The 114,465-nt window shown below is 69.3% G+C and carries 97 protein-coding genes, 2 tRNA genes and 1 pseudogene (1 of these 100 only partly in view); 44 read left to right on the top strand and 56 right to left on the bottom strand.

What is annotated here, in order from left to right; translation table 11 throughout:
* Positions 1 to 21: 21 nt before the first annotated feature.
* Together ACN26Z_RS08190 and ACN26Z_RS08185 are read right to left on the bottom strand one after the other, a co-directional pair.
* On the bottom strand, positions 22 to 816 hold the full coding sequence (locus tag ACN26Z_RS08190) for a hypothetical protein (RefSeq protein WP_421460552.1): 795 nt from the start codon (positions 814 to 816) through the stop codon (positions 22 to 24).
* 85 nt (positions 817 to 901) lie between these two features.
* The gene (locus ACN26Z_RS08185; RefSeq protein WP_421460550.1) at positions 902 to 2,020 is read right to left on the bottom strand and encodes a helix-turn-helix domain-containing protein; all 1,119 of its coding nucleotides are present in this window, start codon (positions 2,018 to 2,020) and stop codon (positions 902 to 904) included.
* 140 nt (positions 2,021 to 2,160) lie between these two features.
* Here ACN26Z_RS08185 and ACN26Z_RS08180 point away from each other — a divergent pair, with 140 nt between their 5' ends.
* The gene (locus ACN26Z_RS08180; protein WP_269739462.1) at positions 2,161 to 2,619 is read left to right on the top strand and encodes a DUF2690 domain-containing protein; all 459 of its coding nucleotides are present in this window, start codon (positions 2,161 to 2,163) and stop codon (positions 2,617 to 2,619) included.
* 148 nt (positions 2,620 to 2,767) lie between these two features.
* On the opposite strand, the gene ACN26Z_RS08175 is transcribed toward ACN26Z_RS08180, so the two are convergent.
* The 4 genes from ACN26Z_RS08175 to ACN26Z_RS08160 all read right to left on the bottom strand — a co-directional run bounded on the left by ACN26Z_RS08175 (position 2,768) and on the right by ACN26Z_RS08160 (position 8,567).
* Positions 2,768 to 5,194, bottom strand: coding sequence for a glycoside hydrolase family 2 protein (locus ACN26Z_RS08175; RefSeq protein ID WP_421464571.1), 2,427 nt, complete (start codon positions 5,192 to 5,194; stop codon positions 2,768 to 2,770).
* A gap of 53 nt (positions 5,195 to 5,247) precedes the next feature.
* Entirely contained in the window at positions 5,248 to 6,093 is an 846-nt protein-coding gene (locus ACN26Z_RS08170; protein WP_232511055.1) for a carbohydrate ABC transporter permease, read from the bottom strand.
* Positions 6,094 to 6,211: 118 nt separating this feature from the next.
* Positions 6,212 to 7,204, bottom strand: coding sequence for a carbohydrate ABC transporter permease (locus ACN26Z_RS08165; protein WP_421460549.1), 993 nt, complete (start codon positions 7,202 to 7,204; stop codon positions 6,212 to 6,214).
* Positions 7,205 to 7,289: 85 nt separating this feature from the next.
* Positions 7,290 to 8,567 carry an ABC transporter substrate-binding protein gene (locus tag ACN26Z_RS08160; protein ID WP_421460548.1) on the bottom strand — a complete coding sequence of 426 codons (1,278 nt, stop codon included), beginning with the start codon at positions 8,565 to 8,567 and terminating at the stop codon, positions 7,290 to 7,292.
* A 384-nt stretch (positions 8,568 to 8,951) separates the two neighbouring features.
* Between ACN26Z_RS08160 and ACN26Z_RS08155 the strand changes: the two genes are divergently transcribed.
* Positions 8,952 to 9,974, top strand: a complete 1,023-nt coding sequence (locus ACN26Z_RS08155; protein ID WP_093401782.1) for a LacI family DNA-binding transcriptional regulator — start codon at positions 8,952 to 8,954, stop codon at positions 9,972 to 9,974.
* Between the two features lie 19 nt (positions 9,975 to 9,993).
* Here the strand turns inward: ACN26Z_RS08155 and ACN26Z_RS08150 are convergent, their stop codons facing one another.
* Positions 9,994 to 12,249: an EAL domain-containing protein gene (locus ACN26Z_RS08150; RefSeq protein WP_421460547.1), complete on the bottom strand. Its 2,256-nt coding sequence runs from the start codon at positions 12,247 to 12,249 to the stop codon at positions 9,994 to 9,996.
* 232 nt (positions 12,250 to 12,481) lie between these two features.
* On the opposite strand from ACN26Z_RS08150, the gene ACN26Z_RS08145 reads away from it, so the two are divergent.
* On the top strand, positions 12,482 to 12,859 hold the full coding sequence (locus ACN26Z_RS08145) for a PH domain-containing protein (protein WP_210938819.1): 378 nt from the start codon (positions 12,482 to 12,484) through the stop codon (positions 12,857 to 12,859).
* On the opposite strand, the gene ACN26Z_RS08140 is transcribed toward ACN26Z_RS08145, so the two are convergent.
* Positions 12,853 to 13,779 carry a 2-hydroxyacid dehydrogenase gene (locus ACN26Z_RS08140; protein ID WP_421460546.1) on the bottom strand — a complete coding sequence of 309 codons (927 nt, stop codon included), beginning with the start codon at positions 13,777 to 13,779 and terminating at the stop codon, positions 12,853 to 12,855. The genes ACN26Z_RS08145 and ACN26Z_RS08140 overlap by 7 nt on opposite strands.
* Before the next feature lie 99 nt (positions 13,780 to 13,878).
* Here ACN26Z_RS08140 and ACN26Z_RS08135 point away from each other — a divergent pair, with 99 nt between their 5' ends.
* Both ACN26Z_RS08135 and ACN26Z_RS08130 read left to right on the top strand, forming a co-directional pair.
* Positions 13,879 to 15,042: a PQQ-dependent sugar dehydrogenase gene (locus ACN26Z_RS08135; protein ID WP_421460545.1), complete on the top strand. Its 1,164-nt coding sequence runs from the start codon at positions 13,879 to 13,881 to the stop codon at positions 15,040 to 15,042.
* Positions 15,043 to 15,108: 66 nt separating this feature from the next.
* Positions 15,109 to 16,725 carry a metallophosphoesterase family protein gene (locus tag ACN26Z_RS08130; protein WP_421460544.1) on the top strand — a complete coding sequence of 539 codons (1,617 nt, stop codon included), beginning with the start codon at positions 15,109 to 15,111 and terminating at the stop codon, positions 16,723 to 16,725.
* A gap of 170 nt (positions 16,726 to 16,895) precedes the next feature.
* Here the strand turns inward: ACN26Z_RS08130 and ACN26Z_RS08125 are convergent, their stop codons facing one another.
* From ACN26Z_RS08125 to ACN26Z_RS08065, 13 genes are all read right to left on the bottom strand, one after another.
* A complete protein-coding gene (locus tag ACN26Z_RS08125) occupies positions 16,896 to 19,253 on the bottom strand; it encodes a transketolase-like TK C-terminal-containing protein (protein ID WP_421460543.1) in 2,358 nt (785 codons plus the stop codon).
* A 114-nt stretch (positions 19,254 to 19,367) separates the two neighbouring features.
* Positions 19,368 to 20,867, bottom strand: coding sequence for an Asp-tRNA(Asn)/Glu-tRNA(Gln) amidotransferase subunit GatB (gene gatB, locus ACN26Z_RS08120; RefSeq protein ID WP_282239747.1), 1,500 nt, complete (start codon positions 20,865 to 20,867; stop codon positions 19,368 to 19,370).
* Between the two features lie 13 nt (positions 20,868 to 20,880).
* Positions 20,881 to 22,356: an Asp-tRNA(Asn)/Glu-tRNA(Gln) amidotransferase subunit GatA gene (gatA, locus tag ACN26Z_RS08115; protein ID WP_421460541.1), complete on the bottom strand. Its 1,476-nt coding sequence runs from the start codon at positions 22,354 to 22,356 to the stop codon at positions 20,881 to 20,883.
* Positions 22,353 to 22,658, bottom strand: coding sequence for an Asp-tRNA(Asn)/Glu-tRNA(Gln) amidotransferase subunit GatC (gatC, locus tag ACN26Z_RS08110; protein WP_088995614.1), 306 nt, complete (start codon positions 22,656 to 22,658; stop codon positions 22,353 to 22,355). Before gatC ends, gatA begins: the two co-directional genes overlap by 4 nt.
* 170 nt (positions 22,659 to 22,828) lie before the next feature.
* Positions 22,829 to 25,318, bottom strand: a complete 2,490-nt coding sequence (locus ACN26Z_RS08105) for a putative bifunctional diguanylate cyclase/phosphodiesterase (RefSeq protein ID WP_421460539.1) — start codon at positions 25,316 to 25,318, stop codon at positions 22,829 to 22,831.
* Positions 25,319 to 25,463: 145 nt separating this feature from the next.
* Positions 25,464 to 27,596, bottom strand: a complete 2,133-nt coding sequence (ligA, locus tag ACN26Z_RS08100) for an NAD-dependent DNA ligase LigA (protein WP_093401790.1) — start codon at positions 27,594 to 27,596, stop codon at positions 25,464 to 25,466.
* 42 nt (positions 27,597 to 27,638) lie between these two features.
* Entirely contained in the window at positions 27,639 to 28,664 is a 1,026-nt protein-coding gene (locus tag ACN26Z_RS08095; protein ID WP_282239750.1) for an ADP-ribosylglycohydrolase family protein, read from the bottom strand.
* 103 nt (positions 28,665 to 28,767) lie between these two features.
* The gene (locus ACN26Z_RS08090) at positions 28,768 to 29,136 is read right to left on the bottom strand and encodes a VOC family protein (protein ID WP_421460538.1); all 369 of its coding nucleotides are present in this window, start codon (positions 29,134 to 29,136) and stop codon (positions 28,768 to 28,770) included.
* A gap of 36 nt (positions 29,137 to 29,172) precedes the next feature.
* Positions 29,173 to 30,171: a methionine synthase gene (locus ACN26Z_RS08085; RefSeq protein WP_282239752.1), complete on the bottom strand. Its 999-nt coding sequence runs from the start codon at positions 30,169 to 30,171 to the stop codon at positions 29,173 to 29,175.
* A 150-nt stretch (positions 30,172 to 30,321) separates the two neighbouring features.
* Positions 30,322 to 31,395 (bottom strand): tRNA 2-thiouridine(34) synthase MnmA, encoded by a 1,074-nt coding sequence (gene mnmA, locus ACN26Z_RS08080; protein ID WP_093402040.1) that lies wholly within the window; start codon positions 31,393 to 31,395, stop codon positions 30,322 to 30,324.
* A gap of 49 nt (positions 31,396 to 31,444) precedes the next feature.
* Positions 31,445 to 32,620: a cysteine desulfurase family protein gene (locus ACN26Z_RS08075; RefSeq protein WP_421460537.1), complete on the bottom strand. Its 1,176-nt coding sequence runs from the start codon at positions 32,618 to 32,620 to the stop codon at positions 31,445 to 31,447.
* A 60-nt stretch (positions 32,621 to 32,680) separates the two neighbouring features.
* Positions 32,681 to 33,331 (bottom strand): class F sortase, encoded by a 651-nt coding sequence (locus ACN26Z_RS08070; protein WP_093401794.1) that lies wholly within the window; start codon positions 33,329 to 33,331, stop codon positions 32,681 to 32,683.
* Positions 33,328 to 34,158, bottom strand: coding sequence for a DUF4397 domain-containing protein (locus ACN26Z_RS08065; protein ID WP_093401795.1), 831 nt, complete (start codon positions 34,156 to 34,158; stop codon positions 33,328 to 33,330). The genes ACN26Z_RS08070 and ACN26Z_RS08065 overlap by 4 nt, the downstream gene beginning before the upstream one ends.
* Positions 34,159 to 34,388: 230 nt before the next feature.
* On the opposite strand from ACN26Z_RS08065, the gene ACN26Z_RS08060 reads away from it, so the two are divergent.
* Both ACN26Z_RS08060 and ACN26Z_RS08055 read left to right on the top strand, forming a co-directional pair.
* A complete protein-coding gene (locus ACN26Z_RS08060) occupies positions 34,389 to 34,991 on the top strand; it encodes an RNA polymerase sigma factor (protein ID WP_093401796.1) in 603 nt (200 codons plus the stop codon).
* Positions 34,945 to 35,700 (top strand): anti-sigma factor, encoded by a 756-nt coding sequence (locus ACN26Z_RS08055; RefSeq protein ID WP_282239756.1) that lies wholly within the window; start codon positions 34,945 to 34,947, stop codon positions 35,698 to 35,700. Before ACN26Z_RS08060 ends, ACN26Z_RS08055 begins: the two co-directional genes overlap by 47 nt.
* A 105-nt stretch (positions 35,701 to 35,805) precedes the next feature.
* Here the strand turns inward: ACN26Z_RS08055 and ACN26Z_RS08050 are convergent, their stop codons facing one another.
* The 4 genes from ACN26Z_RS08050 to ACN26Z_RS08035 all read right to left on the bottom strand — a co-directional run bounded on the left by ACN26Z_RS08050 (position 35,806) and on the right by ACN26Z_RS08035 (position 38,898).
* A complete protein-coding gene (locus tag ACN26Z_RS08050) occupies positions 35,806 to 36,765 on the bottom strand; it encodes an electron transfer flavoprotein subunit alpha/FixB family protein (RefSeq protein ID WP_421460536.1) in 960 nt (319 codons plus the stop codon).
* 12 nt (positions 36,766 to 36,777) lie between these two features.
* Positions 36,778 to 37,557, bottom strand: coding sequence for an electron transfer flavoprotein subunit beta/FixA family protein (locus ACN26Z_RS08045; protein WP_421460535.1), 780 nt, complete (start codon positions 37,555 to 37,557; stop codon positions 36,778 to 36,780).
* Positions 37,558 to 37,681: 124 nt separating this feature from the next.
* A complete protein-coding gene (locus ACN26Z_RS08040; protein ID WP_373870731.1) occupies positions 37,682 to 38,104 on the bottom strand; it encodes a hypothetical protein in 423 nt (140 codons plus the stop codon).
* Positions 38,101 to 38,898, bottom strand: a complete 798-nt coding sequence (locus ACN26Z_RS08035; RefSeq protein ID WP_421460534.1) for a GNAT family N-acetyltransferase — start codon at positions 38,896 to 38,898, stop codon at positions 38,101 to 38,103. The genes ACN26Z_RS08040 and ACN26Z_RS08035 overlap by 4 nt, the downstream gene beginning before the upstream one ends.
* Before the next feature lie 50 nt (positions 38,899 to 38,948).
* On the opposite strand from ACN26Z_RS08035, the gene ACN26Z_RS08030 reads away from it, so the two are divergent.
* The 3 genes from ACN26Z_RS08030 to ACN26Z_RS08020 are packed head-to-tail and all read left to right on the top strand — an operon-like array spanning position 38,949 to position 40,072.
* On the top strand, positions 38,949 to 39,329 hold the full coding sequence (locus tag ACN26Z_RS08030) for a YidH family protein (protein WP_170863290.1): 381 nt from the start codon (positions 38,949 to 38,951) through the stop codon (positions 39,327 to 39,329).
* Positions 39,326 to 39,628 (top strand): DUF202 domain-containing protein, encoded by a 303-nt coding sequence (locus ACN26Z_RS08025; protein WP_093401803.1) that lies wholly within the window; start codon positions 39,326 to 39,328, stop codon positions 39,626 to 39,628. Before ACN26Z_RS08030 ends, ACN26Z_RS08025 begins: the two co-directional genes overlap by 4 nt.
* Before the next feature lie 30 nt (positions 39,629 to 39,658).
* Complete coding sequence (locus tag ACN26Z_RS08020) at positions 39,659 to 40,072, top strand: PLD nuclease N-terminal domain-containing protein (RefSeq protein ID WP_282239759.1); 414 nt, start codon at positions 39,659 to 39,661, stop codon at positions 40,070 to 40,072.
* 24 nt (positions 40,073 to 40,096) lie between these two features.
* Here the strand turns inward: ACN26Z_RS08020 and ACN26Z_RS08015 are convergent, their stop codons facing one another.
* Both ACN26Z_RS08015 and ACN26Z_RS08010 read right to left on the bottom strand, forming a co-directional pair.
* Positions 40,097 to 41,719, bottom strand: a complete 1,623-nt coding sequence (locus ACN26Z_RS08015; protein ID WP_282239760.1) for an acetolactate synthase — start codon at positions 41,717 to 41,719, stop codon at positions 40,097 to 40,099.
* 77 nt (positions 41,720 to 41,796) lie between these two features.
* Positions 41,797 to 42,570 carry an enoyl-CoA hydratase-related protein gene (locus ACN26Z_RS08010; RefSeq protein ID WP_421460532.1) on the bottom strand — a complete coding sequence of 258 codons (774 nt, stop codon included), beginning with the start codon at positions 42,568 to 42,570 and terminating at the stop codon, positions 41,797 to 41,799.
* A 100-nt stretch (positions 42,571 to 42,670) separates the two neighbouring features.
* Between ACN26Z_RS08010 and ACN26Z_RS08005 the strand changes: the two genes are divergently transcribed.
* From ACN26Z_RS08005 to ACN26Z_RS07995, 3 genes are read left to right on the top strand one after another with little or no spacing between them, the layout of a single operon-like run.
* Positions 42,671 to 43,240 carry a DUF6232 family protein gene (locus ACN26Z_RS08005; protein ID WP_282239762.1) on the top strand — a complete coding sequence of 190 codons (570 nt, stop codon included), beginning with the start codon at positions 42,671 to 42,673 and terminating at the stop codon, positions 43,238 to 43,240.
* A 48-nt stretch (positions 43,241 to 43,288) separates the two neighbouring features.
* Positions 43,289 to 43,768, top strand: coding sequence for a DUF6232 family protein (locus ACN26Z_RS08000; protein ID WP_282240594.1), 480 nt, complete (start codon positions 43,289 to 43,291; stop codon positions 43,766 to 43,768).
* 47 nt (positions 43,769 to 43,815) lie between these two features.
* A complete protein-coding gene (locus ACN26Z_RS07995) occupies positions 43,816 to 44,487 on the top strand; it encodes a hypothetical protein (protein ID WP_282239763.1) in 672 nt (223 codons plus the stop codon).
* Between the two features lie 23 nt (positions 44,488 to 44,510).
* On the opposite strand, the gene ACN26Z_RS07990 is transcribed toward ACN26Z_RS07995, so the two are convergent.
* Complete coding sequence (locus ACN26Z_RS07990) at positions 44,511 to 44,969, bottom strand: rhodanese-like domain-containing protein (RefSeq protein ID WP_421460531.1); 459 nt, start codon at positions 44,967 to 44,969, stop codon at positions 44,511 to 44,513.
* A gap of 72 nt (positions 44,970 to 45,041) precedes the next feature.
* Here ACN26Z_RS07990 and ACN26Z_RS07985 point away from each other — a divergent pair, with 72 nt between their 5' ends.
* Positions 45,042 to 46,052 carry a helix-turn-helix domain-containing protein gene (locus ACN26Z_RS07985; protein WP_282239765.1) on the top strand — a complete coding sequence of 337 codons (1,011 nt, stop codon included), beginning with the start codon at positions 45,042 to 45,044 and terminating at the stop codon, positions 46,050 to 46,052.
* A gap of 5 nt (positions 46,053 to 46,057) precedes the next feature.
* Here ACN26Z_RS07985 and ACN26Z_RS07980 read toward each other — a convergent pair whose 3' ends face one another.
* Together ACN26Z_RS07980 and ACN26Z_RS07975 are read right to left on the bottom strand one after the other, a co-directional pair.
* On the bottom strand, positions 46,058 to 46,957 hold the full coding sequence (locus tag ACN26Z_RS07980; protein ID WP_282239766.1) for a ribokinase: 900 nt from the start codon (positions 46,955 to 46,957) through the stop codon (positions 46,058 to 46,060).
* Positions 46,958 to 46,987: 30 nt separating this feature from the next.
* Positions 46,988 to 47,830: an ABC transporter ATP-binding protein gene (locus tag ACN26Z_RS07975; protein WP_421460530.1), complete on the bottom strand. Its 843-nt coding sequence runs from the start codon at positions 47,828 to 47,830 to the stop codon at positions 46,988 to 46,990.
* Positions 47,831 to 47,932: 102 nt separating this feature from the next.
* Here ACN26Z_RS07975 and ACN26Z_RS07970 point away from each other — a divergent pair, with 102 nt between their 5' ends.
* Positions 47,933 to 48,946 (top strand): ABC transporter ATP-binding protein, encoded by a 1,014-nt coding sequence (locus tag ACN26Z_RS07970; RefSeq protein WP_421460529.1) that lies wholly within the window; start codon positions 47,933 to 47,935, stop codon positions 48,944 to 48,946.
* A complete protein-coding gene (locus ACN26Z_RS07965; protein WP_421460528.1) occupies positions 48,943 to 49,959 on the top strand; it encodes an ABC transporter permease subunit in 1,017 nt (338 codons plus the stop codon). Before ACN26Z_RS07970 ends, ACN26Z_RS07965 begins: the two co-directional genes overlap by 4 nt.
* Before the next feature lie 12 nt (positions 49,960 to 49,971).
* Here ACN26Z_RS07965 and ACN26Z_RS07960 read toward each other — a convergent pair whose 3' ends face one another.
* Positions 49,972 to 51,144, bottom strand: a complete 1,173-nt coding sequence (locus ACN26Z_RS07960; protein ID WP_093401814.1) for an ROK family transcriptional regulator — start codon at positions 51,142 to 51,144, stop codon at positions 49,972 to 49,974.
* 163 nt (positions 51,145 to 51,307) lie between these two features.
* Between ACN26Z_RS07960 and ACN26Z_RS07955 the strand changes: the two genes are divergently transcribed.
* The 4 genes from ACN26Z_RS07955 to ACN26Z_RS07940 all read left to right on the top strand — a co-directional run bounded on the left by ACN26Z_RS07955 (position 51,308) and on the right by ACN26Z_RS07940 (position 54,499).
* Positions 51,308 to 52,759, top strand: a complete 1,452-nt coding sequence (locus ACN26Z_RS07955) for a glycoside hydrolase family 3 N-terminal domain-containing protein (protein WP_421460526.1) — start codon at positions 51,308 to 51,310, stop codon at positions 52,757 to 52,759.
* 84 nt (positions 52,760 to 52,843) lie between these two features.
* Positions 52,844 to 53,347: a hypothetical protein gene (locus ACN26Z_RS07950; protein ID WP_421460525.1), complete on the top strand. Its 504-nt coding sequence runs from the start codon at positions 52,844 to 52,846 to the stop codon at positions 53,345 to 53,347.
* Positions 53,344 to 53,838: a thiol-disulfide oxidoreductase DCC family protein gene (locus tag ACN26Z_RS07945; protein WP_093401817.1), complete on the top strand. Its 495-nt coding sequence runs from the start codon at positions 53,344 to 53,346 to the stop codon at positions 53,836 to 53,838. The genes ACN26Z_RS07950 and ACN26Z_RS07945 overlap by 4 nt, the downstream gene beginning before the upstream one ends.
* Positions 53,801 to 54,499 (top strand): TetR/AcrR family transcriptional regulator, encoded by a 699-nt coding sequence (locus tag ACN26Z_RS07940; RefSeq protein WP_282239772.1) that lies wholly within the window; start codon positions 53,801 to 53,803, stop codon positions 54,497 to 54,499. Before ACN26Z_RS07945 ends, ACN26Z_RS07940 begins: the two co-directional genes overlap by 38 nt.
* A gap of 195 nt (positions 54,500 to 54,694) precedes the next feature.
* Here the strand turns inward: ACN26Z_RS07940 and ACN26Z_RS07935 are convergent, their stop codons facing one another.
* Positions 54,695 to 55,354: a GNAT family N-acetyltransferase gene (locus ACN26Z_RS07935; protein ID WP_282240595.1), complete on the bottom strand. Its 660-nt coding sequence runs from the start codon at positions 55,352 to 55,354 to the stop codon at positions 54,695 to 54,697.
* Between the two features lie 155 nt (positions 55,355 to 55,509).
* Between ACN26Z_RS07935 and ACN26Z_RS07930 the strand changes: the two genes are divergently transcribed.
* Together ACN26Z_RS07930 and ACN26Z_RS07925 are read left to right on the top strand one after the other, a co-directional pair.
* Positions 55,510 to 55,698: a hypothetical protein gene (locus ACN26Z_RS07930; RefSeq protein ID WP_093401819.1), complete on the top strand. Its 189-nt coding sequence runs from the start codon at positions 55,510 to 55,512 to the stop codon at positions 55,696 to 55,698.
* Between the two features lie 100 nt (positions 55,699 to 55,798).
* On the top strand, positions 55,799 to 56,317 hold the full coding sequence (locus tag ACN26Z_RS07925; RefSeq protein ID WP_282239773.1) for a hypothetical protein: 519 nt from the start codon (positions 55,799 to 55,801) through the stop codon (positions 56,315 to 56,317).
* A 4-nt stretch (positions 56,318 to 56,321) separates the two neighbouring features.
* Here the strand turns inward: ACN26Z_RS07925 and ACN26Z_RS07920 are convergent, their stop codons facing one another.
* Positions 56,322 to 57,035 carry a Clp protease N-terminal domain-containing protein gene (locus ACN26Z_RS07920; protein ID WP_421460523.1) on the bottom strand — a complete coding sequence of 238 codons (714 nt, stop codon included), beginning with the start codon at positions 57,033 to 57,035 and terminating at the stop codon, positions 56,322 to 56,324.
* 190 nt (positions 57,036 to 57,225) lie between these two features.
* Between ACN26Z_RS07920 and ACN26Z_RS07915 the strand changes: the two genes are divergently transcribed.
* The 3 genes from ACN26Z_RS07915 to ACN26Z_RS07905 all read left to right on the top strand — a co-directional run bounded on the left by ACN26Z_RS07915 (position 57,226) and on the right by ACN26Z_RS07905 (position 60,208).
* A complete protein-coding gene (locus ACN26Z_RS07915) occupies positions 57,226 to 58,473 on the top strand; it encodes a ricin-type beta-trefoil lectin domain protein (protein WP_282239775.1) in 1,248 nt (415 codons plus the stop codon).
* A 129-nt stretch (positions 58,474 to 58,602) separates the two neighbouring features.
* Positions 58,603 to 59,346, top strand: a complete 744-nt coding sequence (locus ACN26Z_RS07910; RefSeq protein ID WP_421460521.1) for a hypothetical protein — start codon at positions 58,603 to 58,605, stop codon at positions 59,344 to 59,346.
* A 34-nt stretch (positions 59,347 to 59,380) separates the two neighbouring features.
* Positions 59,381 to 60,208, top strand: a complete 828-nt coding sequence (locus ACN26Z_RS07905; protein ID WP_421464568.1) for a DUF72 domain-containing protein — start codon at positions 59,381 to 59,383, stop codon at positions 60,206 to 60,208.
* A 33-nt stretch (positions 60,209 to 60,241) separates the two neighbouring features.
* On the opposite strand, the gene ACN26Z_RS07900 is transcribed toward ACN26Z_RS07905, so the two are convergent.
* The gene (locus ACN26Z_RS07900) at positions 60,242 to 61,252 is read right to left on the bottom strand and encodes an alpha/beta fold hydrolase (RefSeq protein ID WP_421460518.1); all 1,011 of its coding nucleotides are present in this window, start codon (positions 61,250 to 61,252) and stop codon (positions 60,242 to 60,244) included.
* A gap of 54 nt (positions 61,253 to 61,306) precedes the next feature.
* Here ACN26Z_RS07900 and ACN26Z_RS07895 point away from each other — a divergent pair, with 54 nt between their 5' ends.
* The gene (locus ACN26Z_RS07895) at positions 61,307 to 61,900 is read left to right on the top strand and encodes a TetR/AcrR family transcriptional regulator (RefSeq protein WP_282239779.1); all 594 of its coding nucleotides are present in this window, start codon (positions 61,307 to 61,309) and stop codon (positions 61,898 to 61,900) included.
* A 21-nt stretch (positions 61,901 to 61,921) separates the two neighbouring features.
* Here ACN26Z_RS07895 and ACN26Z_RS07890 read toward each other — a convergent pair whose 3' ends face one another.
* The 7 genes from ACN26Z_RS07890 to ACN26Z_RS07860 all read right to left on the bottom strand — a co-directional run bounded on the left by ACN26Z_RS07890 (position 61,922) and on the right by ACN26Z_RS07860 (position 71,572).
* Positions 61,922 to 62,896, bottom strand: a complete 975-nt coding sequence (locus ACN26Z_RS07890; RefSeq protein ID WP_421460515.1) for an NADPH:quinone reductase — start codon at positions 62,894 to 62,896, stop codon at positions 61,922 to 61,924.
* Between the two features lie 76 nt (positions 62,897 to 62,972).
* Positions 62,973 to 63,782 (bottom strand): metallophosphoesterase family protein, encoded by an 810-nt coding sequence (locus tag ACN26Z_RS07885; RefSeq protein ID WP_282239781.1) that lies wholly within the window; start codon positions 63,780 to 63,782, stop codon positions 62,973 to 62,975.
* Between the two features lie 41 nt (positions 63,783 to 63,823).
* The gene (locus ACN26Z_RS07880; protein WP_421460513.1) at positions 63,824 to 64,444 is read right to left on the bottom strand and encodes a hypothetical protein; all 621 of its coding nucleotides are present in this window, start codon (positions 64,442 to 64,444) and stop codon (positions 63,824 to 63,826) included.
* 374 nt (positions 64,445 to 64,818) lie between these two features.
* Positions 64,819 to 67,515, bottom strand: a complete 2,697-nt coding sequence (locus tag ACN26Z_RS07875; protein ID WP_421460511.1) for an RICIN domain-containing protein — start codon at positions 67,513 to 67,515, stop codon at positions 64,819 to 64,821.
* 105 nt (positions 67,516 to 67,620) lie between these two features.
* The gene (locus ACN26Z_RS07870; RefSeq protein ID WP_421460509.1) at positions 67,621 to 69,063 is read right to left on the bottom strand and encodes an RICIN domain-containing protein; all 1,443 of its coding nucleotides are present in this window, start codon (positions 69,061 to 69,063) and stop codon (positions 67,621 to 67,623) included.
* A gap of 43 nt (positions 69,064 to 69,106) precedes the next feature.
* Complete coding sequence (locus ACN26Z_RS07865) at positions 69,107 to 70,534, bottom strand: endo-1,4-beta-xylanase (protein WP_093401834.1); 1,428 nt, start codon at positions 70,532 to 70,534, stop codon at positions 69,107 to 69,109.
* Between the two features lie 417 nt (positions 70,535 to 70,951).
* Complete coding sequence (locus ACN26Z_RS07860) at positions 70,952 to 71,572, bottom strand: DUF4760 domain-containing protein (protein ID WP_282239785.1); 621 nt, start codon at positions 71,570 to 71,572, stop codon at positions 70,952 to 70,954.
* Positions 71,573 to 71,709: 137 nt separating this feature from the next.
* Between ACN26Z_RS07860 and ACN26Z_RS07855 the strand changes: the two genes are divergently transcribed.
* A complete protein-coding gene (locus ACN26Z_RS07855; RefSeq protein ID WP_421460507.1) occupies positions 71,710 to 72,936 on the top strand; it encodes a PQQ-dependent sugar dehydrogenase in 1,227 nt (408 codons plus the stop codon).
* An 81-nt stretch (positions 72,937 to 73,017) separates the two neighbouring features.
* Here ACN26Z_RS07855 and ACN26Z_RS07850 read toward each other — a convergent pair whose 3' ends face one another.
* From ACN26Z_RS07850 to ACN26Z_RS07825, 6 genes are all read right to left on the bottom strand, one after another.
* A complete protein-coding gene (locus tag ACN26Z_RS07850; protein WP_282239787.1) occupies positions 73,018 to 75,099 on the bottom strand; it encodes a glycogen debranching N-terminal domain-containing protein in 2,082 nt (693 codons plus the stop codon).
* The gene (locus ACN26Z_RS07845; protein WP_282239788.1) at positions 75,099 to 75,506 is read right to left on the bottom strand and encodes an SCP2 sterol-binding domain-containing protein; all 408 of its coding nucleotides are present in this window, start codon (positions 75,504 to 75,506) and stop codon (positions 75,099 to 75,101) included. Before ACN26Z_RS07845 ends, ACN26Z_RS07850 begins: the two co-directional genes overlap by 1 nt.
* Positions 75,507 to 75,597: 91 nt before the next feature.
* Complete coding sequence (locus ACN26Z_RS07840) at positions 75,598 to 77,091, bottom strand: aldehyde dehydrogenase (protein ID WP_421460504.1); 1,494 nt, start codon at positions 77,089 to 77,091, stop codon at positions 75,598 to 75,600.
* A gap of 360 nt (positions 77,092 to 77,451) precedes the next feature.
* Entirely contained in the window at positions 77,452 to 78,270 is an 819-nt protein-coding gene (locus ACN26Z_RS07835; protein ID WP_093401840.1) for a DUF5919 domain-containing protein, read from the bottom strand.
* A 124-nt stretch (positions 78,271 to 78,394) separates the two neighbouring features.
* A complete protein-coding gene (locus tag ACN26Z_RS07830) occupies positions 78,395 to 79,345 on the bottom strand; it encodes a hypothetical protein (RefSeq protein WP_093401841.1) in 951 nt (316 codons plus the stop codon).
* Between the two features lie 3 nt (positions 79,346 to 79,348).
* Positions 79,349 to 81,037: a hypothetical protein gene (locus ACN26Z_RS07825; RefSeq protein ID WP_421460501.1), complete on the bottom strand. Its 1,689-nt coding sequence runs from the start codon at positions 81,035 to 81,037 to the stop codon at positions 79,349 to 79,351.
* A gap of 171 nt (positions 81,038 to 81,208) precedes the next feature.
* Here ACN26Z_RS07825 and ACN26Z_RS07820 point away from each other — a divergent pair, with 171 nt between their 5' ends.
* Positions 81,209 to 81,934 (top strand): NUDIX hydrolase, encoded by a 726-nt coding sequence (locus ACN26Z_RS07820; RefSeq protein ID WP_396886096.1) that lies wholly within the window; start codon positions 81,209 to 81,211, stop codon positions 81,932 to 81,934.
* Positions 81,935 to 82,134: 200 nt separating this feature from the next.
* Here ACN26Z_RS07820 and ACN26Z_RS07815 read toward each other — a convergent pair whose 3' ends face one another.
* The 5 genes and pseudogenes from ACN26Z_RS07815 to ACN26Z_RS07795 form a co-directional block, all read right to left on the bottom strand.
* Positions 82,135 to 82,794 carry a hypothetical protein gene (locus ACN26Z_RS07815; RefSeq protein WP_421460498.1) on the bottom strand — a complete coding sequence of 220 codons (660 nt, stop codon included), beginning with the start codon at positions 82,792 to 82,794 and terminating at the stop codon, positions 82,135 to 82,137.
* Positions 82,795 to 82,999: 205 nt separating this feature from the next.
* A complete protein-coding gene (locus tag ACN26Z_RS07810) occupies positions 83,000 to 83,668 on the bottom strand; it encodes a pentapeptide repeat-containing protein (protein WP_421460496.1) in 669 nt (222 codons plus the stop codon).
* A gap of 70 nt (positions 83,669 to 83,738) precedes the next feature.
* Entirely contained in the window at positions 83,739 to 83,924 is a 186-nt protein-coding gene (amcA, locus tag ACN26Z_RS07805; protein ID WP_421460493.1) for a multiple cyclophane-containing RiPP AmcA, read from the bottom strand.
* Positions 83,921 to 85,058: pseudogene (amcB, locus tag ACN26Z_RS07800) on the bottom strand (cyclophane-forming radical SAM peptide maturase AmcB). The gene amcA and the pseudogene amcB overlap by 4 nt, the downstream one beginning before the upstream one ends.
* Entirely contained in the window at positions 85,055 to 85,330 is a 276-nt protein-coding gene (locus ACN26Z_RS07795; protein ID WP_282239798.1) for a hypothetical protein, read from the bottom strand. The pseudogene amcB and the gene ACN26Z_RS07795 overlap by 4 nt, the downstream one beginning before the upstream one ends.
* Positions 85,331 to 85,670: 340 nt before the next feature.
* Here ACN26Z_RS07795 and ACN26Z_RS07790 point away from each other — a divergent pair, with 340 nt between their 5' ends.
* Together ACN26Z_RS07790 and ACN26Z_RS07785 are read left to right on the top strand one after the other, a co-directional pair.
* Positions 85,671 to 87,008, top strand: coding sequence for a hypothetical protein (locus ACN26Z_RS07790; RefSeq protein ID WP_421460490.1), 1,338 nt, complete (start codon positions 85,671 to 85,673; stop codon positions 87,006 to 87,008).
* Positions 87,005 to 87,580, top strand: a complete 576-nt coding sequence (locus tag ACN26Z_RS07785) for a flavoprotein (RefSeq protein ID WP_282239801.1) — start codon at positions 87,005 to 87,007, stop codon at positions 87,578 to 87,580. Before ACN26Z_RS07790 ends, ACN26Z_RS07785 begins: the two co-directional genes overlap by 4 nt.
* A 177-nt stretch (positions 87,581 to 87,757) precedes the next feature.
* Here ACN26Z_RS07785 and ACN26Z_RS07780 read toward each other — a convergent pair.
* Positions 87,758 to 87,837, bottom strand: a tRNA-OTHER gene (locus ACN26Z_RS07780).
* A 370-nt stretch (positions 87,838 to 88,207) separates the two neighbouring features.
* On the opposite strand from ACN26Z_RS07780, the gene mads1 reads away from it, so the two are divergent.
* From mads1 to mads8, 6 genes are read left to right on the top strand one after another with little or no spacing between them, the layout of a single operon-like run.
* On the top strand, positions 88,208 to 88,423 hold the full coding sequence (mads1, locus tag ACN26Z_RS07775; protein ID WP_421460488.1) for a methylation-associated defense system helix-turn-helix domain-containing protein MAD1: 216 nt from the start codon (positions 88,208 to 88,210) through the stop codon (positions 88,421 to 88,423).
* Positions 88,416 to 90,488 (top strand): methylation-associated defense system DNA methyltransferase MAD2, encoded by a 2,073-nt coding sequence (mads2, locus tag ACN26Z_RS07770; protein ID WP_421460485.1) that lies wholly within the window; start codon positions 88,416 to 88,418, stop codon positions 90,486 to 90,488. The genes mads1 and mads2 overlap by 8 nt, the downstream gene beginning before the upstream one ends.
* Positions 90,485 to 91,900, top strand: coding sequence for a methylation-associated defense system restriction endonuclease subunit S MAD5 (gene mads5, locus ACN26Z_RS07765; protein WP_421460483.1), 1,416 nt, complete (start codon positions 90,485 to 90,487; stop codon positions 91,898 to 91,900). The genes mads2 and mads5 overlap by 4 nt, the downstream gene beginning before the upstream one ends.
* Positions 91,900 to 96,051: a methylation-associated defense system protein kinase MAD6 gene (mads6, locus tag ACN26Z_RS07760; RefSeq protein ID WP_421460480.1), complete on the top strand. Its 4,152-nt coding sequence runs from the start codon at positions 91,900 to 91,902 to the stop codon at positions 96,049 to 96,051. The genes mads5 and mads6 overlap by 1 nt, the downstream gene beginning before the upstream one ends.
* A 4-nt stretch (positions 96,052 to 96,055) precedes the next feature.
* On the top strand, positions 96,056 to 97,744 hold the full coding sequence (mads7, locus tag ACN26Z_RS07755) for a methylation-associated defense system protein MAD7 (protein WP_421460478.1): 1,689 nt from the start codon (positions 96,056 to 96,058) through the stop codon (positions 97,742 to 97,744).
* Positions 97,741 to 103,353, top strand: coding sequence for a methylation-associated defense system ATP-binding protein MAD8 (gene mads8, locus ACN26Z_RS07750; RefSeq protein WP_421460476.1), 5,613 nt, complete (start codon positions 97,741 to 97,743; stop codon positions 103,351 to 103,353). Before mads7 ends, mads8 begins: the two co-directional genes overlap by 4 nt.
* A gap of 293 nt (positions 103,354 to 103,646) precedes the next feature.
* Here mads8 and ACN26Z_RS07745 read toward each other — a convergent pair whose 3' ends face one another.
* A complete protein-coding gene (locus ACN26Z_RS07745; protein WP_421459809.1) occupies positions 103,647 to 104,909 on the bottom strand; it encodes an IS256 family transposase in 1,263 nt (420 codons plus the stop codon).
* A gap of 200 nt (positions 104,910 to 105,109) precedes the next feature.
* On the opposite strand from ACN26Z_RS07745, the gene ACN26Z_RS07740 reads away from it, so the two are divergent.
* The 6 genes from ACN26Z_RS07740 to ACN26Z_RS07715 all read left to right on the top strand — a co-directional run bounded on the left by ACN26Z_RS07740 (position 105,110) and on the right by ACN26Z_RS07715 (position 110,491).
* Positions 105,110 to 105,853: a phosphotransferase gene (locus ACN26Z_RS07740; RefSeq protein WP_421460473.1), complete on the top strand. Its 744-nt coding sequence runs from the start codon at positions 105,110 to 105,112 to the stop codon at positions 105,851 to 105,853.
* A 14-nt stretch (positions 105,854 to 105,867) separates the two neighbouring features.
* On the top strand, positions 105,868 to 106,521 hold the full coding sequence (locus ACN26Z_RS07735) for a histidine phosphatase family protein (RefSeq protein WP_421460470.1): 654 nt from the start codon (positions 105,868 to 105,870) through the stop codon (positions 106,519 to 106,521).
* Positions 106,514 to 107,347: a phosphotransferase enzyme family protein gene (locus ACN26Z_RS07730; protein WP_421460467.1), complete on the top strand. Its 834-nt coding sequence runs from the start codon at positions 106,514 to 106,516 to the stop codon at positions 107,345 to 107,347. Before ACN26Z_RS07735 ends, ACN26Z_RS07730 begins: the two co-directional genes overlap by 8 nt.
* Positions 107,348 to 107,472: 125 nt before the next feature.
* Positions 107,473 to 108,423 carry a DUF4238 domain-containing protein gene (locus tag ACN26Z_RS07725; protein ID WP_421464566.1) on the top strand — a complete coding sequence of 317 codons (951 nt, stop codon included), beginning with the start codon at positions 107,473 to 107,475 and terminating at the stop codon, positions 108,421 to 108,423.
* Positions 108,424 to 108,716: 293 nt separating this feature from the next.
* Positions 108,717 to 109,379 carry a DUF6308 family protein gene (locus ACN26Z_RS07720; protein WP_421460465.1) on the top strand — a complete coding sequence of 221 codons (663 nt, stop codon included), beginning with the start codon at positions 108,717 to 108,719 and terminating at the stop codon, positions 109,377 to 109,379.
* Positions 109,380 to 109,516: 137 nt separating this feature from the next.
* Positions 109,517 to 110,491 carry a DUF4238 domain-containing protein gene (locus ACN26Z_RS07715; RefSeq protein ID WP_421460463.1) on the top strand — a complete coding sequence of 325 codons (975 nt, stop codon included), beginning with the start codon at positions 109,517 to 109,519 and terminating at the stop codon, positions 110,489 to 110,491.
* Between the two features lie 275 nt (positions 110,492 to 110,766).
* Here ACN26Z_RS07715 and ACN26Z_RS07710 read toward each other — a convergent pair whose 3' ends face one another.
* On the bottom strand, positions 110,767 to 111,603 hold the full coding sequence (locus ACN26Z_RS07710) for a MarR family transcriptional regulator (protein WP_421460461.1): 837 nt from the start codon (positions 111,601 to 111,603) through the stop codon (positions 110,767 to 110,769).
* A gap of 425 nt (positions 111,604 to 112,028) precedes the next feature.
* Positions 112,029 to 112,104 (bottom strand) — tRNA-Lys (locus ACN26Z_RS07705).
* A gap of 187 nt (positions 112,105 to 112,291) precedes the next feature.
* Between ACN26Z_RS07705 and ACN26Z_RS07700 the strand changes: the two genes are divergently transcribed.
* Both ACN26Z_RS07700 and ACN26Z_RS07695 read left to right on the top strand, forming a co-directional pair.
* Complete coding sequence (locus tag ACN26Z_RS07700; protein WP_421460458.1) at positions 112,292 to 113,554, top strand: Ig-like domain-containing protein; 1,263 nt, start codon at positions 112,292 to 112,294, stop codon at positions 113,552 to 113,554.
* A gap of 126 nt (positions 113,555 to 113,680) precedes the next feature.
* Positions 113,681 to 114,465 carry the 5' portion of an Ig-like domain-containing protein gene (locus tag ACN26Z_RS07695; protein WP_421460456.1) on the top strand. The gene runs 484 nt beyond the window's last position, so 785 of the gene's 1,269 nt are visible here — the first part of the coding sequence; it begins with the start codon at positions 113,681 to 113,683; its stop codon lies beyond the right edge, outside the window.

The following is a 114,465-nucleotide window of genomic DNA, read 5'->3' as shown; positions in this document are numbered from 1 at the left end:
GGAGCCGCCGCGCCTCACTGCCTACTCCGGGTCGCCGGCCGGCTCCTGCGCCGGCCCCCGCCACGCAGACACCGTGACAGCCGAGAGCCACATTGCCAGAAATCCACCGAGGGCCAGCAGGACGAGGACGACCACCACCGCCCACATCCCGACCATGTCGTCAAGGAAATCGGGTCCCTCCGCCCGATCGGTGAAGAGCGTCGCGACCAGCACGAACAACCACGAGAGCAGATAGGCGACCGTCACGACCAGGGCGATCAGAGCGACGACCGCCCCCGTGGCGATCGGCAGCGCGGCCGGCGGGACGGCCAGCCAGGAGAGATGACGGTCCTGCCGGGCGACGGCCAACACGTAGGCGGCCACCAGCAAAAGAACGCAGGTCATCGTGTACGAGCCGGTGAAGCGGTCCCAACGTAGGGGGTCGGCCGGGTCGGCTGCGCCCACGGCCGCCGACACGGCACACACGAACGCGAAGGTGGCGAACACCCATACTGCCTGAACGGCCAGACCAAACAGGGTCGTCGCGAAGGCCGCCACGATCCGGTGCCGAGGGTGCCGGCTCAGGTGTTGGAGGCTGATCCGGACCGCGGCCCGGATCGTCTCGCCCGCCTGCCGGGCACCGCGGTAGATGTCAAGCCCGAATCTCAGCCAGAGCCCGACGAGAATCAACAGACCGACGAACCAGGCGACCACACTGCCGGGGCCGAAGACGGCGTCAACCACCGCTTGGAGCAGGTCCGACGGGGCCGGCGGCTCGGCCACGGCAAGCTCCGGAACGTCTGTCGGAGCCTTGGTCAACGCATCCGCCAGGGCCATGGCCGCTGCTCCTCTCGTTTTCGCCAAGGACGCCGGCCTGAGCGCCGCGACCAGGGTGAGAGCCGCCGTGAGCCGGGCGAGCGGTTCAGGGGATCGGTCTCACCTGGGTGGCGCCTCGCCAGCAGCCGGTGCGCGCCAGGGGCGAGGCCCAGCCCTGGCCGGAAAGCTGCACCTGGGCCCAGACACAGGTCCGTGTGCTGGTCAGCAGGTTGCCGAAGGTGGAAATGCCGGCGTAGTCCATCGCGAAGTCGGCCTGCCGGCCGGCATCGTCGCCATCGAACACGGTGAGCTGGATCCGGGCGGGCCGGGGCACCTCCACCACTGCCGGCACCGGCACGAATCGCGGCCAACTCGCCCCGCACGCGGGCGAGTAGCGCAACTCGACAGTGCCGATCACCCGTTCGTCGAGCAGCACGGCGGCGCTTTCGAGTGTGGTCACGTCGGCGTCTGCGGCGCAGCCGGCGTCCTTCGGGTCGGCACCGTCGCGGACGCCCACCGTCACGGTCGTCGGCTCGGCCGCAGGCGGCGTGTTGCTGCCCGCCTCCGGCTTGCCGAACCCTCCGGCGAGCCAGGGCACCGCGACGAGCCCGGCCAGCACCAGCGCCCCGGCGAGAACGGCCCGGGCGGTGCGCCCGACCGAGCGGGATGAAGCGGTGTCACCGGCCGGGGTGGGCGGGTCATGCGGTTTTTGGCCGTCCTCCCTCGATGCGGCGGGCGGCGCGGCGACCGGCGAGTTGGTGGTCGGCGGCACAGCGGCCGGACCCGCAGCCGCAGGCGGCGCAGCGCCGGAATCCACGGTCGCGGATGGCACGGCGACCGGCCCCCCAACCGCAGGTGGCGCGGTGGCGGAATCCCCGACCGCAGGTGGCGCGGTGGCAGGTCGCGTCTCGCTGCCACCGTCGTGGTCGCCGGTCGGGCCGGCGTGGCCCTGTGCTGCCGTCACGTGCCCGGCGACGACGCGCCACCGCTCGGTCCATTCCGCCTCGTCGCCGCCGAGCGCACGCACGTACGCCAGGGTCGTGTCCAGCGTCGGCAGCCGCCGGCCACCGGCCGCCTCGGACAGCGAGCTCGCGGACCGGTGGGCGCGCCGGGCGAGGGCCTGATAGGTGGGGCGGCCTGCCTTGTCACGCAAGGTCCTGAGGTCGGCGGCGAACGCCTGAAGCGGGTCGGCGGTGGGGTCCAGGGGGCGTTCCGCCCGGGCCATGGGCCGCTCCTCGAATTGATTGACCACAACCGGGATTCATTGTCCGACGCGACACAGCGTAGAGATCAGTGTCGACGGACGGTAGAGATGAGGAGCCGAATCCTAGGGCTGACACAGCCCATCAGAGGTCAGGAGAGACAATGATCCGGAACGCCCGCCGGTTGGCCGCCGCTGCCGCAGGCGCCCTCATCGCCGCCAGCCTCCTGGTCGCGACGCCCGCCAGCGCCGCCACCTGTAGCGGTCACGGCTGCGACGGCACCGACCCGATCGACACCGGCTGCTCCGCGAACGCCCGTAACGCCACGAACTACCCGGCGTACATCATGCAGGGTTCGACCACCCTCGCCGTCGTGGAGCTGCGCTGGAGTGAGACCTGCAAGACCAACTGGGGTCGGATCTCCAACCGGGTCAGCCCGCACAACACCGTCCGGGTCCGGGTGTACCGGTCCAACCCGCACGGCAACACCAGTTGGTACGGCGGTACGGGCACCCAGTACTACGGCGACCAGCTCTACGGCCACAACATGACCGTCTGCGCGGTCGGCGAGGTGACCACCTCCTCCGGCACGACTTACACCAGCAACGCGCTCTGCGCCTGACGATCTCCCCCGGGGCCGGTCCTGCGGTGCGAGCAGGACCGGCAGACAGGGCTACCGGGCCGGCGCGTCATGGGACCACGCGCCGGCCCGGTAACCACCCGCTACGGCGGCGGTGAGGTCGGGAAGCGGCCCTCCGCCACCCGAGGCGTCATGAGGGTGCCCGTACCGGCAGGTCGTTGACACAGCGCAGCACCGGGCGGGCGGTGAGGGCGGTGGGGTCGAGGGGTGTCGCCGACCGCACCGTGAAGGTCGCCGCCTCGCCGGGGAGCAGGGTGACGAGCGCCGTGTCGACCTCGGCGGACGGGTCGAGGCGATCCGGGAACAGGGTCACGTCGCGCAGGATGGTGCGGGCGGTGACGCGTACCTGCTGGCCGCCGTCGGTCGGCTGCACCGTCGCGTCGAAGACCGCCGCCGGCCACCGGATGTCGCGGTCCTCGGCAAAGAACCACCAGGCTCGCTCGGCCGGGTCGTCGGTGTCGGCGACCAGCAGTTCGTCCCGGGCGTCGTCGGGCCGGGCCAGCTCCGCCGCCAGTGCCAGGGTCACCGTCTCGTACGCAGGCACTTCCAGCTCCAGGGTGGACTTCGCTTTCGGTTCCCCGGCCAGGGTGCGCCGGGTGACCGTGATCGACGCCCGCCACGGCAGCCCGCCGTCGTTGACCGCGACCAGGGCCAGCCCACCGTCGCGGGGCTGCACGGTGAGCAGCCGATCGGCGTAGGAGCGGCGCAGCGCGTACCAGAGTGGTTTGCGGCGGCCGTCGCCGTCGATGGCGGCCCACGAGGTGACCGGCCAGCAGTCGTTGAGCTGCCAGACGATGGCGCCCATGCACCGGCCCCGGTGGGAGCGGAAGTGTTCCACCCCGAGGGCGATGGCCCGGGCCTGGTTGAGCTGGGTCAGCCAGTGCCAGTCGTCGAAGTCGCGCGGCTCGGGCAGGTGCGCGTCCAGCCCTCGGCGCAGCTTACGGTCCCCGTCGGCGGCCTTCTGGTGGTGCGCCATGCCGGGTGAGTCGTGGGCGAGGGGCTCGTCGGAGAGGGCCCGGCGCAGCGTCGCGTACGCGGGCGGCCCCTGGTAGCCGAACTCGGCCACGAACCGGGGCAGGTACTCGCGGTACTTGACGTAGTCGTCGGTGTTCCACACGTCCCAGATGTGCGTGGTGCCGTACGCCGGATCGTTGGGGTGGATCTCCTCGCTGCCCGACCAGGGGCTACCCGGCCAGTACGGGCGGGTCGGGTCCAGCGTGGCGACGATGCGCGGCAGCAGGTCGAGGTAGTAGCCCCGCCCCCAGCTGCGCCCGGCCAGCGGGGCCTGCCAGTCCCAGTCGTGCCAGCCCCAGATGTTCTCGTTGTTGCCGGTCCAGAGCACCAGCGAGGGGTGCGGCGCGAGACGGATCACCTGTTCGGTGGCCTCGGCGGCCACCTCGGTGGCGAACGGCTCCTCCTCCGGGTACGCCGCGCAGGCGAAGAGGAAGTCCTGCTGCACCAGCAGTCCGCGTTCGTCGGCCAGGTCGTAGAAATCCGCCGACTCGTACCGGCCGCCGCCCCAGACCCGCAGCAGGTTGATGTTCGCCGTCTCGGCCTGGTCGAAGCGGTGGGCCAGGCGCGCGCGGGTGATCCGGTTGGGGAAGACGTCGTCGGGGATCCAGTTGACGCCCCGGACGAAGATCGGCATCTCGTTGACGTACAGCGTGAACGGGGCACCGTGCTCGTCGGGGGTGGTGTCCAGGCGTACCGACCGGAAGCCGATCCGGCGGTGCCATTCGTCGAGCGGGCCGCCGTCGGCATCGTGCAGGGTGACCGTCAGTTCGTGGCGGTGCGGCACGCCGTAGCCCCGGGGCCACCAGAGTTCCGGCCGGTGCACGGTGAGGGCCAGCACTGCGGAACGTTGCCCCGCCGGGATGGTCACCTCGGCGCGCTGGCCCGCCACCTGCGCCCGGACGGTGAGCGGCCGGTCGGTGGCCCGTTCCACCTCGACGTGCACCGCCACCCGGCCGGTGTCGCCGTCGACCGTGACAAGTGGGCGTACCGTCGCCAGTCGGGCGACCGACCAGCCGTGCAGGGCGATCTCCTGCCAGATGCCGGCGGTGACAAGCGTCGGCCCCCAGTCCCAGCCGAAGTTGCAGGCCATCTTGCGGATGAACTGGAACGGCTCCGGGTACGCGTTGGGGCGATCGCCGAGCCGGTCGCGCTGCGCCTCCGCGTACCGGTAGGCGGAGTCGAAGCGTACGACCAGGTGGTTGCCCTCGGTGCGGAGCAGCGACTCGACGTCGAAGCGGTGGCCTCGGTGCATGTTCTCGGTGTGGCCGACCTCGACGCCGTTGAGCGTGATCGTGGCGACCGTGTCCAGGCCGGCGCAGACCAGGTCGAGGCGGGCGTGGTCGCCGGCTGGCCGGTCGAAGGTGGTCTCGTACGCCCAGTCGGTGCGGCCGATCCAGGCCAGCGCGGTCTCGTTGTCGTCGAGGTACGGATCGGGGATCAACCCGGCCGCCAGCAGATCGGTGTGCACACAACCCGGCAGGGTGGCCGGCACCGTCGCCCCGTCCACCTCGGGTGGCACCTGCTGGCCGGGTACCGCCCGCATGGTCCACCCGTCGTGCAGCGTCTGCCGGATCGGACCGGTCCCCCGCGCGTCGCTCAAGACTTCACCGCGCCTTCCATGATTCCCCGGACGATCTGCCGACCGCCGATGACGAGCATGATCAACAATGGGATGGTGGCCACGAACGCGCCGGCCAGCACCCGGCGGTAGATGACGTAGTTGCCGCTGGCCAGGTCGGAGATGGCCACCATCGAGGTGGGATAGTCGGTGCCGTTGAGGGTGATCAGTGGCCACTGGAAGTCGTTCCAGGTGGCCACGAAGGTGAGCAGGCCGAGCACCGCAAGCGCCGGCCGCACCGCCGGCAACACGATGTTCCAGTAGACCCGCATGGTGGTGGCGCCGTCCACCCGGGCCGACTCGACCAGTTCGTCCGGCACCGTGTTGACGATGAACTGTCGCATGTAGAACACCCCGAAGGCGGTGACCAGGCCGGGCACTATCACCGCCAGCAGGGTGCCGTTCCAGCCCAGCTTGCCCATCACGATGTAGAGCGCGACCACGCCGAGTTGGTTGGGCACGGTCAGGGTGAGGATCACGAACAGCATCAGCGGCCTGCTGCCCCGGAACCGCAGCTTGGCGAAGGCGAATCCGGCCAACGAGCAGAAAAACAGCACCGACGCGGTGACCACGGTCGAGACGATCACGCTGTTCACCAGGGAGGCGGCGAAGTAGACATCCTGGAGGGAGAAGACCTCGTCCAGGTTGACCAGGAACTGGTCGCCCGGGACCACCACCGGCGGCAGTTGGGAGGTCGCCTCGTCGGTGCTGGTGGAGATGACGAACATCCAGTACAGCGGGAACGCCGCGAACAGCGTGCTCAGGGCCAGGAGCAGGTAGGTCCAGAAGCCGGCCGGGGTGTCCTGCGGCGCCCGGCCCAGCAGCGCGGCCCGCTTTCGTCCGCCGCGCGTCGCCGACGGTGTCGGCCGGGGTCGCTCCAGAAGGCTCACCGCGCCACCTCGCTTCGCTCGCTCATCGCGCTGAGCCGATCGATTCGCTCGCTCATTTGCGTCCCCCCGAGATGCGGTTGGTCAGCAGGGTGTTCAGGGCCGCGACCACGAGGATGATCAAGAACAGTGCCCAGGACATCGCGGCGGCGTACCCGAGATTGAGGTCCTTCCAGCCGACCTTGTAGATCAGCTGCGCCACGGTCTGCCACTCGCCGCCGGCACCGCCGGTGGCGGCCTGCGCGTTGAGGTCGAACAGCATCGGCTCGGTGAACAGTTGCAGCCCGCCGATGGTGGACAGCACCACGGTGAAGATGACCACCGGCCGGATCATCGGCACGGTGATCCGCCAGAGCTGCCGCCACGGGCCGGCGCCGTCGAGCGCCGACGCCTCGTACACGTCGCGCGGGATGGACTGCATCGCCGCCAGGTAGAGCAGGGCGTTGTAGCCGATCCACTTCCAGTTGACCATCGTGGCGATGGCGATCCAGGAGTGGAGTTTGTCGGCCCGCCAGTCGATCGGGTTCTCGGTGCCGATCCCGATCAGGCCCAGTGCCCAGTTCGCCATGCCGAGGTCGCGGGAGAAGAAGACGTTGAAGACAAGCGTCGAGGCGGTGATCGGGGTGATGTAGGGCAGCAGCGCGCCGACCCGCCACCAGGTCTGGGCCCGGAGCCGGCGGTTGAGCAGCGACGCGATGCTCAGCGCGAGCAGCAACTGCGGCACTGTGGAGAGCAGAAAGATGCCGAAGGTGTTGTAGAGGGCGTTGCCGAAATCGCCGTCGGTGAAGAGCCGGCTGAAGTTCGCGAAGCCGGCCCAGCCGGTCAGCTCCGGGTCGTCCAGCCGCCAGTGGCGTAACGCCACCACACCGTTGAAGACCATCGGGAAGAGCCCGAAGACGAAGAAGAGCAGGAAGAACGGCGCGATCATCAGGTACGGCACGTACCGCATGTCGAAGCGGTGCAGCCGGTCACGCCAGGTCATCGACCGGCCGGGGGACGGCCGGGGGCGGCGGGTGGCCGGTTCGGGGGCGGCGCGCGTGGTGGGCATGGGCGCTCCAGGGGCGACGGGGGGACTTCAGACCGGAATCGAGGTGGGCGCGGGCGCCCACGCGCCCGCGCCAGTCTCGATGGCGTTACCTGCTGGCCTTCTCGGCTTCCTTGATCGCCTCGGCCCAGGCGGCGTCCGACGTGAGCGTGCCGTTCTGCACCCGGTTGATGACGTTCTCCACGGCGACCCGGGTGGGGCCGTTCTTCTTGCCCAGGTACTGCGGGGTCAGGCCCTCGGCCATCTTCGGGAAGATCTGGCCGACCGGCGCGGAGTTGAAGAACTCGTTCTTGAAGTCGGCGATCGCGGGGTCGGCGTAGAGCGCCGGCTGCGAGGGCAGGTTCCCGACCGTCTTGAAGACCTCGATCTGCTGCGCCGGCTGGATCAGCCACTCCAGGAACTTGTACGCCTCGTCGACGTTCCTGCCCTGCTTGGGAATGGTGAGGAAGGAACCGCCCCAGTTGCCGCCACCACCAGGCACAGCGGCGATGTCCCACTTGCCCTTGGTTCCGGGGGCGGTGTTCTGGATGTGCCCGAGCATCCACGCTGGGCAGGCCAGCACCGCGAACGACCCGCTGGTGAAGCCCTTGTCCCAGTCGGCCTGGAAGCTTGTGAGGTTGGCCGACAGGCCGGCGTCGGCGGCCCGGACCGCGTAGTCGAACGCGACCCTGGGACCGCCCTCCATCCGCAGTTGCTCGTTCTCGTCGTAGAAACCGACAGGCTGCTGACCGAGGATCGGGTTGAACAGGTTCGTCGCGTTGTCGACGAACTTTTTCTTGGTCTTGGCGGTGTACTGCTGGCCGATGGTGAGGAACGCGTCCCAGGTGGGCCAGAGCGCGGAGACCTGGTCCCGCTCGGTGGGCAGGCCGGCAGCCTCGAACAGGTCGGTGCGGTAGCACATGGCCAGGCCGCCGACGTCGGTGCCGAGGCCGATCTGGGTACGGCCGTCGGCCGACAGGGACTGCTTCCACTTCCACGGCAGGTAGCTGGTCTCGTACTTGCCGGCACCGGAGTCGAGCAGGTTGACGAACTTGTCGGCCTGGCTGCGGAACTGGACCATGAAGCCCTCGTCGATGGCCGCGATGTCGGGTGCGCCCGAGCCGGCGATCAACTTCTTCTGCAGGTCCTCGTGCTGGGCGTTGTACTCGCCGGAGTTGAGGGCGATCTTGACGTTCTGGTTCTCCGCCTCGTACTTCGCCTTCAGGTCCTGGAGCCCGAAGTCGCCCCAGAAATTGATCGTCAGCGTCACCGCGCCGCCGCTGTCGCCACCGCCCTGGGTGCTGCGTCCGCTGCACGCGACGACCAGGGAGCCGACCGTCAGACCTACGGCTGCGACCCGCAGCCACCGAGGCGTAGACCGTCTCATGACCCATCCTCCGAGACCATTTGACACGTTCCAGAGATCGAGGAACGTTGACTGAACCGGATAAGTGACGTCACCGTACGGGGGTGGTCTCGGCGTGTCAACGACGGGTTAACACCGAGCCCAATCCGAAACCTCGTGCCCGTTCGGTTGCGCAGGATCGCCTTCTGGCAGGCGGTTTCACGCATCCGGGCAACGGATTCCCGAACGCGACGAGGGGGAACCGGCCAGCCGATCCCGTAGACTGAACCGCACAAGTTCGCCTGCCTGCCGGTGTCGAGCCGCCCCGTACCGCCCCTAGAGGCAGGCAGCCGGGTAGCGTGTCCCACGCCGCCCGCGCCATCGACACGGCCGGCAGGACGAACTGGTTCAGGAGGACGTACGCCGGTGAAGCGGCCCACGATCGCGGACGTCGCCCGCCGGGCGGGAGTCTCCAAGGGCGCGGTCTCGTACGCGCTGAACGGCCAGCCGGGCGTCTCCGAGGCGACCCGGCAGCGCATTCTCGCCATCGCCGCCGAGATCGGGTTCAGCCCGAGCAGCGCCGCCCGCGCGCTGTCCGGCGCGACCGCCCGCGCCATCGGCCTGATCCTCGCCCGACCGGCCCGCACCCTCGGCATCGAGCCCTTCTTCATGGAGCTGATCAGCGGCGTCGAGGCGGAGCTGTCCGCCCGGTCGTACGCGCTGACGCTCCAGGTCGTGGCCGACCAGAGCGCCGAGATCGCGGTCTACCGGCGCTGGTGGGGTGAGCGACGGGTCGACGGCGTACTCGTCTGCGACCTGCGAACCGACGACGGCCGGGTGCCGGTGCTTGAGGAACTGGGCCTGCCGGCCGTGGTGATCGGCGGGCCAACGGGCACCGGCGGGCTCCCGAGTGTCTGGTCGAACGACGCGGCGGCGCTGGTGGAGACCGTGGAGTATCTCTACGCGCTCGGCCACCGGCGGATCGCCCGGGTCGGCGGCCTACCCGAGCTGCTGCACACCGCGATCCGCACCCAGGCGTTCACCGACGCGTGCCGGCGGCTCGGCCTGGCCGACGCGGTCACCGCCCCCTCCGACTACACCGGCGAGGAGGGCGCACGAGCCACCCGGCGGCTGCTCAGTTCCCGGGTCCGCCCGACCGCGGTGATCTACGACAACGATGTGATGGCGATCGCCGGGCTGTCGGTCGCCCAGGAGATGGGGCTCGCAGTCCCCGCCGACCTGTCCATCGTGGCCTGGGACGACTCCCCGCTGTGCCGGCTGGTGCATCCGCCGCTCACCGCGCTGGGCCGGGACATCCCGGCGTACGGGGCGCATGCCGCGCGCCAGCTGCTACAGCTGATCGAGGGCGCCCCGACGGTCGGGCTGGAGGACGAGGCCCCACACCTGACCCCACGCGGCAGCACCGGTCCCGCCCCCACCAGCAAGTGAAACGGTTAAGCAGCTGCTCTCAGCGCGACGTCGACGGAAACTCCTCGAAGTACGCCTCGACCCGCTCGGCGGTAGCCGGCCGGGCCAGCTCGAAGCCCTGGCCGTACCGGCATCCGGCCCGGTGCGCCCCCTCGACCTGGTGAGCCGATTCCAGCTCTTCGGCCACCACCTCAAGGCCCAACCGTTCGGCCACGGTGACCACCACGTCCAGCAGGGGGCGGTGCGGGTCGCCGCCCGCCGTGGCCACCTCCGGCCCGACCTTGAGCAGGTCGATCGGTAGTCGCCGGAGCTGAGCGAGGGAGGCGTGCTCGGCCCGGAAGTCGTCAAGCGCGGTGCGGATGCCCATCGAGCGCAGTCCGGCCAGCCGGGCGACCACAGTCGGCAGCTCGGCGGCGACCTTCGGCTCGGCGACCTCGATCACCAGCTGGTCCGGTCCCACCCCGTACGCCTCCAACACCGCTGCCGTCCGGGGCACGAAGTCCGGTGAGGTGAGCTCCCGGGTGGTCACGTTCACCGCCATCCACAGCCGTCGGCCACCCACCGTCCAGTCGGCCAGCTGTCGACAGGCCCGGTCCAGCACCCAGACCCCCAGCTCACCCATGATGTCGAGATCCTCGGCCACCGGAAGCAGCTCCGCCGGAAACACGGTGCCCAGCACCGGGTTGCGCCACCGCAGCAGCGCCTCCGTGCCGACCGGCGCCCGATCGGCCAGGCCGAGGACGGGCTGGTAGACCAGGTCCAACTCGCCCCGGGCCACCGCGCCGGGCAGTTCCCGCTCCAGGTCCAGCCGGCGGACCAGTTGCTCCTCCAGGTAGGCGTCGTACCACTCGACCCGGTCCCGGCCGAGCTGGGCCGCGCGTCGACGGGCCAGATCCGCCTGGCGGAACAGATCCTCCGGCCGACCCCGGCCCAGCTCGGCCAGTCCGACGCTGGGTCGCGACCGCAGCACCGCCCCGGAAACCTCGTAGGGTCGGCTCAGCGCGCTGAGCAGCCGGGTACCCAGCGCGTACGCCAGCACCGGACCGGACCCGCTGACCACCGCGAGTCCACTGCCGGCCAGGTCGAACACCTCGTCCTCGTCGGCCGCCACGGCTCGGGCCCGACGGACGGCCTCGGCCGCCACGTCGTCGCGCACCAGCCGGCCGGGCAGCTCGGTGAGGTGCAGATCGATCACGAGCAGAGCGCCGGAGACCGGCTCGGGACGGGCCGCCAGCGCCCCCAGCAGGGCGACGCGACCGGTCGAGCCGCTCGACTCGGCGGGGGCCGGTGTCGGGGCGGTGGCCGCCGGCGCCTCCGACCCGGTCAGGGTGGCGGCACCGAACAACTCACGCGCCACCAGCGGCGGGATCACGGCGAGCGCGAGCAGCACCGCCGTACGGTCGGGTAGCAGGCCGACCTGCAACTGGTGGACGACGGCGAGCACCACCGCGACCGGTGGCAGCACCGCCCGTGGCCAGACCAGCGCGGTCTGCCGGGTGGGCGCGGCCTGCGCCACCTGCCGAACCCCGGCGGCGACCAGCAGCACGCCGACCACCAGGGGCGGCACGGCCAGCAGCGCCGCGCGCCCGGCGGCGGGACCGGCCGGCAGCGCGGCCAGCAGCACCAGGGCGAGAAGGGTCAACCCGGCGCCTGCGCGGCAGCGGGCGGAGCCGCCGTCGCGACCGGGCCCGGTCAGCATGGCCAACGCGTCGACGGCGAGCAGTCCCAGGACCACCGCGACCGCCAGCCGCAGCGGGGCCGGCACACCGGCGTACGGCAGCAGCAGCCAGGCGGTGAGGATCAGGCAGACACCGGGCGCGGCCTGGTCGAGTAGGCGGTGCAGGCGTCCCCGGATCGACGGCCGCGACCGATACAGGCTGAACAGGCCGCCGCCGAGCAGCGCGGTGGTGCCGGCGAGCCCGGCCGCAGCGGCCGCCGAACGGTATCCGGCGGAGGCCAGCGGTAGCACCGCCGCGGTCAGGCCAGCGGTCACCACCGCGGCATGCAGCAGGGCGGCGGCCCGACGCGGACGCGCCGCCCGACGGCGGGCCACCCGTCCGGCAGGTGGGCTGCCGTCGGGCGAGTCGGGGCCGAGGGCCAGCCGGGACAGCCGCACCCCGGCCAGTGTGGACGCGGCCGCACCGGCGAGTGCCACCACGGCGAGGGCGGGAACCGGACCGGCGGTGCCGAGGGCGATCAGCACGGCGGCGACCGCGAGCACGCAGATCTCGGGCAGGAGCGGACGGTGTGCGCTGGCCCGCAACGGGGCGGCACGGAACACAGACGCGACGGGCACGACGGTCGCCTTCGTGAGGGGGCACGGGGGCGGTGCGCGGACGACAGACATGGTCCACCGCCCACCATCGATGAACGAGTCACTCGGCGGGAAGTGACGGCCAGTCGACAGTGAGTCAGGTCACGACAACCGAGTGTCAAGATGGGCCGTGCCCGGTTCCACCCGCCGCTCGATGCCGCGCGCGACCTCGGCCCACCGCCGGCCGTCCCGGCCCGGGTGGGATCATCTGGTCATGCCTCGCACCGACACCGCACGATTCCGGCACAACCAGGCCATCCTGGTCGGGGCGATCGTCGCCACCATCGGCGCCCTGCCGCTGGCCAGTTCCCGCCCCTATCTGCTGCCGGTGCTGCTGGTGCCGCTGGCGGTGGCCGTCTGGGCCTGGCGGGCCGGCACCGACGCCGACGCCCGTGGACTACGGGTACGGGCGCTCGCCGGAGAGCGCCGATTCTCCTGGGAGCAGGTGGTCGAGCTGGCGGCCGATCCGCGCGGGCGGGCGGTGGCCCAGCTCGACGACGGCCGATGGTTCGTGCTCCCGGCCGTGCGTGGGGCAGACCTGCCGAGGCTGGTGGCGGCGGCCGGACGCGACGTCACCGAAGCGGATCAGTAGCCGTCCACCACCACGTTGCGCGGCGGCTCACCGGCCACGAACCGTCGGATCTGCTGGCCCACCAGGCGGTACGCCCTGGGCAACAGCCCCCGCACCGACCCGGCCACGTGCGGAGTGATCAGCACGTTCGGCAGCTCCCAGAGCGGATGGTCGGCGGGCAGCGGCTCGGGATCGGTGACGTCCAGCGCGGCGGAGATCCGTCCGGTGGCCAGCTCGGCCACCAGGGCGTCGGTCCGGGCCACCGGGCCCCGGGCGGCGTTCACCAGCAGGGCACCGTCCCGCATCGCGGCGAGGAACGGCTCGTCGACCAGCCCCCGGGTCTGCTCGGTCAACGGCACCAGCAGCACCACGACGTCGGCCTGCGGCAGTAGTCGCGGCAGCTCGTCGACACCGTGCACCCCCTGCTCGGGCCGGGCGGTCCGGGCCACCATCACGAACTCCACCTCGAACGGCGTCAGCCGCTGCCGCAACGCGGTACCGATCGACCCCGCCCCGACGATCAACACCCGTTTGCCGGCCAGCTCGTCGGTCGGGGCCACCTCGTCGTACGCCCACCGTCGCCGGGCCTGCGACCGGGCCATCGTCGGGAAGGCACGCAACTGGGAGAGAATCGCGGCGACCACCCATTCGGCGGTGGACGGATCGTGCACCCCACGGGCGTCGCAGAGCGTGACGCCGGCCGGTATCCGACCCACCCAGGCGTCCGCCCCGGCCGAGAGCAGCTGCACCACCGCCAGGTCCGGCAGCTCGTGCAGCACGGCCACCGCGTCCTCGCCCGCCAGGAAGGGCGGTACCCAGAATCGGACGCCGGCCATCGGCGAGGGCAGCTTCGCCGGATCCGCCATCGTCTCGACGGTGACCTCCGGCGGCAACTCGCCGAGCAGGGCGTGGCCGGCCTCGTGCGGGATCCATACCTTCACCCGGCCGACGATAGGCGTCGGCGCAGCCCGACCAGCCGATGGGGGGCAGCACGGCGTCGCCTTCCACGGGCCCGGCCCCGGCGGGCTACTCTGGGGCGGGTGAGCGCTCCCCCGTACCTCCGCGCCCGTCAGATTCGTGCCGCCCTCGTGGTGTCCTGCGCGACGCTGCTGCTCGTTGCCAGCGGTTGCAGCCTCGGTGACCCGGAACCCGACCCGGCCGGCGCGCCACCGAACCTGCCCAGCCCGACGATCACCGCGGACAACGGCGACCAGGAGGTTGTCGCCACCGTGCTCGCCCAGGGGCTGCGGGTGCCGTGGGGGATCGCCTTCCTACCCGACGGCGGCGCCCTGGTCACCGAACGCGACAGTGGCCGCATCGTCCAGGTCGGCCCGGAGTCGACCGCGGACGGCCTGAAGATCACCGAGGTGCAGACCATCGACGACGTGGTCGCCTCGGGTGAAGGCGGCCTGCTGGGCATCGCGGTCTCCCCGGAGTTCGCCCAGGACCGCACGGTGTTCGTCTACTACACCGCCGAACGGGACAACCGCGTGGCCCGGCTGCGACTCGGTGAGGAGCCGAAGCCGATCCTCACCGGCATCCCCAAGGCGGGCATCCACAACGGGGGCGGCCTGGCGTTCGGTCCCGACGGGCAGCTCTACGCCAGCACCGGCGACGCGGGGGACACCGACCAGTCGCAGGACGTCAAGCAGCTCGGCGGCAAGATCCTGCGGATCACGCCGGATGGGAAGCCGGCTCCCGGAAATCCCTTCCCGGACTCCCCGGTCTGGTCCCTGGGTCACCGCAACGTGCAGGGCATCGCCTGGTCCGGCGACCGGATGTACGCCGTCGAGTTCGGCCAGAACACCTGGGACGAGATCAACCAGATCACCAAGGGCAAGAACTACGGCTGGCCCGAGGTCGAGGGACGCGGCGACGACGAGCGGTACGTCGACCCGATCGTGCAGTGGTCGACCGACGAGGCGTCCTGCTCCGGCCTGGCCGCGGTGGAACGGATGCTCGCCACCGCCTGCCTGCGCGGTCAGCGGCTCTGGCTGGTCGAGCTGACCGAGACCGGCACGGTCCTCGGCCAGCCGCAGGCACTGCTGACCGAGCGGTACGGTCGGCTGCGCGGGATCGCCGCCGCGCCAGACGGTTCGCTCTGGGTCGGCACCTCCAACCACGACGGGCGGGGCCGGCCGGCGCCCGAGGACGACCGGCTGCTGCGTCTGGTCTTCGCCGGTGGCGGTGCCGGGCGCAGCTGAGTCGGTCGCCCGACGCGACATTCCAGGTTTGCCAAGATCCTTCGGCGGGCAGGTCAGAATCTCAGCATGGACGGTCAGCAGAACGACGAGCCGCGCCGCGATCGGGACGGGAAGACGCCCCCTGGTCGGCCGCGCCGTTTCCCACTGACGCGACGCTCGGCATCGCATCCCGACGGCGGGTGGCGGCTGGGCCTGCGCCGCTTCGCCGTGGCCGTGGCCATCCTGGTCGTGACGCTTGTCGGTGTGCTCGCCGGCGTGGTGGCGGGCGGGAACGTGGGCACCGACATCGGGCCGTTCCACGCTCGGCTCTCCGTGTCGCCGACGACCGACGGCGGTACCACCGTCAACATCCCGCCGCTGGGCTCGCTGCTGCTGGACAGTCACGGCGGGCCGACCCAGCTGACCGTGGAGCTGGGCGCGTTGGAGCAGAGCCGGGTCGAGGCGCTGATCGACGATCCGGCGAGCCTCAATCGGGCCACCCAGTCGGCGGTCGACGAGGTCCGGGAGGGGGTGATGCGGCTCGGGCTGCGCACTGTCGGTTCCGCCGTACTGGCCACCCTGGTGCTGGCGCTGCTGGTGTTCCGGGACACCCGACGGGCGGCCTGGGCCGGCGGGCTGGCGCTGCTGATCACGGCCGGCAGCCTGGGCACCGCCGCGGCGACCATCCGGCCCCAGTCGATCGAGGAGCCCCGGTACGAGGGACTGCTGGTCAACGCCCCGGCGATCGTCGGCGACGTGCGTAAGATCGCCGACGACTACACCCGGTACGCCGAGCAGCTCCAGCGGCTCATCGGCAACGTCACCCAGCTGTACACGACGGTGTCGGCGCTGCCGGTGTACGAGCCGGACCCGGGCACCACCCGGGTGCTGCACATCTCCGACCTGCATCTGAACCCGAGCGCCTGGCAGATCATCCGGACCGTGACCGAGCAGTTCGGCATCGACGTGGTGATCGACACCGGCGACATCACCGACTGGGGCAGCGAGCCGGAGGCGTCGTACGTCGGCTCGATCAGCCTGCTGGAGAAGCCGTACGTCTACATCCGGGGCAACCACGACTCAGGGCGTACGGCGGCGGCGGTGGCCCGCCAACCCAACGCGGTCGTGCTGGACAACACCACGACCACCGTCGCCGGGCTGACCATCGCCGGCATCGGTGACCCCCGCTTCACCCCGGACAAGAGCACCTCGCCGGCCAGCGGTGGGCTGAGCCAACCCACCGCCGACGAGTTGATCACGACGGGCGAGAAGCTCGCCACCACGATTCGCAGCTCTCCCCGACCGGTCGACATCGCGCTGGTGCACGACCCGGCCGCCGCCGGCCCGCTCTCCGGCACCTGCCCGCTGGTGCTCGCCGGGCACACCCACGACCGGCAGATCAACACGCTGCCGGAGGTGCCCGGCCAGCAGCCCACCACGCTCATGGTGCAGGGTTCCACCGGCGGTGCCGGGTTGCGTGGGCTGGAAGGCGAGGAGCCGACCCCGCTGGCGATGACGGTGCTCTACTTCGATCAGGAGAAGCGACTCCAGGCGTACGACGACATCACCGTGGGCGGCACCGGCCAGGCCCAGGTCAACCTCGAACGCACCGTCATCGCCCCTCCCCCCACCACCCCCCTGGGCGCCACCCCAACCCCAACCCCAACCCCCACCATCTCCCCCACCCCCACCCCCACCCGCTAACCCCCACCCACCCCCCACCCAGCCCCCACCCCCCGCCCCACCCCCATTCACCCCGTTGATCAAGAAGTTTTCGCCAGGGAGAGCGCTCCACCGTGAACGAAAACTTCTTGATCAACGGAGCAGAGCGGGGTGGGGTGGGGTGGGGTGGGGTGGGGCAGGGGGGTGGGTGGTTAGCGGAGGGAGAGGGCGGCTAGGGCGGCGTTGACGATGCTGCCGGGGAGGAGGTCGTGCAGGTCGTAGAGGTCGTGGACGCTGCCGGACTGGCCGAACTCGTCGACACCGAGCGGCACCGCGGGGGCACCGACCGCCGAGCCGAGCCAGGCCATGGCGTGCGAGGCGGCGTCGTGCACGGTCACCACCGGCACCCGGTCGGCGAAGGCGGACCGCAGCGCGCCCGGCACGCTCGGCACGGTCGCCGTGCGTACGCCCTGACGCAGGGTGCGCTGCCACGCCCGGTAGAGGCGATCCAGGCTGGTCACGTCCACCACGTGGGCCGCGACCCCCTCGTCGGCCAGTTCCGCCGCCGCGGCCAGCACCTCGGGCAGCACCGCCCCGGAGGCGGCCAGTTGCACAGTCGGCGCGTCGGCCAGGTGCGGGTACGCCTGGTGAGCGTCGACCAACCGGTACGCCCCGGCGAGCACCTGCCGGCGGAGTACCGCGTCACCGAGCCGGGCCCGGGCCGCCTCGAACGGCGCCTGGTCCACCGGCCGGGTGCTGAGCCGGAAGTAGTACGCCCCGTCCTCGGCCGGCACCGCCGTCGGCGCAGCCCGGGTCGTACCGGCGATGTGCCCGAACGCGTCGCAGAGCAGCCAGTCGAGGCTTGCCGCGTACGCGGGCTCGACGAATGTCACCCCGGGCAGTTCCAGGCCCACGCTCGCGGTGATGGTCGACTGGTGGGCGCCGCCCTCCGGCGCGAGAGTGACCCCGGACGGGGTGCCCGCGACGACGAAGCGGGCACCCGAGTAGGTGCCGTAGAGGAACGCGTCCAGCCCGCGCAGCACGAACGGGTCGTAGACGGTGCCGACCGGCAGCAGCGGCTGCCCGGAGAGGTCCCACGCCAGGCCGAGCTGGCCGAGCAGCAGGAACAGGTTCATCTCGGAGATGCCCAGCTCGATGTGCTGCCCCTCGGGGCTCTCCGTCCAGCGCAGCATCCGGTCCTCCGACCAGGAACGCTGGGCGGTCGGGGCGAACACGCCGGTCTTGTTGATGAACCCGGCCAGGTTTGTGGAGGTGGCCACGTCCGGCGCGGTGGTGACGAGATACTTCCCCACCTGCGGATCACGGGCCAGGTCGACAAGCACCCGACCGAAGACCTCCTGGCTGGAGATCGGCTTGTTGGCGCGTACGTTCGTGGCTTGGGGCACGGTGACCCCGAGCGCACGCTCGCGGGGCGCGCGGGACAGTGCCTCCCGGCGCTGCCCGGCCCGGATCCCGGCCGGCGACGCCGGGTCGAGCCGGTCCCACTCGGTGTCCCGGGTCAACCCCTGCGCGGCGCGCAACGCGTCGACCTGTTCGCTGGTCAGCAGGGCGGAGTGGTTGCGCGGGTTGCCGGCGATCGGCAACCCCCAACCCTTGACGGTGTACGCGAACACCACGCTCGGGCGGTCGGTCACCGCGTCGCACTGGGCGTACGCGTCGAGCAACGCCGCCAGGTCGTGCCCGCCCAGATCGGTGACGAGCGGGCCGAGATCGGCGTCCGCGACGTCGGCGATCAACTCCGCGATGCCCTCGGGGGCACCGTCCAGGAACTGCTTGCGCAGCACCGGGCCGGCCAGCCCGAACAGCGACTGGTACTGCTCGTTCGGCATGGCGTCGATCCAGTCGCGCAGCGCCGCCCCGCCCGGTCGGTCGTACGCCTCGGCGAGCCGGCGGCCGTACTTCACCTCGACGACGTGCCAGCCGGCGGCCTCGAACTGGCCGCGCCACTGGTCGATCCGCACCCCGGGGACGACCCGGTCCAGCGACTGCCGGTTGAAGTCAACCACCCACATCACGTTGCCGAGCCCGGTGGTGGCCGGGTCGGCGACGGCCTCCCAGATGTTGCCCTCGTCCAGTTCGGCGTCACCGATCAGGGCGACGAACCGGGAGTGCGGCCGCGCCCCGAAGTGGGCGTCGACGTAGCGCCGGGTCACCGCCGCGAACAGCGGCGCGGCGGCGCCGAGCCCCACCGAGCCGGTGGAGAAGTCCACCTCGTCCGGGTCCTTCGTCCGCGACGGGTACGACTGGAGGCCGCCCCGTGCCCGCAGCCGGGGCAGGTACGACCGGTCCAGGTTGCCCAGCAGGTACTGGATGGCGTGGAAGACCGGGGAGGCGTGCGGCTTGACCGCGACCCGGTCCTCGGCGTCCAGATGGGCGAACCACAGCGCGGTCATCGCGGTGACAAGCGAGGCGCTGGACGCCTGGTGCCCACCGACCTTCACCCCGTCGCCGGTACCGCGATCATGGTTCGCCGCGTCCACGATCCGAGTGGCGAGCCACAACACCCGCCGCTGGATCTCGTCGAGAACATCGAGATCACGCTGGTCCACGCTGGAACTCCATCCGGGCATCCCCATTGACGCCCATCGAGGTGACGCTGGTTGATCATTGGTTGGCGGCAAATGTTGATCTTCAAGCCGCCGCCAACCTCATGATCAACGCGATCAGGCTGAGACGCCGAGGCGCTCCAGGATCAGGGTGCGGACGGTCTGGGCGTCGGCCTGGCCCCGGGTGGTCTTCATGACCGCGCCGACCAGGGCGCCGGCCGCGGCCACCTTGCCGCTGCGGACCTTGTCGGCGATGGCCGGGTTGGCGGCGATCGCCTCGTCCACCGCCGCGGTCAGCGCGCCCGTGTCGGAGACGACCTCCAGCCTGCGATTGGTCATGATCTCGGTCGGTGAACCCTCACCGGCGACCACGCCCTCCAGCACGGTACGGGCCAGCTTGTCGTTGAGCTTGCCGGCGTCCACCAGGCCCTGAAGCTCGGCGACCTGGGCCGGGGTGGCCCCGATGTCGGCCAGCTCCACGCCCGTCTCGTTGGCCCGCCGGGACAGCTCACCCAGCCACCACTTGCGGGCCGCGGCCGGTGTCGCACCAGCCGCCACGGTGGCCTCGATCAGCTCGACCGCGCCGGCGTTGAGCACCGACTGCATGTCGAGATCGGAGAGCCCCCACGCCTGCTGAAGCCGGCGACGGTGCAGCCGGGGCAGCTCCGGCAGGGCGGCCTTCAGCTCCGCCACCCAGGCCGGGTCCGGAGCGAGGGGCACCAGGTCCGGCTCCGGGAAGTACCGGTAGTCGGTGGCGGTCTCCTTGGACCGACCCGGGGTGGTGTCCCCGGTGTCCTCGTGGAAATGCCGGGTCTCCTGGGTGATCCGGCCACCGGCGTCGAGTACGGCGGCCTGGCGCAGCATCTCCGAGCGGACCGCCCGCTCGACCGACCGCAGCGAGTTGACGTTCTTGGTCTCGGTACGCGTGCCCCACTCCTGACCGGGCAGGTTGAGTGAGGTGTTCACGTCACACCGCAGCGAGCCTTCCTCCATGCGTACGTCGGAGACGCCCAGGCTGCGGATCACGTCCCGCAGTTCGGTGACGTACGCGCGGGCCACCTCGGGCGCCAGCGCAGCGGTGCCCGGGATCGGCTTGGTGACGATCTCCACGAGCGGAATGCCGGCCCGGTTGTAGTCGACGAGCGACTCGGTCGCGCCGTGGATCCGGCCGGTGGCACCGCCGACGTGCAGCGTCTTGCCGGTGTCCTCCTCCAGGTGCACCCGCTCGATGCCGATCCGCACCGTCTCGCCGTTGACCTCGACGTCCAGGTAACCGTCGACGCAGAGTGGCTCGTCGTACTGGCTGATCTGGAAGTTCTTCGGCATGTCCGGGTAGAAGTAGTTCTTCCGGGCGAACCGGCACCAGGTCGCGATGGAGCAGTTCAGCGCCAGGCCGATCCGGATGGTCGCCTCGATCGCCGCCTTGTTCGCCACCGGCAGCGAGCCGGGCAGCCCCAGGCAGACCGGGCAGACGCGGGTGTTCGGCTCGCCGCCGAAGTCGGTCGGGCAGCCACAGAACATCTTGGTGTTCGTGCCCAGCTCGACGTGGGTCTCCAGGCCGATCACCGGCTCGTAGCGCGCGACGACCTCGTCGTACGCGGGCAGTGTCGTGGTCATCTGTGCTCCTGCCTCACAGTGCCGGTGGGGTGAACGTGCCGACGGCGCTCTCCAACGCGGCGGCGACCCGGTACATCCGGTCGTCGGCAAGCGTCGGGGCCATCACCTGAAGTCCGACCGGCAGCCCGTCGGAGAGCCCGCACGGCACCGAGATGCCCGGCCCGCCGTACAGGTTGCTCGGAATGGTGAACAGGTCGGCCAGGTACATCTGGTACGGGTCGGAGGTGCGTGCGCCGAGCGGGAAGGCGACGAACGGGGTGGTCGGCGAGATCAGCGCGTCGACCCGCTCGAACGCCGCGGTGAAGTCGCGGGTGATCAGCGTACGCACCTTCTGCGCCTGCCCGTAGTAGGCGTCGTAGTAGCCCGAGGAGAGCGCGTACGTGCCGAGCATGATGCGCCGCTTGACCTCGGGGCCGAAGCCGGCCTCCCGGGTCAGCGACATGACCTCCTCCAGCGACCGGTTGCCGTCGTCGCCGGTCCGCAACCCGAACCGGACACCGTCGAAGCGGGCCAGGTTCGAGGAGCACTCGCTGGGCGCGATCAGGTAGTACGCCGGGAGCGCGTACCGGAAGTGCGGGCAGGAGATCTCGACGATCTCCGCGCCGAGTTTGGTAAGCGTGTCGACGGCCTCGTTGAAGGCGGCCGTCACGCCCGGCTCCGCGCCCTCGCCGCCGAACTCGGTGACGATGCCCAGCCGTACGCCGCTCAGGTCGCCGGTCGCGCCGAGCTTGGCCGCGGCCACCACGTCCGGCACCGGTGCCGGGATGGAGGTGGAGTCACGCGGGTCATGCCCGCCGATCGCCGCGTGCAGCAACGCCGCGTCGAGCACGGTACGGGCGCACGGGCCGGGAGTGTCCAGCGAGGAGGAGAAGGCCACCAGCCCGTACCGGGAGGTGCCGCCGTAGGTGGGTTTCGCGCCGACGGTGCCGGTCACCGCGCCGGGCTGACGGATCGAGCCACCGGTGTCCGAACCGATCGCCAGCGGCGCCTCGTACGCGGCGAGCGCCGCCGCGCTCCCCCCGCCGGATCCACCCGGAATGCGGTCGGTGTCCCACGGGTTGCGGCTCGGCCCGTACGCCGAGTATTCCGTCGAGGAGCCCATGGCGAACTCGTCCATGTTGGTCTTGCCGAGCATCACCGTGCCGGCGGCGCGCAGCCGTTCCACGATCGTCGAGTCGTACGGCGGACGCCAGCCCTCAAGGATCTTCGACCCGACGGTGGTCGGCACGCCCTTGGTGGTGAGGACGTCCTTGACCGCGACCGGCACACCGGCCAGCGGCCCCAGTTCCTCGCCGGCCGCCCGGCGGGCGTCGATGTCGCGGGCGGCGGCGAGCGCGCCCTCGGTGTCGACGTGCAGGAAGGCGTTGACCCGGCCGTCGACCGCGGCGATCCGGTCCAGGTGGGCCTGGGTGACCTCGACGGCGGAAGCCGCGCCGGTGGCGACGAGCCCCGCGATCTGCGTCGCGGTCATTGCGGTGACGTCGGTCATGAGGCCACATCCTCGTCCAGAATCCGCGGTACGCGGAACCGCTGCTCCTCCGCGTCGGGGGCACCCGACAACGCTTCCTCAGGAGTCAGGCACGGCGTCACGACGTCCTCGCGGAGCACGTTCGTCAGTGGCACCGAGTGGGAGGTCGGCGGGATGTCCGCGGCGGCGACCTCGCCCACCTGCGCGACCGCTTGGAGGATCACGTCGAGCTGACCGGCGAAGGTGTCCAACTCCTCCTCTGTCACGGCGAGCCGCGACAGTCGCGCCAGGTGCGCGACCTCCTCGCGGGAGATGGCGGCCATCGGTGCCCCCTTCGTGGCTGTGCTGCGTCTGCCTGACCTGCGCCCACCGCTGCCGGGTACGCGACGCGCGGTGACCGCAGCGAGTCTATTGTTTCCCGCTCGGCGGGCCGTTGCCGCCTCCCCGAGCGCCGGCCCGACCGGCTGGTCCCGGCCCGACCGGCGCCGTGGGATCAGCGGGCGTGCCGGCGGGGGATCTCCGCCTCGTCGTGGCCGCCGAGTGGCCGCAGCGGACGGTACCGGGCCAGCCAGGCGACCAGTTCCTCCGCCGGCATCGGCCGGGCGTAGAACCAGCCCTGGGCGGCGTCGCAGCCGGCCGAGTGCAGCATCCGCCAGGTCCGCTCGTCCTCCACGCCCTCGGCCACCACCCGCAGCCCCAACGCCTTGGCCAGCTCGATCGTGGAGCGGACGATCGCCGCGTCGTCGGTGTCCTCGGTCATGCCGAGGACGAACGAGCGGTCGACCTTCACCTCCGACAGCGGCAGCCGGCGCAGGTGCTGAAGGCTGGAGTAGCCGGTGCCGAAGTCGTCCAGCGCGATGCCCACCCCGATCCGGTGCAGCCGGGTGATGGTGGTCAACACCCGACGCGGGTCGGCCATCAGCGCGCCCTCGGTGATCTCCAGTTGCAGTCGATCCGGCGCCACGCCGTAGCGGGCGAGCCGGTCGGCGATCTGGTCGGCGATCTCGCCGGTGTGCAGGTCCCGCACGCTGACGTTCAACGCCGCCCGCAGCCCGAGGCCGGCCGCCGACCACTTGGCGAGCTGCTCCACCACGTCGTCGACGACCCGGCGGGTGAGCAGCCGCATCACCGCGCTCTGCTCGGCGACCCGGATCAGTTCCTCCGGGTCGACCATCCCCCGGCGTGGGTGCCGCCAGCGCAGCAGGGCCTCGACCCCGACCACCTCGCCGGTGGCGATGGCGACCTGCGGCTGGTAATACATCATGATCTCGCCCGCGTCCGTTGCCGGCTCGGCACCGGAGCGGTCGTCGGCGGTCGGGACTGCGGGATCCGCTCCGTCGCCGAGCTGCGGCTGGCCACCGTCATGCGCCGCGGGCCAACCCGTGCCGTCTGCCGTCACAGCATTCGATCCCACGTCGCGGGCCGCCCGGCGCAGGGTCGGGTCCGCGCCGGTGATGATCCGGGCGATCAGCTCGTCGTCGTGGTGCAGCACCCGGGGACGACGTCGCCGCCGGCTCCACCATCGGATGCCGACCGGCTCCTCCGACGGCCCGGAGGTGGGCAGCACCGCGCCGTCCCCGCCGCGGACGGTGGGTCGCGGGTTGCCGGTCGCCTGGTCGACGGGGCGGCCGGCGGTCGCCTCGGCCGGCGCGGACCCGTCGGCTCGACCCGAGGCACCGACCTCCAGCACCCGGCGCAGGTCGGCCAGGAGCGCCAACCGCTCGGCGGAGTTGTGGTCGGACTCGGCGGTGTAGACGGCGACGGTGTCGTTGCGGTGCTTCGCGTCGTACATGGCGACGTCCGCGTGCCGCATCAGGGTGGCGAAGTCCTCGCCGTGATCCGGAAACAGGGCGATGCCGATGGAGCCGCCGACATCCAGCGGCAGCCCGTCCAGCGGCACCGGCTCGGCGAGGGTCTGGACGACCTGGTCGGCCAGCGAACGGGCCTCACTGACATCGGTGAGCCCGGTCATCACGATCGCGAACTCGTCGCCGCCGAGCCGGGCAACCATCTGCGGCGGCGCGACCACGTCGGTCAACCGGGCGCTCACCTCCACCAGCAGCCGGTCGCCGACCGCGTGGCCGAGCGCGTCGTTGACGTTCTTGAACCGGTCCAGGTCGATCAGGAGGAGGGCGAGGCGTGTTTCGGGCTCTCCTCGGGCGGCCCGCTCGGCGTGCCGGTGCACCTGCTCGTTGACCTCAGCCAGCAACGCCTTGCGGTTGGGTAGCCCGGTGAGCGGGTCGAGCGCGGCCAACTGGTGCTGCTCCACGGTGAGCCGGGCCATCCGGTAGACCGCGAACAGCGGCACCAGCACCAGCGGCACCAGGGCGGCGCTTGCCCTGGCGGCGGTGACCAGCACCGGCGCGAGCAGCAGCAACGACCCGGTGGAGAGCAGTTCGAAGGGCAGGCCGTGCCAGGCGTTGGGCCACCACCGCTCACCGAAGCGCAGCCGCACCGCGGTGGTGACCAACCCGTAGTTGACCGCGAACCAGGCGACCCCGGCGCCGCCGATCGCGGCGATGTCGGTCCAGCCCAGCGCCGCACCGTCGTAGATCCCGCCGGGGCCGAGCCGGGTGATCGTGTACGCCGCTGCCAGCGAGCAGGCGTACTGCCCGGCGTTGAAGGCCGTCCGCCAGGGCGCGTGCCGCATCCGGACCCCGGACACCACGACGGCGACCGCCTGCACCGCGACCGCAGGGCCGAGTCCCCAACCGAGCAGGATCGCGAACGTGAAGCAGGTCGAGGGAAAGACGGCCGAGGAGGACTGCCCCCGGCCGGGCGGCAGGAAGGGCCGGGCGTCGCAGGCCACGGCGAGCACCGCCATCGTCCAGAACGCCGCCGGCAGGTCGGGCAGGGCCGAAGCGAACGACACCAGCCCGTTCGCCGAGACGAGCAGGGCCACCACGAGTACGGCCGCGACAAACGTCGAGAACTGCGCCGTCCGCCCGGGCGGGACGAGGTTGCGCGGATCGGGCGACTCCATCACACCTCCCGGCACGAGACCGGCCCGTGGTTCCACGCGCCGTGCCCCAATGAAACGCCCCCACCCCCCACTTTCCCGTCGCGACAGTCACGAATCGGTCGTAGTCGTAATTAAGTTGGTATCCGGCAGAGTGCCGTAAAGATCATCACTCCTCGACGCGGGCGACCTGCCGGGCCGCCTCGGGGCCGGCGTCAAGGAGCACCTGGAAACCCTCCTCATCGAGCACGGGCACCTTCAGACTGGCCGCCTTGTCCGCTTTGGAGCCGGGGTTGTCGCCCACCACGACGAAGCCCGTCTTCTTCGACACCGATCCGCTGACCTTGCCACCCCGGGACTGGATCGCCTCGGCCGCCTGGTCCCGGGAGAAACCGCCGAGCGTGCCGGTGACCACCACCGTCACCCCTTCCAGCGGGCGCGGCCCCTCCTGCACCGCCGCCTCCGCCATGCGGACGCCCGCCTCGGCCCATTTCCGAACCACCTCGCGGTGCCAGTCGACGGCGAACCACTCGCGGATGCTCGCGGCGATGGTCGGACCGACACCGTCGACTGAGGAGAGTTCCTCCTCGGTCGCCTGGTCGATCGCCTCGACCGAGCGGAAGTGTCGGGCCAGCGCCTGGGCGGCGGTCGGGCCGACGTGCCGGATGGAGAGGGCCACCAGCACCCGCCACAGGTCACGTTCCCGGGCGGTGGCGAGGTTGTCGAGCAGCTTGGCGGCGTTGCTGCCGAGGCTGCCGTCCTTGTTAACGAAGAACGGCGCGCGGGCCAGCTGCTCGGCGTCCAGCGAGAACAGGTCACCCTCGTCGGTGATGATCTGCGCATCGAGCAGCGCGGCGCCGCTCTTGTAGCCGAGCGCCTCGATGTCGAACGCGCCGCGCCCGGCCAGGTGGAACACCCGCTCCCGCAACTGTGCCGGACAGCTGCGCGAGTTGGGGCACCGGATGTCGACGTCGCCCTCTTTCGCGGGGGCGAGCGGGGTGCCGCAGGCCGGGCAGGTGGTCGGCATGACGAACGGCCGGGCGTCCGGCGGACGCAGGTCGACCACCGGGCCGAGCACCTCGGGGATCACGTCACCAGCCTTGCGGATCACCACCGTGTCGCCGATCAGCACCCCTTTGCGCTCGACCTCGCGGGCGTTGTGCAGGGTGGCGTACTCGACGGTGGAGCCGGCCACCCGGACCGGCTGGAGCACCGCCCGGGGCGTGACCCGACCGGTCCGCCCGACCTCGACCTCGATGTCGAGCAGGGTGGTGTTGACCTCCTCCGGCGGATACTTGAAGGCGATCGCCCAGCGTGGTGCCCGGCTGGTCGAACCCAGCCGCCCCTGGATGGGCACCGGGTCGACCTTCACCACCACGCCGTCGATCTCGTGCTCGACGTCGTGCCGGTGCGCCGCGTAGTGCGCGATGTAGTCCCGGACGCCGGCCAGGTCGGGCACCACCCGCCAGCGGTCGCTGGTGGGCAGCCCCCACGCCGTCAACGCCGCGTACGACTCGGACTGGGTGGCCGGCTGGAAACCGCGACGGGCGCCGATGCCGTGCACCACCAGGCGCAGCGGGCGGGAGGCGGTGATCCGTGGATCCTTCTGCCGCAGGCTGCCGGCCGCCGCGTTGCGGGGGTTGGCGAAGGGTGCCTTGCCCTGCTCGACCAGGCCGGCGTTGAGATCGGCGAAGGCGGCCACCGGGAAGTAGATCTCGCCCCGCACCTCGATGAAATCGGGGGCCGGGCCGAACTCCGCCGAGTCGGTCAGCCGACCGGGCACGTCCCGGATGCTGCGCACGTTGGCGGTGACGTCCTCGCCGGTGCGGCCGTCGCCGCGGGTGGCCGCCCGAACCAGCCGGCCGCCTTCGTAGGTGAGGTTGATCGCCAGCCCGTCGACCTTCAGCTCGCACAGGTAGGGCGCCGGACCACCCGCGTCCCGCTCGACCCTCTCCGCCCAGGCGGCCAACTCCTCGTCGGCGAAGGCATTGTCCAGCGACATCATCCGTTCGGCGTGGGCGACCGGAGTGAAGTCGGTGGAGAACGTGCCGCCGACCCGTTGGGTCGGTGAATCCGGGGTGCGCAACGCCGGGAACTCCGCCTCCAGCGCCTCCAGCTCGCGCAGTTGGCGGTCGAAGTCGGCGTCGGAGATCGTCGGCGCGTCGAGCACGTAGTAGCGGTACTGGTGCTCGGTCAGCTCCTGACTGAGCGTGGTGTGCCGCTCCCGCGCCTGCGGCGTCGGCTCGGGGCCGGCGGCCTCCTGCGCCGCATCAACCTGCTGGGGAACCGCTTCCTCCGACACCCTGCCGCCTCCGGACACCGCTGTCGACCTCCCGTGATCGTGCTACCCCCGCACGGTAGTCCCCGGGTGGGACAACCGTGCGGCCAGCGCGGCGAGTTGATCGGCGTACTCGATCCGGCCGGCCCAGTCCACCGGCCAGCCGGCCATCCCGTTGGCCGCGCCGACGAAGGCTCCGGCGAGGGCGGCGATCGAGTCGGAGTCACCAGCGCTCCGCGCACCTCGGGCCAGCGCGTCGACCGGGGCGTCCGGGTGCCGGAGTGCGCAGTACAGGGCCGCCGTGAGAGCCTCCTCCGCGATCCAGCCCGCGCCGGTGACGCGACACGGGTCGTCGCCGTCGTCCGGGGCGGCCAGGGCCACGTCGAGTCGGCCCAACGCCAGTAGGCACTCGTCCCAGCCACGGGCGATGAACTCCGCAGGCGTCCGCTCGCCCGGCCGTTGCCACAGGTCGCCCAGCCAGTCGGCCCGGTAGACCGTGCGCTGCTGCCGGGCCCGGGCGGAGAGCAGGCCGGGAAGGTCGGCCAGCGGAGCACCGTCGACCAGCAGCCGCACGGCGTACGCGGTCAGCTCGCTCGCCGCCAGTCCGGTGGGGTGTCCATGGGTCAGGCCCGCCTGGAGCTGGGCCAGCCCGGCGAGGGTGTCCAGGTCGACGTCGAGCAACCCGACCGGGGTGACCCGCATGTTCGCACCGCACCCCTTCGAGCCGGCCTCGGTCGCCTGCTGCCAGGGCAGGCCCCGGGACAGTTCGGCGCAGGCCCGCAGGCAGGTCATCCCCGGCGCGCGGTTGTTGTCCGGGCTGGCCGCCCAGTCCAGGAAGCGGCGGCGCAGCAGCGGCTCCACCGCCTCGGCGGTGTACGTCGGCGCGTCGTGCAGCGCCCAGCCCACCGCCAACGCCATCTGGGTGTCGTCGGTGACCAGCACCGGATCACCGATCAGCTCACGCGGGCCGGTCGGTCCGTACCGGCTGTCGATCTCGGCGACGGTGAGGAACTCGGTGGGTTTGCCGAGGGCGTCACCGAAGGCGAGCCCGAAGAGCGAGCCGGCGGCGCGCTGAGGCGCAGGGCTGATCATGACCGTGATGATGCCTGTCGGCCGCAAGTCCGTGGAGCGGCCGGTCGGACCACCACGGTCGGCCTGCCGGCCCGGCTGAGGTCGGCACCGGCAGGCCGGGCGGTCAGTCCCAGCAGAGGCAGAACGGGTGCCCAGCCGGGTCGGCGTAGACCCGGAAGCCCTCGCCCTCGCCGGGTAGCCGGCGGGCGCCCAGGGCCAGAGCCGCCTGCTCCGCCGCCTCGATGTCGTCCACCGTCACGTCGAGGTGGAACTGCTGGGGCCGTTCCGGGTCGGGCCAGGCCGGCGGGCGCAGCTCGGGGGCCCGTTGGAAGGCCAGCCGGGGCAGGTGGCCGGGCGGGCCGCCGAGCACCACCCATTCGTTGCCGTCGGAGTTGTCCTCGATCAGCGGCAGGCCGAGCAGCTCCGAGTAGAAGCCGGCCAGCGCATGCGGGTCGGGACAGTCGATCACCGTCGAACGCAGCTGTCCAATCATGGCGAGCATGGTGCCCGACGGGTACGACGAGAAACCTCACTCCTCGGACAGCCGACGCCCGGCGTCCCGGCAGGCCGCGAGCACCGCCCGGGCGTAGGCCGCGTCCGCCCCGGCCAGGCCGCAGGCGGGGGTCACCACCACCTGCTCGGCGAGCCGGCGGCGGGGAAACCCGAGGCGGTCCCAGAGGGTGCGTACCCGGTCGGCGAGGTCGGCGGAGGTCGGCGGGCGACCGGTCGGCGTCGTCGGCGCGGCACCGGCCAGCAGCCCGAACCCGGCGTCAAGCGCCTCGCCGAGCGGGTCGAGGTCGGTCAGCAGGCTCAGGTCGAGCGCGACACCGACCGCTCCGGTGGTGCGGAGCAGGTCCAGCGGCACGTGCGGGGCGCAACAGTGCACCACGGTCGGCACCCCGACCGCCTCGATCACCGTGCTCAGCAACGCACGGGCGTCGCCCGACTCCACCGCCCGGTAGGCACCGAGGCCGCTCTCGGTGGGGATCCGGCCGGCCAGCACCGCCGGCAGGGACGGTTCGTCCAGTTGGAGCAGCACCGAAGCGCGCGGCAGCCGGCGGGTGACCGCCTGCACGTGGCCGCGCAGCCCCTCGGCGAGCGAACCGGCGAGATCCCGCAGCGCGCCGGGGTCGCGCAGCATCCGACCGCCGATCGGCAGCTCGATCGAGGCGGCCAGGGTCAACGGGCCGGCAGCCTGGATCTTGAGTGGGCCGGCGTACTCCTCGGCCTGCTCGGCGAGCTGGTCCAGGTCGCGCTCCATCAGGTCGCGGGCCCGACGCAGGTCACGGCCGGGACGCGGGGCCACCCGCCACCGCGCCGCGTACAGCTCGATCGGCAACTCCACCAGCAGACCGCCGGTACGCCCGATCACGTCGGCGCCTGGCCCACGGGCCGGCAGCTCCGGCAGATGGGGCAGGTCGGGCAGCTCACCGAGAACGATCCGCTGGGCCTCGGCGATGTCGGCCCCCGGCAACGATCCCAGCCCCGTCGCCGCACCCGCTCCCCATGGCAGCCCCTGATCACTCACCGCCGCAGGGTACCTCCCGCGATCCTGGCCTCGCCGAGGTCACGGCTTGCGGTATGTCGGGCGATCACGGCGACGGGAAGGCCCGACATGCCGCAAGTCGTGACCGATCCTCCACCGACGGGGCGACGGGGCGAGGGGGCGTTGGCGCGGTCAGTCGGTGATGGTGGCGGAGCCGAGGACGATGTCACCGGCGGGGTCGGGGCGGTAGGCGACGATGGCCTGGCCGGCGGCGACGCCGCGCACCGGGTGGCGCAGGTCGGCGTGGAGGGTGTCGCCGGCCACCGTGACGGCGGCGGGCACCACCACGCCGTGGGCGCGTAGCTGGACCTCGCACTCGATCGGGCCGTCGGGTCGCGGCCCACCGGTCCAGACCGGGCGGGTGGCCCGGACCGTCGAGACCTCCAGCGCCTCGGCGGGGCCGACGGTGACGGTGTTCGTCTTGGGCGTGATGGAAAGCACGTAGCGGGGCCGGCCGTCCGGGGCCGGCCGGTCCAGGTGCAGACCGCGCCGCTGGCCGACGGTGTACGCGTACGCACCGGCGTGCTGCCCCACCACCGCACCGGTGGTCGCGTCGACCACGTCACCCGGCGTCTCGCCGAGGCGCCCGGCGAGGAAGCCGCGGGTGTCACCGTCGGCGATGAAGCAGATGTCGTGCGAGTCCGGCTTGTCGGCGACGGCGAGACCACGCTCGGCGGCCTCCTGCCGGACCTGCGCCTTGGTCGAGTCCCCCAGCGGGAAGATCGAGCGGTCCAGCTGCTCGCGGGTGAGCACCGCCAGCACGTACGACTGGTCCTTGGCCGCGTCGACGCTGCGGCGCAGCAGGCCGTCGGGGCCGAGCCGGGCGTGATGCCCGGTGACCACCGCGTCGAACCCCAGGGCCACCGCCCGGTCCAGCACCGCGGCGAACTTGATCTTCTCGTTGCAGCGCAGGCACGGGTTGGGGGTACGCCCCGCGGCGTACTCGGCGACGAAGTCGTCCACCACGTCGGCGTGGAAGCGGTCGGCCATGTCCCAGACGTAGAACGGGATGCCGAGCACGTCGGCGGCCCGCCGGGCGTCCCGCGAGTCTTCCAGGGTGCAGCAGCCCCGGGCACCGGTGCGGTAGGTCTGCGGGTTGCGGGCCAACGCCAGGTGCACGCCGGTCACGTCATGCCCGGCCTGCACCGCCCGCGCCGCCGCCACGGCGGAATCCACGCCGCCGGACATCGCCGCCAACACCCTCACCCGGACCACTCTCCCTTCCCACCGAGCCTATCTCCGCCCGCCACCGGGATCAGCGGGGCGTACGCGGGGCCGCCGCCCGCCGGGCCCGTTCCACGGCCCCCGGGAGAGCGGCGATGAGCGCGTCGATGTCCTCGGTCGTGCTGGTGTGGCCGAGGGAGAACCGCAGCGACGAGCGGGCCCGGTCGTCGTCCGCACCCATCGCCAGCAGCACGTGGGAGGGCTGTGCCACCCCGGCCGAGCAGGCCGAGCCGGTCGAGCAGGCGATGCCCTGGGCGTCCAGCAGGAGCAGCAGCGCGTCCCCCTCGCAACCGGGGAAGGAGAAGTGCGCGTTGCCGGGCAGCCGGTCGGTCGGGTCGCCGTTGAAGACCACCTCGGGGACCGCCTGGCGGACCCGCCCCACCAGGTCGTCGCGGAGCGCGGCCAGCCCGGCCGCGTACTCCTGCTGGCCCTTGACGGCCGCTTCGACGGCGACCGCGAAGGCGACGATGCCGGCCGCGTCGAGGGTGCCGGAACGCACGTCCCGCTCCTGCCCCCCGCCGTGCAGCAGGGGTACCGCCGGCACGTCCCGGCCCAGCAGCAACGCGCCGACCCCGACCGGGCCGCCGAGCTTGTGACCGGTCACGGTGAGCGCGGCGACGCCACTGGCGGCGAAGTCGACAGGCACCTGACCGACCGCCTGGATGGCGTCGGTGTGGAACGGCACGCCGTACTCGGCGGCCACGGCGGCCAACTCGCCGATCCGCTGGACGGTGCCGACCTCGTTGTTGGCCCACATGGCGGTGACCAGCGCCGCCCGGTCGCCGTGTTCGGCCAGCTCGGCGCGGAGCACGTCCGGGTGCAGCCGCCCGGCCCCGTCGACGGGCAGCCAGCCCACCTCGGCGTCCTCGTGCCGGTCCAGCCACTCCACCGCGTCGAGGACAGCGTGGTGTTCGACGGCGCTGGAGATCACCCGGCGCCGCCCGGCGTCGGCGGCCCGGCGCGCCCAGAAGATGCCCTTCACCGCGAGGTTGTCACTCTCGGTGCCCCCACCAGTGAAGATCACCTCGGACGGCCGGGCACCCAGCGCGGCGGCCACCCGCTCCCGCGACTCCTCCACCCGGCGACGGGCCCGCCGGCCGGACGCGTGCAGAGAAGACGCGTTGCCGACCTCGCGGGCGGTCGCGACGTACGCCTCCAATGCCTCGTCGAGCATCGGAGTGGTCGCGGCATGATCCAGGTAAGCCATCACAGTTCAGCCTAACGACCACTCCGATGCCGACCGCAGACCGGATTACCTGGCGGGACGTCAGACCGGTGCGGCGGTCACCACGATGTTGTCCCGGTAGCGGCGGGCGTCGGCGTCGAAGGGCCCGCCACAGGTGATCAGCGTCAGCCGGGGACGCCCGTCGCGGGCGAAGTACCGCTCCAGCGGAATCTTCGTCTTGTCGTACTCCTCCCGGGCCACCACCCGGTAGGTCCGCTCGGTCCCGTCTTCACCGGTGGCCGTCACGGTGTCGCCCGGTGCCAGTTCCCGTAGCCGGTAGAAGGCGCCCTTGCCCTGTTCGGCGCTGTCGACGTGTCCGGCGATCACCACCGAGCCGGACTCGGCCTCCAGTCCGGGGCCGTAGCGGTACCAGCCGATCTCATCGATGCTGGGCGGCACGTCGAACTCCCGGGTGCGCTCGTCGACCCCGACCGGGTCGACCCGCGCGGTGACCCCGATCGCGGGAATGCGCAGCCGGACCGGACGCACCGGTTCGGCGTCGTCGGGCAGCGCGCCCGGGACCACCGCCACGGCTGGTCCGGTGCTCGACGGCGTGGGGCTGGCCAGGGCGGCGGCCTGCTCGGCACCGACGTCCCCCGCCGGCCTGGAGACGACCGCCACCACCGCCGCCACGGCGAGCGCGGCGGCGCCGGCGGCAACCGCCGCCAGCGCCCCGCGGTTGACGACGGTCACCGGCGACCCGACCGGACGACAGCCGCCCGCGCCCCGCCCGCGACCAGCAGCAGGATCCCGGTGCCCGCCAGGGCGTACCACCAGGTGCCGAGGCCGGTGTCGGCCTGCCCGCCGGTGCCGCTCGGCACCCCGGACGGCGCCGAGTGCAGGCCGTCGATGGTCTGCGCCACGACGGAGAGGTTCTCCGCCTCGGCGGAACCGATGGCGTAGACGATCGTCGCCGTACCCTCCCGCAGGTTGAGGTCGGCCGGCCCGATCACCACCGTGTCGGTGCCGGCGAGCACCACGTCCGCCGAGACACTGCCGGCGTCCACGTCGCCCTTGGCCTCGTTCGGGTTGGTCAGGCCCTCGAAGACCGGGCTGCCGCCGGCCCGCACGTCCACGGCCGGCGCGGCGGCGGTGTGCCGGACGATCAGCCGGGCCTTGCCGGCGTCGACCTTCGCGGTGTCGTTGACGAACGGGGTGATCGTGGGCTCGCCGTCGGCGTTGAGGTGGGCGGCGATGCTGATGTTCGCCCCACCGGGCACCTCGGCGTCGTCGGCGGTGAGGATGGCCTGCTCGATCGGCTCGCCCGGCTTGGTCAGGGCGAGGTCGTACTGCCCCTCGGGCAGGTCCAGCGGCCCGGCCACGTCACCGGGCTCGAAGTTCTCCAGGGTCTTCTCACCGTTGACGTAGACGTCGACCGGGGTGTCCGGGATGCCGTGCACGACGGAGACCTTCGAGTCGGCGGCGTACGCCGGGGTCGCCGTCGCGATGCCGGCGCCGACGAAGGTCAGCGCGGCGACCGCGCCACCCGCGGCGGCGCGGCGAAGGTACGCGAACTGCATGTCTGCCTCCTGGTGTTTCGTGGCACTTCGTCATGCTTGCTGTGCACCCCGAGTTACGCCGGCTCCGCGCCGCCCGGATGCGGGCCGCGGCGACTTTCTTTTTCCGGCCGCCAGCGCATCCGTCAGGCACCGCCCGGACGAAGAGAGGCCGAGGAGACGCTGGGCTGACAGAGGGGACGGCACCGGTGCGAGCTACAGTCGGGCATGCCCCCAACCAGGCGAACCGTCCCGTGACCGGGATCCGGCAGCAGCCGGGCACACCCGAGGACGAGCTGGCCCGCCGCTTCCGGGCCGGCGACGAACTGGCGCTGCGTGAGGCGTACGACCGTTACGGCCGGGCGGTTCTCCACCTGGCCACCAGCACGCTTGTGAACCGCAGCGACGCGGAGGACGCGACGCAGGCCACGTTCGTCGCCGCCTGGCTCGGCCGGGAGACCTTCGATCCCGCGAAGGGCTCACTTGTCGGCTGGCTGCTGGGCATCGGCCGGCGCAAGGTGATCGACCGGCTCCGGTCCGCCGCCCGCGAGAACCGGGTGGTCGAGACCGTACGCCAACTGCCCGAGCCGGCACCCGCCGGCAGTGACCCGGACACCGTGGTCGACCGGCTGGTGGTGGCCGACGAACTGGCGCGGCTGCCGGACGAGCAGCGGCGCATGCTGGAATTGGCCTTCTTCGACGACCTGACCCACCAGCAGATCGCGACAGTGACCGGGGTGCCGCTCGGCACGGTCAAGAGTCACATCCGGCGGGGCATGGCGAGTCTGAAACGCAGATGGGAGGTGGACGGTGCAACACCTGGAGCACGACCGGCTGGTATTTCTGGCGCTCGGTGAAAGTGAGGTGGACACCTCCGACCGCACCCACCTCGACGCCTGCCCGCACTGCCAGGCGGAGTTGGAGAGCCTGCGCCATGTCGCCGGCCTCGGCGCCGCCAGTCAGGAGCTGCGCGAGCTGCCCGACCCGCCGGAACATGTCTGGCAGGGCATCATGGCCGAGATCACGGCGGCGAAGGAACTGCCCCGGCTCGCCGCCGACCGGCCACGGCCGGACCCGGCCGACCCGGTCACCACCGACACTCCGCCCGGCCCGCGCCGGTCGCGGCGCGGGCGCTGGTCACGGCTCGCCACCACAGCGATCACGGCGGTCGCCGCCGCCACCGTCGGTGTGGTCGGCACCGCCGCCCTGCTGCGTGACGGTACGCCCGCCGAGCCGACCGTGGTGGCCAGCGCTCCGCTGGCGGCGTACGGGTCGACTCCACCGGCGGCCCGGGGCGACGCCCGGGTGCTGGGCACCGGCGAGTTGCACCTGCACGTGGCGAATCTCCCGGCCGTACCGGGGTACTACGAGGTCTGGCTCATCAACCCGCAGAACATGGAGATGTTCTCGGTCGGTGTGCTCGGCGACGGCGCTGACGTGCTGCTGCCGCTGCCGCCGAACGTCGACCTGGGGCAGTACTCGGTCGTCGACGTCTCGGCCGAGCAGTTCGACAACAACACCGCCCACTCCGGCGACAGCCTGTTGCGGGGCTCCCTGACGGGCTGATCGGCGGGCCGGTTCAGCTCCCCGGCCCGCCGATCAGCTCCCTCGTACCACCGACGCGACACAGCCGCCGCCCGGGAATCCGGACGGCGGCTGCTCGCGTACGACTCACTTGCGCTTGCGGATCTCCTCGGCGGCCTGCGGGACGATCTTGAACAGGTCGCCGACCACGCCGAAGTCGGCCAGCTCGAAGATCGGCGCCTCGCCGTCCTTGTTGACCGCGACGATGGTCTTCGAGGTCTGCATACCGGCCCGGTGCTGGATCGCGCCGGAGATGCCAAGCGCGATGTAGAGCTGCGGGGAGACGGTCTTGCCGGTCTGACCCACCTGGAACTGGTGCGGGTAGAAGCCGGAGTCGACCGCGGCCCGGGAGGCGCCGACGGCGCCGCCGAGCAGGTCGGCCAGTTCCTCGACCAGCTTGAAGTTGTCCGCGTTACCGACACCGCGGCCGCCGGAGACGACCACGCCGGCCTCGGTCAGCTCGGGACGGGAACCCTTCTGCTCGGCCACCCGGTCGACGACCTTGGCCAGCTTGTCGCTGTCGGTGACGGCGACGGTGAGCTGCTCGACCGCGGCAGTGGCCGCGGCCGGCGTCGGGTTCACCGAGTTCGGCCGGACGGTGACCAGCGGCAGCCCCCGGGTGACCTTGGACTTCACGATCGTCGACCCGGCGAAGGCCACCTGGGTGGCGGTGCCATCGGCGGCCAGGCCCACCACGTCGGTCAGGATGCCGTTGTCCAGCTTGACCGCCAGCCGGGCGGCGATCTCCTTGCCTTCCTGCGACGAGGCGAGCAGCACGGCGGCCGGCTGCACCCGCTTGACCAGATCGGCGACCACTGTGGCCTTCGGCGCCACCAGGTAGCCGTCGATCTCGTCACCCTCGGCCGCGTAGATCTTCTCCGCGCCGTACTCGCCCAGCTTGCCGGAGAGCGCCTCGGCGGCACCGGCGCCACCGAGCACCACCGCCGACGGTGAGCCAAGCTCCCGGGCGAGGGTGAGCATCTCCAGGGTGACCTTCTTGACGCCGAACTCCGCGGTGGCTTCGACGACGACGAGAACCTCAGACATGTCCCACACCCCTCACACGAACTTCTCGGTGGCGAGGAACTCGACGAGCTGCGTGCCGCCGGAGCCCTCATCGGTGACCTTGACGCCACCCGAACGCGGCGGACGCTTGCTGTGCTCGACCACGGCGCTTGTCGCCCCGTCGAAGCCGACCTCGTTCGCGGCCACACCCAGGTCGCTCAGGGCGAGCGTCTGCACCGGCTTCTTCTTCGCGGCCATGATGCCCTTGAAGGAGGGGTACCGGGGCTCGTTGATCGTGTCCCACACGGAGACGATGGCCGGGGTCGAGGCGGTGACCACCTCGTAGCCCTCCTCCGTCTGCCGCTCCACGGTCAGCGTGGCCCCGTCGACCGTGAGCTTGCGGGCACCGGTCAGCGCCGCGATGCCCAGCCGCTCGGCGAGCATGTGCGGCATCACCTGCACCCGCCCGTCGGTCGACTCCGAGCCGCAGAGCACCAGGTCGGCGTTGAGCTGCCCCAGCGCGGCGGCCAGCACCTTCGAGGTGGCGACGGCGCAGGAGCCGTGCAGGGCGTCGTCCACCACGTGCACCGCCTTGTCCGGGCCCATCGAGAGCGCCTTGCGGATCGACTCGGTCGCCCGGTCCGGACCCATGGTCAGGATCGTCACCTCGCCGCCGTGCGCCTCCTTGATCTTCAACGCCTCCTCGATGGCGTACTCGTCCATCTCGTTGATGACGTTGTTCGCCGAACCGCGGTCGACAGTGTTGTCGTCAGTACGCAGGTTGCGGTCCGCGCCCGAATCAGGCACCTGCTTGACGAGTACGACGATGTTCATCGCGCTTCGACGACCCTCCTGCTGTGGTTATGTGATCTTTTCGCCCCAGATCTGGGCGCAGCCTCGCGCGTGCGGTGCCGTCCGGTCAACCATGGGCTGTTGTGCGGTTGCCCACGGCGTCATGTTACCTGTCAGTAGCATCTGCGCCCAGCACGCCCCTGATGCGTTCGATCACCTCGGCCTCGGCCGGACTCACGCCGTCGTGGGCGCGGGCCGTGCGATCGGCTGCGGCCAGCACCACCGCGCGGTAGACCGGGACGTCCTGCGGGACCTTCTCGGCCAGGATCTCGACGCCCCGGCGCAGCGCCGGCAGCACCACCGACTCCACCTCCAGCGCCGAATCGCGCGGCAGTTTCGGCAGCGGCCCGCTGGTCAACGCCTCCTTCACCACGCCACTGGCGTCGGCCATCGCCCCGGAGGCCGCGAAGCTCTCCCGGAACAGCGCGATCACTCCCGGGTCGGCGTTCGAGACCATGAGCACCGCACCGAAGGCACCCGTCTTCAGGGTCATCTTCTCGTCGTCCGTCAGCCGCTGGCTCATGATCACGGAGTGTAGACGTAGGGCGTGGTGGTGGTGACCGGGACAAGCCCGAGCCGCTCCAACACCGGGCGACTCTCGTCCGACGCGTCGACCTGCACCAACGTCCGGCCACGCGCCCCGGCCAGCCGCGCCCGGTAGGTGACCAACGCACGGTAGATGCCCTTGCGTCGCCACTGCGGCAGCGTCGAGCCGCCCCAGAGTGTGGCGAACGTGCTGTCGGCCGGGTACCGCACCCAACCGGCGCTGACCATCATCTCGCCCGCCTCGGCCACCACGACCGTGACCGCCTGCGGATCGGTGCCGATCTCCCGCGCCAGCGCGTCGGCCAGTCCGGACAGGTCACGCCCCCACACCTGCGACTTCAGCTCCGCGATCCGGTCCAGGTCCGCGCGCCCGGTCACCTCCCGCAGGCGTACGCCCTCGGGCGTCACCGGCAGCGCGGAGGCCAGCGGAGCGACCGGGCCGACCACCACGGTCTCCTGCTCCTCCGGCACAAAGCCGGCGGCGCGCAACCGCTGCGGCAGGTCGGCCGGCTCGTCATGACCGTGCAGCTTCCACTCGACCGGCTCACCCCGCTCGCGGAACACCACAACCTGCCGGGCGATCAGCTCGTCGAGCGCGACGCCGGCCAGCCCACCGAGGTCGCGGTAGGTCACCATGCCCCGCTGGTCCAGGCCCCGCACCCGGAACAACGGACCGTCGGTCTCCACCACGACGCCGTCGGGCACCGGGTCGGGTAGATCCGGCCGCAGCTGGGTGTCGTACGCCGCCCGCAGGGTGGTCGCGTCAAGATCCGTCATGCCCCCAACCTATTCCCGCAGGAAACCGGATAATCACCACCGTGTGGCAGATGATCAGGAACTGGTTCGATCCGCAGGAGATGCGGTCGGTGGGTAGCACCCCCGACTACCGCTTCTCCCTGGCCAACGAACGCACGTTCCTGGCCTGGCTACGTACCGGACTGGCGTTGATCGCCGGCGGACTCGCCGCCGCGCAGTTCCTGCCGACCCTGTCCCTGGTCCACCTGCGCGAGGCGATCGCCGTGGCGTTGCTGCTGCTCGGCGGCGTGGTCGCGATCCGGGCCGTCGACCACTGGGCCCGCACCGAACGGGCCATCCGGCTCGGCGAGGAGTTGCCCGCGTCCCGCTTCCCGGCCGTCCTCGCCCTGACCGTCGGCCTCGGCGCGCTGTCGCTGGTGGTGGCGGTGCTGGCCGGCGCGATCAGCGGATGAGCACGGTTCGCGACCCGGGGCTGCAACCCGAACGCACCCGGCTCGCCTGGCGGCGCACCCTGCTCACGCTGACCGTGGTGGCGCTGCTGACGGTCCGGCTCGCGCTCACCGGCGGCCCGGGCGGGGCCGGGGCGGCGGCGCTGACCATCGTCGGCTGGGGTGTGATCGTCACGCTCTGTTGGCGGCGGGCCACCGGCAGCGGCGTACCCCGTACCGACGGTCGACCACTCGCCCTGGTGGGGCTGGCCGCCGCCGGATTTGCGCTCCTCGGAGCGCTGCTGGTGCTGCGCGGGCTGTGACCGCTGCGCGCGGTAGGTAATGATGGTTACATGGCCCGGCTGTACATCCTCCTCTTCCTGGTGCAGGTCGTCCTCGCCGTCTGTGCCCTGATCAGCTGCCTCTCCGCCGAGGAGGACGGCATCCGCCACCTCCCGCGGATCGCCTGGCTGCTGATCATCCTCTTCTTTCCGCTGGTCGGCTCGATCGCCTGGTTCGTCGCCGGGCGGGAGCGCAAGGCCGTCGGCGGGTCGATGTCCTGGGCTCCGGGCGCGCGCCCGGCCGAGCGTCCCCGGCCGCTCGCCCCGGACGACGACCCGGAGTTCCTCCGCACCATCGAGGAGCGCTCGCGCCGGGAGGACCAGGAACTCTTCCGCCGTTGGGAGGAGGACCTCCGCAAACGCGAGGACGACCTGCGCAAACGCGAGGGCGAGCCACCGCGCGAGGAACCCCGCCCCGAGGTGTGACGGCCGGGGCGGGATCCTGCGGGTTCAGGCCAGGTTCGAGGAGCGGGGGTACGCGTCGGCCGGATCGGTGAGCACGTTGACCAGGTACGGCACCCCGGCGTCGAAGGCCCGCTGCAGGGCCGGCCCCAGCTCGGCGGCCTTGGCGACCGTCTCGCCCGCCCCGCCCAGCGCGCCGACCACCTGGTCGTAGCGCAGCTCCGGCTGGAGGTCGGCGGCCACGTCGTAGCCGTACATGGCCCGCATCGGGTGCTTCTCCAGGCCCCAGATGCCGTTGTTGCCGACCACGATGACCACCGGCAGTTTCTGCCGGGCCAGCGACTCCACGTCCATCAGCGAGAAGCCGGCCGCCCCGTCGCCCATCAGCACGCAGACCTGCCGGTCCGGGTGGGTGACCCGGGCGCCCATCGCGTAGCCCATGCCGGTGCCGAGGCAGCCGTACGGGCCGGGGTCGAGCCAGGTGCCGGGCTGGGCCGGCTCCAGGTACCGCCCCGCGTACGAGACGAAGTCGCCGCCGTCGCCGATGGTGACCGCGTCGCGGGCGAGCACCTTGCGCAGCTCGCCGTAGATCCGGGCCGGACGGATCGGGTCGGTCTCGGCCGCCATCTCCTCGGCGTCACGGGCCTTGGCGGCGTCTTCCGCCGTCCGCAACTGGGCGACCCAGTCGTCGTGATCGACGCGGTCGCCCGGGTGCTCGGCCAGGGCGGTGAGGATGCCGCGCAGGTCACCGGCGGGGGCGACGGCGGGCTGTACGTGACCGGCGCGCTGGCTGGGCGCGTCAACGATGTGCACCACCTGAGCCTCGCCGAAGTCGCCGAAGGAGAGCCGGAAGTCCAACGGGGTGCCGATCACCACGACCACGTCGGCGTTGGACAGGGCAACCCGACGGGCCTTGGCGAAGGCCAGCGGGTGCTCCGGCGGCAGGGCGCCCCGACCCATGCCGTTGGTGAAGACCGGCACGGTGAGCGCCTCGGCCGCGGCACGCAGCTCGTCGACGGCGTCACCGGTCCAGACGTCCGACCCGGCGATGATCACCGGACGGGCCGCGCCGGCGATCAGCGCGGCGGCGCGGGCCACCTCGTCGGGGTCGGCTTCGAGCGGGCTGAGCTGCGGCCCGGCCGGCAGCTCCGCGTCGCCGACCGAGAAGACCGCCTCCAGCGGGAAGTCGAGGAACACCGGCCCCCGGTGCGGGGTGAGGGCGGTGGTCAGCGCGGCGGCCACCGCCCGGGGGATGTCGTCCGCGCTGAACACCGTCTCCGCGTGCTTGGTGACCGGAGCGACCAGCGGAAGGTGGTCCATCTCCTGGAGGCTGCCCGAGCCCCAGCGGAACTGGGGTGCCCGGCCGCCCAGCACGAGCACCGGCGAGGCGTTGAAGAAAGCACTGGTCAGACCGGAGATGCCATTTGTCACACCGGGGCCGGCGGTGAGCACGGCCAGCCCGGGGCGGCGCTGGAGCTTCGCCACCGCCTCGGCGGCGAAGACGGCGGACTGCTCGTGCCGCACGTCGTAGATCGGGAAATCGGTCTTGTGCGCGGCATCGTAGAGCGGGAACACGTGCCCGCCGGAGAGGGTGAACATCTCCCGCACCCCGTACGCGCGCAGCGCCGCGAGGGCGAGTTCCCCGCCGTGGCCTTCGATCCGCTCCGTCATTCCCGCTCCTTCTCGTCGCCTGACCGGAGTCACACGCTACTGGCCGGTAGAAGGAATGTGAACCATTCTCGACGCGCTCAGCGTCCGGTGAAGTCCGGCTTCCGCTTCGCCACGAAGGCCGCCATCCCCTCGCGCCGGTCGTCGGTGGCGAACAGCGCCGCGAAGAGCTGGCTCTCCCAGGCCAGACCTGAGTTCAGATCCATGTCCAGGCCGCCGTCGACGGCAAGCTTCGCCGCCCGCAGCGCCTGCACCGGACCGGTGAGGTACGGCCGCACCATCGCCACTGCGGTGTCGTACACCTCGGCCGCCGGGGCGACCCGGTCGGCCAGGCCGATCCGCAGTGCCTCCTGCGCGTCCACCATCCGACCCGACATGATCAGATCCTTGGCGCGGGCCGGTCCGACCAGCCGGGCGAGCCGCTGGGTGCCCCCCGCGCCGGGGATGATGCCGAGCTTGATCTCGGGCTGCCCGAGCTTGGCGTCCTCGGCCACCACCCGCCAGTCACAGGCCAGCGCCAGTTCGCAGCCGCCGCCGAGGGCGTAGCCGGTGATCGCGGCGACGACGGGCTTGGGGATCCGGGCGATCGCGCCGAGCGCGCTCGACAGGTCGGCGGCCCGCGCGGCCATGTCCACGTAGGACATCTCCGCCATCTCCTTGATGTCCGCGCCGGCGGCGAAGACCTTCTCCCCGCCGTACACGATGACCGCTCGGACGTCGTGGTCGGCGGTCGCGGCGGTGGCGGCGGCGCGCAACTCCTCCTGCACCTGGGTGTTGAGGGCGTTCATTGGCGGCCGCTCCAGCCGGATGGTGCCGATGCCGTCCCGGGTCTCCAGCCGCACGAACTCGCCCACGCTGAGCCTCACTTCCTCGTCGAAGTCGCGTGCCAACCTTACGACCCGCCTCGTTGGGGTAAGTAGTCTGGTGCCAGCCCCGTCAGTCGGGAGTCGCACGATGAACCCTCGCCAACCCGAGCCGCGCGCTGGCCGTGCCGCGCCGCCGTCGCCGCACCCGGGCCGGACGCGCGGCCAGGACGCGAGGCGTCCCGCCGTCACCTACTACGACGATCGGTCGGTGCGGGTCACCTCCGCCGCCGTCACCGTCGAGGACCGGGTCTACCCACTGGCCGAGATCAGCGAGATCTGGCACCAGCACGGCACCCGCTCCTGGCGAGTGCTGGCCGGACGGGGTGCCATCGGTGCCGCCCTGGTCGCCCCACTGGTGGCCGCCGCCGCCGGAGTCGCGCTGGCCATCCGGCTGGACCGCTCGGCGACCGTCACGATCGCGATCGTCGGGGCCTCCGTGCTGGTCGGGCTGGCGGTCGGGCCGGTCGCCGACTTCCTCTTCGAGCACCTCGACCGTTCCTACGCCCGGGGCAGCCGGCAGCGGGAGGTCTGGATCCGCTGGCGGGGCCGCCCGGTGCAGTTGCTCCGCACCCCGGACGCGCTGCGCTTCGGGCAGATCTACCGCGCCGTGCAACGCGCCATGGAGGTCGGCCGACCGATACCACCCCGTCGACGCTGAGCGACCGCACGACAGCACCAGGTTGCCCAACGGTGCTTAAGCTTAATGATGGCGCTCTATTACCGGGACGACGCGGTGCAGGTGACCTCCGAGGCGATCCGGGCCGGTGGGCACGTCATACCGATCACCGAGGTCACCTACGTCTGGCACGCCAAGGGGCGCACCACCCTCGCCGTACGCGGGCGGGTCATCGGTAGGGGCGTCCTGGTCCTGCTGCTGTCGCTGCCTCCACTGGTGGGGCTGATCTGTGTGCTCTCGCTGGCCTGGTCCGCGCAGGACCGGGGCGAGTGGCTACCGGCGCTGATCGTGCTCGCCGCGTGCGTCATTGTTCCGCTCGCTTTCGTCCCGTTCCTGGAGATTCCCCTCGGCTGGCTGGACCGCTCCTACGAGCGCGGCAACCGGGTGCTGGAGCTGTGGGTGCAGTACCGGCGGCAGGAGGTGCTGGTGCTGCGCACCCCGGACGCGCTGCGGTTCGGCCAGATCTACCGCGCGGTGCAGCGCGCCGTCGAGCAGCAGAGCGACAGTTGACAGCCGTCGTCGGGCGGTGGTGGCCCGCCCGACGCACACTTGATTCCATGGCACTCCCCCTTCCCCGGCCGACCGCGGTCCTCGGGCTCACCCGTTCCGCCCTCGACCAGGCCGCCTCCTTCGCCGCCATCCCGGCCCGCGCGTTCGCGGTGCTCGACGAGGTGGAGGCGCTGCTGGCCCGAATCAACGGCGTGGTGGACCGGGTCGAGCAGACCCTGGACCGGACCGACCAGATGGTCACCGACGCCGAGGTGGCGGTCCGCGAGGTCGCGGTGATCAGTGCCGCCGCCACCGCCGCCGTGGACACCGCGACCGAGGTGGCCGCGGCAGCGGCCGTCGTCGTGGAGTCGGCGGGGTCGGTGGCCGGGCGAGCCGCCGAGACCGTGGGTACGGCGGCCGAGGCCGCCGCCACCGCGGCCGAACTGCTGAAGGCGTACGAACCTGCGCTGCGGCGGGCTGCGCCGATGGCCAACCACTTCGTCGAGCAGCTCAGCCACGAGGAGGTGACCGCGGCGGTCCGGCTGGTCGACGAGTTGCCGAAGCTGCGGCAGCACCTCACCGCCGACGTCCTGCCCATCCTGGCCACCCTGGACCGGGTCGGCCCGGACCTGCACGACCTGCTCGACGTGACCCGGGACCTCAAGCTCGCGGTGGCGGGCATCCCCGGCCTGTCGATGCTGCGCAGACGGGGCGAGAAGCTCAACGACGACGCCGACTGACCAGGCCGGATGTCGGCCGGCGGTCAACAGTCGCAGGCGACGGCGGTTCGTGGGGCGGTCAGGTCGTCCACCGGCCGGCGAGTGGGTCCCGTGGCGGTCACCACGGGCAGGCCCTCCCGGACCCAGTACTCGTAGCCGCCGCGCATCTCCTTGACCGGGTAGCCGAGTCGGGCGAACTCCAGCGCGGCCCGGGTGGCACCGTCACAGCCGGGCCCCCAGCAGTAGGTGACCACGCGCGCGCCGGGCGGCACCGCCTCGGCGGCCCGCTCGGCGATCAGTTCGGTGGGCAGGTGCACGGCACCGGGCAGGTGGCCCTGCGTCCAGGCCGCGTCGCCGCGCGAGTCGACCACGACCAGGTCGGGCACGACCACGGTGAGGTCGGCGTGCACGTCGGCGACGTCGGTCTCGAAGCGCAGTCGGGCGAGGAAGTGGGCGACAGCGGTGGACGGATCGGCAGCCGGTACGGCGAAAGCTCGGGTCATGCCCTGGATCATCGACCGATGCCGGCCGGTGGAGCGAGTGGCGACAACGCCGTACTCCGCTAACATCCGGCCATGGGACCGGGTGACCGTAGCGTGGCTGTGCTCGCGTACCCGGGGATGTCGGGTTTCGAGACCGGGATCGTCACGGAGGTCTTCGGGCTGCCCCGGCCGGAGCTCGACGTGCCCTGGTACGACCTGCGGCTCTGCGCCGAGCGACCGGGCCCCGTGCCGTTGCTCGGCGGCGCCAGCCTGCACAGCCCGTACGGCCTCGACGTGCTGGCCGCCGCCGCGACCGTCATCGTTCCCGGCGTGCCCGACGTGCACGGCACACCGTCGCCGGAACTGGTCGCGGCGCTACGCCTGGCCCACCGGGCCGACGCCCGGCTGCTGTCCATCTGTTCAGGCGCCTTCGCGCTGGCCGGTGCCGGGCTGCTCGACGGTCGACGGGCCGCCACCCACTGGCGGTACGCCGACCTGCTGGCCCGCCGGTACCCGCGGGTCACGGTCGACGCCGACGTGCTGTATCTCGACGACGGGGACATCCTCACCAGCGCCGGCAGCGCCGCCGGCCTCGACCTGTGCGTGCACGTGGTGCGACGGGACCACGGCTCGGTCGTGGCCAACGCGGTCGCCCGCCGGCTGGTGATTCCGCCGCACCGTGACGGCGGCCAGGCCCAGTTCATCGAGGCGCCGGTGGCGACGGACCCGGACGACGACCGGATCGCCAGCAGCATCGACTGGGCGCTGGCCCACCTGACAGAGCCGCTCACGGTGGCCCGGCTGGCCCGGCAGGCGCACATGTCGACCCGCACCTACCTGCGGCATTTCGCGAGAGCCACCGGCACCAGCCCCATCCGCTGGCTGATCGAGCAACGGGTGCGGGCCAGCCTGGCGCTGCTCGAAACGACCGACACACCGGTCGGGCAGATCGCCACGGCCGTCGGCTTCGACGCCCCGGTGACCTACCGTCACCACTTCACCCGGGCGATGCGGACCTCACCGTCGGCGTACCGTCGCGCGTTCCGTACCGGCGTACCGGACGGGCGGCGGATGGGCCGGCCCGACCCGGCCGAGCGGCGCTGACCCGGTCAGGGCGCGGGTACGTAGAGCTGGTCGATCTCGACCCGGTGCGGCAACGAGACGCTGGCACCGAGCCGGCGTACGCAGGCGGCGCCGGCAGCCGAGGCCCAGCACACCGCGTCCACCAGGTCGCGTCCCTCACCCCAGGCCACCGCGAGCGCACCGGTGAAGGCGTCGCCGGCGGCCGTCGAATCGACAGTGTCCACAGTGACCGCCGGCACGTGCACCGCCGCGCCGTCCCGGTCGCCGTACCAGGCGCCCTGAGCGCCGAGGGTCAGCACCGCCCGGGGCACCAGGTCGAGCAGCGCTTGCGGATCCTCCCGACCCCGTCCGGTGTACGCCTGCGCCTCGTTCTCGTTGACGACCAGCACGTCCACGGCGGCGAGCAACTCCGGCGGAAGCCCCACGGCCGGTGCCGCGTTGAGCACCACCCGGGTCCCGGCGGCGCGGGCCGCAACCGCCGCCTGGGTCACCGTCTCCACCGGGATCTCCAGCTGCGCGACCAGCACATCGGCGTCGCGGACGGCGTCGAGTTCGGTCTCCGTCAGGTCGGTCAGCGACGTGTTGGCCCCCGGGGTCACCAGGATCGCGTTCTCGCCCTCGGCGTTGACCATGACCAGGGCCACCCCGGATGCGCCGTAAGTGGTGCGCAGCTGACTGGTGTCGACCCCGGCGGCGGTGATCCGGGCGCGCAGGGTCACCCCGAAGGCGTCCGAGCCGATCGCGCCCAGGAAGACGCTTGCGGCACCCGCTCTCGCGGCGGCGATGGCCTGGTTGGCGCCCTTGCCGCCGGGCACGGTGACGAAGTCGGTGCCGAGCCGGGTCTCCCCCGGACGGGGCAGCGCCTCGGCGGTGGCGACCAGGTCCATGTTGGCGCTGCCCACCACCACGACGCGGGTCTGTGGCACGGGCACCTCCCGGAGATGGCGGGCGTCGCCTCAGGCGGCGCGGGCGGTGTAGCGGTCGCCGTTGCGCTCGACGAGCAGCGGCAGCCCGAAGGTCTTTGTGAGATTGTCGGCGGTGAGGGTGTCGTCCAGCAGCCCCTGCGCCATCACGGCCCCGTCACGCAACAGCAGCGCGTGGGTGAAACCGGGGGGAATCTCCTCGACGTGGTGGGTGACCAGCACCAACGCCGGAGCGTCCGGATCGTGCGCCAGGTCGGCCAGGCGGGCGACCAGGTCCTCCCGGCCGCCCAGGTCCAGCCCGGCCGCCGGCTCGTCGAGCAGCAGCAGCTCCGGATCGGTCATCAGCGCCCGGGCGATCTGGGTCCGCTTGCGCTCCCCCTCCGACAGGGTGCCGTACGCCCGCTCGGCCAACCCGCTGACGCCCAGTTGGTCGAGCAACGCCCGGGCGCGGGCCTCGTCGGCCGGGTCGTAGCTCTCCCGCCACCGGCCGACCACCGACCAGGCGGCGGTCATCACCACGTCGACGACCCGCTCCTGAGCGGGCAACCGCTCGGCCAGCGCGGCGGTGGACAGGCCGATCCGGGTCCGCAACTCCATGACGTCGGTGCGGCCGATCCGCTCACCCAGCACGTGCGCGGTGCCGGTGGTCGGGTGCAGGCGTCCGGAGGCGATGTTGAGCAGGGTGGTCTTGCCGGCACCGTTGGGCCCCAGCACCACCCAGCGTTCGTCCAGTTCCACCCGCCAGTCGACGTCGTGCAGCAGGGCGGTGCCGGACCGGCGTACGGCGACGCCGTCGAGGCTGACCACCAGATCCGCGTCCACGGGCGAGGGGGCGGGTGCGGCGCCGGCGGCGCCAGGGATCAGGTCACCAGTCACCAGTCCATCCAACCACGCACCGCCGAGGTGCCCCCACGGGCGGGCGTCGCCGCCGTAGGGTGAGGCGCCGTGTCGTTGCTCACCCCACCCGGAGGACCGCCCATGACCAGTGGGGTCATCGAGATCGAAGGTCTCCGGAAGACCTTCCACAGCCTGCGGCGCGGGCGACGGGTCGCGGTCGACGGCTTCGATCTGCTGGTCGAGCCCGGCCAGGTGCACGGCTTCCTCGGGCCCAACGGGTCGGGAAAGACGACCACCCTGCGCGCGCTGCTCGGGCTGGTACGCGCCGACGACGGGCGGATGCGGGTGCTCCGCGCCAACGCGCCGGAGCAGTTGCCGCAGGTCGCCGGCCGGGTCGGGGCGATCGTGGAGAGCCCCCAGTTCTACGGCAACTTCACCGGCTACCGGACGCTGCGGCTGCTCGCCCTCGCCGGCGGCGTGCCGGTCGCCCGGGTCGACGAGGTGCTGGAGCAGGTCGGGCTGGCCGACCGGGGCGACGAGCGGGTCAAGGGCTACTCGCTGGGCATGAAGCAGCGACTGGCGGTGGCCTCGGCCCTGCTCAAGCGACCCGAGCTGCTGATACTTGACGAGCCGGCGAACGGGCTCGACCCGGCGGGCATCCGCGAGATGCGGGATCTCGTACGCGCGCTGGCCGCCAACGGCGTGACGGTGCTGCTCTCCAGCCACATCCTGGCCGAGATCCAACTGATCTGCGACCACGTCACGATCATCTCGCAGGGCCGGCGGGTGGCGGCGGGCCCGGTGGCGGAGGTGCTCGCCGGCTTCGACCACAACGAACACCTGGTCCGCGCCGACGACCTGGCCCGGGCCGAGGAGCTGTTGCTGGCCGCCGGGCTGACCGTCACCGGGCACCCCGACCATCTGGTGGTCAGTGGGGTGCCGGATCCGACCGCGGTCAGCCGGATGCTGGGCGAGCAGGGGGTCTGGGTACGCGAGCTGACGCCGCTGCGGCCGGATCTGGAGAGCGTCTTCCTGGAGCTGACCGGTACCCCGGCGCACCCGGGGGTGCCCCGGCAGGTGGACGGCTCGGCACCGCCCGGCGATCCGGCCGCCGACCAGGAGATCGATCTCGGGATGCGGGGAGTGGACGCGTGAACCTGATCCGTGCCGAGGTGGAGCGGCTCGGCGCCCGCCGCTTCGTCCAGCTGATGATCGTGCTGCTGATGCTGGCGTTCGGGGTGACCGCGGCGACCACGCTGGCCGGGTCGCACCAACCCTCCGCCGTCGAGCTGGCCGAGGCGCAGCGGCAGGCCGCCGCCAACCTGCGCGGCCTGGAGTTGCAGCACGAGCGGTGTCTGGCCCGGGATCGGGGCGAGCCGCTCCCCGACGACGAAGGTTTCTACCTGCCGCCGGACTGCTCCGAGCTGGATCCGGCGCTGCGGGACCGGTTGCCGGTGGCCGCCGACTACCTGACCGGGGTGTTCACCTTCACCCGGCAGGCCGAGCCGCTGCTCTACTTCCTGGTGGCGTACCTGGTGCTCTTCGGGTTCCTGGTCGGCGCCTCGTACATCGGTGCCGACCTGAACTCCGGCGGAGTGGTCAACCTGCTGCTGTGGCGACCCCGCCGGCTGACCGTGCTCGGGGCCAAGCTCGGCACGCTGCTCGGCGCGGTGCTGACGGTGTCGGTGCTCGCCACCCTCGCCTATCTCGTCACCTTCTGGGTCATCGCGCAGGTCGCCGGCTATCCCGGGCCGACAAACGTGGCCTTCTGGGCCGAGTTGGGCGCGATCTGGGGTCGTGGCTTGACGCTGGTGCTGCTCGCGGCGGCGACCGGCTTCGCCATCGCGACGATGGGGCGGCACACCGCGGCGGCGCTCGGCGCGGTGGCCGCGTACCTGGTGGTGTGGGAGCTGGGTGGGCGGATCGTGTTGCAGATCCTCGAGGTGGCCCGACCCGACCAGCTCATGCTCGCCAGCTACGTCGGCGCGTGGCTGGCCGGCGAGGTCAGATTCTGGGACAGCACCGCCTGCCGGACCGTCACCGACGGCTACTGCGACGGCAGCTACACGCTGACCTGGCAGCCGGCGCTGGCGGTGCTGCTGCTGCTGCTCACCGCCGGCCTCAGCGCCGCCGCCTTCGCCCTCTTCCGACGCCGCGACCTGATCTGACCCCGCGTGGGGTCAGCCGACTGTCGAGCCGAAGACCTCGTCGCGGACGGCGTCCAGGGCGGTGCGGAGGGCACCGTGCAGGATCGGCTCCTCGGTCAGACCGGTGGGTACCACCCGGGGGCGCACCAGGGTGATCGCGGCGACCTCGCGCTGCACCCGCTCGGCCAGGGCCGCCCCGCCGGCCTGCCCCACCTCCCCGGCGAGCACCACGAGCGGCGGGTCGAGCACCACGCAGGTGCTCGCCACGCCGAGGGCGAGCCGGCGGGCCACCTCGTCGAGCATCGGCTCACCCGAGGTGCCGGCCGCGATCGCGGCCCGGACCGCGTCGGCGGCGACGTCGGGGTAGCCGTGTTCCCGGGCCAGGGCGCGGATCGCGTCGGCGCCGGCCAACTGCTGGAAGGCCGGCTTCGCCCGGCGCGAAACGTCGCGCGGGATGGGTGCGCCGGGTACCGGCAGGTAGCCGATCTCACCGGCCGCACCGCTGCTGCCGTGGTGCAGCCGCCCGCCCAACATGATCGCCAGACCGACGCCGGCACCGACCCAGACCAGGACGAAGTCCGCCAAGCCCTGCGCCGCACCGGACTGCGCTTCGGCCACCGCGGCCAGGTTGACGTCGTTCTCGAAGACGACCGGGGTGTCCAGGTCGTCCCGCAACGCGGCGAGCAGACCCCGGTGCCAGCGGGGCAGGTTGTACGCGAAGGTGATGTCGCCGGTGCCCGGATCGACCAGGCCGGGGGTGCCGAGCACGATCCGGCGTACGCTCGACAGCTGTGCCCCGGCGCTGCCGGCCACCCGGACGACCGCGTTGTGCACCACGCCTACCGGGTCGTCGGTGTCCTGGGTGGACTGCTCGACCCGGCCGATGACGGCACCGGTGATGTCGGCGCAGGCGGCCACCACCCGCTCCGGACCGACGTCGACGCCGACCACGTGTGCGCTGCCGGGGCGTACGGCGTAGAGCTGCGCGTTCGGGCCTCGCCCGCCGGCCTGCTCGCCGACGCGGGCGACCAGTCCGCGTTCCTCCAGCCGCTCCACCAGTTGCGAGGCGGTGACCTTGGAGAGGCCGGTCAGCTCGCCGATCCGGGCCCGGGTCAGTGGCCCCTGCTCCAGCAGCAGTTCCAGCGCCGCGCGGTCGTTGAGGGCCCGCAACAGACGTGGGGTGCCGGGCAGCCGGGTCGCACTCATGCCATCTGTCCTCAAGTATTAGTTAACTTTGCTAACTGTACGATCTGTAGAACTGTGAACCGACAGGCGAACGGGTAAGCCGTAGCGTATCGGCCACGCGGGAACCCGACCCTCCGCCGACCCGGTACGAGATCCGCGCCGGCCGGCATCGAGAGGAGAGCACGTGGGGCAGGATCCAGGACTGCGCCGGCTGGCGTTGGGCACCCTGCTGGCCGCGTACCCGGGGCCGGTTCCGCCCGAGTGGGCCGTCGACCTGGTCGCCGACGGGCTCGCCGGACACACCCTGTTCGGCAGCAACGTCCACGGCCCGGCCCAGGTGTCGGCGAGTACCGCGGCGTTGCGGAGCGGCCGGTCCGACGTACTGATCGCCATCGACGAGGAGGGCGGCGACGTCACCCGACTGGCACACGCCACCGGCAGCCCGTACCCGGGCAACGCCGCGCTCGGCGCAGTCGGCGACGTGGCGCTGACCCGGCAGGTCTACCAGGCCATCGGCGCCGAGCTGGCCGGCCTGGGCATCACCCTCGACCTGGCGCCCACGGTCGACGTGAACACCGTCGACGACAACCCGATCATCGGCACCCGGTCCTTCGGCGCCGACCCGGTCAGCGTCGCCGCGCACGCCGCCGCCGCGACCGCCGGGCTCCAGGCCGCCGGGGTGGCGGCCTGCGCCAAGCACTTCCCCGGCCACGGGGCGACCGTGGCGGACTCCCACCACGAACTGCCCACCGTGGACGCCGCACCCGACCTGCTGCGCCAGCGGGATCTGCCGCCGTTCGCCGCGGTGGTCACCGCCGGGACGAAGGCGGTGATGACCGCGCACATCCGGGTACCCGCGCTGACCGGGGACGGGCCCGCCACGTTCAGCCGGGCCGCGCTTGTGGACCTGCTGCGCCACGAGTACGGCTTCGACGGCGTCATCGTCACCGACGCGCTGGAGATGAAGGGCGCGACCCTGGCCGCCGGCGGCATCGCCCCCGGCGCGGTACGCGCCCTCGCCGCCGGCGCCGATCTGCTCTGCATCGGGGCCAAGGTCGACGCCGACCTGGTCGAGCGGGTCGCCGCCGAGATCGTGGCCGCGCTCGGCGACGGTCGGCTGGAGCGAACCCGCGTCGAACAGGCCGCCGGGCGCAGCGCGGACCTCGCCGCCTGGACCCGGACCGCCCACCGCACCACCGCCACCCCCACCGACCTCGGGTACGCGGCAGCCCGCCGAGCCGTGCGGGTGGAGGGCGTGCCGACCGGAATGGACCGGTCGCTCGTGGTGCAGCTGCACGCCGACTCCACCATCGCCGAGGGCCGGGTGCCGTGGGGGCTCGGCCCGCACCTGGGCGGCACCGAGCAGATCCGGGTGGTGGCCGCCGAGACGGACCCCGCCGACCTGCGCCAGCGCGCCGGTGACCGGCCGGTCGTCCTGGTCGCCCGCCACCTGCACCGGCTGCCCGGCGGCCCGGAGCTGGCCAACGCGCTGGCCGCCACGCATCCGGTGGCAGTGGTCGAGATGGGCTGGCCGGCCACCTGGCGGCCCGACGCGGTGCGGGCCTTCGTCACCACGTACGGCGCGAGCCACGCCAACGGCCGCGCCGCCGCCGAGGTGCTCGGCCTGGCCCGCTGAGCCGACGCTCCATCTTGAACGCGTTCAACTTATGTCGTACGCTGACGTCCATCAAGTTGAACGCGTTCAAGATTGGGTCGACGCATGGACATCAAGGTCTGGATGTACCTGGTCTACCTGACGATCAGCATCGGTCTGACCGTCTGGGTGGCGCGGGCGCTCACTCGCAACGGCATGGTCTTCCTCGACGAGGTGTTCGCCGACGAACGCCTGGCGCGGGCGGTGAACAACCTCCTCGTGGTCGGCTTCTATCTCCTCAACCTCGGCTACGTCACGGTGGCGATGCGGCACTCCGAGCCCGTCGGCTCCACGAGCGTCGCCATGGAGGAACTCTCGCTGAAGGTCGGTCTGGTGCTGCTGGTGCTCGGCGCGCTGCACTTCTTCAACGTCTTCGCCCTGGGCCGCTACCGGCGAAACCGGCTGCGCCAGCTCGCCACCCACCCACCACTGGCCCCGGTCGGCCGGCTGCCGGTTCAGCACGCCTACCCACCGGTGTCGCCCGGGCCGGGCGCACCTGGACAGGGTGCCCCGCCGGCCGGGCAGGGCCAGGCCGACCCGCCGGCTCCGGCCGCGCCGCCGGCCCGATGACCACCTCCGGCCGGGGCAGGATGGTGGGGCTGCCGGATGCCACCGCGCACGGGGGTGGTGGCCTCCGCAGCCTCACCGTTCTCTACGACGCGCACTGCCCACTGTGCCGGGCCGCGCGCGGCTGGCTGTCGTCGCGCCCGCAGCTCGTACCGCTGGAGTTCGTGCCGGCCGGGTCGGCGGCTGCCCGGCTGCGCTTTCCGAGCCTGGACCACGACGCCACGCTGCGCGACCTCACGGTGATCGCCGACACCGGCGAGGTGTACGCGGGCGACGGTGCCTGGTTCGCGTGCCTGTGGGCGCTGGCCGACCACCGGGAGACGGCCCAGCGCCTCGCCCGCCCCCACCTGCTGCCGCTGGCCCGACGGGTGGTGGCCGCCGCGTCGGCGGTACGCGAACGGGTCCGGGAACCGTCGCCGGAGCCGACCGACGGTGCGGCGGGATACGGTGACCGGAATGACCGACCAGACTGTGCCGACGACCGCTGCGGGTGAGGCGGCGACCGCCCGGGGCGAGCAGACACGGCAGCTGATCCTGGAGACCGCGATGCGGTTGTTCCGCGAACGCGGTTACGCCCGCACCACCATGCGCGCCATCGCGACGGAGGCCGGCGTCGCGGTCGGCAACGCCTACTACTACTTCCAGTCGAAGGAACACCTGATCCAGGAGTTCTACGCCCGGACGCAGACGGAGCATCGAACGGCGGCCCAGCCGGTGCTCGAACGCGAATCCGACTTCGCCGCCCGGCTGGCCGGGGTGCTGCACGCGGGTATCGACGTGCTGACCCCGTCACACGAGTTCGCCGCGAGCTTCTTCAAGACCGCTGCGGAACCGACCTCCCCGCTGAGCCCCTTCTCCGCGGAGTCCTCCGGTCCCCGCGAGGCGTCCATCGGCCTCTACGCCGACGTGCTCGCCGGCTCCACCGCCAAGGTCGACGCGGAGCTGCGTCCCCAGCTGCCCGAGCTGCTCTGGCTCGCCTACATGGGCGTGGTGCTCTTCTGGGTCTACGACCGCTCGCCGGGACAGGCCCGGACCCGGCAACTGATCGACGGCGCGGTGCCGCTCGTCGACCGACTGGTGAGGCTGTCACGACTGCGCGTGCTGCGGCCGGTGACGCAACAGGTCGTCAGCCTGATTCACACCCTGCGTCACTGAGCGGGCTGAGCGGGAGAACACGCTTCTGCCCAGGTCAAGTCCGCAATTGGACAGCAACGAGACGGCGGCGACAACTTGCCGAGCGGGTTCTGCATACGTAGCGTGATCGGCATTGAGCCTCACGCGGACCTGGGGGGAGGCTGCGGACCGTGGATCCGGCCCGGGATCCACGGTCCGCGCTCTGCCGGTCGGTGTTCAGTTCGGGTAGACGCCGTAGGACCGCCAGCCGCGGTCGGGGAATCCAGCGGCCTCCGCCACCCGCGCCGACGCGCCGTTGCGCCGGTCGTGCAGGTAGGTGGGGACAGCGCCGTCGTCGAGCACTCGGCGGGCAGCCTGGGCCACCAGCCGCCGGGCCAGCCCGCGTCCGCGAGCCGCCGGGACGGTGCCCACCGCCAACTCGTGTCCGTGCCGGTCATGCCGTTTGATGCCGACGCCGGCCAGGTAGCGGCCCCGCTGGTCGCGCACGATGAGCACCGACCGGTCGAACAGCCGCAGCCAGGAGGGCAGGCCGGCGGTGGTGGGCGGCACCCACTCACCGACGTCCGGCAGTGCCGTCGGCGCCACACTCCACCGGAACACGTCGTCGTGCACCGCCCAACCCGGATAGCCGACCGCCGCCGGCAACGCGCTCAGCAGACCGTCCGGGCGCCGCGCCAGCTCACGAACGGCCGCGATCCGATCGGGCGCCACGGAGAGCACGCCGCTGGCCCCGGCGTGGACCGCGATGGCGGGGCGCGGCCGACCGTCCCACGCGGGTCGGGTGCGCCGCCCGGACCCGACCACGTGCAGGCCCGGGCCGGCCGGCCACTGTCCCAGCCAGGTCGCCAGGTGCAGGTGCAGCCGCCGATCGAGCATCAACGCCTCCCGGTCCGTCACCGCCGACGCCGCTCACCGTACGACGACGCGGTCGATTCGGGGCGTAGGTGGGTCCGATCCGGGGAACCTTAACGATCTATCGACCGTCATATCCATTTCCATACATGGACAACATTATTTGGAACGGTGGGGGCATGCAGAAACAGCCGCAGGACCGTGATCAGCAGGACCCCGAGCGCGCCTGGCGCAACCACCGGCTCACCGGCCGCTTTCCGGCCCAGGCGGCGTACCGCGGTCACCGGACCCGCCCCGGCACGCTCTCCTGGTGCGAGCTGAACAGCCTGCCCGCCGGCCCCGTTCGGCACCACCTGAACCCGCACTGACACACCAGGCTGTAAGGCGGCGAGCCACCGCGCGCTTTCGCACACCTGTCGGGTAACGTCTGCTGGTCCTTCGACGGTCACGACGGGAGCTGGCACATCCATGGGCAAGAAGACGATCCACGTCTCCGACTTCAGCGGCACGGTGCTGGGTGCCGACGACGAGGCCGTTCGCATCGTCGTTCTCGAGCACCCTGACCTGGTGGCCGGGCCCGTGCAACTGGACGCCACTCCGGTGGAGGTGGAGAGCATCGACGACGCGGCGCTGGACGTGGCGGTGGTCGAGATCCACGACCGGCACGGCCACGGCGAGCCACGTCGGGTGGTGCTGACCGCGAGCGAGTTCGACGCGATGGCCACCGACGTGCCGATGGCGCAGCTGCTGAAGACCGCCGAGCGGGTACGCCCGCCGAAGGCCCGCCGCAGCGCCGAGAAGGTCGACTACGGCACGATCGAGCACGCGGGCCGGCCGCACCGGGGGCGGGTCACCGAGGAGGAGTCCCGGTTGGTGCGCGAGCGGCTCGACGAGGTGAACAAGCGCCTCGCCGACGCCGGGTTGCGCCAGATCGATCCGGCCGACCCGGAGCACGCCGCCCGGTACGGCTTCCCCGTCGAGCCCTGATCGGCTATTCGAACGTCCGCAGTTTGGCCAGGGCCGCCGCGATGTTCGCCTCGATGGCGACCTTGTCCACACCGAGGCCGGTGAGCACACCCTCGCCGTTCTCCTGCTCCAGCAGGGCCAGCAGGATGTGCTCGGTGCCGATGTAGTTGTGCCCGAGCCGCAGCGCCTCACGGAAGGTCAACTCCAGCGCCTTCTTGCCGGCGGCGTCGTATGGAATCAGGTCCGGGACCTCGTCCGAGGATGGCGGCAGCGCCGCCGTGGCGGCCTCCCGCACGGCTTCGACCGACACACCACTGGCGGCCAGCGCCTTGGCGGCCAGCGCCTCCGGTTCGGCCAGCAGGCCGAGCACCAGGTGCGCCGGGGTGATCTCGGCGTTACCTGCGGCCTTCGCCTCGTTCTGAGAGGCCATCACCACGTTGCGGGCGCGCGGGGTGAATCGCTGGAAGCCCTCCTGAGGGTCCATCGCCGCGCCGACGAAGCGCTTCTGGGCGGCCTGCTTGCTCACCCCCATGCTGCGGCCGATCTCGGTCCAGGACGCTCCGGAGCGCCGGGCCTGGTCCACGAAGTGGCCGATCAGATGGTCGGCCACGTCACCGATGTGATCGGCCACCATCACCGCGTCGGTCAGTTGATCAAGGGCGTCGGAGTGGGCCCGCTTGATGGCCTGGATCAGGTCGTCGAGCCGGACCGGGTTGTTCATCTGCACGGGTTCAGTCATGCGTCAACCTTAGGTTGACGATTGGCCTGCGTCAACCGCGGGTTGACGAACACGCGCAGGGCCACTATGCCGATGATCGTTGTTAACAACCTTGACTAATTCTTCCAAAATCGACAGACTCGGATTTGGAGAGCGCTCTCCACGCGCCTCGCCAGCGCATCCGTCCCTCCACCCCCGAGGAGATCCGATCGTGTACGCCATCTCCCGCAGCCTCCGGCGGGCAGCCGCCGCCCTGGGCGCGGCCCTCGTCACCAGCGCGCTCCTGCTACCCGTGCAGTCCGCACCAGCCGCCGCCGCGATCGGCGGGATCACCTGGCAGGACGAGTTCAACTCGCCGGCCGGCACCCCGGTCGACCAGTCCAAGTGGCGCTTCGACATCGGCGGCCACGGCTGGGGCAACAACGAACGGCAGTACTACACCAACAGCACCAGCAACGCGGTGCACGACGGTCAGGGCAACCTGGTCATCACCGCCCGCCGGGAGAATCCGGCCAACTACCAGTGCCACTACGGCCGGTGTGAGTACACCTCGGCCCGGCTGCTGACCGCGGCCACCTTCAGCCAGGCGTACGGCCGGTTCGAGGCGCGCATCAAGATCCCCCGTGGGCAGGGCATCTGGCCGGCGTTCTGGATGCTCGGGCGGGACTTCGGCGACGTCGGCTGGCCGGCCTCCGGCGAGATCGACATCATGGAGAACGTCGGGCGGGAGCCGAACACCGTGCACGGCACCATCCACGGGCCCGGCTACTCCGGCGGCGGCGGGATCACCGGCAGCCGCACCATCGGGCAGCCGCTTGCCGACACCTTCCACACCTACCGGGTGGACTGGGAGCCGAACATCATCCGCTGGTACCTCGACGGGTCGGAGTTCTTCCGGGTCGACCCGAGCCGGCTCGGCGGTAACCGCTGGGTCTTCGACCACCCCTTCTTCATGATCCTCAACGTGGCCGTCGGCGGTAACTGGCCCGGCTACCCCGACGGCAGCACCCAGTTCCCGCAGCAGATGCTCGTCGACTACGTCCGGGTCTACGGTCACGTGCCGGACGGCAACACCGGCACCACCCGGATCCGGGGGCAGCAAAGTGGCCGATGCATCGACATCCCCGGCGCCAACCCGGTCGACGGAGCGCCGCTGCAGGTCTGGGACTGCAACACCACCGCCGCGCAGGCGTGGACCTTCGCCGCCGACGGCACCATCCGCGCGATGGGCAAGTGCATGGACCCGGCCTGGGCCGGGACGGCCAACGGCACCGAGGTCAACCTCGTCACCTGCAACGGCAACCCGGCGCAACGATTCACCCTCAACGCCGCGGGCGACCTGGTCAACCTCAACGCGAACCGCTGCGTCGACGTACGCGACAACAACCCGAACAACGGCGGCCGGCTGCAACTGTGGGACTGCGCCGGCACCCCCAACCAGAAGTGGTCCCGAGCCTGAGACGACCGCCCGCGACAGATCGGTGGGCTCACCGCCACGCCCGGCGGTGAGCCCACCGGGCGTGGCGCGCGTAAGAGTCGGTGACAGACGGGTAGTAATCCGTGCGGTCATCGATGTACGGGAGGCGACGTGGAGAACACTCAGGCGGCCGGCGGACGACGGTTGTGGTGGGGGATCGGTGCGGCCGTACTGGTCATCGTGGTGGTGGCGGTTGCCACCTGGACGTGGGTGACGGTCCGGGGCGACGGCCGCAACGGGCACGTCGTCACCGGTGCCGTCGGCGATCTGCGGGAGGCCACCTTCGTCCTGCTCGACGGCGCCGACGTGGTCCGGGTGCGCACCGCCGACCTCGGCGACGACGCGTACCGGGTGTCGACCCCCCGCGACGCCAACGTCCGTCCCGCGGTCTCGTTCACCGACGGTAGCCTGCTGACCAGCCTCCGGGGCACCGACCGGGACGGCCCGGCGGTCGTGGAGGCGGTGCTGGCCGAGTCGGTCCGCTGGCACGTCCGACTCAACGGTGGTGCCAAGGAGCAGCAGCTCGACCTGCGCGGCGCGCAGGTCGGTGACATCGAGTTCACCGCCGGCGCGAACCGTGTCGAGCTGACGCTGCCGGCACCGGAGGGGACGCAGCGGACCATGCTCGGCGGCGGAGCGAGCCAGGTCGTCGTCCGCCTTGCCGGCGACGCGCCCGTGCAGGTACGCGTCGGCGGCGGCGCCGGTTCGGTCACCATCGACGGCACCAGCCACTCCGGGGTGGCCGGCGGCACCACCTTCACCCCGCCGGAGTGGAACTCCGCGACGGACCGCTACGACATCGACGCGACGGTTGGCGTTTCCACAATCACCGTCGAACGCGTCGACGCCGGCTGAGCAGGTGGCCATGCGACTGCACGTCGGGTGTGCGATGTGGACCCACCGGTCGTGGCAGGGGCGGCTGCTCCCCCATCCGCTGCCGGCGCAGGAACGGCTACGGCACTACGCCGGCTGGTGCGACGCGGTCGAGGGCAACACCACCTTCTACGCCACCCCGGCCCGCGAGACGGTCGTCTCGTGGGCGGAGCAGACCGGACCCGACTTTCGCTTCGTGGTGAAGCTGCCGAAGGTGGTCACCCAGGAACGCCGCCTCACTGACGTCGACCAGCCGATGCGCGCCTTCCTCGACGCGATCGAGCCACTCGGCTCCCGGGCGTACGCCCTCTGGGTGCAGTTGCCCGGCTCCTTCGGCCCGGACGACGTACCCACGCTCGCCCGTTTCCTGCGCCGCCTGCCCGCCGCCCACCGACCCGCCGTGGAGGTGCGCGACCCGGCCTTCTTCACCGACCCCCGGGCGACCCGGCTGCTGGAGACGACCCTGGCGGAGACGGACGCCGAGTGGATCCCGTTCGACACCACGGCGTTCTTCACCGAACCGCCGACCAGCGACGCCGAGCGGGACGCCTGGACGAAGAAGCCCAGGATGCCGCCGCGTACGGTCGCGCTCACCGCCCGGCCGATCGTCCGTTACCTCGGTCGCGACGACCCCGCGCGCACCGTCGAGGGCTGGCGGCGGTGGGTGGACGTGACCGCGGAGTGGCTGCGCGAGGGCCGGTCGCCTACCGTTTTCATCCACACCCCGGACAACGCCGACGCGCCGACCCTGGCCCGCCGCTTCCACGACGAGGTACGCGCCCGCGTACCGCAGCTGGCACCGCTGCCGGAACCGATCCCGGTCGAGCCCACCACCCTCTTCTGACCGTCGGACCCGCCCGGCCTCGATCAGCGGTGGTCAGACAGCCTCCTCGACGAAACCGGCGATATCGGCGGCGATCCGTTCGGGCTGCTCGCCGTTGACGGCATGGGAAGCACCCGGGTAGAGCCGGACCGTGCCCCGCGGCAGGGTCCGGCGGGCGGTCTCGACGGCCTGCTGCGGGTCGTGCATCACCGATTCACCAGCGATGATCGCCAGGACCGGCAGGTCGAGTCGACGGAGGCGTTCCTCGCTGATCCGCGTGGGCTGCGGCAGCCGGAGCTTGTAGTGCTGCATGCCGGCTTCGATCATGTCGGCGACCGGCTCGTCCTCGACCGGCGCCCCGCCAGCGGTGTACGAGTTGAAGCTGTCCCGCCACGATCTCGGCAGCCAGGGCAACGCGGCCGGGATGGAGCGCACGATCGTGCCGAACGGCATGTCGGCGAAGACGTACACCGGGTCGATGACGGTCATCGACGCGATGTGGTCCGGTCTGTGCAGGGCGAGGTTGACCGCGGTCCAGCCACCGATCGAGAGACCGACCAGGTGGAACTCGTCCGGTGGGAGCGCCTGGAGGGTCTGGTGCAACCACTCGGCCTGCGCCTCGTCGCTGTCGATCGGGCGATTCTGCACGCTCATGCCCGGCTCGCCGAGCAGGTCGACGGTGTAGACGTCGCCGATGGGCAGCAGCAGGGGCACGTTGTCAGCCCAGACCGGCGTGCCCGAGGCGTGCCCGGGCAGCAGCAGCAACGGGGTGCTCGTACCGCCGTCGTCCGCGCCGGTGCCGGCGAAGCGGTAGACGCGCACGATGCCGTAGTCGGTACGTACGTCGAAGGTCTCCGTCGGGTCGGGCAGGGCGGCGAAGGCCTCGGTGTAGGCCCGGAGGAACCGGTCCTGCCCGTCGGCGCTGTCCCAGTGGCCGATCGGCGCGGGCTGGCGAAGGGCGAAGGTGGCCACCAGCGCGATAAGTGCGAGCCCGGCCAGGACCAGACGCAGCCATCGTGACCTGGGCCTCAGCCGGTTGAGAGCCTTCATCAGCCTGGTCCGCACGACACACTCCTAACCGATCGGTAGATTTTTCGACCGTACGGTAGAATCTGGCGGGTGACAAGGAGACGAGAAGGCGCGACGGCGGAACCGACCCTGATCGAACGCGCCCGCCGCGCCCAACTGATCGAGGTCACCATCGAGTTGGTCGCCGACCGGGGCTACGCGGGCGCCTCACTGGCCGCCATCGCCGAACGCGCCGGCATCACCAAGGCCGCCGTGCTTTACCACTTCCCCACCAAGGCCGCCGTCGTACGCGCCGCACACGAACACGCCCTCGCCGCCCTCGTCGCAGACGTCGCCGGTGCGGTCGAGGCCGCCGACACCGCGAACCGGCCCGCCGCGTACGTCAGGTCGATGGTCGGGCACCTGCGGGAGCATCCCCGACACACTCGCATGATCATCGAGGCGATGGTCCACGACGACGGCGACCACGATCCGGCCGCCCGTTGGCGTCCCCTGGCCGAACTCATCGACGCGGCCCGGATCGCCCGTGGCGGCAGCGGCGACATCGACGTACGCACCACGGCGATCATCGTCGGTGGGGGCATCGACGCGATCGTCGCCGAGCAACTCCACGACCCCGACTACGACACGGCGGCGGCGGCCGAACACCTCGTCGAGATGCTCGACACGACTCTCGGACCGTGACGACGCGCACCACGCGCCAGCTCACGGCGTGATGACGACCCGCCGTCCGCGCAGCTCACCCTGCTCGATCATCCGGTGCGCCTCGGCGACCGCCGACAGCGGAATCCGTACCATGCCGCGTGGGGCCAACTCCCCGGCGACGAGCATCCGGTTGACGGTGCCGGCAGCCGCGGCCAACTCGGCAGTGGTGGCGCGGGAGATGACGAAGCCGGTGACCGTGCGATCGTTCAGGTAGAGGGGGCCGGCGGGTAGCACCGGCCTGGTGCGGGGTCCCGCCAGCAACACGATCCGGCCACGTATCCCGATCAGATCGACGATCGATTCAAGATCGTTCCGTCCCGACGTGTCGAGGTACAGGTCGATACCGTCAGGGCACACCGACCTCAACCGACCGATCAGATCGGGCGCCCGGTAGTCGAGAACCTCTGCGGCCCCGAGATGCCGGCAGTACTCGGCGTCCGCGGCGGACGCGGTGACCACGACGCGGGCACCAGCCGCCGTCGCGAGCGCCACAAGTGCCGAGCCGACGTTTCCGCCGCCACCGCCCACCAACACGGTCTCCCCGACCCGCAACCGCCCGTGCACCACAAGACCCAGGTAGGCGGTAGCGGCGGGGTGCAGCACGGCCACCGCGACCGCCGGATCGACAGCCGTCGGAAGTCGGTACAGCCGATCCGCCGGCACGACGGCCTGCTCGGCGGAGCTGCCCTGCCGGCCGTCGTGCCCGAGGCTGTTGCACCACACCAGGTCACCGACGCCGAAGCCGCTCACACCGGGCCCCAGCGCCGTCACCCGCCCGACCAGGTCACGGCCGACGATGAACGGCAACGGCAACGGCGTCGGGTACGCCCCGGAACGCACGAAGGTGTCGACCGGGTTGACTGTCGTCGCCAGGACGTCGACGAGGACATCGGTCGGACCGGGACGTGGCGCCGGCAGATCCCCGTACCGGATCACGTCGGCCGGACCCGGACCCTCTATGTAGGCGGCACGCATGCCGTCATTCTCGCGCCACGCGCTCGTCCTTCTCGCTCATTCACCGCCACCGCCGGGCACGGTCGTTCCGGACCGATCACTCGGCCGACGGACGCGGTCTCGGCTGCCGGTGGTACCTCGGTCCGGCCGGAGCGTGCATCGCGCCCCGGTAGATGCCGTGCCGCAGCTCGGAGACGTACCCATCCAACTCGGGCATGCCCAGCCGGGACGCCACGGCCAACTCGGCCTCGAAGTCGTACGGCACGCGGACGAACTGGATCGAGAACGGCGCGTCGGCCGCCGCGTCGAGGACACCTTCGAGGATCACGTAGACCGGGGTCGGATCGCCCATCGCATTGCCGACGCTGCCGGTGTTGAACAGGGTTCGGCGGTCCCGGTCCACCTCGTAGAACGGATCGTGGGTGTCGCCGTAGCCCACGACCGTGGGCTCCGGTCCGTCGCCGGTGGCCGGGGTGTTGGCGAACATGCCGAGGAACTCGGCCTCGTCGTGGTCGAACCGGACCCGACGGTGCACGCTTGTCGCCGACGCGTGGAAGAGCCGCACCCGCCGCCCGCTGAGCACAAAGTCGTGGCTGAACGGCAGGCCGCGCAGCCAGTCGCCCTGGCCGGCGGCGAGCTGCGCCAACCACCAGGCCATCGCCTCGTTGTCGTAGCTGCGGTCCGGGTCGGGGAGGAAGTCGTCCCAGTTGCCAAGGATGTTGACCTCACAGCGCTCCCTGCAGATCTCGACCACCTCGCGGCCACGCGGCCCCTTGCCGACGTAGTCGCCGAGGTTGAAGATCCGCTCGATGCCGCGTGCGTCGATGTCGGCCAGCACGGCCTCCAGCGCGGTCAGGTTGCCGTGGACGTCGGAGATCAGAGCGATGCGATCGAGGGGCCGGGCCACCGGCCGATCGTAGCTGCGGCAGTCCCGGTGCGGCGGCCTGCCTACAACCAGCCAACCTCGCGCAGTTCGGCAAGCAGTTGCGGGTCAAGGTCGTCCGGTTCGAGTACGTCCCCAGCGGGTGGCGGTTCGATCGGCTGCCGCCGGCCGAACGAGTGGTAGAGAAACTGCCACTGACCGGCGCCCGCTTCCGCCTGGTCGAAGTGCAGCGTCAGATTCGTGAGCCGGCCCTGCGCGTCGAGGGTGGCGTCGAAGGGCATCATCGTGTTCGTCGCCGACAGTTCCCTACGCAGCTCGACGGTCAGGTGAGGATGCCGACGTAGGTCGAGGACACCACGAACGGCTCGTTCGGTGACGAGCCGCAGCTCGACCGATGTCTTCACCAGTTCCTGCAGATTGTCCGTCGCCTGCGTACCGATGAAGAGCGAGGAGTCCGCACCCAGCAGGCGCGGCAGGTCGACCGGTAGCCACCCCTCGGGGGGCTCCCCGAAGCCGAAGATCCGCATCCAACTCTCTTCGTCGACGGTCTTGATCTCGATCCACTGGAAGTGGCCGGGTTGCCGAATGGGGAAGCGGATGGTCATGTCGCTCCGGCGTCTGGCCGGGTCCACCGTCATCTCGACCGTCGTACTGACCGACGCTCCCTCGACGTCACTGCGGGTCATGGTGAAACGTGTCGAGTAGGTGTCCTGGCCGACTTTCTTCGCACCCTCGTGCAGCCATGTGTGGAGGTCCTGCTGCACCGCGCCTGCCGACGGGCTCGGACCTGATGGTGGCGAGGCGGCGTCGGCACAGCCAGCCGCCAGGGCCAACGCGACAGCGGCACCTGCTGCCGCGGCCAACCTGCCCACTGCGCGGGCACCCGATCGCCCCAGCAACCGACCCGGCCCCGACCACACGCTGTTCAACAGGTTCTCCGTCCAGACCCGGCTCATGATCGGCACATGGTGCCAGCTCACCCAGACCTCGTCCAGACCGTCAGCCTGTCCGCACGCGCCAGGGGCCAGGCACGGTCGGCGCCTGGCCCCCGGATGCGGCTTCAGCTACGTCGACTCCACTGCTGGTTCGCGCCGCCGTTGCAGGACCAAAGAATGATCTTTGTCCCGTTGGCGGTGGCGGCGCCATTGGCGTCGAGGCAGAGTCCGGACTGGACGTTGGTGATGGTGCCGTTGGCGTTGACGTTCCACTGCTGGTTGAGCCCGCCGTGGCAGTCCCAGATGATGACCGTGGTGCCGTTGCTGGTACCCGCCCCGTTCGCGTCCAGGCACTTGTTGCCGTAGACGGTGAACTGTTTGCTCGCCGTGTAGGTCCACCGCTGATGCGAGCCGCCGGAGCAGTCCCACAGCTGCGTCTGGGTACCGTTCGTGGTGGTCGCGCCGGGGACCTCGATGCAGCGGCCGGACTGGCCGCCGACGAGCTGCGTGTCAGTCGTACCGCCGGTGCCCTGCCGCCGGACGAGAGACTTCGACTCGGCCGACCGATTGCCCTGCGCGTCGACGACGTAGAGCCGGTAGTCACCCGACGACGTCGGCACCGCGATGGACGTGGCGTTGCCGTCTGCCCTGGTCATCGTCGGGCCGGCGGCGAAGGTGGTGGTGCCGGAGGGGGCCAGCCACAGCGACCTGGTCGCATCGCCGCTGCTGCGGATCGGGATCGAGGACGTGCCGCTGCCGACGAACGTGCTGGCCGGTAGGACGTAGTCCTGCGCGGGCAGGTTGCGCGGCTGGGTGATGTCCCGGAACGAGTCCTGGAGCCCGGAGTTGACAGCGATTCCGTAGGCCGCCGCCGGCCAGACGTAGTCGGAGGAGACGAGGATGTCGTGGATGGTGCTGTTGGGCAGGTTCTTGTTGGAGACCTTGTTTATCGGGCCGTAAGTCTGCGTGATGTGAAGGTCGTGCTTGCGCCCGAAGTCGTCTGAGTTGATCATCCAGGTGATGTTCTTGTCCACGCTCAGGACGTTGTCCCGGAAGGTGATGAACGCCGAGCCCTCGTCCGGGTGGAGTCCGTACTTGTGGCCAGCCGGAACGCCCTGGAAATAGTTGTCGTGGATGACGGTGCCCGGCTGGCTGCCCAGCGTATAGATCGGTGCCGTGTCACTGAGCCGCTGCACCGTGTCGATGATGTGGTTGTGACTGATGGTGTTGTTCTTCGCCGTGGTGGTCGGCCGGTTGGGCGCGATCGACCCTGAGGACCCGTCGAAGTTCCACCAACCCCAGCCCATCGTGATGCCCGCCCACGGGGCCTTCTCGATGCGGTTGTGCTGCACCGTCAGGGTGTCGGCGAAGTACGCCGCGACCGCGCCGTGCCCGTTGAACAGCACCGAGCTGTCGTGGATGTAGTTGTTCCTGATCTCAATGTTCTTCGGAAGCCCCTCGACCTGCGGCGGGTACTTCTCGCGGTTGCTCGACGTGTGATCGCCGACGTAGACGTGCTGCGGGTGACCCACGCTTATCGCCGTTCCGGCGATGTCGTTTGTGTAGTTGCCGATCAACTGCGTGTTCGTCACGTCGTTGACCAGGGTGATTCCGTCGGCCCCGGTGTGCGCGATCCGGTTGCGCTCCAATCGGATCGCGTTGGCGTTCTGCAGGTGGATGATGCCGGGGGTGAGGTCGACGTTGCGGTAGTAGTAGACGTGGAAGTTGCCGCGCGCGTACGCCTGCGCGCCGAGATTGCCCTGCTGGGCCTGCTTGAACACCGAGCCGGCGACGTTGAACAGGTTCCAGTCGGAGTGCCGCACGGTGAGACCGGAGAACGTGATGTTGCGCGCGTGGTTGCTGGTCGAGGTGCCGGCGACCCGCAGCACGGTGGTCACGTTGTTGGGCGCGAAGACCGACGCGGTGGACATGTTGTCGGCGCCGGCCTTGTAGTAGTAGAGCGTCCGGCTGGACTTGTCGAAGTAGAACTCCCCCGGCGAGTCCAGGAACTCGTAGGCGTTCATCACCTTGTGGGTACCGTTGATCTGGGCGTTGCCGTTGAACGCCCCCTGCGCGATGGCGGCGCCCGGCTGCTGGAACAGCGCGATACGACTCTGCCCGTCACCGCTCGTCGTCACCTGACGAACTCCCACGATGGCAGTGGTCCAGGTGGTGCCGGTCTCGATCTCGATGTCTTCCTGGTTGCGGGAGATCGCCGGAAAATCGGCGGGGTTGTACCTCGCGCCCTCACACTGCGAGCCCGACTCCCACGCCCAGTCGGCCTGTCCCGCGGTGATGGTGTACGTGCCGTGGCAGCCCCCGGATGTGATCGTCTTGGCCGCCATGTAGGCCCGCTGGCCGTTCACGTAGAGCGCCCGCAGCTTGTTGGCCCGGTCGAGCGGCGCCTTCCAGATGTTCCCGCTGTGCTGGGTCCAACCGGTCACCTGCACACCGGCTTCAAGAACCGGCGTCTCGTCGGGGTACGCGGCGTAGATCACCCGGTGGCCGTTGGCGCCGGAATCGCTTGCCCCGAACTCGATCGTGCTGCTCACCGGGTAGCTGCCACCGCGAAGGTAGACCTGGATGTCGCCGGTCATGGTCGCGGTCTTCGTGCGGACCACGTCCCGGGCGCGCTGTAGCGTCCTGAACGGTGCGGCGAGCGTGCCCGGGTTGGCGTCGTTTCCACCGGGCGCGACGTACAGCGTCTCCTGGACGGCAGCCAGGGCCGGAGCCTGGTCTGCGAACACGGCTGGCAGTGCAGCGGAGACGAACACCGCCAGCGCCAGTAGGGCACCTCTTCCGGCACGGACAACAGATCTCATCTCTTCTCCCTCCGCTCCCGGGCCGCCACCGGAAGCCATTGACATACCGCGCCGCACGATGGGCACGGGCCCGGCCTCGGCGTACGCGCGGTCGGGTGTGCCAGGTCAGGCGTTCTGCACCTGCCACTTCTGGTTGTCGCCGCCCCAGCAGGCCCAGAGTTGGACCTTCAAGGTGGTGGTGTTCACGTCCAGGCAGAGACCGGACTGCGCGCTGCGGATCGTGCCGTCGCCGCCGATCGTCCACCGTTGGTTGTCGCCGCCGTTGCACGCGTACGTGCCGACGACGGTGCCGTTCACCGTCCCCCGGTTGTACGCGTCGAGGCACCGCTGGCCGGCAAGAGCGGTGAGCTGCCCGCCGGCCGTCACGGTCCACCGCTGGGCGGCGGTGTCGTTGCAGGCGTACACCTGGACCTGGATGTTCGCGGTCGTCGCGCCGGGGATGTCCAGACACTGCCCGGTGCCGACGTTGCGCAACCGGCTCACCGGGTCCGGTGTGCCGCCGCCGGTCAGGCCCCAGGCGTACCGGAGGCGGTCGAGACCGCTGGCGTTGGGGGTGCTGAGGGTGAGGTTGGTGCCGGTGCCGTGCAACTTCTGCATGGCGTACCAGTCGTCGCCCTGGCCCGCGGTGACCTTGCCGCCCAGGGCCGGCCAGTAGATCGAGCCGATCCGCAGTTCCCGCAGCACCTCGGTGGTGGCGCGGAAGTAGCGTACGAAGTTGTCGGTGCTGGCGGTGTCGTGGTAGTTGAGCCCGGTGTCCATCGGCGCGCCGAACTCGTCCATCACGGTACGGGCGGCGCAGGAGCCGATCGCGTCCCGCAGGAACGTCACCCACTGGTCGTAGGTCTTCGCGCCGCTGAAGAAGGTGTAGTGGTGCAGCGACACGATCGTCCCGTCGAGCCGGCGGTCGGCGCACATCGACTTGATGTCGGTGTTCAGGCCGGCCCCGCTGACGAAGACCCGGTGGCGGGGGATCGACGGGCGGGCGGTGAGCCAGTTGTTCACCACGTTCGCCCAGTCCGCGGCGCTGTGCCCGCCCGGCTCGTTCATCGGCTCGAAGTACACCAGGTCGTTGCTGCCGTACCTGGCGACCACGGTGTTCCACATGGTGTTGAAGGCGGTGGTGTTGACGATCCGACCGCCGCTGGCGGCCACGCCGTCGTCCCAGTAGGAGAGGACGACCTTGAGGCCCTTCGCGGTGGCGGCGTCGATCGCGCCGGTGTACGCATTCCACCAGCTCGTACCGACGGTGTAGGTGTTGATCGGCAGCCGGACCGTGTTGGCGTCCAGGTTGATCTGGAAGCCGGTGTAGATCGCGTTGGCCTTGGCCACCACCGTCGCATAGCTGTCGGAGCTGCTCAGGCCGTGCAGGACCAGCGGCCCGCCGTGGAAGTTGTCACCCAACCTGGCCCAGTTGACACCACGGAACTGGCTGGTGTCGGCGGCGGCGGGTGTGGCACCGCCGAGCACGACAGTCGGCACCGCCAGGAGAGCGGCCAGGGCGCAGCTGAGCATCCGGCTCAGGTAGCGAGGTGAGCGGGATCGGAGCATTGGCGTTCCCTTCTGCGCGGTGCCGACTGTCGCGCTCATCAGGTCAGGCCCGGGTCCAGCGCTGGTTGGCACCACCGTGGCAGCCCCACACGATCACGGCGGAGCCGTTGGCGGTGGCGGCGCCGTTGACGTCCAGGCAGAGCCCGGTCTGCGCGTTGCTGATCGTGGCGTTGCTGTTGATCACCCACTGCTGGTTCGCTCCACCGTGGCAGTCGTAGATCTGCACCCGGGTGCCGGCGGCGGCATTGTTCGGTACGTCCAGGCACTTGCCCATCACCTGCAACGCCCGCCCGTTCTGGGTGAACTGCTGGTTGGCATTGTTGTGGCAGTCCCAGATGATCATCTGGGCGCCGTTTGCCGAACTCGCCCCGTTGACGTCCAGGCACCGGCCGGATGCGTCGTTGCGGAACCTGTTGCCGGTCGGGTTCGGGGTGCTGCCGCCGTTGAGGGCGTCGAGGACCGCCGTGTACGCGGGCTTCTTGTTGCCGGCGCAGTCGAAGAGCAGGGCGTTGTCGCCGCCGCGCCAGGAGTCACAGTCCCGTACGCCCCACACGGTGATGCCGGTGCAGCGCGAGATCGCCAGGCAGGCGCGGGTGACGGCGCCGTACATGTTGGCCTGGTTGCCGCCCTGGGTGATGTCCAGTTCGGTGATCTCCACGTCCACGCCCAGGTCGGCGAAGCGCTGGAGGTTGGCCTGGTAGTCACCGGGTAGCGAGGTGCCCAGGTGGGACTGGAAGCCGACGCAGTCGATCGGGACGCCGCGCTGCTTGAAGTCGCGCACCATGTTGTAGATGCCTGTCGACTTCGCGTTGATGCCGTCGGTGTTGTAGTCGTTGTAGCAGAGCTTGGCGCCAGGGTCGGCCGCGCGGGCGGCGCGGAAGGCGGCCTCGATCCAGTCGTTGCCGGTGCGTTGCAGGTTCGAGTCCCGCCGCGCGCCGCTGCCACCGTCGGCAAACGCCTCGTTCACCACGTCCCACGAGTAGATCTGACCCCGGAAGTGGGAGGCCACCTGGGTGACGTGGTTGATGGCGGCGTTGCGCAGGTCGCCGCCGGAGAGGCCCTGCGCCCAACCGGGCTGCTGTGCGTGCCACAGCAGGGTGTGTCCCCGTACCTTCATCCCCCGCGATCGGGCGTGGTTGACGATGCGGTCACCGGCGCTGAAGTTGAACACGCCCCGCTGCGGCTCGGTGGCGTCCCACTTCATCTCGTTCTCGGCGACCAGGCTGTTGAACTCGCGGTTCAGCACCGTCATGTAGGTGTTGTCGTTGAACTTGTACGTGCCGACGGCGGCACCGAAGTAGCGGCCCTTCTCCGCCGCCGAGGTGCCCAACGTGGTCCCTGCCTGGGCGGCACCGCTGGGCCCGACCAGCGCCATGCCGGCCACCAGCAACCCGACCGCCAGCCCGCGCACCGTCGCTCCGGTGCGCCACCGTCGTCGCGGAGAACCGCTCGGATGTACGAGATTCTTCATGTGTCTCAGCACCTTCCAGAGTCGCGTCACTTCGACGGGTTAGCGCTAACATCGCCCGGCGACTCACGTGCTCGTTGGGGCAGACCACAAGAGACGACACAACGCTACACATCGATGGCAGTGAGATTGCCACAAAGTTACGGGGTGCTCAAGAAGTTCAGCCCAAAGACCGGAAAAAGAGCAGGTAAGACTAGTACGTTGCATCGGCCGGACAGCTCGGCCACCATGCCTGCCGATCGATGGGAGTCACAGCTTGATGATCCGCGGCGGCGAGCCACACCAGTTGCACCACCACCGTCGCGTGCAATGTGCACGTGAACATCAGCGACACCGAGCGGCCGGCGGCCGGGCGTTGATGCGGCGGCGGACCGACCCCGCCCTCCTGACCCGCCCCGGGTCAGGAGGGCGCGGTGGTCGTCAGACGGAGCCCGCCGAGCTGACGTCGCGTTCGCTGGCCGGATCGGCGGCCGGCGCCTTCCCAGCCGCGTCGCCCGCCCCGGTCGCCAGGCCCAGGTCGGCGGGATAGCTGTCGAACCGGCGTAGGCCCAGCTTGCGCACCGCAACCGACCACGGCGTCTCGGTGGCGAGCACGGCGAGATGCTCGAAGTTCGCCAGATACGACTCCCCGCGGGCCGCCCGCTCGGCGAGGATGTACGGCTCCAGGACGCTCCACGCCTCCCGGGCGCGGAAGCCACCTGTGCCGATCAACAGCGCCGGGTCGACGACGTTGAAGGCCAGCATCTGGCCCAGGCCGTTGTAGTACAACGCGATCCGGTTCACATGCTTGCGGGCGTCGGACGGAAGATCGCTGACCCGCAGCTCCGGCGAGCACCTGGCCCTCAGCTCGGTGAGCACGAACTGCTGGCTGTCCAGGAAGGCGTCGCTCATCCGGTCGCGGGTGAGCAGCTCGATCGCGACAAGGGTGTGGTTCGCGCTCTGCGACAGCCGCAGTTGCCGGAGCGCGAAGAACACCGAGACCCCGACGGTGATCACCGAGACCGCGGCCACGACCGCGTTCGTCACGATCGCAACATCCATGCCGGTCATCGTACGAAGACCACTCCACCGGGCCGCCGATTCCGCGCTTCCGGTTAATGCATTGATACAAGTTGATGTAGTGTTGGACCCGCTCCCAGACTGCGTACTCCATTCCACCTGCTCAAGGAGCTGAGAACATGTCGCGACGGCGATGGCGCCCGATCCCCGCGCTGGCCGGGTTGCTCGTTCTGGTCCTGTCGGCATCGGTCGCCGGCACCGCCACGGCCGGGCCACCCCGCCCCGACAGGGTGCCCCTCACCGAGCTGACCGTGGTGTCCGAACAGGTGGCCTTCGGACTACAGCGTCCGATCGCACTCACCGGGCTACCGGACGGAAGGATGCTGATCGCGGAGAAGAGGGGCACCGTCCGCGCCTACCACCCCGACACCGGCCTGGCGGCCGAGCCGGTGCTGGACCTGACCGCCCGGGTCGACACGTCGGGCAACGAGCGCGGCCTGCTCGGCATCACCCCCGCGCCGAACTTCGCGCGGACCGGGATGCTCTACGTGGCCTACACCAGCCTCCCGGACGGCGAACTGACCCTGGCGCGGCTGCCGATCAACGCGCCCGAACGGCTACAGGTGCTGCTCACCCAGGAGCACGCCGAGTACAACAACCACAACGGCGGGCAGGTGGCGTTCGACCGCGACGGCTACCTCTACTGGTCCCTCGGCGACGGCGGCCACGCCAACGACCCGTACAAGGCCGGTCAGGACCTCGGCACCCTGCTCGGCAAGATCGTCCGGATCGACGTCAACCGCAGCTGCGGCGCGAAGCCCTACTGCGTACCCCGCGACAACCCGTTCGTCCGCACCCCCGGCGCGCGGCCGGAGATCTGGCTCTACGGGCTGCGCAACCCGTGGCGGTTCTCGGTCGACAAGGTCGACAACTCACTCTGGATCGGTGACGTCGGCCAGGGCCTGGTCGAGGAGATCAACCACATCCGCCCGTGGCAGCGTGGCGCGAACCTCGGCTGGTCCTGCCGCGAGGGCACCCCGGTGTTCGACCCGGAGCAGTGCCGGCCAGGCGTGAAATACACCGACCCGGTCTTCGAGTACGAGCACTACATGACGGAGAGCTGCTCGGTGACCGGCGGTGTGGTGTACCGAGGATCCGCCACCCCGGAAGCCTGGGGCACCTACGTCGCCAGCGACTACTGCTCGACGCTCGCATTCGCCGTACGCCCCAAGCCCTGGGGTGGCTACGAGAGCGCCATCATCGGCAACTTCCCAATCCAGCCGACCGCCATCGACGCCGACGTGCACGGCGAGCTGTACGCACTCAGTGACCTGCCGGGCTGGCTGAGCCGGGTACGGTTCGAGCGCGTCCAGCCGACTCCGACCAGCGAGCCGGCGAACCGCTGAACCCCGGCGCGAGGGGCCGGCGGCGCAGATCGTCGTTCTGTGCCGCCGGCCCCGCCGCCGAGCTGACCCCTGGTGCGGAAGCTACTCGCCGTGGGTGAGTCGGGCGACCGGCCCCGCCTGCTGGTCGCCGTCGCGGCGGCGGCGGCGGCCGAACGCGTCGGCGCGCCCCCACCGCCCCGGTATGTCGAGCAGTTCGATCCGGCCCACCGACGGCGGCAGGTACGGATCGACGGCCAGATGGTCCGGGTACGGGCTGAGCCCCAGCATCGTGCGAAGTAGGAGCAGCGGCGCCCCCGCTGACCAGCCCTGAGGGCTGCACGCCGCCGGGTACTCGACCGGGTAGCTGGTCAGGCTCCGCTCGTAGCCGGCGAACGCCTCGGGCAACCGACCGTCGAAGTACCCCGACGCAGTGATCATGCCATCGGCGATCCGGGCGGCCTCCTCCCGGAAACCGTAGCGCCACAACCCCCAGGCGATGATCGAGTTGTCGAACGGCCAGACCGCGCCGACGTGGTAGCCGACGGGGTTGTATCGGAGGTTGGTGGTGGACAGGGTACGCACGCCCCAACCGGAGAACAGGCTCGGCCCGAGGAGGTGGTCCGCCACACGGCGTGCCCGCTCCGGCTCGACAATGCCGCTCCAGAGCAGGTGCCCCATGTTGGAGGCGAGGGCGTCAACGCGCTTGCCCTCCGGGTCGAGCGCAAGCGCGTAGTACCCTTCCTCCTCGATCCAGAAATCGCGGTTGAACTGTTCCCGCAGTTGCGCCGCCTCGCTCTCCAAGCGGTCGGCGTACTCGGGGTCGTTCCAGAAGTCGCGGGCCATCCGCGCCCCGCGTATCTTGGCGTCGTAGGCGTACCCCTGTAGCTCGCAGGTTGCCCTGGGCAGGGCGGGCAGCCGACCGTCCCGGTAGGAGATCGAGTCCCAGGAGTCCTTCCAGCACTGGTTTTCCAGGCCCGTACGGGTGTTGCGCCGCCGGTAGTAGATGTAGCCGGTGCCAAGCAGGTCGCCGTACTCGTCGATCCAGTTGAGCGCGGCACGGGCTTGCGGTTCGAAACGACGCACGGCCTCCACGTCGCCGCTCCACCGCTCGTACTCGTCGAGCAGGATGACGAACAGCGGGCTGGCGTCGGCAGATCCGTAGTAGGGGGTGTGCGGCTGTTCCTCGAACGCCGCCGACTCGCCGTACCGGAACTCGTGCAGGATCTTACCCGGCTCCTCCTCGCGGAAGTCGTCGAAGGTGCTGCCTTGCAGCGTCCCCAACAGGCCCAGCACGGGCGGGGTCAGCGCAGGCACAAACGGCAGCGTCTGCAGGCTGATGAAGATGCTGTCCCGGCCGAAGAGGGTCATGAACCACGGCAGTCCGGCGGTCGGGATCGGGCTGGTCGCGGTCAGCGACGAGTAACGCATAGCGGCCAGGTCGTACAGACTGCGCTTGTATGCCGCCGTGAGCGGCTCGTAGTCGCTGGCGAGCCGTGGCGCGCGGTCGATCCAGCGCTCCAACTCCTCGCGCACCTGTGGCCTGCTCCGCCTGCGGTACGCCTCCCAGACGGTAACGGAACCGCCGACCCCCCGGTTGATGATCGGTTCCACCTGGAGCTCGACGTCCCAGCGGCCCTGCGGTTCGAGACGGATGTCGAAGGTCATGCCGCCGTCGTCCACCTTGGCCGGTCTGTCACTGGAGATGATGGTGTCCCGGTAGAACGTTGCCCGCTCGTAGTGCAGACAGAGGCGCCCATCCTCCTGACACACCGATCGCTTACCGCGCTTTGGCTGATTCTCCTTGACCTCGAAGATGTCGGCGAAGTCGGCGTCCGCGTCTATCCGGATGGAGACGTCCGCCGGTTCGATGTCGTGGTTGAGGACCACGAGTCGTTCGACGAGACAAATGCCGATTGTCTGCTTACGGATGACCGAGAGCTTGGCGTTGACGTAGTGCGTGGGCTTCCCGGGGACGAGGAAGAACCGGGTCTCGAAGAAGTGCAGATCGCTGCGGGACATCGGGCTGAGTCGCTCCCCGTTGACGCGCAGCACCCAGGTCGACAGGAAGCGGGTGTCGAACGAGAAGAGCCCAGCCGGTGAATTCGGGGACGGGGTGACATCGCCACGTACATCCGTGACGAGGAACGTGTTTCCGTCAAGGATGCTGAGCGTCTTCTCGACCATCAGGAGCCGGCTTCCTCATGGACGAAATCCCGTGGGTGGTGGCCGGTGGGCGGTCCGGCGAACAGCACCATGGCGAGCATGTGCACCAGTCCCAGGTGCCCCTCGATCACAAGCGCGTTGCGGAAGAACAGCGGCACGAACCGTTCCTCGCCCCTGACCAGCCGGTCGAACGTCTCGTTGTCGGTGCGCAGAACGGCGTCCGGCTCCGGCCGGGGCGTTTCCGAATCTGGCCTGCGGACCTGGGCAGTCCCGCTCTCCAGGGTGACGAACCACTGTTTCACGACGGTGCCGGCCGACTCTGTCACGTCAAGGCGGACGGTGCCCGTGGGCTCCGGCGGAATACTCTTGAAGGTACGGCTCTCCCCACGCTCCAGCATCTGGAGTGCGTCAGCCAGCTGGTCGCCCACTTGGCGTCATCATCCTTTCCTCGCGTGCCACCTCGGCGTGACCGTGCCAGCCCTCCGTCGGGCCCGCATCACCCGCTGCGCATGCCGCCGCTCAGATTCCGGACAGGGACGGGACGTGCGGCCCGAACGGGTACTGCCGGTCCAACGGCGAGATGGTGATCCACCGCAGGTCGGTGAATTCGGCGAGTGCCGCCCGGGAACCGAACCGACCCCAGCCGCTGGCCTTGACGCCGCCGAATGGCATCTGCGGCTCGTCGTGGACGGAGGTCCCGTTGATGTGGCAGATCCCGGCTTCGATCCGGCGGGCCACCTGTAGTGCGTTGGCCACGTCGCGGCTGAACACCGCGCTGGCCAGACCGAGCTCGGTGTCGTTGGCGACGTCGACGGCCTCGTCGACGCCTTCCACCTCGATCACCGCAGCGACCGGGCCGAACGACTCTTCGCTGTAGATCCGCATCTTCGGGGTCACGCCGCGCAGTACGGTCGGTGGGTAGAACAAGCCGTCGGCTCGGCCCCCGATGAGCACCTCGGCGCCGTTGTTCTGGGCGTCGGCGACGAGCGACGCGACATGGTCGACGGCCCGCTGGTTCACCAGTGGGCCGAGCTCGGTCGACGGTTCATGCGGATCGCCCATGGCCAGCCTGCCGGCGTGGGTCACCAACTGGTCGAGAAACTCGTCGGCGACCTGGCGCTCCACCACAATCCGCTCGGTCGACATGCAGATCTGACCCTGGTTCATGAAGGAGCCGGCAACGGCGGCGCGTACCGCCGCCGGGATGTCCGCGTCCGCCAGCACCAGCATCGGCGCCTTGCCGCCGAGTTCGAGGACGGTGCGCTTCAGATGCCGGCCGGCCTTCTCGCCGATCACGCGCCCGACCGAGGTCGAGCCGGTGAAGTTGATGCAGCGGGTCTGCGGATGGCAGATCAACTCGTCGACAACGTCCGCCGCGTCGGCCGGTGCGTTCGTGATCACGTTGATCGCGCCGGGTGGCATGCCGGCGTCATGCAGGGCTGCGGCGATGGCCACATGGGTCGCCGGGGCCTCCTCGCTCGCCTTGAGCACCACCGTGTTGCCGTATGCCAGCGGAAGTGCGACGGCTCGCATGCCGAGGATCAGCGGCGCGTTCCACGGGGCAAGGCCGACGACCACTCCTACCGGTTGGCGGATGCCGAGCGCGGTCATGCCGGGCACGTCGGACGGGACGACTTCGCCGACGATGCCGTACGTCTGCGCGGCCGCCTCGATGAGCATGTCGGTGGCGAGCTTCAGGTTGAACTGGCCCCAGCTGAGCACCGCGCCTGTCTCCTGGCACATCGTCCCGACGATGTCGTCGCCGCGTTCGGTCAGCAGACCTGCGGCACGCTGCAACACCTCGCGCCGTTGCCCCGGCGACCAGGTTCCCCAGGTAGCCCTCGCGGATGCCGCCGCATCAACGGCAGCCACCGCGTCGGTACGGCCGGCGGCGGCAACCTCCGACAGCGGCTCATTATCGATGGTGCGTACTTTTGTGGTCCTTCGCCCTGATTGGGCGGGTGTCCACCTACCGCCGATCAATAGATCGACAGTAGGGATGGCGTCCGGCATGGCGTCTCCCTCCAGTCGCGCGACACGACCTGTCACTGCCGGACACGGCTCGACCCGCCAGCGCGACCATGGCGTCGAAGTCGAACTACTGACCGGAATAACCGAGTTGCACCACTTCCAGGAGAATACTTCCCGAGGCGACAGCGGGCGTGGTTTCGAACGGAACCCACGACCATCAGCCATGACCAACGCGCGGGCCGCAGTGGGTGGGCGGACGACAGGCGTGATCATGCCTGCGGCGTTGATCAATGCCTACCCGGGCCAGTTGGCCAGGTAGTCGTCGAACGGAACATCGTCAGGCCGCCGGCCACCGTTCTCGACGTACCCGTCGATGTCCCATTCGTACGCTGGGTCGGGCGATCACACCGGACACGGCGCTGGTTCGGCCGGCAGAAGGTCGATGGGTTGGCCATGGGCCCAGATGTGGTCGAACTCCCGCAGGTAGTGCCGATACCACTGGGGGCTACCCGCCTGAGTCAGAGCCAGGACCGGCTCGGCACCGGCCGGCCGGTGCGAATAGACGTCAACGTACAACCGTCCCGCTTCCCCCTCCGCGTCGACCATGATCAGGCCGAAGGAAGGCACGAACGGCAACAACCGGACCTCTATCCGCCCCGTCCCGCGAGCCGATTCGGCGACCTCACGCACCAGATCCAGGGTTGGCCGGAGGCGGTTGGTGAAGATGCCCCGGTCGTCCGGGAGGGTGGCACGTCGCGCCGCCTCGGCCGGCGCGGATGTCGCGGGGTCGATGACGGCGATCCGCACGAGCGCTCCCTCCGCCAATCGTCGGGCGAGTGGTTCGGCGATGTTGCGCAGAGTCCGGCCCAGCGTGACCCCAACCAGCCGGACATCGGCTGCGCCGGCCAGGTCGATGTTGAGACCGGATGTTGACGCGGCCAGTCGCGGTTCGCCCGGCAGCTCGCCGGGCAGGCGGTGCAGCGCCCGAACCACCCGCGTCAGGAGCGGAACCACGTGGGCCAGATCCCGCCGTTCCTCGGCCAGGTCGAAGGCCAACAGCGCGAGCGTGGCCAGGGTGGCGGCCGCCACGGTCGACGGGTCCACGACATCGAATACGCCGAGCACCCCGACGACCATTGCGATGCTGACCGTCAGACCCGTCTGCAGGTGACGGCGGGTCAGCACGGTGGCCGTACGCGGCTTGGGTGGTTGGGACGGCATGACGACTTCACCCTTCTCACTTGTCGGAGCGGCACCAGGGCGGCGGACGGACCTGACTGCCCGCCGCCCTGGCCGCTTGTCGCCTTCTTGGCCGCTTGTCACCCGTGGACGGAGCAACCAATGATCACGTAGGTGAATGTCCCAGGAACGGCAGCAGGCTCTCGAAGGCCACACCCGCGTGCCTGGCCGCCAGGTCGTGATCGCGATGGCCCTTGGCCGCGTCCGCGTGGTCGGAAACGCCACGGACCACGACCCAGCTCACGGCGTCCGCGCTGGTGTCGAGGTCCTCCCGGAACGCTTGGACCAGGCCGCCCGCCTCGGTCTCGACGGCAAGACACTTCTCATGAAACGACTGCAGGTACGCGCGGATGTCGGAAGCCTCGTCCGTGATCACCGCGCCGCCCGATCCGATCGGTCCACGGACAACTTTGAAGAAGGTCCTCGTCTCCACTGACGGGAGCACGAACGGCTCTCCCCGGGTGCTGAACAAGTCACTAAGGCTCAGGCTCATCCGTGCCGGCACCGCCGTGGCCTCCCCCCGCCGGTAGGTGATGTTCGCCGCCTCCCGCCGCTCGTCGTAGTAGATGACCTGATCCGCGATAACCACGTCGCCGACGTCAACGCGCTCGCTGATCCCACCGGCGATGCCGACGAGCGCCACCAGTCTGGGCCGGTGAACTTGCCGCAGGAAGGCGTAGGCGGTGGCCGCGGACCGTTGGTTGCGGTCCATGGTCTGCATCAGCACCGCGTTCAGCCGGCCGTACGGCGTGGTGAACGTCGCTTGATGCACCCGCCGCTGGTCACTCGGAGCAGGGCGGCGGTAGTCGGTGGCCCGCTGGAACACCTCGGTCATCGCCTGCATCTCCGGTGACAGCACCGTGAGCACCGCGATGTCGACCGGCGGCGTCTGCTCACCCGACCTGCCGGACGCGGCACCGCTGTCCCCGCCGGTACGGGCGTTGGGGTGCGGCGCAGCCGGCCCGCCCGACTTGAAGGAATCCTTGATGTTACTGATGTTTCCGATATTGCCGCCAGCACGGATACCGAAATTCGCACCAGTGTTATCGCTGCCCATAGCCTATCCTTTACCCGCAGTTGGACCACTCGACGTGGCAGGGACGAAGGAATTGCTGATGCCAGAGATGTCACCGATATTGCCCCCGGCATAGATTCCACTGTTGATCAGCACCCGGCTGCTCTGGCGGAATTCCGTCACGTCGACTCCGCGAGTAACGAGAAAGTCGAGAGTGGCCGCGACGATGCGACGCGTGATGATCTTTTTGTGCTTCGCGACGTCCTGCATCTGGAAGTCGTTGCGGACAATGTCGAGGGTGGCCATCTCCCGGACGCTGATCCGCGCTCCCCGGTCGAAGCCCCGGCGAGGATCAGCAGGGCCCGACAACCGTCGAGTCAGCGCCCGCCAGCCCGCACGGAAAAGGCTTCGTGGTGCTGCCGCGACGGTGGCGGGTGCGTCCATCAGCGCCCGCCAGCCCACCTTGAGATATGGCACAGCACCGATACTCGACACGTCGTCCACGACACGGAATTCGTCGCGGCAGGGCGCCAGCGCGAAGGTGTCCACTTCGAAATACAGGGCGCGCCCCTGGAGGGCGTAGTGCACGTAGACGGTGGTGACCAATTCGCCGTCCCACGAGTTGACCTGGCAGGCCAGGTAGTGACGGTTGGCGTCCGCCGGTTCGCGAATGAAGCGCTCGACATCCGATGCGCTGGTGCGCGATTTCAACTGGGTGGTTTCGCTGCCGGCCGTGAAGATCCGGCGGGTGACGGTGAGGCCGGCCAACCGGTGCTCCGGATCGGCGGCGAAGGCCAACTCCCCCACGCTGCGCTCGACGTGGGCGACCAGATCAACAGCGGCAAACGGGACTTCCTGATACTCCCGCTCCCCTTCCGGTCGTGGATCCTCGAAATCCTCCGCACCACCGACCATCCGCAGCGCGAATCCCTCAGTGGACAGCCGCACACCGGAGCCGATGAATGGCGAGTACCCAGAGAATATCGTCGTGTTGCCCTCCTGCTGGTTGCGAAGTTCGTTCATTCGCACCGTCTGGTGGACCAGGGTCGGCTGCCCGCCGGGCCCGTTCTCCGTGGCGTACCGCCACTTCACGAGTTCCGCCACCACGGGCGGACCGAAGACCGCCGCGAAAGTCAAGGTGACACCGACGCCAAACAACGCCAGCACGGCGGAGGCGTCCCCGGGCTCAACACCGGCGCTGACCGCCAGGAGACCCGCTATCGGCAAGGCCGTGAGAAATGCCAGCGCCGACACCAGCGAGCCCAGCACAGCGGCCAGCCCATTACCGATCAGCCTTTTTGGTGACACTTCGTCCGTCAGCTGCCAGCGCGCCACCTCGACCAAGATCCGCCATACGGCAACCAGGGAGTAGCCGGCGGCGGCGACACCAAGACCAAACAACAGGCCGGGAGCACCCAGACAGGCGGCCATCACCAGCAGAACGATGCTGGCGACGTCCCTGATGAGGTTGATCCGATCGGCTCGCAGGCAGTGGCCGAGCACAACGGAGAGGTCAAACCCGAAGGACGGGGCGACCGCTCGCCCGGGCTGGTGGTAGACCTCGTCGAGACTGCGCCGGCAGAAGCGCTCGTCGAGGTAGGCCCCGGCGTTCAGATGCCGAGTCGCGCTGCTGCTGGCGACTGGACTGAGATTTCCGGCGATCGCAATGGGAGCGGTCGGTCCGGGCTGCTGCCCGGGCCCTCGCGCCGGAAGTTCTGAAGGAGCGGTGGTCATCTGGATCTCCTTGGTCGAGAGCGGAACTAATGAGCCGGACGAGGCGACGACCGCGGCGCGGGAACAGGCTCACCAGCGCGATATTTCGTCAGACAGACGAGAAACGGACTGCCACCACGGTATAGCGGAACGTGAGTTCTCGTCAACCTGACGATTGGATACGATCCCTCGATGAACGGTGTGGGGCACGGGCAACATGCGCTACTAACGGTCGACCTTGTGGTACTGACCGTGCGCGACGATCAGTTGCAGGTCGTGCTGATCGAGCGCGGAAAAGATCCGTTCAGGGGACGTCTCGCACTGCCGGGCGGGTTCGTACGGTCGAACGAAGACATCGACGAAGCGGCCGTCCGGGAACTGGCCGAGGAGGCCGGCCTGGACGGCCGCCAGCTACATCTGGAGCAGTTGCGTACGTACGCCACACCGGGGCGCGACCCACGCGGCCGGGTAGCCAGCGTCGCCTATCTCGCGCTCGCGCCCGACCTGCCCATACCCGTCGCCGGCACCGATGCCCGCAACGCCAGGTGGGCCCCCATCGACTCGGTCATTGATCGGCCGAACGCCTTGGCATTCGATCACGACCGCATCCTCGCCGACGGCGTCGAACGGGCACGGGCAAAACTGGAGTACACCACCCTGGCGACAGCCTTCTGCCTCCCAACCTTCACCATCAGCGACCTACGCCGCGTCTACGAGGTCGTCTGGTCCACAACCATCGACGCCCGCAACTTCCATCGGAAGGTCGTGAACGCGGAGAACTTCCTCGCCCCTACCGGGGGCAAACGGGCTTCCGAGGTCGGCCGGCCAGCGGCTCTGTACCGAGCCGGAGGGGCCACCGTCCTCTACCCTCCAATGCTCCGCTCGTCCGCCGCGCATGCCGGCGACGTCGCAGGCTGATCCGTCAACAGGCCCCAGGCAGAACCGTCACCTGGCTTTGCCCGTTTGTACCAAACGGATGTATCCCGCTGTCCAGTCTGAGCGAACCGGTCCGTGGCGTCCGAGCACCCAGGGAGCACCACGGTGACGCGCCTCGGGTGGGCTGTCGGCGTGGCGTCGTCCGTTGATGCGGAGCGACGTGCCGGGTGAACGCGCCCGGCCTACCCGGGCCAGTTGGCCAGGTAGTCGTCAAACGGAACATCGTCAGGCCGCTGGCCACCGATCTCGACGTACCCGTCGATGTCCCGGTCGTACGGTGGGCCTACCAGGATCGGCAACTCATGGGTGGAGTGCCGGGCCAGGAACCGCCAGGCCGCCCGGTTGAGCACTGGCTGCCGGGAGTTGGCCGGAGCCTCCGGACCCCCACGGTGGAAGAACAACACTCGGCCGTCGGCGTCGCGCACCGCCTGCCCCAGGCAGAGCCGTTCCCGACAACGGAAACAGGACAGGTAGCCGGTCTTCGACACATCCCACCCGTTACTGGGGTAGTCGGCGAAACTGTCCTCGGGCCAGTCGGCAAGGTAGTCACTGAACTCGATGTCGCCAGGCTCGTCACCGCCGATCATGACCGGAGGCCCAGGCTGCTCCCACATCTCGTCGTACTCCAACTGAGAGTCGTAGATCACCTGCAACTGGTGGCCGACATGCTCAGCGAAGATCTTCCACAACGCCCCCGACATCCGCCGCGACTGACTGTGCTTCGGCGTACTCGGGTGCGCGTAGGCGAAGTAGATGATGTCGTCCCACGAGTTACGCACCGGCTTGCCGAGGACAAGCTGGACCCGTCGGCACAGGCAGAACAAGGTGGCGTCAATTCCCATAGGTCGTCCCCCGTTCAGCCCGGCACGCCCATGCCACGCGCGCCTGGCATCCACAAGCCCAGCGGCCTGCCGTCCGGAGACCGGAACGCCACCCACATGTTCTGGTAGGCGGCTAGCCGTGCATCGGAGCGGTTGCCCCAGAAGCTTTTCATCATGCCCTCCACCGCCGACGAATCGACACCGGCCGTCGTCGTCTCGGCTTCGGTCAGACCTCAGCTTGGACGACGATGCGCAGGGTCTCGACGGCCAAACGAGTCAGGTCAGAGAGCTGATCCTCACCGAGAACAACGCCGTGAAGGTTGTCCAACGGCGTCCTCAAGTGGTGCAACCGGCTGCCCCGCAGATCCGCGCCGTCGAGGCGGCAGGATTCCAGCTCCAGGTCGCTCAGATCGCAGGAGCGCAGGGCAACGCCGGACAGGCGGCAGGACGACCAACTGCCGTGGCCAAGGGTGCAGTTGGTGAAGGCCACCGAACCCGCGACGCTGACGCGATTCAGCGTGGCGTAGTCGAACCGGCATCTGTCGAACAGGACGTCTTTGAGGCGGACGTCGATGAACCGGGTGCCCGTGAACCGGGTTCCGGTGACCGAGCATCGCTCGATGCTGATGCCGGTGAGGGTCGCGCCGGACAAGTCCGTCCCAGCGATCTCGCACCCGTAGAGAGCCCCCGCTTGCCAGCTGACCTCACCGAGGTCAGCGCCGGTGATCCGGCAACCTCGGATGCTCTGCTCCGCAAGCTGCTCACCACGCCAGGAGACCCCATCGACGAGGCCGTCGCGGACGTCATCGTCGGACAGATCGCTGACCTGGTCGAGGTCCTCGGGATCGAGGTCGGGCAGGAGAAGGGTCACGTCGCCCACGGTGGTCGTCCGCATGTCTCCTCAACCTGTTCGGGCGCGGGGTGGGCACGCCACCCCACGTCGAATCGCACCGCCGGTCGGCGGGCTACGACTTCTTCTTGTTCCAGTTGTCCCAGGCGGGGCGGCTGTCGAACTTCCCCTTGTTGTCCCAGGTGGGCCGGTTGTCGAACTTCGCCGCGTCGATCGACGCTACCGCGCGGGTCGGGTCGACGCCGAGCAGGGCGAGACGGTCCGGCGGGGCGTCGAGAAGCGCGGCGAGGGCGTGGGTCATGACGGTCCTCCTTGAGGGGTGAGGTGATCCGCAGCAGCGCGGATCAGGGCTTGCCGGGTGGTGCGGCAGTAGGCGGTCTCCCGCGTGGTGAAGGTGCCGTGTTCGAAGTAGCGATTGCCTGCCTGCGCACCCCGGCAGAAGTCGTAGAAGCCGCAGCGGTCGGCGCAGTCGTTGAGCGCGGTCACGAACTCGGTGACGTATCGCAGCTCGCTGGCATGGGCGAGCATGTCGCCGATTGGCTCGTGGAGCACGTTGCCGGCGATGAAGTCCGCGTAGCGCGGGTCTTTGATGCCGAGCAGTTCCGGTGACAGCAGCACCACCTGGCCGTCGTGGGAGACGGTGGGGATCGGCTCGTACGGGACGTGGTCGACAAGCCCGGCGCGGGTGGCGGCGAGGTAGTCGGCCAGGCGGTCCACGTCGCGGATTCGGAGCGGACTGCCGGCAAGCCGGTACCGCACGATCTGGTGCCAGAACCGGTACGCGGCTTCCTCGGAGACCGGCAGGCGGTCGGCACCTTCCTGCTCCTCGATGTTGAAGCCCACCGACCCACAGCCCGGCAGACCGGCGAAGAACTCGACGAGGTCGTCGGCATTGGTCGATGGTCTCGGGAGTAACGACGCAGATCACTGAGTACGTCAGGCCGTTGTCGACGAGCGCCTGTATGCCACGCATCGTCCGGGCGGTCGTTGCCTTCCCGGCCCGGTCGAGCCGGTTGCCGTTCAGCGTGCCTGGACCGTCGATGCTGATCCCGATCTCGAAGTCGTGGGTGGCGAGCAGGTCGCACCACCGCTGGTTGATGAGGGTGCCGTTGGTCTGGATCTCGTGACGCACCCGGCCGTCGCGCCGCAGATCCTCAAACGGAGTAAGCAGCCGCTGGAAAGCCTCGGTGGGTGTAGCAGTCGGCTCGCCGCCGTGCCACACGACGCTGACCGGATGACTGCTGTTCTGCTGGGCGATCGATTCGGCGCAGGCTTGCGCGACGGCATCGCTCATCAGGCGGAGGGATCTGCGGTCGGGCAGATAGCAGTAGGTGCAGTCGAGGTTGCAGAAGCTGGTGGGCTGCACGACCAGTGTGTGGAACCTGCTGGCGATCGCCGGCTGACGATTGACGCTGATGAGGCCGATGCCGTTCACGATGTCTCCTCGTTCCCGATCGCCGTGGCGGTGTTCGCTCGGTAGCCGTGGGTGCGGGCGGGCCACCCGAGGAACCGGTCAAACAGTGAGGCGGTACCACCCGCCGCGTTGGGATTGAGCCGGTGCAGGTCATCGATCGCGTCGTGCAGGCAGCTGGCCAGGTAGAGGAACAGGCTCACCGGGCTGTCCCGGTACTCGACCGCGAGGGCGAGCTTCGCCGCGCCGCACGGCCACGGCTGACCGCACCGCCGGCAAAGCCACAATGGCTGCATTGGCAGATGTTCCTGCCGGAACAGCCCACGCAGCCCTGGTAGCGGTACGCGAACGAGGAGGCACCCGTGCGATCGACGGAGTGCCCGGCGCGAGCGCTTGCCGGTGCGTCGGGTCGCATTCCGGCCTGCCGCTAATCGGCACATCCATCTGGAACTCCCTAGCGTGAGACTGCCGCTGACCTGCCGGAACACTGGGGGATCGGTGTACCGGCACACCCAGCCTGGTCCCGGGAGGCAGGTAGACGGAATGTCCGACCGGTGCACTGGCGGTGCACCTGCCGTCACCCCACGTGCCGGTACGATCACCAGGCCGAGGACTGTCCGTTCGGAAGGACGTGCGATGGCTCCGGTAACGACCTGGACCGGCCGAGAAGCGAACGCACTGCGTAACGCGCTGCGGATGAGCGTGACCGCCTTCGCCGAGCACTTGGGCGCGGCCCGGCGGACGGTGGCCAAGTGGAGCAGCCAGGGCGACAACGTCCTCCCACGCGCCGACATGCAGGCTGCGCTGGACACCGTGCTGGCCCGAGCCACACCCGACGCACGGGAACGTTTCGAGTCCCTGCTGGCGACGGGCACCAGCGGTGCAACCGTGGGCACCACGCTGCCGAATGCAGGTATGGATACGGATACTGGCGATGACGGACAAGGTGACTCCGGCTCGGATGGTGACGTGCGACGAAGAGATCTGCTACGCGGGGCGACGATCGGCGTCGCCGCTGCGCCCGGCGTCGCGCCGCTACTCGACGCGCTCGTCTCGCCACGCCATCCGAACGCGGTGACGCTGTCCGCTCAACAGTTCTCCTGCGCCGTGGCCGCCGCGAAGATCGACTACCAAGCCTGCCGGTACGAACGCGTTCTCGACCAGCTCGTAACGCTGCTGCCCGCACTCGAACCTGCCAGGGCAAGCGCGCAGGGCGAACAGAGAAGGCACGTCGAAGTCCTGGCAGCGGACCTCTACCACGTCGTCGGCAGCGTCCTGCTCAAGGTCGGCGACCGAGGCATGGCCCTGGTCGCAGCCGAACGCAGCACCCGAGCCGCTGCGGCCAGTGAGGACCCGGTAGCCGCCGCCACGAGTGCTCGGATCATGACCCACGCCCTGATGACCAACGGCCACGACAAGCAGGCAGTGACCCTTGCCGGCAACGCAGCCGACGTGCTCGACCAAGACACGCGCCTCACCTCGGCGGACGCGGTAGCCGTGTACGGCGCACTCGTCCTCCGAGGTGCCGTCGCCGCCGCCCGCAGCGACGACCGTGAGACCGCGCAAGCAATGCTCGATGAAGCAAGCCGTGCCGCCGCTCGACTCGGCTACGACGGCAACGACCGGTGGACCGGGTTCGGTGCCGCCAACGTCCTGCTTCACCGGGTAAACGTCACCCTCACCCTCGGCGATGCCGGCACGGCTATCGGCATCGCGCGCACGGTACCGCTGGAGAAGGTGACGCTTGCCGAGCGCAAGGCGTCGCTTTACGTCGATGCCGCCCGTGCCTACACCCAGTGGGGGCGCTACGAACACGGCCTGACCGCGTTGCGCACCGCGTACGAGGTAGCACCCGAGGAGGTCCGCTGCCGCCCGGCCGTCCAACGCATCGCCACCAACCTCGCGCTCCTGGCCAAGGGTTCCGCCCGCACCGCCGTCGTCGACTTCACACGAGAGGCCGGGATCCGGCTATGAGCGGCGGCCACCTGCAGATTGTCGTCTGCGCCGCCGGGCCCGCCGCAGACGTGACCCAACTGATCAGCGCCGCGCAGATGTACTCCTGGACGACCGCAGTCACCGCCACACCCAACAGCATCGACTTCATAGACGTGCCTGCGATCGAGGAGCTGACCGGCGCCGCGGTGCGATCCAGCTACCAGGCGTCCTCCAGCGGCCGCCGCTCGCTACCTGCCGCCGACGCCCTGCTCATCGCACCTGCCACGTACAACTCGATCAACAAAATCGCCTTCGGCCTCGCCGACAACTACGCGATGACCTCGGTCGCCGAACTGATCGGACGGCAGGTACCGACCGTCATCGTCCCGTTCGTCAACGCCGCCCTCGCCGACCGCCTACCCTTCCGCCGTGCCGTTGCCAGCCTCCGCGACGAAGGGGTACACGTCCTGCTCGGCCCCGAAGACCGCTGGGAACCACACCCGCCCGGCAGCGGCAACGCGCGGCAGCAAGTCTTCCCCTGGACGGCCGCCTTCGAGACAGCAACCCGACTTGCCCATGCGGATCGTTCGACAACGGCTGGCCACGGCTGATCGCAGTCCGGACATGCCCGGGTCGCACGTAATCGGTGTCCATAGCATCGCACCGCGTCCCGCTGACGTCCGCCGGGTCCAACGGCTCCCGAGCACCCACCGAGCGACCGCCCACTACCGCCGTACGCGAAAAAGGCCCCGACCGGCAGAGTTCTACTAGGTCAGGGCCTTGCTCGTTGGTGCGCCGCCAGGGACTCGAACCCCGAACCCGCGGATTAAGAGCTTGGTCTTGAACAAGTCGTTCCGTCCAGCGGCGCGCCCTGGAGTCCATCTGTTCGCGATCATCGCCCTGTCTCGTCGAGATGGCGTCCCCGTGGGTCCAGCTAACTGCAGCCCGCCCGCGGCAACCGAGCACCCGACGAGCACCCATGGGCTGGCGGTCACGTCGCCACGACTGCCTGCGGCTGAACCGACCCCGCACCGGCCGTGGAGCAAGCGCCGTGGAGCAAGGGCCGTGGGGTTGGAGTCAGTTCAAACCGGACCATCCCCCTGTAGATCCCATCCGCACCGACTTGCTCCGGCTTGGTCAGCATAAACCGGGCCTCCGGCCCATTGATCCGGAGTGTCGCGGCTGTTAGACATGGGTGTTGCGTGTACGCTCGCACGCCGAGCCGTAGGGGGTGTGTAGTGGTTGACCGTTGGTTGTCGGTGGATGAGGTGGCCGAGTACCTCGGGGTCAGCAAGGACACCGTCTATGCCTGGGTGACGAACAAGGGCATGCCCGGCTACAAGGTCGGCCGGTTCTGGAAGTTCAAGCGCGAGGACGTCGACGGCTGGGTCCGCGCCGGAGGTGCGGCGAGCGCGTCGGACGACGATTTGATAGAAGGGCATGCTCATGAGTGAGGACCTCGAGGTTGAAGCTATCGATCGCTCCGGCGGCGACGAGGTCACCTCGCTCGAAGAGGGCACTCTGCTGGACTACATCACCGGCAAGCCAATCAAGGACACCCCAAAGGAACAGGTACGCCAGCGAATCACCCGCGCGCTGTTCCACGAGCACGGCATCTCCGTGGACGACATGGTCCCCGACTTCAAGATTCGGGTCGACGGGCGGCTGAAAAAGATCGACATTGCGATCTTCAACGCAGGCATGGGCCACACCGTGGAGAACTTGCGTCGCGTGGTTATGTGCGAGAAGGAACCCACGAGGGGCACCAAGGGCGCATACAAGATGCGCGACCACGAACAGGCGCAGAAGGAGTTCGAGCCACTGTTCTCGGTGATGACCGAGGCGAAGGACTGCCGGTACGGGCTGTGGACCAATGGTCTGGAGTTCTTCTTCTTCGAGAAGCAGGTCACCCGATTCGACGTGAAGTTCCAACCGCTGGGCGACTGGCCGCTCAGTGACGATACCCTCGGCTCACGCACGGTCGCCTCGAACGCTCAGCTGCGCAAGGCCGACCGGGAGATGCTGCTCACCGCCTTCCGCCGCTGCCACAACTACATCCACGGCAACGAGGGCATGCCGAAGGATGTCGCCTTCTGGCAGTTCCTGTATCTAATCTTCGCCAAGCTGCACGACGAGCGCCGCCGCCGCGACGAGCCGCCGCGGTTCTGGGCCGGCATGTACGAGAAGGCGGTGAGCGGCCGGCGCATGCTCGTCGACGAGCAGTTCGACCCGGAAGGGCAAAAAGCCATTCGCGCCCGGGTCGAGCCGCTCTTCGAAGAAGCGAAGAAAGACCATGCGGGCACGATCTTCAACGGTGAAGAACGGATCACCCTCTCCGATCGAGCGCTCGCGTTCATGGTCGCCGAACTGGCCAAGTACGACTTTGGCCGCACAGGACTGGACGTGAAGGGTGCGGCCTACCAGGAGCTGGTTGGCACGAACCTGCGAGGCGACCGCGGCCAATACTTCACGCCCCGGGGGGCCGTCGACCTGGTGGTCGAAATGCTCGACCCGCAGGAGAATGAACGGGTCCTCGACCCGGCCTGCGGCACCGGCGGCTTTCTGGTGTCCACCCTCAAGCACCTCGACCAGCGCCTTCACGAGGAGAAGAAGGTCGCAGCCGGCGACGAGCCGACCGAGGACTTCCTCTCCATCCGGGACCGCTTGGCTAGCTACGCCCACGCGAACCTGTTCGGCGCAGACTTCGACCCGTTCCTAGTGCGAGCCGCCCAGATGAACGTGGTTATGGCCAGCGAGGCGGAGGCACGATTGTTCCACATGAACTCGCTTGAATTCCCGGCCGGCCACCTGTCGGGCGTCACAGCGGCTCGCAAAGACGCGCGACTTGAGTCAATGGACGTGGTGATGACAAACCCTCCATTCGGCTCGGACATCCCCATCACCGACCCAAACATCCTGAAGGAGTTTGACCTCGCCTACGTCTGGGAGCGCACTGAGGACGGCGGTTTCCGAAACACCGGACGACTACAGGGCAGCGTCGCTCCCGAAGTGCTCTTCATTGAGCGCTGCTACCAGTGGCTCAAACCTGGTGGCCGAATGGGCATCGTCCTGCCGAACGGCATCCTCGGGAACCCCGGCGATGAATACATCCGGTGGTGGATGCTGCGGCACTGCTGGGTGCTCGCCAGCGTCGACCTGCCAGTTGAGGTTTTCATCGTCGAGGCCAACGTCAATATCTTGACTAGTCTACTCTTCCTCAAGAAAAAGACAAACCAGGAGATCCAAGCCGAGGACATCGGTGGTCAGCATGACTATAAGGTATTCATGGCCATCGCCGAGAAGGTAGGCTTTGACCGTCGGGGCAACTCTCTATACAAGAAGGGCCCTGACGGTGAGGAAATCCTCATGCAAGTGCAGCACAGGGAACGCATTAACACCGGTGGCCGCTCCGTCGTGCGGGTTCTCAATCGGAAAGATAAGGTACCCGACAACGATCTCTTGGAGATCGGTTCAGCATACCAAAACTTCCGTGCAGTAAACGCGGAGCCTGGCGTATGAAGACTAGGACCGTCCCGAGCACCTGGGTAAATCGTGGTGGGCGACGCTTCGATGCCAGCCCTTACGCTTCCGGCGCATTAGACGCAAGGATTCGGCTTGAAACGCTTGATGTACCGAAAAACCTCCTCCGGGAACTAACCGTCGGCGGATTGTCCGGCCTTGTTAATCCAGGACGGATCAAGCGCTTATGGGTTTCTGACCCCTCTTACGGCCGGCCGTTTCTGTCAAGCACCGACATTCTTCAGGCGGATCTTTCGACAGTTCGTCACATCTCCCACCGGGCCGTTGCGGAGAACCCGCGGCTGCTGATTGGCGAAGGCTGGACTCTGATTACGCGAGCGGGAACAATCGGCCGAATGGCCTACGCTCGGCCAGATATGGATGGGATGGCCTGCACGGAGGACGTCCTCCGCGTGATTCCGGACGTTTCGGTTGTACCGGCAGGGTATCTGTTTGCATTCTTGAGCGGAAGGTTCGGCGTACCACTCGTCACCTCCGGCACCTACGGCGCGATCATCCAACACATTGAGCCCCAACACGTCGCAGACATCCCGGTCCCTCGTCTAGGAGCATCCCTAGAGGAAAAGGCACATGAACTGGTGACTACGGCAGCCTCGCAGCTTGCGTCATATCAGTCGTTAATTCAGGCGGCAACTGAGGCGGTAATGGCCAATGCGGGGGCGTGGAATCCGACGCCCACCGAATGGCATGCGGACGGGAGCGACCTCGGGTTCTCCGTAGGATCCAATCAGCTGCACACCATGCGCGCTTGGAATCACTCACGCAAAGCAGCGCGAATCAGGCAGGAAATTCAAGGAGGCTCATGGAGCAGACTCGCAGACGTTATCGACATGAATTGGATCCGGTGGAGAAAGCAATTTCAGCGGTTTGACGCGGATCCAGAATACGGCCTTGAGGTAATTACCCAGAAGCCTCTCTTCCGACTCTTCCCTGAAGGGCGCTGGATATCCAAAAAGTATCTGCTTGGCCTCTCTTCTAAATACCTCGTTCCGGATCGGACGATCCTTATCGCCAAGCAGGGAACGCTGGGTGAGGGCGAACTCTATTGCCGATGCGAGTACATATCCGGCGAGCGAGCACTGGCTCGGGCCTACTCCGACCACTGTATGCGCGTAGTGGCGAATAAAGAGGCAATCCACCCAGGCTACCTTTTTGCTTTCCTGAGGTCAGAAGCCGCATTCCGGCTACTGAGAAGCCTGTCAGAAGGAGCAAAGCAGCAAGACCTGCATTGGCGGACGGTTCCTGAGTTGCCCGTACCGCGCTGCACCCCGGAGGAGGAGCAGCGAATTGGCGCAATGGTGGATCAGGCGTACGCGGTTCGGAACGAAGCAGTTGACAAGATGCTGGAGGCGCGGGCAATCGTTGAATACGCCATTGAAGAGGCGCATTGATGGCCGCTGTAGTCCCGGTGGGTGAACCTGTCAACGAAGATGAGCGTCGGGTCATCGCCTACCTCCGAGATAATCTCTCCAGCGGCTACACGCTAATGCACAACTTTGAGATCCACCGGAACGGTGAGGTCTTCGAGGTTGACTTGGCAGTGATCGCCCCACACGCGGTGTACCTCGTCGACGTCAAGGGCACCCGGGGTCTGATCGAGGTCTACGGGTCGAAGTGGTACCCAGAGCGGCGACAGCCTTTTGCCTCGCCGCTGATCAAGCTGCGTGGGCACGCGCGTACTCTCAAGGGTCTCATCACGGCGAGCCAGCCGAACCGGCGTGATCTCGACGGTGTCTATGTTGACGCAGCCGTCGTCCTGGCGGCGCCGGACGCAGTCATCCAGGATCCGGGCGGGCGAGACGCGCCCAGTGTCACGACGCTGGCGAAGTCGGTGGCGTTCTTCCAAAACACCGCCCGCATTCCGGCCAAATTCAGCAAGAACATCGCAGGCGTGCAGGCCATGGTCCGCAAGGCGGTGCAGGGAGCGGCCCACGCCCGCACCGGGCCACTGCGCTTCAACAGTTGGGAGGTGGAGGAACGGCTGGGCGGCACGGACGCGTACACCGAGTATCGCGCCTTCAACAGCTACGCCGGTGCAAAATCCGGTCACGTGCTACTGCGGGTGTACGTCGCTGATCCCTACCTGCCCAAGGAGGAGCGGGCCGGGCAGCGGACCCGGATCGCCAACGCCTATAAGGCACTGAACCACATGCCTGGCCATCCGGCCATCGTCGGTGTACGCGACTTCTTTGCCACCGAGGGCGAGGACCGCTATGTGCTCGTCACCGAGGATGTGGCCGGACAGGCGTTGCGGCTACACATCGACCGGCCGAATCTCGCGCTGACTTTCGACCAAAAGCTCGCGGTCACCGACGAATTGCTGGACGCCCTGGCGCACGCGCACCAGCACCAGGTCGTGCACCGCAACATCACCCCGGGCACGCTGCTGCTGGGCGCGGATGGGCACCTGCATGTCATTGGGTTCGAGTTCGCCCGCGCCGGGGTGGACCGGTCGAAGACCATTGCCCAAGCCATCGTTGATGACTTGGAGCCGCTGTACCAGGCGCCAGAGACGTTTCGGGAACCGGCCAACGCCAGTCCCGCGTCGGACGTGTACAGCGCTGGCCTGGTGCTATACGAGCTGTTCACCGGCGAGAAGCCGTTCAGCAGCCCAACCGACGTATACGACCAGGGTGGTGTCTTTCCCGCCAAGCCGTCCGACCTCCGTAGCGAAGTACCGACCGCCATCGACAACTGGCTGCAAAAGCTGTGCAGCTTCGACCCGGATCAGCGACCATCCGCGGCGCAGGCGAACGAGGATCTGCGAGGGCTCCTTGCCGCCCGGGACAGCGACGACTTTGGCGGGGAGCCGTTGGCGACCCCCGCCGAGACCGAGGCCGCGTCGTTGGTCGACTACGGGCGGTTGGTGCCCGGCACGATGCTGACGTCGAAGTACCTGGTGGAGAAGCGGATCGGCGCCGGGTCATTTGGCGTCGTCTATAAGGTCATTGACACCTTGGGTGACGTGCCCCGGGCGGTCAAGGTGATCCTGAAGGATCGGCACTCGACGCTGGAACGGCTGAAGAAGGAGTACCGGACACTGCTGCGGGTGCCCGAACACCCCAACGTGGTGCGGGTCTACGACGCGCAGTTCTCGGACTCCGGTTTTCCCCCGCCATTCATCGTCTTCGAGTACATCGACGGGTTGGACATCAGCGAGATGATCAACCAGAAGCTGTTCTCACCCGACGACGCGCTCGATCTGGCCAAGCAGGTGACCGATGGTCTGGTCCATCTACACCGGCATGGTGCCTACCACTGCGACATCAAGCCCCGCAACCTGCTGTGGACCAGCAACGGGGTACGCATTATCGACTTCAACGTCTCCGTCCTACGCAACGTGGACAACGGACATGGCGGCGGGTCAGACCGCTACCTTCCTCCCGACCTCGACCGCACTGCCTACCCGCAACCCGGCGATCTCGCAGACCGCGACCTCTTTGCGCTGGGCGTCACCCTCTTTGAGGCGATTACTGGCCGCTACCCTTGGGAAGCTGCGGCTCCACCGCCCGGTGTCCCAGCAGCCGATCCACGCGAGTTCTCCGGGCTCGCCGATCTCGCACCGGCCTTTGTAGACGTGGTCCTCAGGACGATCGCGCCAAAGCGGGCGGATCGCTTCGCTTCAGCAACCGAACTCCAGTCTGCCTTCGGCAAAATCATGCAGGCGGTCCGGTCACGCCCGAAGCCCGACCGGACCGGAACGATCCTCAGCCCCGGCGACACAGGCGCCTCGCCGCCGAACACCAACCCGTACGTCTCGCGCCTGCTGACGCTCTACAGCCAGAGCGCGCACAGCAACGCCGGCACCCGGGGTCTGGACACGCTGGCCGAGCGGACGTACGTGGAAACGGCCCTCGACCGGGAACTGGAGCCGGCCGTGTTGGCGGGTGAGTTCCGTTTGGTGATCATCACCGGGAATGCCGGTGATGGCAAGACGGCATTCCTGCAGCGACTGGAGAACCGGGCCCGCGAGCAGCAGGCCCGCTTCGCGGCGCCGCTGCCCAACGGTCGGCGGTTCACGCTACGCGGGCGCACGTTTGTGACCAACTACGACGGCAGCCAGGACGAGGGCGAGCAAAGCAGCGACGACGTGCTCACTGAGTTCTTCGCGCCGTTCGCCGGTTCCGATCCCGAGGCGTGGTCTGACAGGGAGGCCCGCCTGATCGCGATCAACGAGGGACGTCTGGTCGACTTCCTGGCCGCCAACGCGGCGCGATTCCCCTTGCTGGATCAGGTCGTCCGCAACGGCTTGGTGACCGGGGCACCGGAGCACGGGGTGGCAGTCGTCAACCTCAACCTGCGCAGCGTCGTTCACGATCCGCTCGGCTACGACGGTGACGAACACGACGGCGATGAGTCGATCTTCGCGCGCACCCTGCGGCGGCTCACCCACGAAGGGTTCTGGGAGCCGTGCCAGCGGTGCGACCTGCGCGACCGTTGCTACGCCTACCACAACGCCCGTACCTTCCAGGATCCGGTGGCCGGGCCGAAGGTCATCGAGCGCTTGAAGACCGCGTACACCCTGACGCATCTGCGCGGCCGGTTGCATATCACGCTGCGGGACATGCGGTCTGCGCTGGCTTACATGTTGGTGGGCACCCGCGACTGCGGGCAGATCCACGAGCTGTACCAGGCCGGCGACCGGGAGACGATCCTGCAGGGGTTCTACTTCAACAGCTGGCTGGGTGGCGACCGGACCACCGGTGACCGCCTACTCGACCTGCTTAAAGACGTGGACATGGGCGTGTCGAGCGACCCCCGGCTGGACCGCGGCCTGGACTTCATCTCGCCCGCCGCCGATCGCACGCTGTTCCGGTTCGATCTGCGCGGCGCCTATGACCGTGACGTGCTGCGGAGTCTGTTCGCAGAGCTGCCTCGCGACTACTCGGGGCAGGCGACCGAACGCCGCGGGGAGGTTCACCGGCAGTACGTGGCCATGGCCCGCCGGCGGGCCTACTTCGAGCGCCGCGATCCGGGGTGGCGCCAGATGCTGCCGTACCGCTCCGCCGAGCGGATGATGAATCTGATCGCTGGCCGTTCCGACCTCGTTGCCGCGCTCGCGGACGTATTGCACGCGATCAACCGAGGTGAAGGGCTCAACAACCTGGGCCAGGTGGAGGGCAAGCTCGCGTTGCAGGTACGCCAGGTCGAGCGGGGTACGGTGCGCAGCTACCGGATGTTTCCGGCCGAACGGTTCTCGTTCAGCGTGGTCGACGCGGCCAGTCGGGCGCGGTTCGTCGAACACATGCCCGCAAGCCTCATGCTCAGGCATCAGGCAACCACGGGCAGCTCCGCTGAGCTGCTGGTGAACCTCGACGTGTTCGAGATGCTGGAGCGTCTCAACGCTGGCTACCGCCCGAGCGTCGAGGAGGAGCAGGGCTACTACCTGAGCCTGGCGGTCTTCAAGAACCGCCTCGGCTCCGAGCCTTACCAGGAGGTAATGCTGACGACGACCGGACACGACTTCTACCGGGTGGAGCGTCACGACGACGGCCGGCTCGAGATGAGTCAGGTGACCGGGACGCCGGAGGGCAGGAGGTAGCCTGATGCCGCTGTCCAAGCGCGACCGCGAGTTCCGTCTCACCAAAATCAGTTATTTGGACTTCAAGCAGATCGAGATGGACCGGGTGCTGACCGCGTTCTTCGCTCGGCTGGCGCACAAGGGATACCCGAGTCGCCTGCGTCGCTCCATCCAGCTCACCACCGAAGCCTTCGTCGACGAGTTCCTCACTCATCCGGAGTGGTTCACCGGCTTCGCGGAGCACCGGGACATTCTCGAACGATGGGTCGAGACGCACCTGATGGACGTGGTCAACCGCGGGAAGTCCTCGCAAGCCATCGCCGCGCCGAGGCCGCTTCACGGGTATACGTACCGGTTCCGCAATCCCAAACACTCGCGTGACTACGGTGCCGCGCAACACCTCTACGAGATGCTCTACCACGCCCGTGACGGGGCCGGGCAGAGGGCACTCGAACACCTGGAGACCTTCTTCTTCCACGGGCACGACAAAGTCACCGGCCTTCCGGACAGCGCTGTGACGCTGGACGTCGAGACGCAGGCGTTGCTGCGCCTGCTCGATCAGGTCGAGGACACCGCGGACACCCGGGAGGATCGGGGAAGCTTTCCGCCCCTCTGTGTCGGTGCGGCGGACCTCCTCGCCGACGATGTGACGCGACTCCTGTGTTACGAGCGCTTTATCCCGCGGTCGGTGATGGTGGACTACCTGAAGGTATTGTTCTCCTTTCACCTGGCCCTCTATCACCTGCGCCTGCTCAAACTGCTGCCCGCTCTGGTGCGCCGCAGGGGCGGCGACCCGACCTGCGGCGCATGCCCCGTGGCCGCGAAGAACCCCAAGAGTCCGCACGGCGACTGTCAGTACCAGATCGGGCTGCTCGTCGACGTGGCCGCCCAGCCCGGGACGCCCATGTCGTACCTCGCCGAGCGCAGCGCCGACCTGCATTACCGGCGGATCCCCGCGTTCGTCAAGGCATACTTCGCGACCCGCAAACTGGACGAGTTCGCCACGTACCTCGCTCGGAGTAGCAAGCTTCCCAGGCCACCGAGCGGCGACTTCTCCGTCGGCCAGGTGCTGGCTCTGCTCGGGCCGGATCGCGAGGCTGAGCGGGAGAAGTACTTCGGCCAGCGCGTGATCTCTGTCGAGGACACCGGCGGGGCGACAGACGGGGATCTTGACCCCGAGCTAACGGCTGTACGCGCGATGGGACTCAGCGAATTCGACACCTACATCGAGATGCTGGTCGCGGTCCGGGGTCGCTTCCACCGTCAGTACCTCACGGAGTGCCTGGACTCGCTGCTGCTGAAGAACCGGCCGGGTGCGCTGATCACGCAGCCCCGGGCGAAGAACTCGGCACGTCGGTTCATCCTGGACAGCCGTCTACTCGAAGTGCTGCTCCAGATCGCCGTTCTACGACCCGGGGGTGTCCGCGGGTACCACACCGGCGAGCTGCGGATCGACGAACTGCTCGCCTTCCTGCGTGAGCGGTATGGGCTCCACATCGACCGGTTGCCGCCCGGCGACGGGTTCGGCAGTGCATCGATCACCGATCAGCAGGCCCTGCGCGGCAACCTCGCCGCCTTCAGATCACGCCTGCGTGAGGTCGGCTTTTACCGCGACCTTTCCGACGCCTACGTCACCCAGACGGTCACCCCTCGGTACCGCATCGACATCAGTGGTGTCACGCCCAAGATTCCGACCACCGGAGGTGTGGCATGACCCAGGGACTTCAGGAAATCGACCCCCAGGCCATCGCCGCCGAACTGGAGAGCGTGTTGCTGCCCCGGCTGCGCCACCTGCTCAGCTCGCGGGGGCCGGGCCACTGCATGCGAATCACCGATCTCGACACCGACCTCATGGCACGACTGTGCGGGCGGCTCCGCGCCGAGGTGCCCGGCACGGAGATCGTCGTGCTCGGCGGTGGTGACGGCAGCCTTCCGCGTGACCTGACGGTCAGCAGCACCAAGCTGGTCGAGCTGCGCAACCCGCTGCCGGACGGCACCCCGCGGCCTCCGCTTCTGGCGTTCATTCCGAACGACGTGCGAGCCGCCGCCGAGGACTCATTCGGTGTCGCAACGTTCGAGCAGGTGCAGCTCGGCGATGTGTACGGCGAGTTGCGCCGGAAGCTCCTGGACGAGATGCCGCCCGACATACGGGGAGACCTCGCGGAGGCACTGCGGCGGATCACCGACGGCGACAGCCCCTGGGGATTCGCCGACCCCATCGCCATCGTCCGGTTCCTGCTGACCGCAAAGGCCAACGACAACGACCCAGAGGCGATCGGCGCGGCCCTGTACGAACTCGCTCTCGTGCCCGACTTTGAGCTGCTCGCCATGCCTGACAGGGCGCCACTTCGAATCAGCCGTAATCGCGAATGTGTGGAAAAACTCACCTGGTCGGCGAAGTCCGAGCGCGGTCGGGTCTTGGACCTGGGACTTACCAGCAGCGACATGCGTAACCGGCTCGGCGACTTCTTCACAGAGGCCGGCCTCGAGGATCCCCGGACGTGGACCCGCCGCATCGTCATCGACCGCAATCACTGGAGCCTCGCCTTCAACCGGTGGGAGTTCGACAGCGGCAGCGAACCGCCGGACTCGATCTGTATCAGCGAGGTCACGGCGAGCCTGCCCATGATCGAGGAAGGCGAGACCGATCCGAGGCTGAGTCAGTTGATCGGTCAACGGGTCCTGGCGCTCGGCAGCAAAGGGCTGCAGAAGTTCAATGTGGCCTTCCGGGTTGACCCGCAGCCCAGCACTGTGCCTGGGCTTGCGAGCTTTTTCCTCCAGGTCATCTCCCAGGAACAGGGGCCTATCGGCCTGGTACGCACCAAGAAGGCGTGGACCTCGAAGCGACCTGACGCAACTGTCAGCTTCACCAGGATCAACACCGTCGGTTGGGAGGAAGGCTGGCACTTCATCCGTGTCCTCGCCAGGACCGAAGCCGGCGATCTCATCCCGCTCGTGGACACCGCAGGGAGCCCGATCCCGTGGGCGGCCGACGATGATGACCCCTCCCAGCAACCGAACGAGAGCGACCTGTTCTACGTGCTCCCTGATGGCGACGTGGACATCGAACCGCCCCAGCGAGCACGGCAACGCGAGGTTGGCTTGGTCCACGCGCGAACCCGGCTGCAGTTCACCGCCCTGATCGACGGCCGGGACCCGGAGGCCGTCGCGGTGACCTCCGTGAACTGGACCGAGCGCGCACCCGGAGCGCGGAGCGTGGGCAGCGAAATGCTAGAGGTCGACTTTGGACGCGACGGCACAATGAACGTGCCGGTGAGTCGACAACTGAAGGCACTGGAACAGCGTATTCTCGCCGCGCCGGCAGGTCCGATCAACTGGCGTATCCCGATCGCTCTCGGCAGCGCCGGCCAAGCCAGCGGCGAGACCTCCCGTTGGCCCCAGGGCGAGGCCACCGCGCGGTTCCTGGCCGCACGCGAGGCGTATTTCCAGGCGGTCCGGGCAGGAGCGACGGAACTGGTGACGCAGGCCGCAGACGTCCGTGCGCTTCGCCCCCTTATTTCTGAGTACGCTGACGCCTACCGGCTGCTTATCCAAGATCTGCTGAAGCGGGCTGAGACGGCGACGACGGACGCCGCACAGCACGCGCTGGCCGACCTGCGGCGGGTACTGGCTGTCGACACCGTGACGCTGGCGATCCGCGATCATCGTGGTCGACGGAGGGAAGCCGCCCTGGTCGCCCCCACCCATCCGCTTCGAGCCCTCTGGCTCGCTGTCTGGGCACAGCTCACGCAGGTATGGCTACAACGGGCGAAGCGGGCCCCCCGCGAGTTTGCGGTTCCGACACGGGAAGCGTTGCTGCGCGGTCTGGCGCCGATCGGCTTCCCGCCCGTGCTGCCGATGGCCAACGGTCGCCTTCTCGCGGCAGTCGACAACCTTCACCCATTCTGGACCCTGTACGCGCCACCCCACGAACAGGACCCGCGCAGCCTCGTCGGCGACGTGTGCGCCGCTCTCAGTCTGCCCGAGCCGGCTACCGCCGGCACGTCGATCAATGGCGCCTACCTCGCCTCCCGTGTCCAGCGGTATCTCGTTCAGCACCCCTACGTACGTACATTGATGATCAACGCGTTCAACCCCGGACGCGCCGGCCTCCTCGCCGACATGCTGCTCGAACTGCAGCGGCAGCCAGCGATCGCCGACATCCGGTACGACATCCGACTATTCGCTCCGGACGCCGAGGCACCGGGCCTCGGGGAGGCCCTCGGCGAGTTGTTGTCTCCGACACCCAGCGTCACGGCACGCGAGGCGGACGCCTTCGCGACGCCGACCGAGACGCATCTGCGGCCGAAGCTGGCTCTCGCCGTGAGGCCCACCGCCGACTTCCGGCGCTCACCCAACGACCACCCCGCGCACCTGTCGATTCTGTTCGACCTCTTCCCCGCCGAGGAGGTCGGCGTGGCCAGGGCCTCGATCAAGGAGTCGGTCTCCCCGGTCCACGGACTTGTGCAGGAATTTCACGTCGAGTACCGCGACGACGAAGCGACGGTCGCCTGGGCCCGACAGCCTCGACACGGCCAGGCAGTGCCCATCGACGGCGCGGAGGAACTCACCGACCTCCTGTCAACGCTGCCCGGTCTGGTGTCCACCGCGACGGCTACTGTCTCGACGGGAGAAACAGAACTGGCCCTGCGGCCGGTCATCACACTCGCACTGGACGCCGAAGATCGCAGCATTCTCCATCAGGTGCACGAGGTGAGCGACTGGGTTCTAACGCTCGACCGCAACATGGGTATCGAGTTCTTCGACCACGGCGGGCTCACCGACCGGCCGGACTACCTGATCGATCACAGCCCGGAGACGACCGGGCAGGGCCACCGCCTGGTCATCACCTCCCGCTCGGTGGCAGAACTCGAAGCGATCCTCAAGCCGGTGCTGGATCAGTACCACCTCAAGGCCGATTCGGCGCATGCAGTCGCGCTCCTCGACCAGTTGCGTTCACTCTCGGGCCGCCTAGCTCTCAAGCTGATCTCCTCCCCGACACAGCGCGCAGAAGCGCTCGGGCTCGCCCTGTCCCGCCTGTACCTAGAGCACCAGGGTGTGTTCGCCAACCAGGTCGTCGTGCCACTCGACGCACACCTCGATCTGTACCGTGCGATCAAGAAGAACTCTGACGAACTCGGCGACGAGGTCAGCTTCCGGCGAACCGACCTCGCCCTGTTCGACCTCGACGCCCGCGCGCGGACGATCACCTGCCGACTGGTCGAGGTGAAGTGCTACAACCAAGTGGGCGACCTCGGCGCCTACAACCAGCTCAAGAGCGACATCGCAGAGCAGATCGCGCAGAGCGAAGAGGTGATCGGCTACCACTTCGACCCGCACCGCTCACTGGTGGATCGGCCCGACAGGCTCATGAAGACGCGCGAACTCAGCACCCTGCTGGAGTTCTACCTCAACCGTTCGGTCCGCTACGGGGCGATGACCGGCGACGCCGCGGAGGAGGCCCACTTCCTTCTCCGAACTCTAGAAGACGGATACCGGCTCGACTTCGCTCGTGCGGCCCTCATCTTCGACTTCGACAAGCCCGGTACCGAGCCGGCCGAGCTGGATGCGGGCATTGAGTACCACCGCGTCGGCGCGAACCTCATCCAACAGCTCATCGACGCCGCCGCGCCCGAGCCCATGGCCGAGGAGGAAGAACCGGATCTCGCACGCGGCGAGGAAAGGGCCGAGTCTACGGCGGCTCGGAGCATCGCCGACATCACACGGCGCCGCGAGCGGGCGCCCTCCGTCCCGACCTTGGACAGCGCCGCATTCCTCAGCCCACCGCGTGACCGCACCGTCTCATGGGAGGACCTCGCTGCCAGGCGTACCCTCGGCGACGATGATCTGAGCTTGCCCCAGGATGCTCGTCAGCGAGACGACGCTGAACTCGCCGAAGACGGGCAGACATTAGTCGATCTTCCTGGGGGCACGCGGCCTGAGGGCTCGCAACCACCGCAGATCGACGCGGCGACGGATGGGTCGGCCGCCTCTACGTGGCCGGAAGAGCCGGTGCTGGCGGAGTCGGCAACCCCCAAGTCACCCGACGTCGAGGACGTGCCGACACCGTCTGTGGCCGGGGCCGCAGCCAGCGACTTCGAGCCTGGGCAGCCCGGCTACGACGTGCTGATCGGAGCAACAAGCCCCTCGCCGCAGTACGGCATCCTCGGCGAGATGTCGGGACGAAAGGTCGCCCTTGATCTGAACCAGACGCACACAATCAGCCTCTTCGGGGTCCAGGGCGGCGGAAAGTCCTACACACTCGGCACCATCGCGGAAATGGCCTCGTTGCCGATTCCGAGCCTTAACCGGCTGCCGCATCCACTGGCGACAGTGATCTTCCATTACAGCCCCACCATGGACTACAAGCCCGAGTTCACCACGATGGTCGCGGCGAACACCGACGAGGCCCAGATCGACGCCCTTCGGGAACGGTATGGCGCACAACCCCGGGCTCTCAGCGACGTCCTCCTGCTCGTGCCAGCCGACAAGATCGACGAGCGCCGCACGGAGTATCCGGGAATTGAAGTCCGCCCGCTGAAGTTCGCGGCAGCCGAACTCCAGGCAAGCCACTGGCGGTTCCTCATGGGAGCGGTCGGCAACCAAGCCACCTACATGCGCCAAGTCAACCGTGTCATGAAGGGCCTGCGCAACGCCCTCACGCTCGAAGGCATACGTGAAGGAATCGACAACGCACCACTTCCGGACCACCTCAAGGCCATGGCAGGATCCCGCCTCGACCTCGCCGCCGAGTACATCGACGACAGCACCCGCCTGAGTAAACTCATCCGCCCCGGTCGGCTCATCATCGTCGACCTCCGGGACGAGTTCATCGAGAAGGACGAAGCCCTGGGACTCTTCGTAGTTCTCCTTCATCTGTTCGCGGACGCCAAGCACGGCGGCAAGGCGTTCAACAAGCTGGTCGTCTTCGACGAGGCTCACAAGTACATCGAGAGCCCTGACCTGGTGGCCGGTCTCGTCGAGGTGGTACGGGAGATGCGGCACAAGGGCACGAGCATCATGGTTGCCAGCCAGGATCCGCCGTCCGTGCCTGTGTCGTTGATCGAGTTGTCGAGCCAGATCATCCTGCACAAGTTCAACTCACCGGCCTGGCTCAAGCACATTCAGAAGGCCAACGCGGCCCTAACCGGCCTTACCGCCGACAAGATGGCGCACCTACGACCCGGCGAGGCATACATCTGGTCGAGCAAGGCTACCGATGAGACCTTCAGCAAGGGGGCGATCAAGATCCGCTGTCGGCCGCGCGTCACGCAACATGGCGGCGATACGAAGACAGCCGTAGCTAGCGCCGATCAGGGTTGAGGTGCCCGACTTGTCGTGCGCCAACCCATCCTTCTCGAAGGCCAGGACCGGCACGCTCCGTAGCAGCATCAGCGGGTGTTCAAAGTCTCTCAGGTGAACGTGCCAGCTCTGCCGTCCGAGCGTGAGGCCGACGTGCTGGCGCGGATCATGCTGCCACTGCGAGGCAGCAACGGGCCGCGCAGGCGCGACGCAGACCGCCGCGGCAGCCAAACCTGCCAGAGACTCTGCAGTCGGCGGCCAGCCAGGGGAGTGTGTCGATTTCCGTGTTTGGGCCTGTGGTGTGATCGATGCTGTTAGATGGTGATCCGGTCGCCGTAGGCGAGGATCAGGGCGTTGAGGGCCTTGGCCCAACCGTAGACCCGGCCGGTGATGCTCCCGCCGCCCTTACGTTTCTGCTGGACGACGAGGTAGAGGACCTTCATCGCGGCCTGCTCGGTCGGGAAGTGCCCGCGTCTGCGGGCGGCTTGGCGGAACCGGGCGTTCAGGCTCTCGATGATGTTGGTGGTGTAGAGGACCTTGCGGACCTCGTGGTCGTAGTCCAGGAAGGGCACGAACTGCGGCCACGACTGGCGCCAGAGCCGGATCACGGCCGGGTACTGGTCACCGAACTGCGTGGCGAACTCCTCGAACCGGGCTTCGGCGGCGGCGACGGTCGGGGCGGTGTAGATCTCCCGCAACGCCGGGGTGATCTTCTGCCAGTCTTTCCGGTTCGTATAGCGCAGGCTGGCGCGGACGAGGTGCACGACGCACTGCTGGTGCACCGCGAGAGGCCAGACCTGCTCGATCGCGTCGGTCATACCCTTGAGGCCGTCGGAGCAGACCATGAACACATCCTCGACGCCGCGGTTGCGTAGTTCGGTGAGGTAGCCGGCCCACTGCTTGGCGCCCTCCCCGCCGGTCCCGGCCCACATACCGAGCACGTCGCGTTCTCCGTCGAGGCTGATCCCGACCACGACGTAGACGGGACGGTTCGCGACCTGCCCCTGACGGATCTTCATCACCAGCGCGTCGATGAACACCACCGGATAAACACGGTCCAGGGGCCGTTGCCGCCAGGCTTCCATCTCCTCCAGGACGTTGTCGGTGACCCGGCTGATCAACTCCCGGGACACCTCGGCGTCATACACATCCGCCAGATGCGCCGAGATCTCCCCGGTGGTCAATCCTTTGGCATACAGCGACAGGATCGCCTCGTTGAACCCGTCCAACCTGCGGACATGCTTCGGCACGATCCGCGGCGTGAACGACCCGGCCCGATCCCGAGGCACCTGGATCCGCACCGGCCCGACCTCGGTCTGCACCGTCTTCGCCCCGTGCCCATTACGCACATTGGCCCGCCGGCCCGACTCCTCGTCGACACCAGCCTCGTCAAGATGAGCATCCAGCTCGGCGTCGAGCGCCGACTCCAGGACCGTGCGCGTGATCCCCGCCAGCAGCCCACCCGGCCCGACCAACGACACTCCGTCGGCCTTGGCCCGCTCGACCAGCTGCTGCGCAAACTCCACCTCAGCCGCCGTCGGTTCAGGAAGCTGAACAGCGTTCTTCTTGTCTGCCATGACGTGGTCCTTCCCGGACAGGATCAACGTCCTGTCCAACGGACCACACCCAGGTCAAACACGGAAATCTACGCAGTCCCAGTACCCCGGATTACCCTCACCGGCGGGATCGCCGCTGTGACGGCGACCCTCCAGCAGCGGCTGGCCCCACCGCCCTACACGACCCGATCCACGGTCAGCTACGCCGTGGCGGTGCGGCCATGAGCGGCGATCTCTTCGTCAAGCGGTACGACGACCCGGAACGCTGCGCCACCGCTGCCGCCCACCACGGCTGGCTCGCCAGCCTGGACTCCGGCGTACGCCTGCCTGCTCTCATCGCGCGGGGTGCCCAGCATCTTGTGTTCGAACGGCTGCCCGGGCGTGCACCTAGGGTCAAAGATCTTCCGCAGGCCGCAGCAGCCCTGGGCCGTCTCCACGCTGCCGCACACCGGCAGGAGCTTCGGGCCACGCGCCTCGACCGACCTCACACCACCTCGACCGGCCTCGTGATCCCCGACTTCGCCAGTCCACGTCGGGCGCCGCTACACCACGCCGCCGCCGAGGCGAGCATCCACGGATCGGTCATCGACGCCCTACTCGACAGAGCCGGGGAGTCCGTGACGTTCTACAAGGACCCGAACGTTCGGAACTACCTCGCGAACGGCAATGAGGTCGCTGTCGTCGACTTCGACGACCTGACGCTCGCTCCCTTCGGCTACGACCTGGCCGGTCTGCTGGTCACCGCGTCGATGACCTACGGCCGCCTCGCCGACCGATCGATCACTCGCTGTCTGCGCGCCTACCGCGTCGCTGTCGCTCCGCAGATCTGCAGCCTGGCCGACCTGAAACGGTACGCCGAGCTGCACCACCTGCTGACTCTGCGATATCTCGGCCGCAACGGCTATCGACACCCGTGGCCGGCCGTCCGTCCCTGGCCCGACCCGTTCCTCACCGAACTGCCCTGAGAAGGAACACACGTATGACCCAGACAACGGAACTCGTCATCGCCCGCCACGGCGAAGCTGCCTGCAACGTCGCTGGGCTCGTCGGCGGCGAACTGGGCTGCACCGGCCTCACCGACCTCGGCCGGAACCAGGCGGAGCAACTCGCCGCTCGCCTGGCATCCGAACACGCCAACCGGCCCTACGCCGCCTTCTACGCCACACCCAGACTCCGCGTCACCCAGACCGCCGGCATCATCGCGCAAGCTCTGCACTTGCCCCCCACCATCGACCCGGACCTCCGCGGCCCTGACCACGGCGACGCCGACGGCCAACCCTGGGTCGAGGTCAAGACCTCCTTCCAGGGGCCGCCTCAGCACAGCCCGGACCGCCAGTACGCTGCCGGCTCCGAGACGTGGAACGGGTACCTCAACCGGGCGACCACCGCACTTCAGAAGATCCTCGCCCGCCACGACGGTGAACGAATCCTCATCGCCGCCCACGGCGAAACCGTCGAAGCGGCCCACAGCCTGCTCCTCGGCCTACCCCGGAACGCCTGCCTGCGACTCGGCTTCGTCACGCACCACGCCTCCATCGCCCGGTGGCAGCGATCGACCAACCGATTCGGCCGCACCATCTGGCAGCTCGCCAGCCACAACGACACCCGCCACCTCCAACTCCGCCATGGCTGACGTCAACGTTCACCTCGCGCTCTGCCAACGGCTCCTCGACGACGACGCCAAGCCCGTCACCTCGCACCCCGGGCACGCCGGCACTCGCGTCCTCCGCGCCTCGACGGCCGCCCACGGAGACGTCATTGTCAAGATCCACCGGAGCCTGGAACGACACCACCGGGAAGTCCACGCCTACCGAACCTGGGTTCCTGCCCTCGGAGACAGGGCACCCCAACTGCTCACGACAACCGACGACCCACCGGCCATCGTCATCACGGCCGCAGCGGGAGTCCCTCTCGCAGAGCGGAAGCTCGGCCCCGGGGCCGAGCAGAACGCCTACCGGCAGGCAGGACACCTGCTCAAGACACTGCATGCCGCCGGACCACCCCGCCTCGAACCAGACTGGACGGCCTGGCTCGCAGAACGCGCTGAGCACTGGATCCACCAGGCCGGGGACCGCATGACCGCCGCCCGCAGAACCGAGGTACGCGCACATATGCAGGCCCTCCGAGACTTGGCGCCGCTACCCGCTCTTCCGTGCCACCTCGACTTCATGCCCCGCAACATGATCTACGGCGACGACGGAGTGGTCAGGCTGATCGACTTCGAGCACAGCCGCTACGACCTACCCGCCCGCGACCTCGTACGACTCGCCACTCGCGTCTGGCCCCACCGCCCGGACCTACACGCGAGCTTCCTCCATACCTACGGCCAGCTCAGCACAGTCGACGACGCGGTACTGGAGCACTGCGCCCACTTCGACTTTCTCACGAGCTTGGCGCGACAGGCAGGCACCAACGCGCAGCCGATCCCCGAGTCAGTCCTGAGCCGGCCGTCCAGTTAGTTGGTCCGGCACGGATCGCCGCCGGCTACCCGGCCACGGTGCTGCTCCACCAGCAAATCAGGACAGGGCCCCTAGCCGCCGGTTTTGATACGCCTTGACGCTGGTGTGACCATGGAAGGGTGTCCATGCAGCCTCCTCTTGACCGCTTCGTCGCAGCCCGACGTATCGCTGAGCTTCGCTTGCAGGCCGACGAAAACATCCGTGAACAGCACGTCGTCTCCCGCGTCGTGTTGAAACAATGGACCGACCACACACGGTGCCTGAACGCGGTGAGCGTCACGGACAGGGCAGCGAGGGTCATCGCTCGTGGCCCGGCAGGACTGGGTAAAATCACAGACTTTGTGCCGCGAGCCTCCCGATCGGCGGAGGAACGATGGGCCATGACCGAACGGCATGTGCCACGGCTGGTTCGGCTCTGTAATACCGATGCAATCCTGGACGAGCCAGACGCAGCAGCGACACTGCGTGATCTCGTTGCCCTGCACTTCGTACGAAACCGGAGCTTTTGGCGGGTCCACGTCCAAGGATTCCAGCACGAGCGGAAGGCGTTGAAGCGCCGGGCTCGGACCTTCCCTGGGTACGCAGGCGACTTTCTGCGCCGTTTCGGCCGCCCGCCGCTGACCAGCGAAGATCACGACTTCTACTTCGAGATGGTGCTGGCGCGGCGTTCGGACCTCGACTTCTATAGCGGCCTAACATTCCGGTACAGCGTCGAGCGAATGTTCGACCGATGCCGTGCATGGATGGCGGACCGCCAGATCCAGATCATTCATCCTTCCTCGGGAGAATTTCTAATCGGCGATGCGCCGGTGGTGGTGCTCGACCGAACAGGACGATTAGAACCAGGAGTGGAAGTCGCCCTCGGCAATGCCAGTCAGATTCTCATGCCCGTTACCCCCTGGTCCCTGGTGGCGTTTGGCCCAACCGCGACAGGCGAGGTTGCAGCACACGTGGTCGACGAACTGAACACATTCCAAATTCGGGCGGCGCACACGCACGCCTTCGTCCGACCCGGCAGCGAACTCGAGGAGTTCGTTCGCATCACCCGGTTCGGCTCCACTGCTGCCACCGCGTAGCTTCAAGGGCGCCTGCGGACCTTCCGATGCCACTCGTCGAGGCCGGCTGCCGCATCATTACCAGGTCCCACCCAGGCGAGATGCGTGTATCCGACGAGAAAGCGAGGTTACGTGCTCAATTTGGGCAAGCCGGCTCTCGGATCGATAAGTCGGGGACTGCGGGAGTAACGGTCGATCGGCGGCAGACCCGGCTGCTGCTGCGCGCTGGTAAGACGGGAAGGCGGAAGAGCCGCCCGCTTCTTGGACCTCCATGACCTATATGCGCGAGTCCTACGCTGTGTCATCCTCCCACCGTGCAGGCTGAGGAGCTAGTCCGTGACCGGATCCGCAATGTGCTCGCCGCCCCCGGCGTTGACAGACTCGTCACCACCTACTTCGATCCCGACGGGCCATTCGCCGGCACGCTGTTCGACCTGCTCGGCGAGAACCCGTCTAACTTGCTCACCCTCGACGACCTGCTCGCAACCTCGCTGCTTGACATCTCCTGGCGGCCTCCCGCTGTTCGTGCGCTCCTGGCTGAGGGCGACCACGTCACCGCAGGACTCGCTGCGATCCCCGCCAACCTAGATCTGTGGAACGCCGGTCCGTACGCCCTACAGTCAGCAGCGGCCTTGCATCAGTGGTTGGATCGGCTGCATGGGGTCGGCCCGGTTATCGCGAGCAAACTCCTCGCCCGCAAGCGACCCCGGCTCGTGCCCATACATGACGAGGTCGTGCTCCGTGTCGTCGCTCCGCCGGCGAACAAGTTCTGGGTGACGCTTGCAGCAGCGCTGACCGAATCCGCACTCCGTCAGGAGATCGAAGAGCTCCGCCCAGCGGGCGGCGACTCAATCAGCTTGCTGCGGCTGCTCGACGTCGCGATCTGGACGCGTCATAGCCGTTCGCGCAACGCCCGCAGTGCGCGCAGCGCAGTCGGGGTACCTGAACCTGACCCGCTTCCGCCCCCTAACTCGTGACGGGTGCCGGAATGCTGCATGCGATCGGCGGCAGATGAGTGCTTCGAGCGACGGTCTGATCGGTGACGAACCACCTCGGGACTTTGCGAAGATCGGCTTGCGGTCCGGTAGCGTAGTCTGCCGGTATTGGAGGAGGCATGAAGCAGGCGCGACGACATCACCAGGTTCCACAGTTCTACCTTCGAGGCTTTGCGGATGCGGCTGATCGCGTAAAGGTGGTCCGGTTCGGTGCGACGCCTCGCACGTTTGTGGCCGGGATCAAGAACGTCGCGGTAGAGGCGGACTTCTACAAGGTCGACTGGCTCAACACAGACCACGAAGGTCTCGCTGAGCAGCTGATTGGGCAGGTGGAGCACTCGGCAGCGGAGCCGCTGCGTATGCTCGCAAGGCACAGTAAGCTGCCGGTCGAACAGCGCTACGCGGTGGCGTCGTGGGTGGTGCTGCAGTATTTGCGCGGGCGTGGCAAGCGGGTGGACTCGGTAGGACTGCAAAAGTTGATGCTGCGCGCGAACCTGGCGCTTGGCGGTAAGCAGCGTATGGCGTCGCAACTTGGCCTCGACGACTCTGCTGCAGTGGACGCCTTGTGGGATCGGGTGGTGGTCCGGGGTGAACTGTCAGACCCTCCGACGGCGCGGCGCAACCATCTGCGGACGATGTTTGAGACCGTGGCGAAGGTGGCGGCGGTGTACGCCCAGGCGCAGTGGCAGGTGGTGACGTTCCAGCGGCGGCGGCTTTTTACGTCCGATCAGCCTGTGTGCCTGTGGCGCCGGCCGGACGACGACCCGGGGATTGGTCTGCTCACTGCGGACATGGTGTCGATCGCGCTGGACCGGAGGACTGGTCTGGTCATCTTTCCAAGAATTTTGTCCGGCACGACGGGCATCTCGGCACCGACGACGCAGTACTACCGGTCGTTCGCGATCAACACCTGGTTGTCGGCCGAGGAGTTAGTGATCCTGCACCCGGACGATGAGTTGCCCGACTGGCTGGCTGCACACCGCCCTGCGCGCCTGGGCACGCTGGAACTGCCAGACGTCGCGCAGTTCATCGAGATGGGAGAAGCGATGCGAGCGCACCACGATCGCCAGCGGGCGGCTGACCCCGCGCCCTGAACTGCTCAGATGCAGGGCGCGGCACACAGTCGCTGTGTATGACGAGGTAACGCAGCTACAGGTGAGCGGCAAGGGTGGTCACGAGTGACAGAAACAAGATGGTCTCGACGCTGACCTGCCGCACTGCGCATAGGAGTCGTGGGCTCCCAAATCGCGAACGGCACTGCGCCACGGACCACCGGTCCCACTGGGGGCGCGACCGTTGACGAGCCGACCGTAGCAAGCGCTGAACAGTCAAGAGATGTCGGACTCATGACTGCTCGCACCTCGTTCGCTTACTGCGGCCCGCTTATCTTCGGATTTTCGCGCACAGCTCCGACAGAATGAGGGAGGTCGATTAAACGGTGACGTGCGGTGCCCGCCGCCGGGACCTTCCACACGCTCTCGTGCGGCCAGTGCCGGTGCAGCAGGTCGAGGGTGGTCACTGCGACCGGCGCCTTCAGCGGGCAGCTCGCTAGGTCAGCGAGCAGGTTGGCTTCCCGGGCGGCGTCGTGAGCGATGACCAGCACCGCGCCGACCGGCACGACCGGATCCGTACGTCGGTACCCGACCAGGACGCCATCAAGGCCGGAGGTAGACCGCTCGCGCTCGGCGATCACCTCCCCGACCGGCCCGGGGTCGACGTGTACCAGGAACCGCACACAGCGACCGTCTTCCAGCCACACGCCATACCCATCAGCGCGTAGATGCGCCAGCCCCCGCTCCCGCAGCCACACCGACGTGTCCAACGTCGTCAACCACTGGAACAGCCCACACTGGCCCGGATCCTGCCGCGACACGGCCAGCAGCGGCAGGAACAGCAGGTAGTGCGCCGCACCCCAGCCCCGCTCACCCAGACGCAGCGGCACAGGCCGCCCCGACGCGACCAGATCACGGTTGAGCAGACCGGTGCCCTGCCCAGTGATCCGATACCACCAAGCGTGCGCCCGGTCCTCCGCCGACCGCTCCCGGCCCACCAGACCCGCCGCGTGCAACCACGTCAGGTCCCGGTGCGCCGTCAACCGGGGCACCCCCGTCACCACGGCGACGTCGCTCGTGGTCGCCATGCCGTGCAACGCCAGGAACGACAGGATCCGCCACCGCCGAGGCGTCAGCTCACGACCACCGGCCACCCATCGATGATCCCCCACCCATCGACGCCCGGCCGTCCCCCGCGACACCCCGCTGGAACTCCCGCACCCTCAAAACGGGGTTTGTGAGACGTTTTACATGATCACTGTTCACCGAATCAGCCGAAGAGTTGACGACGGAAGCCGCAGAAACGGCATACCGCGTCCCGCCAAGATCGCCTCACCCCGGCTCCGAGCGCACTCGCGCACACCGACCCGGATCCGGAACCGCCGAAGCCGCAATCGTTAGGCCGCCGACCATCCCGCCGCAGACAGCCACCGGCGGCGTCCACGAGCACCCCGCCGCGTCCCACCGGCACGAACCCGGTCCAACGGCTCCCGAGCACCCATCGAGCGACCACCCACCACCGGCGTACGCGAAAAAGGCCCCGGCCCGGTGTGAACCACCAGGTCAGGGCCTTGATCGTTGGTGCGCCGCCAGGGACTCGAACCCCGAACCCGCGGATTAAGAGTCCGCTGCTCTGCCAGTTGAGCTAGCGGCGCTCGCTGACAACGGGGGAAACACTAGCACGCACTCTGAAGCGGGTTCCAATCAGATCCCGGGGTCCTCCCTTCGGTCGAGCTTTTCGGACATTTAACGAGAAACCTTTGCAAAGTGTGGGACCGGGGTGATGCCGGGCGGCAGCGATACGGCACGATGTCCGCCAGGTGCGCTAGGACAGGGGTGGGGATGGGCAGGTTCGCGCGGGCCGGGGCGTTGTTGAGTGCCTTGGGGCTGGTGGCGTCGCTGGCATTGTCGGGCTGCGGCGAGGAGCGCGCGCCGGCCGAGTTCGTGCCCGGCCAGACACCCGGGGCGTCCGACACCGGGACGCCGGGAGCACCGGGGGCACCGGAGGTGCCGAGTGGTCCGCCGCTGACGGTGAGCCCGGCCGACGGGACGAAGAACCGGCCGGTAAGCGTCGAGATCGGCGCGAAGCTGCCGGACGGCGGCGAGGTGTCGCAGGTCACTCTCAAGACCGAGGACGGCAAGCAGGTCAAGGGCAAGCTGCGTACGGACGGGTCTTCGTGGGTGCCGTCGGCGCCGTTGAAGTGGTCGACCCGTTACACCGCCACGGTCTCCGCGAAGGGGCCGGACGGCGCGGTGAGCGAGGGCACCAGCACGTTCACCACGATGGCCAAACCCGGCTCGATGATCACCTCGGGGCTGTACCTGTTCGACGACCGGACGTACGGGGTGGCCATGCCGGTGGTGGCGGAGTTCCACCCGGGCATCCCGAAGAAGGACCGGGCCAAGGTGCAGAAGCGGATGTTCGTGCAGACCGATCCGCCGCAGCCGGGCGCCTGGCACTGGGTGAGCAACGGTACGCAGGCGTACTACCGCGCGCCGGAGTACTGGAAGGCCGGCACCAGGCTGACCGTACGCATCGCCCTGGCCGGTATTCCGCTGAGCAACGGTCGGTTCGGCAACGTCGACCGCAACGCCACCGCGAAGATCGGCTCGGCCTTCGAGATGAAGGTGACCAACTCCGACAAGCGGATGCGGGTGTACGAGGACGGGCAGCTGATCAAGACGCTGCCGGTCAGCCTGGGCAAGAAGAAGACCCCCTCGTCCAGCGGCACGCTTGTGGTGATGGAGAAGAAGGAAGCGACAGTCTTCGACACGATGGACGACCCGGATCCGGAGAACCGGTACGTCACGGACATCGAGTTCGCCCAGCGGATCACCTGGGGCGGCGAGTACATCCACGCGGCCCCCTGGTCGGAGCACGTCCAGGGACGACAGAATGTCTCCCACGGCTGCGTGAACGTCTCGATGGCGAACGCCCGCTGGCTCTTCCAACGTACGAAGATCGGCGATCCGATCACCATCACCGGCACCGAACGCAAGCTGGCGGCGGGCAATGGTTGGACCGCGTGGAACCTGAGCTGGTCGGAGTTCGTCAAGGGCAGTGCGCTGCCAGTTCCGGACGGTGGCGCCGGTCCGGCCGTATGACCGGACGAAATATGTCACTATCCGGACATCCCGCTTCCACGTGTTTCGGTTCACTTGTCGCAACGGGTACGTGAACTGGTGCGTCAGTAATGGGAACGGGCAGCGGACCACGACTGTGAGGACACCATGCGAGTTCGGGACCAGCGCAAAGGACGGCGGGGGGTGCTCGCCGCAGGCTTGCTCGCCGTGACGTTGGCACTGACCTCCGCCTGCACCGGCGGTAAGGGTGGCGACAAGGGGCCGGGCTGGCAGGACGGCGCCGAACAGCCGGCCGCGAAGGCGTCGGTGAGCATCAGCGAGCCGGCCGCGGACGCCAAGGACGTGCCGGCGTCGGCGGCGATCGCCTTCGCCGCCGAGCAGGCCGAGGACGTCACGGTCGAGCTGACCGACGCCGAGGGCGAGGCGGTCGAGGGCGACCTGGCCGCCGACGGCCGCAGTTGGCTGCCGTCGAAGGCGTTGACCTACGGCGCCGCGTACACCGCCACCGTCACCGCGACCGGCGACGATGGCCTGCCGGTGACCGCGACCAGCGCCTTCACCGTGATGGAGGAGCCGGAGAAGCAGGTACGCGTCAGCAGTTTCCTCGGCGACGACCAGACGGTCGGGGTGGCCATGCCGCTGATCGTGAAGTTCGGTCGGGACATCCCGGAGAAGTACCGCGCCGACCTGCAGCGCCGGATGACGGTTACCTCGGAGCCGGCCCAGGAGGGCATCTGGCACTGGGTCAGCCCGACCGAGGTCCGCTACCGGCCAAAGGAGTTCTGGCAGGCCGGCAGCAAGGTGTCGTACCGGGTGCAGGCCGGCGGGCTGCCGCTTGGCGATGGTTGGTACGGCCGGGCCGACCTGACCGTCGACATCGCCATCGGCCCGAAGCTGCTGATGACGGTGGACAACCGGACCAAGCGGATGAT

This window comes from Verrucosispora sp. WMMD703, assembly GCF_049178935.1.
GTDB classification, from domain to species: Bacteria; Actinomycetota; Actinomycetes; order Mycobacteriales; family Micromonosporaceae; genus Micromonospora; species Micromonospora sediminimaris.
The sequence above is the reverse complement of the archived record's forward strand: the minus strand, read 5'-3'. Positions and strand labels throughout refer to the sequence as shown.

Excerpts from the sequence above, each read along its gene's own strand:
- ACN26Z_RS08190 (WP_421460552.1), bottom strand. The coding sequence starts at position 816 with ATGGCCCTGGCGGATGCGTTGACCAAGGCTCCGACAGACGTTCCGGAG.
- ACN26Z_RS08185 (WP_421460550.1), bottom strand. The coding sequence starts at position 2,020 with ATGGCCCGGGCGGAACGCCCCCTGGACCCCACCGCCGACCCGCTTCAG.
- ACN26Z_RS08180 (WP_269739462.1), top strand. The coding sequence starts at position 2,161 with ATGATCCGGAACGCCCGCCGGTTGGCCGCCGCTGCCGCAGGCGCCCTC.
- ACN26Z_RS08175 (WP_421464571.1), bottom strand. The coding sequence starts at position 5,194 with ATGCGGGCGGTACCCGGCCAGCAGGTGCCACCCGAGGTGGACGGGGCG.
- ACN26Z_RS08165 (WP_421460549.1), bottom strand. The coding sequence starts at position 7,204 with ATGCCCACCACGCGCGCCGCCCCCGAACCGGCCACCCGCCGCCCCCGG.
- ACN26Z_RS08160 (WP_421460548.1), bottom strand. The coding sequence starts at position 8,567 with ATGAGACGGTCTACGCCTCGGTGGCTGCGGGTCGCAGCCGTAGGTCTG.
- ACN26Z_RS08145 (WP_210938819.1), top strand. The coding sequence starts at position 12,482 with ATGCCTCGCACCGACACCGCACGATTCCGGCACAACCAGGCCATCCTG.
- ACN26Z_RS08130 (WP_421460544.1), top strand. The coding sequence starts at position 15,109 with ATGGACGGTCAGCAGAACGACGAGCCGCGCCGCGATCGGGACGGGAAG.
- gatB (WP_282239747.1), bottom strand. The coding sequence starts at position 20,867 with ATGACCACGACACTGCCCGCGTACGACGAGGTCGTCGCGCGCTACGAG.
- gatA (WP_421460541.1), bottom strand. The coding sequence starts at position 22,356 with ATGACCGACGTCACCGCAATGACCGCGACGCAGATCGCGGGGCTCGTC.
- gatC (WP_088995614.1), bottom strand. The coding sequence starts at position 22,658 with ATGGCCGCCATCTCCCGCGAGGAGGTCGCGCACCTGGCGCGACTGTCG.
- ACN26Z_RS08105 (WP_421460539.1), bottom strand. The coding sequence starts at position 25,318 with ATGGAGTCGCCCGATCCGCGCAACCTCGTCCCGCCCGGGCGGACGGCG.
- ACN26Z_RS08095 (WP_282239750.1), bottom strand. The coding sequence starts at position 28,664 with ATGATCAGCCCTGCGCCTCAGCGCGCCGCCGGCTCGCTCTTCGGGCTC.
- ACN26Z_RS08090 (WP_421460538.1), bottom strand. The coding sequence starts at position 29,136 with ATGATTGGACAGCTGCGTTCGACGGTGATCGACTGTCCCGACCCGCAT.
- ACN26Z_RS08075 (WP_421460537.1), bottom strand. The coding sequence starts at position 32,620 with ATGGCTTACCTGGATCATGCCGCGACCACTCCGATGCTCGACGAGGCA.
- ACN26Z_RS08065 (WP_093401795.1), bottom strand. The coding sequence starts at position 34,158 with ATGCAGTTCGCGTACCTTCGCCGCGCCGCCGCGGGTGGCGCGGTCGCC.
- ACN26Z_RS08050 (WP_421460536.1), bottom strand. The coding sequence starts at position 36,765 with ATGTCTGAGGTTCTCGTCGTCGTCGAAGCCACCGCGGAGTTCGGCGTC.
- ACN26Z_RS08045 (WP_421460535.1), bottom strand. The coding sequence starts at position 37,557 with ATGAACATCGTCGTACTCGTCAAGCAGGTGCCTGATTCGGGCGCGGAC.
- ACN26Z_RS08035 (WP_421460534.1), bottom strand. The coding sequence starts at position 38,898 with ATGACGGATCTTGACGCGACCACCCTGCGGGCGGCGTACGACACCCAG.
- ACN26Z_RS08030 (WP_170863290.1), top strand. The coding sequence starts at position 38,949 with ATGATCAGGAACTGGTTCGATCCGCAGGAGATGCGGTCGGTGGGTAGC.
- ACN26Z_RS08025 (WP_093401803.1), top strand. The coding sequence starts at position 39,326 with ATGAGCACGGTTCGCGACCCGGGGCTGCAACCCGAACGCACCCGGCTC.
- ACN26Z_RS08020 (WP_282239759.1), top strand. The coding sequence starts at position 39,659 with ATGGCCCGGCTGTACATCCTCCTCTTCCTGGTGCAGGTCGTCCTCGCC.
- ACN26Z_RS08015 (WP_282239760.1), bottom strand. The coding sequence starts at position 41,719 with ATGACGGAGCGGATCGAAGGCCACGGCGGGGAACTCGCCCTCGCGGCG.
- ACN26Z_RS08005 (WP_282239762.1), top strand. The coding sequence starts at position 42,671 with ATGAACCCTCGCCAACCCGAGCCGCGCGCTGGCCGTGCCGCGCCGCCG.
- ACN26Z_RS08000 (WP_282240594.1), top strand. The coding sequence starts at position 43,289 with ATGGCGCTCTATTACCGGGACGACGCGGTGCAGGTGACCTCCGAGGCG.
- ACN26Z_RS07995 (WP_282239763.1), top strand. The coding sequence starts at position 43,816 with ATGGCACTCCCCCTTCCCCGGCCGACCGCGGTCCTCGGGCTCACCCGT.
- ACN26Z_RS07990 (WP_421460531.1), bottom strand. The coding sequence starts at position 44,969 with ATGACCCGAGCTTTCGCCGTACCGGCTGCCGATCCGTCCACCGCTGTC.
- ACN26Z_RS07985 (WP_282239765.1), top strand. The coding sequence starts at position 45,042 with ATGGGACCGGGTGACCGTAGCGTGGCTGTGCTCGCGTACCCGGGGATG.
- ACN26Z_RS07970 (WP_421460529.1), top strand. The coding sequence starts at position 47,933 with ATGACCAGTGGGGTCATCGAGATCGAAGGTCTCCGGAAGACCTTCCAC.
- ACN26Z_RS07960 (WP_093401814.1), bottom strand. The coding sequence starts at position 51,144 with ATGAGTGCGACCCGGCTGCCCGGCACCCCACGTCTGTTGCGGGCCCTC.
- ACN26Z_RS07950 (WP_421460525.1), top strand. The coding sequence starts at position 52,844 with ATGGACATCAAGGTCTGGATGTACCTGGTCTACCTGACGATCAGCATC.
- ACN26Z_RS07945 (WP_093401817.1), top strand. The coding sequence starts at position 53,344 with ATGACCACCTCCGGCCGGGGCAGGATGGTGGGGCTGCCGGATGCCACC.
- ACN26Z_RS07940 (WP_282239772.1), top strand. The coding sequence starts at position 53,801 with ATGACCGACCAGACTGTGCCGACGACCGCTGCGGGTGAGGCGGCGACC.
- ACN26Z_RS07935 (WP_282240595.1), bottom strand. The coding sequence starts at position 55,354 with ATGCTCGATCGGCGGCTGCACCTGCACCTGGCGACCTGGCTGGGACAG.
- ACN26Z_RS07930 (WP_093401819.1), top strand. The coding sequence starts at position 55,510 with ATGCAGAAACAGCCGCAGGACCGTGATCAGCAGGACCCCGAGCGCGCC.
- ACN26Z_RS07925 (WP_282239773.1), top strand. The coding sequence starts at position 55,799 with ATGGGCAAGAAGACGATCCACGTCTCCGACTTCAGCGGCACGGTGCTG.
- ACN26Z_RS07920 (WP_421460523.1), bottom strand. The coding sequence starts at position 57,035 with ATGACTGAACCCGTGCAGATGAACAACCCGGTCCGGCTCGACGACCTG.
- ACN26Z_RS07905 (WP_421464568.1), top strand. The coding sequence starts at position 59,381 with ATGTGGACCCACCGGTCGTGGCAGGGGCGGCTGCTCCCCCATCCGCTG.
- ACN26Z_RS07890 (WP_421460515.1), bottom strand. The coding sequence starts at position 62,896 with ATGCGTGCCGCCTACATAGAGGGTCCGGGTCCGGCCGACGTGATCCGG.
- ACN26Z_RS07880 (WP_421460513.1), bottom strand. The coding sequence starts at position 64,444 with ATGACCCGCAGTGACGTCGAGGGAGCGTCGGTCAGTACGACGGTCGAG.
- ACN26Z_RS07875 (WP_421460511.1), bottom strand. The coding sequence starts at position 67,515 with ATGAGATCTGTTGTCCGTGCCGGAAGAGGTGCCCTACTGGCGCTGGCG.
- ACN26Z_RS07870 (WP_421460509.1), bottom strand. The coding sequence starts at position 69,063 with ATGCTCCGATCCCGCTCACCTCGCTACCTGAGCCGGATGCTCAGCTGC.
- ACN26Z_RS07865 (WP_093401834.1), bottom strand. The coding sequence starts at position 70,534 with ATGAAGAATCTCGTACATCCGAGCGGTTCTCCGCGACGACGGTGGCGC.
- ACN26Z_RS07860 (WP_282239785.1), bottom strand. The coding sequence starts at position 71,572 with ATGGATGTTGCGATCGTGACGAACGCGGTCGTGGCCGCGGTCTCGGTG.
- ACN26Z_RS07855 (WP_421460507.1), top strand. The coding sequence starts at position 71,710 with ATGTCGCGACGGCGATGGCGCCCGATCCCCGCGCTGGCCGGGTTGCTC.
- ACN26Z_RS07850 (WP_282239787.1), bottom strand. The coding sequence starts at position 75,099 with ATGGTCGAGAAGACGCTCAGCATCCTTGACGGAAACACGTTCCTCGTC.
- ACN26Z_RS07840 (WP_421460504.1), bottom strand. The coding sequence starts at position 77,091 with ATGCCGGACGCCATCCCTACTGTCGATCTATTGATCGGCGGTAGGTGG.
- ACN26Z_RS07835 (WP_093401840.1), bottom strand. The coding sequence starts at position 78,270 with ATGCCGTCCCAACCACCCAAGCCGCGTACGGCCACCGTGCTGACCCGC.
- ACN26Z_RS07830 (WP_093401841.1), bottom strand. The coding sequence starts at position 79,345 with ATGGGCAGCGATAACACTGGTGCGAATTTCGGTATCCGTGCTGGCGGC.
- ACN26Z_RS07825 (WP_421460501.1), bottom strand. The coding sequence starts at position 81,037 with ATGACCACCGCTCCTTCAGAACTTCCGGCGCGAGGGCCCGGGCAGCAG.
- ACN26Z_RS07820 (WP_396886096.1), top strand. The coding sequence starts at position 81,209 with ATGAACGGTGTGGGGCACGGGCAACATGCGCTACTAACGGTCGACCTT.
- ACN26Z_RS07815 (WP_421460498.1), bottom strand. The coding sequence starts at position 82,794 with ATGGGAATTGACGCCACCTTGTTCTGCCTGTGCCGACGGGTCCAGCTT.
- ACN26Z_RS07810 (WP_421460496.1), bottom strand. The coding sequence starts at position 83,668 with ATGCGGACGACCACCGTGGGCGACGTGACCCTTCTCCTGCCCGACCTC.
- amcA (WP_421460493.1), bottom strand. The coding sequence starts at position 83,924 with ATGACCCACGCCCTCGCCGCGCTTCTCGACGCCCCGCCGGACCGTCTC.
- ACN26Z_RS07795 (WP_282239798.1), bottom strand. The coding sequence starts at position 85,330 with ATGCAGCCATTGTGGCTTTGCCGGCGGTGCGGTCAGCCGTGGCCGTGC.
- ACN26Z_RS07790 (WP_421460490.1), top strand. The coding sequence starts at position 85,671 with ATGGCTCCGGTAACGACCTGGACCGGCCGAGAAGCGAACGCACTGCGT.
- ACN26Z_RS07785 (WP_282239801.1), top strand. The coding sequence starts at position 87,005 with ATGAGCGGCGGCCACCTGCAGATTGTCGTCTGCGCCGCCGGGCCCGCC.
- mads2 (WP_421460485.1), top strand. The coding sequence starts at position 88,416 with ATGAGTGAGGACCTCGAGGTTGAAGCTATCGATCGCTCCGGCGGCGAC.
- mads5 (WP_421460483.1), top strand. The coding sequence starts at position 90,485 with ATGAAGACTAGGACCGTCCCGAGCACCTGGGTAAATCGTGGTGGGCGA.
- mads6 (WP_421460480.1), top strand. The coding sequence starts at position 91,900 with ATGGCCGCTGTAGTCCCGGTGGGTGAACCTGTCAACGAAGATGAGCGT.
- mads7 (WP_421460478.1), top strand. The coding sequence starts at position 96,056 with ATGCCGCTGTCCAAGCGCGACCGCGAGTTCCGTCTCACCAAAATCAGT.
- mads8 (WP_421460476.1), top strand. The coding sequence starts at position 97,741 with ATGACCCAGGGACTTCAGGAAATCGACCCCCAGGCCATCGCCGCCGAA.
- ACN26Z_RS07745 (WP_421459809.1), bottom strand. The coding sequence starts at position 104,909 with ATGGCAGACAAGAAGAACGCTGTTCAGCTTCCTGAACCGACGGCGGCT.
- ACN26Z_RS07740 (WP_421460473.1), top strand. The coding sequence starts at position 105,110 with ATGAGCGGCGATCTCTTCGTCAAGCGGTACGACGACCCGGAACGCTGC.
- ACN26Z_RS07735 (WP_421460470.1), top strand. The coding sequence starts at position 105,868 with ATGACCCAGACAACGGAACTCGTCATCGCCCGCCACGGCGAAGCTGCC.
- ACN26Z_RS07730 (WP_421460467.1), top strand. The coding sequence starts at position 106,514 with ATGGCTGACGTCAACGTTCACCTCGCGCTCTGCCAACGGCTCCTCGAC.
- ACN26Z_RS07725 (WP_421464566.1), top strand. The coding sequence starts at position 107,473 with ATGCAGCCTCCTCTTGACCGCTTCGTCGCAGCCCGACGTATCGCTGAG.
- ACN26Z_RS07715 (WP_421460463.1), top strand. The coding sequence starts at position 109,517 with ATGAAGCAGGCGCGACGACATCACCAGGTTCCACAGTTCTACCTTCGA.
- ACN26Z_RS07700 (WP_421460458.1), top strand. The coding sequence starts at position 112,292 with ATGGGCAGGTTCGCGCGGGCCGGGGCGTTGTTGAGTGCCTTGGGGCTG.